The following is a 112,368-nucleotide window of genomic DNA, read 5'->3' as shown; positions in this document are numbered from 1 at the left end:
CGACTGCCTCGTCGATGGCGTCGTCGAGTTCATCGTACACCTCGCCGACCACGTCGAACAGCGTGTTCTCCAGGTACCACTGGACGTTGCGGGCCTCGTCGGCGACCTCCGGCTGGCGCTTGCGGACCTGGGGGGTCTGCCAGAGGCTCGTCACCTCGGCGTCGACGTCCCGCCAGACCTGATCGCGCTCCTTGTCGGTCAGCAGCCGTTCGTCCAGCGTCTCGAGGTGGGTCGCGATCGTCCGCAGCTTCGATTTGACCGTCTTGCGCCGGGCCTCCGTCGGGTGGGCGGTGAACGTCGGCTCGATCAGCACGTCGTCGAGGACCTGCTGGACCGTCCCGACGTCGGTCTCGGCGAGCTCGGCCGCGGCCGTCTCCAGGCTGTCCTCGAGGGTGTCCTCCTGGGAGCCGGTTCGGATCGAGCGCACCCGTTCGCGCTCCTCGGCGAGATTAATCAGCTCGAAGTACGTGGTGAACGCCCTGGCGACGACCCGCTGCTGATGGGGCGAGAGGTTGTTGAGCTCGGTCGCGAGGGGGTCCCGCGACTCGAGGTCCCCCGAGCGGTAGTCGATCGCGGTGGTCCGGCACGATTCGACGGTCTCGAACGCCCGTCGCGAGGTCTGGTCCTCGAGGACGTCTCCCAGAAGCGCCCCGAGCTCGCGAACGTCCCGGCGCACGGTCCTGTTATGCAGTGTCATCGCAGGGTCGTACGGACCGTAGCATAAAAATCCCGGGAGCATCCCGAAGCCTTGCCTCGCGCATCTTTTTCCCTGATAATTACGCCGTCCGGCACGAACTCGGCCGTCCCGAGGTTCGAACGAGTCCTCTCGAGTGCCGTCGTCTCAAGGTTTTCTCTGAACGGACGTTCCGCTTTCACTATTAGTTTGAAATTGTATAGTTCTACAAAAACATCGGAAAGATTAGAATAGAGACGGCCGAAATACTGTCTCGAGTCTCCGGGGATGTATATCCGTATTCGCCCTCTGACCCCATTATAATCCGATAGAGGATGATCTTCATACGAAAGGCAACTCTCTTAGCAGCGGTTTCGTCGATAGTCTACCGAAATAATCAAAATATCTCACTGACCATTCTAATGAGTGAAAGTGTATACATACATTTAATTACGGATGTACATGCGTAATAACAGAACTCTCAATCAGAAATGATTGAATATCAGAAGGGTCGTGGATCAGGCGGGACGGCGTCGGGAGCGTCTACTCCGATCGGAAGGGGGAGTCGAACTTCGACCGATCGGGGGTCGACTCGCTCACGACGCGTCGCGCAGGGCCTCGTTCAGTTCCGGCACGACCTCGTGGAGGTCGCCGATCACGGCCCAGTCGGCCTTCTGGACGATCGCTGCCTCGGGATCCGTGTTGATCGCGAGCAGCGTGTCCGCGCCCTTGCAGCCGACCATGTGCTGGACCGCGCCGCTGATTCCGCAGGCGATATAGATGTCCGGGCTGATCTTCGCGCCGGTCTGTCCGACCTGATCGTCGTGTGGACGCCACCCCTCGTTGACCGCGGCTCGAGAGGCGCCCACGGTTCCGCCCAGCAGCTCCGCCAGCTCCTCGAGCTGGTCATAGTCCTCGGCGTTGCCGACGCCCCGGCCACCGCCGACGACGACCCGGGCCTCGCCCAGCGGGATCCCCTCCTCGTCGCCCGACTCGACGCGATCGACCTGCACCGCGAACAGGTCGTCCTCGAGGTCGGGCTCGAACGTCGAGACCGACGGTTCCGTCGTCGATGCGGCGGGTTCGATCGGGAACTCGTGTTCGGCCGCCGTCAGCAGTTTGTGCTCACCGTCGAGGCGAGCGTGTTCGATCAGGCTGCCGCCCCAGCGGTTGCGCCGCAGTTCGTAGGCGCCGTCGTCGGCGATGTCGACCGCGAGGCAGTTCGTCGCCAACGGCGCGTCGAGGGAGGCACCGACGCGAGCCAGCACCTCGCGGCCGCGGTCGGTTCCCGGGGCCGTGATCGTCTCCGCCTCGTGCTCGGACGCGAGCTGGACGACGCTCTCGGCCCACGCGTCAGGTGCGTAGCGCTCGAGACGGTCGTGAGCGACGCAGTAGACCGCCTCGACGCCGTGTTCGCCGAGCTCGTCGCCCAGTGCGTCAGCCTCGTCGCCGAAGGCGACGGCCTCGAGCGAGTCTCCCTCGGCGGTCGCCAGCTCGCGAGCCATCGCGAGCGACTCGAGCGAGAGCTCCTCGGGCGCTCCCTCGTCGTGCTCGACGAGCGCGAGGATCATACGACCTCCACCTCCTCGGCGAGGATCTCGACGATCTTGGGCACCGCTTCCGGCCCCTCGCCCAGGATCTCCGCGGGCGAGTCGTCGGTCTCGGGCGCCTCCAGACGAACCTTCTCGAGCCCGCCCGCTCTCGTCTCGGCCCGGGGCTCTACGCTCTCGATCTCCTGGCGACGGGCCTGCATCTTGGCCCGCATCGAGGCGTACCGGGGCTCGTTGAGCCCCTCCTTGACGGTCACGACGGCAGGGAGGTCGACCTCGTACACCTCCTCGCCGCCCGACACCTCGCGTCTCGCGATCGCGGTTCCGTCCTCGACCTCGAGATCCTTGATTCCGGTGACGCAGGGGTAGCCGAGTTCGCTCGCGACGCGGACGGCGACCTGGTAGTTGGCCGCGTCGGCCGACTCGTTGCCGAACAGCAGCAGGTCGAATCCCTCGTCGTCATCGAGGCGATCGATTCCGTCCGCGAGCGCGTCGGCGGTCGCCCGCGGCGACCACTCCTCGTCGTCGGTCTCGAGCAGGGTCGCCTCGTCGGCCTGCATGGCCAGCCCGGTCCGGAGCTGTTCGTCCGCTTCGGGCGGGCCGAGGGTGAGCAGGTGAGCGGAGCCGCCGTGGGTTTCGACCTGCGCGACGGCCTCCTCGATCGCACACTCCTCGTGGGGGCTCATCGTAAAGCCCAGCCCGCTCGTGTCGATTCGCTGCTCGTCCTCCGTGAGAACGATCTTGGCGCCCGTGTTCGGGACGCGTTTGAGACAGGCGAGTACCTTCATGATTAGCTCCGGATGCGGTCGTTCTCGGGGTCGAACAGCGGTTCGCTGCCGACGATCTCGACCTCGACGGGATACCGCTGGCCCATATACTCGACCGTGAGCTCGCGGCCCTCATCGGCGTACTCCGGTGGGAGGTACGCCATCAGGAGATGTTTGCCGACCGATGGCCCGGTTCCCGCACTGGTGACGTAGGACTCCCGTCCCTCCTCGTCGACGATCACCTCGCCGTCGTCGTCGAGGATTGGCTCGCCGCCGAGCATGAACCGGGGCTCGCCGCCCTCGGGCGCGTGATCGGCTACGGAGAGGGTACACAGGGTCGCCGCGTCCTCGGTCTCGAGGGCCTCCGCGTAGGCCTCCTTCCCGACGAAGTCGGCCTCTTTGACGCCGTGGAACGAGAGGCCGGCCTCCGAGGGGTCGTACTCGAGCTCGAGTTCGTGGCCGTGGAGGCGGTACCCCTTCTCCAGGCGGCCCGTAGTGCCGTAGACACCCATCCCGACCGGGCGAATGTCGTGGTCTTCACCGGCCTCCTCGACGAGCTCCCAGAGCCGCCGGCCCTGGCCCATCGGCGCGTAGAGCTCCCAGCCGCGCTCACCGACGTAGGAGAGCCGCATCGCCCAGGCGTCGACCTCGCCGATAGTGACTTCCTGGGCGGTGTACGGCGGGAACGCCTCGTGGGAGACGTCCTCCTCGGCGACCGACTGGACGATCTCGCGGGCCGATGGTCCCCAGACGCCGAGCGTGCACAGCGACTCGGAGTTGTCGATCATTGTGACGTCGGCGTCCTCGGGGATGTGACTCCCGAACCAGGCCCGATCGGAGCCCGCGGCCGCCCCGCCCGTGATCAGCCGGAAGTGGTCGGGGCCGAGCCGGACGATCGTCAGATCGGAGACGAAGCCGCCGTTTTCGGCCAGAATCGGCGTGTACACCGTCTTCCCGACGTCGACGTCGATCCGGCCGACGGCCATCCCCTCGAGGAACTCGCAGGCGTCCTCGCCGACGAAATCGAAGATGCCGAAGCCCATGTCGCCGACCATTGCGACCTCGTCCCGCATGTGGAGGTGTTCGGCCAGAATAATGGGAGACCACCACCGCGAGTCCCACTCGTTCGGTCGTTCGAGCCCCTCGAGCTCGTCGGCGTAGCGCTCGAGGAGGTCCTCGTTGGACTCGTACCACTGGGGCCGTTCCCAGCCCGCGGCCTCGAAGAATCGCGCGTCGAGTTCGTCCTGGCGGTCGTAGAACGGACTCGTGCGCAGGGGACGTGAGCTCTGCCACTGCTCGTGGGGGTGGACGATGCCGTAGATCTTCTGGAACCCCTCGTGGGCGCGGTTCTTGACAAACTGTCTGGAGTTGCCGTACTCGTAGAACCGGTTGATATCCGAGCCGTGGAGATCGATGTCGGACCAGCCGCGGGTCATCCACTGGGCGACGGCCTCGCCGACGGCGGGCGCCTCCTTGATCCAGACTGCGGCACAGGACCACAGCCCCTCGACGTCCTGGAGCGGGCCCAGCAGGGGCGCGCCATCGGGCGTCACCGACAGCAGCCCGTCGATCTCGTGACGGACGCCGGCCTCGGGATCGTCCAGCAGCTCCGGAACGATCTCGAGGGCGTCGTGCATCGACTGCTCGAACGCGTCGTCGGTCAGCGGCGGCTGGGTCGGCGACAGCGGCGCCTCGTCGATCGAGGGGATCTCGTCGACGTCCCAGAGGATCGGCCGGTGCTGGTAGGAGCCGACCTCGAGGTCGTTGCCGTGCTGGCGCTCATACATCTGGGTGTCCATATCGCGGACGACGGGGAAGGAGATCTCACCCTCGTAGTCCTCGAAAAAGGAGATCGGGCCGACGCTGACCATCTGGTGGACCGCCGGGGTCAGCGGGATCTCGACGCCGGCCATCGCGGCGATCTTCGGACTCCAGAGCCCGCAGGCGATGGCGACCTCGTCGGCCTCGACGGTCCCGCGGTCGGTCTCGACCGCGCTGATCGCGCCGTCCTCGAGGTGGAGGTCGAGCACCGTCGTGTTCGGCGAGACCGTCAGCCCGCCGTCAGTGTACTCGTCGGCTCGTGCCCGCATCACCTCGCCCGCCCGTAGCGGGTCGCAGGTCCCCGCACCCGGGCTGTAGAAGCCGCCTTTGATGATGTCGGTGTTGAGATAGGGAACCATCTCCTCGATCTCTTCGACCGAGAGCAGCCGCCCGGGCTCGCCCCAGGCCGTCGCTGACTGGACGCGCCGCTCGAGCTCTGCCATCCGCTCTTCCGTTCGGGCGACCTCGAGCCCGCCGCTGTTGGTGAAGGTGTCCATGTCCTCGTACTGCTCGATGCTCCGGCGGGTGAGGTGGGTTATCTCCTTGGAGTGTTCGACCGGCATCAGGAAGTTCGAGGCGTGCCCCGTCGAGCCGCCCGGATCCGGCAGCGGACCCTTGTCGAGCAGCAGAATATCCTCCCGTCCCTGATCCGCGAGGTGGTACGCGAGGCTGTTGCCGACGACCCCCGCGCCGATGACGACGGTGTCCGCACTCGAGGGGAACGCGTCGCTCATCGGCGATCGCCTCCCTCGACGCTGTTCCGTCCCGTTCCGTCCGAACATCCTCCACCCGATCTATGTGTGTTGTTATCTGTCATACTTTCCCGATATCCTGTCAACGATACCCAGGATATTAAATTCCCGTAGTAGGCGCGAGAACGCCGAGTTACGGGCGAACAGGTTCGGCCAGCACCCCCTTGGTGACGTGACGGTCGCCGGAATCGACGGGTCGGGCGAGCGCGGGTCCGTCGGGACCTCGTCGTATCCGGAACGCTACAGATGAGCTAACACTTATCACTGATTCGGGAAAACGTACGATAGATGACGGATTCGAACCAGGACGGGGCGATCCCGACCGACTACGAGATCGCACAGCACGCCGAGAAACGTCCGATCACCGAAGTCGTCGAACCGTTCGGACTCGCGGACGACGACCTCGAGCCGATCGGGGATTACAAGGCGAAGGTTTCCTTCGAGGCGATCGAGCGGCTCCGAGACCAGGGAACCGACGACGGAAAGCTGATCCTCGTCACGGGGATGACGCCGACGCCGCTGGGCGAGGGGAAGACGGTGACGACCGTCGGACTCGGACAGGCGTTCAATCACATCGATCGGGACGCGCTGATCGCGATCCGGGAGCCGTCACTGGGGCCGGTCTTCGGCGTCAAGGGCGGCGCCGCAGGTGGCGGCTACTCCCAGGTGCTTCCGATGGAGGACATCAACCTCCACTTCACGGGCGATCTGCACGCGCTGACCTCGGCGCACAACCTGATCTCGACGATGCTCGACAACCACATCAAACAGGGTAACGAGCTCGATATCGCGGTCAACTGGGTCAACTGGCCGCGCGCGATCGACATGAATGATCGGGTGCTCCGCGAGACGGTGATCGGCCTGGGCGGCGAGGTCACCGGGGTCCCCCGCGAGGATGGGTTCATCCTGACGGCGGCCTCCGAGATGATGGCCGTGCTCTGTCTCGCCGACGGTCTCGAGGACCTCAAGACCCGTATCGGCCGGATCATCGTCGCCTACACCGACGACGGCGAGCCGGTCACGGTCGACGATATCGGCGCGACCGACGCCGCGGCGATCCTGCTGAAGGACGCCCTCAAACCCAACGTCGTCCAGACGATCGAGGGAACGCCCGCGTTCGTTCACGGCGGCCCCTTCGCGAACATCGCTCACGGGACCAACTCGCTGATCGCCGACGAGGTCGCCGCTCACCTCTCGGAGTACCTTGTCACCGAGGCCGGCTTCGGCTCCGATCTGGGCGCCGAGAAGTTCATGAACATCGTCTGTCGGTTCGGCGAGATGGAGCCCGACGCCGTCACGCTCGTCGCGTCGGTACGGGCGCTGAAGTATCACGGCCAGGAGATGTGGCCGCCGAACCTCGAGGAGTTGGAAGACGAGAACGTCGAGGCCGTCGAGCGCGGGCTCGAGAACCTTGACAAACACGTCGAGAACCTGCGAAAGTTCGGCGTTCCCGTCGTCGTCGCGCTCAACCGGTTCCCCGACGACGCCGACGCGGAGGTCGAGGCCGTCCTCAAGCACTGCCGCGAGGACCTCGAGGTGCGGGCGGCGGAGTCGACGGTGTTCAGCGACGGCGGCGAGGGCGGCGTCGACCTCGCCGAGAATCTCGTCGACGCCGCCGAAACGGAGTCGTCGTTCGAGCCGCTGTACGACCTCGACGTGTCGATCGAGGAGAAGATCGAGACCGTCGCGACCGAGATCTACGGCGCCGACGACGTCGAGTACCACAGCGACGCCGAGAAGGATATCGAACGGCTCACGGAACACGGGTTCGACGACGTGCCCATCTGCATCTCGAAGACGTTCCACTCGCTGAGCGACGACGCGAGCCGCAAGGGCGTCCCCGAGGACTGGACGCTCGAAGTCAACGAGATCTATCCCTCCGCAGGGGCCGGATTCCTCGTGGTGTTGACCGCGGACGTGCTCACCCTCCCCGGCCTCCCCGAGGAGCCGGCGGCCGCGAACATGGAACTCCACTCGGACGGGAGCATCGACGGCCTCTTCTGACCGCCTACTCCCCGTTTTCCGATCGGTGATCGAGCAGCCACAACGCCCGGTAGCAGTCCCAGAGCTCGCAGTTACAGCGGTCGGCGATCGTCCGACAGCGCTCGAGGTAGCGCTCGTACTCCCCGCTGTCCGGTGACTCGGGGTACGGTTCCTCGAGCTCCCCGTGCTCGTGAAGCACCGCCCACTCGCGGGCGCTCATCGCCAGGTACTGCTCTGGCTCGAGGAACTGCAGGAACGCCGTTCCGATCGGGACGTCGACCCCCTCGAGTGCCGTCAGCGCCTCGAGTTTCGCGCGCGTCGTCTCGGCCGCGAGGGCGCCTCCGATCGCGGTCTCGAGAGCCTCGTACTCGTTGTCACCGAAGCGCTCCTCGGCGGCCCGCCGCTCTGTGTCGGGGTACCGACCGAGGAAGCGCCGGAAGTACCACTGGACGATCCACTCGACGTCGCGCCAGCCGTACGATCCCTCGGCCAGGGTCGCGGGCAACAGCTCGCGGTGTTCGTCTTCGACGGTCGCGAGCGGCTGTTCGTCGGGGTACTCGTCGGCGAGTGCTGTGACCGTATCCGCGGAGAGAGCCATCGTTCGTCGGTTATTCGGCGGGCAGTGTGAACGTTTTCCTCGGTGGTCCGGGAGAAACTTTCATACCTCGTCGAGGGAAACGGTACACTAGATCATGAGCAGCTCCGACACAGGTGGTTCCGATGGCGACTGAGGAGTCCGAACCCGTCAAGACGATCTGTCCGTACTGCGGCGTCGGCTGCGGTATCCAGGTTAAACAGGGCGAGGAGCCCGGCGACGTACAGTTTATGCCCTGGGGTGACGCCCCGGTAAACGAGGGACGGATCTGCATCAAGGGCGGCGCGGCGACGGAGGTCGTCGACCACGAGGACCGACTCACCGAGCCGCTGATCAAGGAGGACGGTGAGTTCCGCGAGGCCACCTGGGAGGAGGCCTACGACCGCATCGTCGACGAACTCGAGCGCATCAGCGAGGAGCACGAGCCCGACGCGATGGGCTTTTTCGGCTCCTCGAAGACGATGAACGAGGAGAACTACCTCCTCCAGAAGCTCGCGCGACGGTACGGCACCAACAACGTCGACAACTGCACGCGGATGTGTCACGCCTCGACGGTGTGGGCGCTGCGGACGAGCCTGGGCGCCGGCGCGATGACCAACAGCATGGCCGACTTAGAGGAGTCGGCCGACATCTTCTGGATCCAGGGGGCAAACCCCGGCGAGCAACACCCGATCGCCAACAGCCAGTACTTCCGTCAGGCCGTCCTCGAGGGGGCGACGGTGATCCAGGTCGACCCCCACGCCAACAAGACGACGAAGTCGTTCCAGATCGACGACACCGATCGCCACCAGCACCTCCAGCTCGAGCCGGGGACCGACATCCCGCTGTTGAACATCGTCATCAAGACGATCCTCGAGAACCACGAGGACGATCCCGACGCGGGCTGGATCGACGAGGAGTTCATCGAGGAGCGAACGGAGGGGTTCGACCACCTCAAGGAGACCCTCGCCGACTTCGACAAGGAGGAGGCCGCCGAGCAGTGTGGCGTCCCGCTCGAGGAGATCGAGATGGCCGCCGAGAAGTACGCGATGGCGAACAACGCGGCCATCTTCACCGGGATGGGGATGAGCCAGCACACCTGTGGCGTCGACAACGTGCAAAACGAGATCAACCTCGCACTGATCACGGGCAACCTCGGCAAACCGGGGACGGGAGTCAACCCGCTCCGCGGCCAGAACAACGTCCAGGGGACCTGTGACGTCGGTGCGATGCCGAACGTTCTGCCGGGCTACCAGCTGGTCGACGACGATGAGGCCCGCCAGTCCGTCGAGGAGGAGTGGGGCTTCGAGGTGCCCGACGAGCCCGGGCTGACGAACGTCGAACTCTCCCACGAGTTCGGTAACTCGGTGAAGGGGCTGTACGTGATGGGCGAGAACCCGGTCGTGAGCGAGCCCGACGCCAACCGAGTCATCGAACGTATTCAGGATCTCGAGTTCATGGTCGCCCAGGACATCTTCATGACCGAGACGGCCGAGTACGCCGACGTCGTTCTGCCGGCGACGACCTGGGCCGAACGCGGCGGCACCGTCACCAACACGGACCGCCGGGTCCAGCGGATGCGCGGCGTCGATAAGGTTCACGAGAACACGAAACACGACCTCGAGATCCTCATGGAGGTCGGCAGCCGACTGTTCAGCGAGGACGAGTTCCGCTTCGAGGACGAGGAGGCCGTCTTCGAGGAGCTCCGGCAGGTCTGTCCGAGCTACTACGGGATGACCTACGACATCCTCGGCGAGGAGGGGGTCCAGTGGCCCTGTTACGAACTCGGCGACCAGGGCGACCGGTTCCTCTACGAGGACAGCTTCGACACCGACAACGGTCTCGGGCGGATCGAGGGCGTCACCCACCAGCCGCCCAAGGAGACCCCCGACGAGGAGTACCCGCTGATCCTGACGACCGCCCGGCTCGAGGAACACTACAACACGGGGACGATGAGCCGTCGCTCGCCGACGCTGAACCGCCAGACCCCCGAGAACTTCGTCGACGTCCATCCGAACGACGCCGAGCGCTACGGGATCGAGGACGGCCAGCAGATCCGTCTCAAGTCCCGCCGGGGCGAGATCACCGTCGAGGCCCAGGTCACGGAAGCGATCAAGGAGGGCTCGGTGTGGACGACGCCGCACTTCGCTGCCGCCTCGGCGAACAAGCTCACCAACGACGTTCTCGACGAACGCGCGAAGATTCCGGAGTACAAGGCCGCCGCGGCCGAGATCGAGGTCGGCATCGAGCCGGCCGACTCGGAGGCGCCGGCCGACGACTGACGACTGTCGACTCCACCGTTTTTTCGCCCGGCGCTCGAGGGAACGACGAGTCCGCGCGTTTCAGCCGCCCTCGTCCTCGGTATCCCCGCCGAGCTTCGCCCACGCGGCGCCGACGATCGACTGCCGACCACGTTCGTGCCGGCGGAACGCCGCGACGAGCCCGACGAGTGAGATCAAAACGAGCAGGGCGAACGGGGCACCGGTCAGCACGGCCGTCGCCTGCAACACCTCGGCGCTGTCGGTGACGAGGACCGAGACGGCGACGAGTCCCTGTACGATCCCCCAGAAGACGATCGCACCGGTCGTCGGGGCGAACTCCCGTTTCGTCGCCAGCACGGCGACGGCGAGCGTCGAGGTGTCCGCGGAGCTGGCCATGAAGACGACGATCAATGCCAGGAAGCCGAACACGAGGAACTGGCCGATCGCGAGGCTCTCGAGGACCGGAAAACCGGCGACGGCCTCGGAACCACCCGCGGCGTCGATCGCGCCGAGGACGTCCACGACGCCCGTCTGCTGGAGATGTAGCGAAGACGACCCTAGAAGGAGAAACCAGGCCATCGTCGCCAGGGAGGGCGCGATCACGCCTGTCAGGACGACCGTCCGGATCCGCCGCCCGCGGGACAGCGCAGCCAGAAAGAGACCTGCGAACGGGGCCCAGGAGAACCACCACGCCCAGTTCCAGATCGTCCAGTCGGCCACCCACGCGCTGGCGATCGGGCCGTTCCCCAGATAGATGCTCATCGGGATCGCGTGAACCGCGGAGTTCCCGACTGCTTGCGAGGAGTACTCGAGAACGGCCGTTCGCGGGGCAACGGCGACGAACAGCGCCGCGAATAGCCCGAACAGGACGAGGGTAACGGCGGCGATCCGCCTGATTCCCCGGTGGACGCCGCTCTGTGCCGAGACGACGAAGACGAACGTCAGGCCAGTGACGAACAGCACCGAGCCGACGGTGTCGGACGCGACGCCCCACTGAAACTCGATCCCTGCGAGGAACTGGTCCCCGACGAGCGCAATCGAGGTGGCGATCCCGCCGATCGTCGCGAACACCGCGAGCAGGTCGACGAGCCGACACCAGATCGAATCGAGGTGTTCGACGCCGAGAAACGGCGCGAGGATCGTCGAGACGCGCAACGGTGCCCCCTGCTGGTAGACGTAGTAGGCGATCGGGACGCCGACGGCGACGTACGCGCTCCAGGCGGAGATCCCCCAGTGAAACAGCGTGTAGGTCAGCGCCGCCCCGGCGGCCGCCTCCGACTGCGGCTCGACGCCGAAGTAGGGCGGCGGCGTCTCGTAGTGGAACAGTGCCTCGGCCGGCCCCCAGAGGACGATCCCGGCGGCGATTCCGGCCGTAAAGAACATCGCGAAGTAGACGGGGTAGGTGTAGGCCGGCTCGGCGTCCGGGCCGCCGAGTTTCACCGTTCCCCACGGCCCCACCAGGAGGTACAGCGAGATCAGTACCGAAATCGTCATCACGGCGGCGAACAGCCAGCCACCGTAGATCGTAACGGTTCGCTGTGCGGCGTCGACGGCACGGATCGTTTCGGCGGGCACCAGCAACTGCCCGAAAAAGAAGAGGACGAACGCGACGACCGGGATCCCGAACGCGATCGGATCCTGTCGGGAGAGGAACTTCTCGAGGGTGTCGGCCAGCCCGAGCCGCCGCACTCGGAGCAGGGAGTCCGGATCGAACGCGCCGGCGTCCTCGTCGGATTCGGCCGGCAACACGGCGAGATAGGCCAGTCCGGAGCCGAAGAATACGAGCGAAAGGAGGAGCCACGTCGGCCCGGAGACCGCTTCCACAACGGGATCCGGAAAGAAAAAACCCGCCGCAACGACGGCCCCCGAAAGGAGACAGAGCGGCCCCAGTAGCGTCCGGAGCACCCGTTCGACCGGCCCGACCCCCTGAAGACCCATGTTAACAGTTTACACGGGACATCCGTTAGTCCTTCCCCCACAGCTCTCGGCGGAATCCTGGTCGACAACCCGCAACGTCCTCACTCCGTGTCGCCGTCGGCGTCGTCGAACAGCGAGTCGGCCGACGTTCGATCGAGGACGGAGCGGCCGAGGAATCGACCGCCGATCTCCATCGGGCTGATAACCTCGTCAGCACCGACCGCCTCGAGTTTGTCGACGTGCTCTCGGTCGTTCGCGGCGGCGACGATGCGGACCGCCCGGTTCGCCTCCCGCGCCGCGAGGACCGTCAGGACGTCCGTGGCGTCGTCCCGGGTCGCGACGACCACGCCCGCGGCCTCGTCGATCCTGGCCTCGTCGAGCGTTTCGGCGAGGGTCGGGTCGCCGGTGACGACGGTAACGTTCCGGTCGTCGAACTCGCCGGTGTCGTCGCCGTCGGACGCGACGACCACGACGTCGACCTCGGTGCCGAGTTCGTCGAGTAGCGGTTCCGTGATGTCGTCGTGGCCGAGAACCAGCACGTGATCCTCGAGCAGTGTGAGTTCCGTCGGGGTCATGGTTCCGAACGCGGTGGCTATTCGCTTCTCGATGGCCGGGACGATCAGTGCCCCGATCGCCACGGTGAACGCGCCGGTTCCGAAGACGATGACCGAGAGCGAAAACCACTTCGCCTCGGTCGTCAGCGGCGTGATATCGCCGTAGCCGACGGTCGCGACCGTGACGATGACGTAGTAGACCGAGTCGCTCCAGGTCTCGAGGCCACCGAACTGGTCCCGGAGCGCGTACGAGCCGACCGTTCCGTACAGGCCGACGCCGATAATCGAAGACAGCGCGGCGATCTGCAGCGAGGAGAGTTCGAGTCGCCGGTCAAACGCCGACCGATTGACGAGCAAGAGCGGGAGCGTCAGGAGAATCGCAAGCAAGAGCGGAACGTCCATTGGCCGAAGCGTCGTCAGGGGTAACACCGTAGCTAGCGGAAGGACAGCAAGCGTGAGGTACCACGCGATCCGTTTCCGACGCCGGAGGCCGAAAACGAGGAGCATGAGGACGAACGCGAGCAAGACACCGGTGAACTGCAGGAAGACGGGCTCGGCCGGGAGCGCCCCCGCCAGCGGCCCGTCGAAGGCCGGGTCCGGCTGGCTGAGGTTCGACAATCCGGTGACAAACGAGAGGATCGCGACGAACTCGGTCAGCCACACCGCCGCGTTCGCGCCGGAGAACTCCTCCCAGTGGACGAACCGTACCCTCTCGGAGCGGTAGAACAACCGCTCGAGTGCGGGTTCCGACGGGTCCGGGGTATCGGCCCCCATCCTCTAGCTGTAACGGGAACGAGCTATTTGATGTCTTCCCTGCTCCTCGGTCGGTGCATCGATCCTGCCGAACCCTCGCCGAGGTCGTGTTGTGTGGTAACAGAAGCAAGTACTATGTGAGTGACCCTCGATGTTTCAGACGGGTACGAGGACGAATACACATGTACGACAACGTTCTGATCGCGACGGACGGCAGCGACGAGGCCGAAGGGTGTGTCGAACACGGACTCGATGTCGCGGAGCGAGTGGGTGCGAAAGTACACGTGCTGTACGTGGTCGAGACGAAGGCGAGCTACATTCTGACGGTCGGTATCTCCGACGACGAGCTTCGATCCTACCGAAAGTACGGCGAGGAGGTCGTCGGCGAGGTGATCGAGCGCGTCTCCGAACGCGGTCTTAGCGGCGAGGGCGTGATCAGAACCGGTCGGCCGGCCGAGGAGATCGTCGAGTACGCCGACGAGAACGACGTCGACCTCATCCTGATGGGAAAACAGGGTCACGGGGCAATCGACAGACATCTCGGAAGCACCTCCGAGAAGGTCATCCGAATGGCCGACGCGCCGGTAACGGTCGTCGCGGGCGCACAGTGGGCGGTCTAGATCTGCCACGGCCACTCGAGTCGTCATCCGAACGAGCCGTTTCGCTCTCCGTGGACGGAGCCGTTCCGGCTCCGACCGGTGTAGATACGTCCCATGACGTCTCGTCCTCGAACCGTCAGCTTTGAGCCGTTTCCGACCGAAGCCACTTCAAACATATGCGCTGGACCCCGCGGACCTACCTGCGACTGTTCCTGCTCGGCGGCGGCCTCCTCCTGTTGGGTAGCGGGCTCCTCGCCGGCGAACTCCTCGAGATCCTCCTCGGCGCCGCCGGCGCGGCCCTGGGCGGAATCGGTCTCGTCGCCGAGTGGCGAGACGTCTCGGACTGACGACACGCATAAGTCGCGTCCGGACAGTGGCCTCGGTATGTCCAGATTCGTCGCGATCGCCGCAACGATCCTCGCGGTAGTACTGGCAGTCGCGAGTCTGCTGTTGTTGCTGGCGGGCCGACACTTCATCGCCGGGACGCTGCTGACGTTCGTGGCGTTCTCGATCTACCTTCGCGAGATCAACCTCGAGTAGTCCGTCCATCGGTCGGCGGTGTCTCCGAGCGCACGTTCTCGACCCAAACTATTTGCGCGCGTCCTTCGAAGAGGCGGTCTGAGGAGGATGTTCGACAGGATACTGATCGCGACGGACGGAAGCCAGAAAGCGGCGGCGGCGATCGACCACGGACTGGATCTCGCGGAGACGTTCGGTGCCGAGGTCCACGTGATCTACGTCGTCGAGACGAAGGCGTCGTACATTCTGAGCATCGGCGCAAGCGAGGAGGGGCTCGAGGAGTACCGCCAGTACGGCGAGGGGATCGTCGGCGAGGTCGTCGACCGAGCCGAGGAGCGAGGGCTCGACGGCGTCGGCGTAGTGAAATCCGGAAAGGTTGGACGACAGATCCTCGACTACGTCGAGACGGCGGAGATCGACACCGTAATCATGGCGGAACGCGGCCGGGGGACCCTCGAGAAGTACCTCGGCTCCAACGTCGAGAAGGTCGTTCAGCTCTGTCCGCAGCCGGTCACCGTCGTCCGCTCGTAGGACGACGTCGGAACGGGTTTCGATCGTCTGGACGTCGGCTCCGCGACAAACGCGAACCGCCTACGATCGTACGGCGAACTGTTAGTAGTCGATCTCAGTCGTCGCCGACGTCGACGACGGTTCCGTCCCTGGTTCTGACGTGCGTGACGAGGTCGCCGGTCTGGCTCGTGACGACGATCTCGTCGTCCTCCTCGAGATCGTCTATCAGCTCGGCGAACTCGTCGGACTTGAGGGTCTTGTACTCCCGTCTGAGACCGACCAGAACGGCGTACATCATGAACAGCAGGATGAGCGTGAACGGAAGCCCGCTGGCGATGGCAGCCGCCTGCAACGCCTCGACCGCGGCGTCGCCGCCAGCGATCAGCAGCGTCGAGGCGACTAATCCCTCCGAGGCAGCCCAGAACACCCGGCCGGTCGGGGGCGTTTCGTGTTTTCCGCCGGTGCTCAGATGCTCGAGGACGAGCGACCCCGAGTCCGAGGAGGTCACGAAGAACGTCGTGACGAGGATGATCGCGAGCACCGACAGGATCAGCGTGCCCGGCATCAGGTCGAACATCGCGAACATTGCGAGCTCCTCGCCGACCTCGAAGATCGGGCCGCTGATCGCGCCCTCGGTCGCCTCGCTCAGTTCGAAGTTCAGGGCGGTTCCGCCCATCGCCGAGAACCAGGCAAACGAGAAGATGACGGGGATCAGGAGCACGCCACCGACGAACTCCCGGATCGAGCGTCCCTTCGAGATCCGTGCGATGAACATTCCGACGAACGGCGACCAGGAGATCCACCAGGCCCAGTAGAACACCGTCCAGTCGACGAGGAAGTTACCTTCGCCCTCGCCGCCCGGCCCGTAGAACTCCGAGCCCTGGAAGTAGTGGTTGTCGAAGGTGTTCCCGAAGAACGAGAGCTCGAAGAAGTTCCCGAGGTAGCCCCCGATCGCCTGCGGGAGCGCGCCGAGAATGAACAGTGTCGGTCCGAGGACGAACACCGATCCGAGCAGGAGTATCATCAGCGTGAGGTTCAGATTGCTGAGCCGTCGGATCCCCTTGTCGAGACCGAGATAGACCGAGATCATTGCCAGTCCAGTGACGACCCCAACGATGGCGACGGCGACCCAGATCGAGTCGGGGACAGTCGGAAACGCTCCGACCTCGTCACCGACGAACGTCAGCCCGGCGTTGATCTGCAATGCCCCCAGCCCCAGCGAGGTAACGAGACCGAACAGCGTCGCGAAGATGGTGAAGATGTCGATGAGGTGTCCGGGCCAGCCGTAGATTCGGTCGCCGAGAACGGGGTAGAACACCGATCGAAAGGTCAGCGGAAGCCCGCGATTGAACGAGAAGAAGGCGAGTCCGAGCGCGACCAGCGCGTAGATCGCCCACGGGTGAATACCCCAGTGGAACAGCGACACCGCAAGCGCTACTTCGCCGGCACCCTCGGTCCCCGCCTCCGCACCGAGATGTGGGTCGAAGAGGTGAAACACCGGTTCGGCAACGCCGAAGAACATGAGGCCGATCCCCATCCCCGCGCTGAACAGCATCGCGACCCAGGAGATATCGCTGAACTCCTTCTCGCCGTCGACCCCGCCCAGCCGGATCGAGCCGTACTTGCTGATGGCGAGGTAGACCATGAAGATGATAAACGAGTTCGCCGCCAGGATGAACAGCCAGTCGAAGTAGTCTGAAACCGCGACTCGGGTGTCCTGGTACACGGTCCCCGCCTGGTCCGGGAACACGAGCGAGAGGACGATAAAGAGGGTAATCAACCCACCCGCGATGAGGAAGACCGGCGGGTTGATGTCGAACCCGAACCCCTGCCAGTTCCTGTCGCCCGGTTCTCGGTCCGTCTCCGCGTGGAAGAGATTTTCCTGTATTCCGCGCTTATCTTCGTCTGCCATAGTTTCCCTCAGTGTTCGTGCTGCCGTAGTTGTGCTGCCCGAAACCGTACGCCGAGCCCGTTCGAAGCGGTAGTTCGTGACACTCCGATCGAACCGCTCGATCCGACCTGCCGACTCCGATCGCTCGAGCCGCCGTCAGGGCGCTACCGTGCGAACACGTCTCGAGTGACATGTACTACCAATCCCATTATACCGATTCCCTGCTGTCAGGTATATAGCTTTGGTAACTATCCGTGTAGTTGTCAGAGGATCACACCGTCTGATAGTCCTTTCGACCTACAGCTCTCGCGAGCGCTGGCGTGGCTGTCAGAATCGAGTGAACAGGAATCCGAGCCGGGACGGGGTAGCGAGAAACGAGACGAAAAACGTTACCACGGCGAGTCCGAACGAGACGGCCGCGAGCCCGGTGAGAATCGGTGCAAGCCCGGTCCAGACGGGGATCGAGAGCACGATCGCCGTCATCGAACAGACGACGATCAACAGGAACCCCATCGAGACGCGTAACCCCATCTGCCGGGGGTTGAACCCACATCGAGGACAGCCTTCCTCGTCCCCCTCGAGTTCGCACCCGCAGCGGTTACAGTGCGGAACGCCACCCGTGAACGGAACCATAGCGTACTGGTCTCGCCGAAGCGACAAAAAGACGCGGCTCCGCACCGATAGGTCGCTCGAGTCCGGCGCTGGAGGCTGGTCCGGCGTCGGTCGGAGTCTCAGTCAGAATGGGCCGTTCCTCGAGGGCGAACCACAACAGTCCGGAACACTGTAATGTAGAGTTTCTGCAGCGGCCGTCTCTGGCCTCAACTCCCACATTTATGTGCTCCCGAAGACACGTATATGGTAATGTCTGACAAGGAAGCAGGACGGACCGAGAGCCACCCGAACTACCCGACAGTCGACCAGTCCGATCGAACCCTCCCCCGGAACCTCCGCCAGTCCGGCGACCCGGGGATCGAGATGCTCGTCTCGACGCGCGTCCGGAAGTCGCCGTTCTTCCACAAGTCCTTCGTCGAGAACGGCGCCTGGCGAGCAACGGTCTACAACCGGATCTACCACCCACGCGGGATGCTGAAACCCGAAGAAGGGGGGATGATGGAGGAGTACGACGCGCTCGTCAACCACGTAACCCTGTGGGACGTCGCGGTCGAACGCCAGATTCGTGTCAAGGGACCCGATGCGGAGGCGCTCACGAACTACGTCATCACGCGGGACGCGACCGAGATCGAGCCGATGCACGGGAAGTACGTCATCCTCTGTAACGAGGACGGCGGCATCCTGAACGATCCCGTCCTGTTGCGCCCGGCCGAGGACGAGTTCTGGTTCTCGCTCTCGGATTCGACGCTGATGCAGTGGCTCCAGGGGGTCAACGTCGGGAAGAACTTCGACGTCGAGATCGACGAGATCGACGTCGCGCCGATGCAGGTTCAGGGACCGAAGTCGGTCGACGTGATGGTCGACGTCGTCGGCGAGGAGGTCAAAGAGATCCCCTACTACGGGCTGATGGAGGCCGAAATCAACGGCGTCTCGGTGCTGGTGAGCCAGACCGGCTTCTCCGGCGAGAAGGGGTTCGAGATCTACGTCCGCGACGCGACGAAACACGCCGAGGCCGTCTGGGATCCCGTCTACGAGGCCGTCGTCGACCACGGCGGGATGCAGGTCGCCCCAGCACACCACCGACGTATCGCCGCCGGCATCCTCTCGTGGGGCCAGGACATGGACCACGAGACGTCGCCGTTCCAGGTCAACCTCGCCTACCAGGTCCCCGACGACAAGGACGCCGACTACGTCGGCAAGGAGGAACTCGAGCGCCAGCAGGAACTGATCGAGGACGGCGAGTACCCGTTCGTCCACAAGATGGTCGGACTGAAGCTGGCCGGCGAGCCGATCCGGGACTACGCGCCCGACTTCTGGCTCATCTCCGATCCCGAGACGGGCGATGAGTGTGGCTACGTCACCTCACCGTGGTACAACCCCGAACTCGAGACGAACCTCGCGCTCGGGTTCGTCCCCGCCGAGAAGCTTGACGGCGACGTCAGGGAGGTGTACGACGGCGACATCGAGACGGAGTTCCAGGTTCATCTCCCCGACGAGTACGCCGAGGAGCCCGGCGAGCCGGTGTACGCCAAGGTCTCCGAGGTGCCGTTCAAGCCCTCGGTCAACCCGAGCGCGCGCGAGCAGGCGAAGCTGAGCGCTCGCGAGGAGGCCTCCGAATAGTGTCCGGAGAGATCCAGTCCATCCCGACCGCCGAGGGGATGGTCGAGCTCCTCGAGGAGCCACGTTTCGAGCTGATGCCGTTCGAGAGCATCGACGAACAGCTCGGCCACCTTCCCGAGGGCTCGGAGATCGCGATCACCACTTCCCCGACGCTCGGGCTCGAGGCGACGATCGAGTGGAGCGAGCGGGCTAGCGAGCGCGGCTACGAGATCGTCCCTCACGTCGCGGCCCGCTACGTCGAGGATCAAGACCACCTCGAGGAGATCGCCCGCCGACTCACCGAGGCCGGGGTGACGGATATCTTCGTCCCCGGTGGGGACCGCGAGGAGCCGGCCGGCGAGTTCGAGTCCGCACTGGAACTGCTGGTCGCCCTCGAGGAGCTCCCCTACTCGTTCGCGGAGGTCGGGATCACGGGGTATCCGGAGGGCCACGCCTTCATCGACGACGAGACGCTGGCCGAGTCGATGGCCGAGAAGGAACCCTACGCGACCTACATCGTCACGCAGCTGTGTTACGATCCCGACGCGGTCATCGAGTGGGTCGAGGAGATCCGCGCCCGCGGCGTCGAGCTCCCGGTCGAGGTCGGGATCCCGGGCGTGATGAAGTACCAGCGGCTGCTCGGCATCTCGAAGAAGGTCGGCGTCGGCGACTCCGTCCGCTTTCTCAAAAAGACCAGCGGGATCGTCGGCTTCGTTCGCCAGCTCGTCGGCTCCAGGGGGACCTACTCGCCCGACACGTTGCTCGAGGGGCTCGCGCCGTACGCGACCGACCCCCGATACGACATCCGGGGCGTTCACATCTATGCGTTCAACCAGGTACCCGACCTCGAGTCCTGGCGGGCCGAGACGCTCGAGAAGCACCGCTGACTACCCGTTTCGTTTTCGCTCCTGTTCGGGGTGTTCGGAGACGAACACGCTGGTGTGATCCGGGATGTCCTCGGTCACCCAGGAGTTGGCGCCGATGCTGACGTGATCGCCGACCGTAATCGCGCCCAGCACCTTCGTTCCGGCCCCGATCACGACGTTGTCGCCGATGTCGGGGTGGCGCTTGTACCCCTTCTTCAGGGCCTTCTCGTCGTCTTCCTCCTCCTCGAAGTGGAGCGCCCCCAGGGTAACGTCTTGGTAGAGCCGGACCCAGTCGCCGATCGTCGCCGTCTCGCCGATGACGACGCCGGTGCCGTGGTCGACGAAGAAGTGGTCGCCGATCCGCGCCCCCGGGTGGATGTCGATCCCCGTCACCGTCTTGGCGTACTCCGTGAGCTCCCTCGCGTACTCGGGAACGCCAGCGTCATAGAGACAGTGGGCGACCCGCTGGACCATGATCGCCTGCAGCCCGGGGTAGGAGCGGACGATCTCGACGACCGACCGTGCGGCCGGGTCGCCCTTGTAGGCGGCCTCGACGTCCTTCTCGAGGGTTCGGCGAAGCTCCGGGAGGCGGTCGAGCACGTCGGTCGTCGTCCCGGCCGGATCCGACCCGGAGTAGGCTCGGATCCCCGACTCGTAGTGTGATCCCAGCTCCGTGAGCGTGTTTCGAACCGCCGACTCGTCCTCGAGTAACCCGTCGGCGTTCCAGCAGCCGGGAAACAGGAGCCGCCTGAGCAGGTTCAGCTCCGGTCGCCTGCGGTCCTGTGGGAACGGCGCCGACGACTCCGGTCCCGTAGCGGCGTCGGTGTCGTACGTCTCGAGGAGACGCGCGGCGGCATCACCCGTGTACTCGTATGCCATGGTCGGATACTCGAACGGGAGGACCAAATGCTTTCCAACCGTTCCGGTTTCGGACCCGTCGACTCGAGGGCGGCGAACCCTACAAGGCGCCGGTCGACGAACCACGAGTGTGTCACCCGAACTGCTTCGCGGCGAGCCGGTCGCGGCGCCGATCCGCGAGCGCGTTGCCGACCGGGTCAGCACGCTCCGGGAGAGGGCGACGACGCCGACGCTCGCGACGGTCCTGATGAGTGACGATCCGGCCGACGAGCGATTCGTGGAGCTAAAACACGAGACCTGCGCCGACGTCGGAATCGCCACCCGGGACGTTCGTCTTGAGCCCGACGCCCCTGCCGAGCGGCTGTACCGCGAACTCGAGCGACTGGGCGGGACCTCGGTGATCGACGCCGTCTTCGTCCAGGTCCCCCTCCCTGACGGCGTCTCGCTGGCGGCGGTCAGGCAGGGACTCGAGCCGACGAAGGACGTCGACTGCCTTCACCTCGAGAACGTGGGACGGCTCGTCGCCGGCGAGCCGCGATTCGTTCCGGCGACGACGGCCGCGGTGTGTCGGCTGCTCTCGGCGTACGACGTCCCGGTTTCGGGAGCCGACGTCGTCATCATCGGCCGGTCCGACGTGATCGGCAAGCCGCTGGCGAACCGGCTGCTACAGAAGCGTTCGTGCGGCAACGCGACTATTACGGTCTGTCACTCGCGGACGACCGACCTCGCCGCGCACACGCGCCGAGCCGATATCGTCGTCACCGCGGCCGGCACACCGGGAGTGGTCGACGGTTCGATGCTCTCGAGCGGTGCCGTCGTCGTCGACGTCAGCGCGAATCGAAAACCGGGTGGAGACGACGGGGTCGTCGGCGACGTGGCGTTCGAGAGCGCGTCAGAAAGAGCGAGCGCGATCACGCCCGTTCCCGGCGGCGTCGGTCCGGTAACCCTCGCGGCACTCGCCGAAAACGTCGTTCGAGCCGCGACGCGGCGGGACGAAGACTCCGAGTGTTAGCGGTTCGTCCGCTCGCGCTCTCGCTCTGCACCGATCCGTCCACGCGGACGGAACAGCCGCTCGAGGGATTCAATCAGGTTGTCCGGAGTTTCGAACGCCGTGGGCGTCCCCGGTAGGTAGTAGTCGACACCGTACTGGTCGTCCGAGTTAATACGGGTACGCTTCATACTCGAACGTCGAGCCTCGATCGGATTAAAAATTTTGTATCGCACATAATTCGAGGTGATCTGCGTGCCGTTTTTCCATTATTTTGGGTTATCTGGAGGCCCTTTGGATGGGTCCCGCGGGTTTTGGATATTGTAAAGCCGTGCGCAGTACTCACTCGAACTTGGTTCGTCGCAGTCGTCCTACTCGACGATTCGAAGCCGACGTCGAGCGGCGTGACGCTCGCTCCCCACGTTCGCCGTATTTCGGTCGCTGCGGGACGAATCCACGCCGCACGGAGGCAGCCAACAGGTATTTGTACGGTCGAGTGTTGCTCCCAGGAAACGGTGTTCGACGTGCTTCCGACAGTTCCTCGGTCCGATCGGCGCTTGCTCGCCGTCTCGTTCGCCCTCTTCGCCGGTGCCGGCGCGGCGACCGCCGCGGGCGTAGGTCCCGCGATGACCGCGGGTGCGACCGCGCTGGCGGTCGGCGGCGTCTACTGCGTGGCGCTGTACGCCAACCGGGTCTCGCGGCCGACGCTGGCCCGGCTCTCGCTGGGGCTCTGGATCGCCTTCCTCGGCGTCGCGGGACTGCACCTCGTCGGCCTCGAGACGATCGCGGGAGCCGCCCCCGGGTCGACGACGGCGGGCGTCCACTCGCTGTCGGCGCTGACCTGGGCCTCGCTGCTGTTGCCCTGCTCGACGACGGTCTTTCTCGGCTTCCGGGAGTACGCGAGCTCGGGCGCGGACGTCGCCGACGAGCAGTCCCTCGAGGGCGAGGCCCCCGACTACTCCACTCGGTAGCTGACGGCGATCCCCTCACCGAGCGGAAGAACGACGGTCTCGAAAGCTTGGTCACGGGTCACGCGCTCGAGATATGCTGCGATACCACGGGTGTGTTCGTTGGCCGAGTCGGGGATCGTCCACTCTCCGCTCTCGTCGTTCGCTTCGACGACCTCGAGCAGCGTCTCGAACTCGATCGGTCCCGCAGTGATCGCGTTGTCCGCGACGACGACGCCGCCGACGGGGATCTTCGGGCGGACGGCCTCAAAGGCGTCGACGTAACGGTGTTTCTGATGGTCGATCAACGCGACGTCGAACGGCCCCGCGTACTCCTCGATCGTCTCGAGGGCGTCGCCGAGTTCGTAGTGCGCGCGGTCGTCGTAGCCGCCCGCGGCCATGTACTCGCGGGCCAGCTCGAGCTCGTCCTCGTCGACCTCGGTGAGGACAACTTCGCCCGTCTCCGGGAGCGCGTCGGCGAACCAGTACGCCGAGTAGCCGTAGCCCGAGCCGAACTCGAAGATCCGCTCGGCGTCGACGATGCGGGCGAGAAATCGCAGAAAGCCGCCCACCTCGGGTCCGACGTGGGGGAAGTCTGCCGAGTCGGCGTACTCGTCCATCTCGCGCAGGGTCTCGTCGGGCTCTGGGCCGACCGCGCGAACGAATCTCGCCATCTCCTCGCTGAGAACGTCGGTCATACCTCCCCTTGCGGGAGGGTCTACCAAAGCGTTCGGGGAACGGGTTAGCCCTCGTCGGCGCCCGCGAGTTCCGCGAGCGCTCCCGCGAGTACCTGCGTCGCTGTCGCACAATCCTCCCAATCGGTCCACTCGAGAGGCGTGTGCGAGAGCCCGTCCCGCGAGGGGGCAAACAGCATCCCCGCATCGGTCACCCGCGAAACTCGCATCGCGTCGTGGGCCGCCCCGGAGTGCAGTTCGACGGTGTCGATCCCCGCCTCGGCGCCAGCCTGCTCGAGGGCGTCCCGACACCGACGGTCCATCGGCGCCGGCTCGACGTCGATCTCGCGTTCGAAACCCGTCTCGACGCCGCGTTCGGCCTCGAGTCGCTCGAGGGTCGTCGTCGCATCCTCGAGGATCGTCTCCATCGTGTCGTACTCGACGTCCCGCACGTCGACGCCGAGCTCGACCGTCCCGGGGACGACGTTCGTCGCGTTCGGCCGAACCCGGCTCTTGCCGACGGTCGCGACGGCCGTCCCCTCGCCGGCGTCGGCGTGCTCGCGGCCCGCCGACTCGACGTCCAGCACGAACTCGCTGGCCGCCGCAAGGGCGTCCGTTCGCTCGTCCATCCCCGTCGCTCCGGCGTGGTTCGCCTCGCCGACGAACTCGGCGGTCGCGTGGGTGATTCCGGTGATCGTCGTCACGATCCCGACCGGAATCCCGCGCTCCTCGAGACGCGTATCCTGCTCGATGTGGAGCTCGAGGAAGGCGTCCCACGCGCCCGCGTCGAGGGCCCCCTCGCCCCGGTAGCCGATCGACTCGAGGGCGTCCTCGACGGCGATCCCCTCGTCGTCGGTCGCGGCGAGCGCGTCGTCGACGCTCCGGCGACCCGTGGCGACCGACGAGCCGAACATCCCGCCGCCGAAGCGGGTGCCCTCCTCCTCGGTGAACGAGACCACCGTAATCGGGCGCTCGAGACTGCCCTTGAGATTGGTCTCCTGTAGCGTCCGGACGGCCTCGAGGGCACCGTAGACGCCCAGCGGTCCGTCGAAGATCCCGCCCTCGGGGACCGAGTCGAGGTGGCTGCCCGTTGCGACCGGGGCAGCCTCGGGATCGGCGTTCTCGGGGACCCAGGTCGCAGCGACGTTGCCGACGGCGTCGACCGAGACCTCGAGTCCCGCGTCCGCACAGTGGTCGACGAACCGATCCCGTGCCTCCCGGTTGGCCTCGGTTCCCGCGAGGACGGTTCGGCCCCGTCCACTCTCGGCGTCGGTCGCGCCGAACGCGGCGTTCTCCTCGATATCCCTGCGGAGTCGCTGCCGATTGACGTCCATGCGTCGCCGTTCCGACCGACGGTACGATACCGTTTCGCTCTCTCCGGGCGGCACGTTTTTTGCCGCTCGGGACCGTCGGTTCGACCGATATGAGCGACGACCACCCGATCGCCGACGCCGTCGACAACCTCGTGTACGAACCGGTACAGGTCCACGACCGCGGGATCGACCTGACGGTGAGCGCGATCTACCAGGTCGCCGCCCCCGGAAGCCTCGATTTCGGCGGCGACGAGCTGGCCGACGCCGACCTCGAGCCCGTCGAAACCAGCCGGCGCGACCCCGACGACGAGTACGGCTGGTGGTCCCTCGAGGGCGGCCGGTACGTGCTTCAGCACAACGAGTTCCTCACCGACCTCGAGGAGCCGCTGCTCCTCCAGCCGAACAACGAGTTGCTGGCTCGCGGGGGGTCTCACCCGACCGTCCAGGTCAGCTCTCACCTCCCGCTGCTCCCCCTCTCGGTTCCCGACGGCGGGCTCGAGATCAAGGAGAACGCTCGCGTCTCGACGCTCTCACCCGTCGGGGGCGGGCCGACCGAGGGGAATCGGGCCGAAAGCCAGTAGCGCCGTCGGGTTCCTTCTCGAGGACGAGTCGGCGACTGTGCCTGCCGTTCGACCTCAGTGGCCGGCTCCGTGTCCTCTCAGCTTTCTCACTGAGCGGCGAAAATGGGCCTCGCTCGAGCGGCCTCGAACCGGGTTCGGTTCCGTTACGCACCGTCACTTCTCGATCGCAGCGAGGCCGAGCGACTACACAGCCGCGAAACGTGGCTGACCGGGGCTGTCCAATCGTCGCCACGGACCGCCGACGAATACGACGGTGATCGCGGGCCCGAAAATACTTACTCCGATGGGAGACTCGTCAGCTATGCATCGACGGGGCGTCCTCGCTTCGCTCAGTTCGGCGTCGATCGGTGGCGCCGCGGTCTGTGTCGCCGCCCTCGGTAACCGGGGCGAGGACGTCCATCTCGGCCGAATCATCCTCACGAACCAGACCCAGCGCGAGCGAACCGCTCACGTCGACGTTTACCGGGGCGACGAGCGCGTCTTCTCGGCAACCGAGACGGTCGCGGCGTATGACGACGAAGCGGGAGTCGTCCCGGGAACGGACGTCCACTGCGGCTGGCCGTCGGCGCCCGGACGGTACCGCGTCGACGTTCGATTCGACGGCCACGAAACGGCGTCGATCCGAGTGTTCGAGACGGAGTCGGCCAGGGACGCCGACGACGGTGAACGGCCGGACGACCGCGAAGACGATCGAGCGGTCGACTGTTACGCCGCGGTCGCCGACCTGTTGGCGTACGACGAAACGAGGACGTGGTTCGCGCGGTGTCGGTCGACGACCTCGGACCCGTCGGCGGACGTGTGCCCGCTCGAGGCGGAGTGACTGGAACTCGCCTCGACGGCGATGGAGCCGAGCGTCAGGCCCGATTCGCCGGTACCTCCCCACGATTGGATGAACCGAGAGAAAGCAACTGGATGATTGCGTTCGTTTTCGATACGAGCAGCTCAGTCGTCAGCTACCGGTTGGGCGGTTCCGTTCCGGCCGTTGGAGGGACCGTACCCCTGACCCGTGCTGACACGGGAGCGCTCGAGGGTCGGCTCCTCGAGGACGTACTCGTTGCCGCGCACCCGAACCGCTCCGCCTTCGATGGGGGCGTGCCGCGAGCCCCAAAGGCCGCGAACGAGCTGCCAGAGGGGGCGGATCTGGCAGAGCGCGAACCCGACGGCGATGAGCGCAAACCCGAGCGCCATTACGACCGTGATCGGTTCGCCCAGCAGCGCCGCACCGAACACCGCCGCGATGACCGGGGTTGCGTAGCTGACGAGGCTCGCGTTGGTCGGACCGACGCGCTCGAGCAGCGCGAAGTACAGCAGGAACCCGCCGACGGTGGAGACGACACCGAGGTAGGCGATCGCCGCGATCGCCCCGCCGTTCCAGTCGACTCCCGAGAGTGCCTCCGAAGGGTGGGCGAGGCTGCCGACGTGAAGGATTGCCGCGCCGACGAGCATCGACCAGGCCTGCAGCGAGACCAGCGGGAGGGTCCGGGAGAATCGCTGGGTGAGCACGGAGCCAAACGCGAACGTGACGGCCGCGCCGAACAGGAGCGCGATGCCGGCGAATCGACCGCCGAGGGACCCACCCGCGACGGCGATGGCGGCGACGCCGACGAATCCGACGAGCAAGCCGAGAACGTCCGTCGCTCGAATCCGGTGGAACGGAAGGACCGCGAGCGCGATTGCGGGGGTGACGATCGGCGCGAAGCTCAGCACGATCGCCGCGACGCTGCTCGAGACGTGGCGTTGTCCGAGAAACAGCAGGGCGAAGTGGGCCCCGATCAGGAAAACCCCGGTCGTCAGGACCAGCCAGATGTCGTCGCGGCTCCCCGGGCGCAACCGGGCACCGCTCGCGACGACGAGCGCGAAGAAAACCAGCGCAGCGGTATCGAAACGAAACGCCGCGAACAGCAGCGGCGGCAACGAGTCCAGTCCGACCTCGATCGCGGTGAATCCAGATCCCCACACGACAGCTAACAGTCCGAATAGGAGTACATCTCTTGTGTTCGTCATTTGCACCTCGCGCCCACCCGCAGGAAAGGCGACGTATTAGATACGTAATGCTAAAATAAAGAACTTTTGAGAACCGTGATATCACGCCCCACCGGGGCGCACGCGGGTGACGATTTCGTCTCCCGACTTCGCCCGGCTCTCGTGGCTCGAGCTCCGTTCCTCGGGCCGCTACTCCGCGGCGTCCTCTTCGCGCTCGCGGAGCTTGAACTTCTGGACCTTCCCGGTGGTCGTCCGGGGAAGTTCCTCGACGAACTCGACTTCGCGAGGGTGTTTGTACTCCGCGAGGTTCGTCAGACAGTACTCCCTGATCCCGTCGGGTTCGACGTCGGCGTCGGGAACGGGGACGACGTACGCCTTTACGGTCTCGCCGCGGCGCTCGTCTGGAATCCCGACGACCGCGGCGTCGGCGACCGCCTCGTGCTCGAACAGCAACTCCTCGACCTCCCGCGGGTAGACGTTGTAGCCGCCCGTGACGATCATGTGTTTCTCGCGGTCGACGACGTAGAAGAAGTCGTCCTCGTCGCGGTAGCCGAGATCGCCCGTGTGGAACCACCGCTTGCCGTCGCTTTCGGTGAACGCCCTCTCGTTGGCCTCGGGGAGGCCGTAGTAGCCCTTCATCACGTTCGGCCCGGAGACGACGATTTCGCCGGCGATCTCGTCGATATCCGTGTTCGCTTCGTCGACGGGCCCCTCGGTGATCGGAGCGAGCTCGTCGAAGTTCCCGTCGACGACTCGAGCGTCTACCCCGGGAACCGTCCGCCCGATACTGCCGACGCGTCGCCCGTCGACGGGGCTGTTGAAGTGGGTGATCGGGCTGGTCTCGGTCAGTCCGTACCCCTCGTAGAGCTGCACGTCGTACAGCTCTTCGAACCGCCGGAGGACTTCGACGGGGATGCCCGAGCCGCCGACGCCACAGAGCCGCAGCGAGGAGAGATCGAACGATTCGGCGTCGGGCTGGTTGATGACGTCGTTGTACATCGCCGGCACGCCGTGCATCAGCGTCAGCTCCTGGTCTTCGACGATCGAGACGGCCTCCTGGGCGTCCCACTCCGGCACCGCGTAGTAGGTACCGCCCCCGAACAGCGTCGCGTTCATCACGACGGTCATCCCGTAGATATGGAACAGCGGAAGGACGCCGAGCTGTTTGTCGTCCGGGCGGATCCCGTCCGGAATGAGCTCGTTGGCCATCCGGGCGTTGGACTCGAGGTTGCGGTGGGTGAGCTGGACGCCCTTGGGACGGCCCGTCGTCCCGCTGGTGTAGGGCTGGACCGCGACGTCGTCGTCGTCACGCTCGACGACGTCCGGTGTGCCGGGCTCGAGGAACTCCTTGAAAGGCGTCGCGCCGTCTGCCTCGCCGCCGACTGCGACGACGTGTTCGACGTCGGTCTCGTCGCGGACCTCCTCGACGAACGGAACGAGATCGGCCAGCGTAACGACGACCGTCGCTCCGCTGTCGGCGAGCAGGTGACCGATCTCTCGAGCCTTGTACTGGGGGTTCATCGGGACGACGACCCCGCCGGCCCGCAGCGTGCCGTGGAAGGCGATGACGAACGGCGGCACGTTCGGCAGGTAGATCGCGACCCGGTCGCCCCCGCCGATCTCGCGCTCCTCGAGCGCGGCGGCGAAGGCGCCGGTCTGGCCCCAGAACTCCTCGTAGCTCGTCTCGCTCCCCCGGAATCCGATCGCAGCGTTCTCGCCGTACTGGCGGACGGTCTTCGCGACGCGGTTGACAAGATTTGTCATGTTCCACGACAACGTCTTCGCGTACGATGAAAAGCGTTCACACTGTTCGAGACGTTCGGTGAATCGGCTACCGGAAATAACGCCTGCCGACGGACGAGTCGGTACTACCGGCCGCCGGCACGGGCTATTTATTCCCGCCACGCTAACCTTCGGCCCGATGTACCAGAACGTCCTCGTGCCGACGGACGGGAGCGACGGGACCCGACGAGCGATCACGCACGCGCTGACGATCGCGGACCGCTTCGACGCGACGGTCCACGCGCTGTCGGTCGTTCCCGAGGGGCCGCTCGGTACCCTCGAGGATCGGGCGGACGTAACCGCGGGCGCACGACGAGCGGTCGAACGGGTCGAGACCGAAGCCGTCCGCGACGGGGTCTCAGTCACGACCGCGGTCGAGAGCGGCGTTCCCCACGAGGAGATCCTCGACTACATCGAGGAGGCGGGGATCGATATGGTCGTCATGGGAACGCAGGGTCGGACGGGACTCGACCGTGTGTTGGTCGGGAGCGTCGCCGAGCGGGTCGTCCGGCTGTCGGACGTTCCGGTTGTCAGCGTTCGGCTCACCGACGAGATCGAGATCGAAGCGCCCGAGGCGGCCGAGCGCATCGCCCGCACGAAGGCGACCGACGAGGGGTACGCCGAGCTCTCGCTGCTTGAACAGCCGTATCGGACCAGCGGAACCTGGACCGTCACGCTCGAGACCGACCGTGGACCCGTCGCGATCGACGTCGACGCGGTTACGGGAACGGCTCGAATAGCAGAAACAGAGTAACAGACACCACCCTTTCGTTCTCGAGTCCCTACTCCGAGAACGGGCCGAACGACGGCCTGTAGTTCGTTCCGACCAGCAGCGCGAACGCTGCAGTGGCGATCGTTCCGACCGCCAGGCCGGGGATCGCGATCGCGCCGATGACGGCCGCAAGCGCGAAACTCGTCGCAGCGGCGTTGACGGCGGCGTAGACGCCGACCGCCGAGGCGAGCAGCAGGCTCGCGCTCGTTACGGCGAGGACGGTCTCGCGGCGCTCGAGTCGGCCGGCGTCGGTGTCGCCCTCGCCGTCGGCGCCGGGCAACTCGAGGTACGGACGGAACAGTTCGAGCGTCTCGGTCGGGCGCACGATCCCGCGGGACTTGTTGTACTCGATGATCCCTTCCGAGTCGAGTTTCGGGAGGTGGGACTGGTACAGCGGGATGTAGACGCGCTGGCGCTCCGTCGAGTTCAGCTCCGCGACGGTCGTGTCGTTTTCTATGGCGGCGACGTACTCGGCGACGTCGCGCATCCTGACCGGTTCGTCGTGCTCGAGGAGGTATCGGATCGCGTCTCGACGACGGTTCGTCTGGAGAATGTGGAAAATGTCGTCGTCGTCGAGCGATACCGGCTTCGCGTCGGCGTCTTGCCCGTCCTCGGCGGGATGCAGTGGGTGGTCTGTTTGGAGGGACATCGTCTGCACTCAAACGCAGCAATCAACGACACATAATCTTTTTCTTCCTTCGCCTAGGCTGAAATACTGTTTATTCCTTACTAAATGTTGCATGACGTTCCGTCGATCTCCAAAAGTAGCCAACAGTAACCGATTCGAGAAACCGCCGTACTGAGAGGGAATGTGGTCGATGCGATCTCGGAACGGTGAACATGTTCGGCAGTATCCGTTTGGCCGATCGGCCCGTCTTTTCAGGTATGACTACAGAGACGACCGCTGCGGTCGACCAGCAGGTGCAAACGACGACCGTCGACGTTCGGTGTACGGGCCACGTCCGGGACGCCGTCGGCGACCACGACCTCGAGTTCACCTTCGAGGGGACGACCCTGCGGGAGTTCCTCGAGGCCTTCTTCGAGGAGTACGACGTCGAGGAGCTGCTCATCGCCGAGACCGAGGCCGATGCGACGGCCAGGGGCTGGGCGCCGGTTCCCGACGAACTGCCGGGAACCTGGCGAAAGAACCCCGAGGGCGACCAGACCCGCCCCTACGCTCGCGTCTGTATCAACGGCCGGTTCAACGAGCACTTCGAGGGGTTCGAGACCGAACTCGAGGCGGGCGACCGGGTAGCGTTGATCTACCCGTTCATGTTCTGTTGCTGAGTCGCGCCGTCGTTCATACGGTCTACTTCATTACCAACTCAACCGCCGCCCGGGTCGCGGTTACGCCGGTAAACCGGTACAGCAATCCGAACCAGCGCTCGCGCACCCGAGGCGTTCCCTCGGTCTCCTCGTAGACGCGGGGCTCCGCCCCGTCTCCGCGAGCTCGACTGGCGTCATCGGGTTCGTTCTCTCGCGACGAGTACCGCTCGATGTCGTCGGCCGGACAGACCCACACCTCGACGGCGTACCAGCCGAACAGCCGCGAGGCGTGCTCGTGGGCGGTCTCGTCGTCGGCTGCGACCACGCTCCCTGCGTAAGTCAGCGGATCGGACGCCTCGTCGCGAACGAACACCTCCCAGCGGGGACTCGACCCCGATGACTCGCTGTCGACCCTCGAGCGCACCGTCTTCTCGACCATACGGACGTCGAGTCGACGCCTCCCCGAAGTCGGTTGTGGCGAACATCTTCCCGCCCGTTCCCGGGCCTCGAGAACGCGAGGTCCGGTTTTGTCCTCGCCGCGACCAGTTTCGAACCGATGCACCACGTCGATACGTCCGAGCGACCGGTCGTGCTCATCTGGGAGGTCACCCAGGCCTGCGGCCTCTCCTGTGACCACTGCCGGGCCGACGCCCAGCCCGACCGTCATCCCGACGAGCTCTCGACCGCCGAGGGGAGACGGCTGCTCAAGGAGGCGACCGCGTTTGGGGAGGGACAGCTCGTGGTTCTCTCGGGCGGGGATCCGCTCGTCCGGGACGATATCGCGGAGCTGGTGGCCTACGGCGACGAGCTGGGGCTGCGAACGACGATGACCCCCAGCGGGACCCGTTCGCTGTCGACCGCCCGGGTCGAGGCCCTCGCCGACGCGGGGCTCAAGCGAATCGCCGTCAGCCTCGACGGCGCCTCCGCGGAGCGCCACGACGCCTTCCGCGGCGAGACGGGCAGTTTCGCGGAGACGATTCGGGCCGTCGAAGATGCACGAAACGTTGGGATCCCGGTCCAGGTCAACACGACCGTCTGCCGGGAGACCGTCGGCGACCTCCCCGCGATCCGCTCGCTGGTGAGCGAGGTCGGCGCCGTCATGTGGAGCGTGTTCTTCCTGGTCCCGATCGGTCGTGGGCGGGTCCTCGAGCCGATCGACCCCGCCGAGGCCGACGCCGTGATGCGGTGGCTCGCCGTGGTGGCCGAGGAGGAACCGTTCGGGCTCAAGACCACCGAGGCGCCCCACTACCGTCGCGTGGTCGCCCAGCGCAGCGCGGACGACGCGTCGGACGCGGACGGGGGCGGGGGCAACGGTGGCCGAACCGGGGTCATCGCGGGCGACGGCTTCGCGTTCGTCAGCCACACCGGCGAGGTCTACCCCTCGGGCTTTCTCCCGCAGTCGGTCGGCTCCGTCCGTGAGCGGCCGGTCCACGAACTGTACCGCGAGGCGCCCCTGTTCCGGAAGCTCCGGGATCGCGACGCCCTCGAGGGGAAGTGTGGGGCCTGTCCCTACCGAACGGTCTGTGGCGGCAGTCGCTCGCGGGCGTACGCCCACACCGGAAACCCGCTCGAGAGCGATCCGCTCTGTCCGTACGTCCCGTCGGGGTACGACGGTCCCCTCCCGTGGGAGTCCTCGAGCCCTACTGCGTGAGGTGAAAGGCATGTCCCTCCGCGGTCCCTGGGACGGGACATGAACAACCGAACCGACGTCCTCGTCGTCGGCGGCGGCGCCACCGGCACCGGAATCGCCAGAGACCTCGCGCTTCGGGGCGTCGACGTCACCCTCGCCGAGCGCGGCGGGCTCTCGGCGGGTACCTCGGGACGTTCTCACGGCCTGCTCCACAGCGGCGCCCGGTACGCCGAGGCCGACGGTCCCGAAGCCCGGGCCTGTCTCGAGGAGAGCCGTACGCTCGCCGAGATCGCGGGTGCCTGCGTCAGGGAGACGGGCGGGCTCTTCGTCCAGCTGACCGGGGACGACCCCGCCTACTTCGAGGCCAAACGCGAGGCCTGCGAGGAGGTCGGTATCCCGACGGAGGTCGTCGACGGCGCTACCGCACGCGACGAGATTCCCGATCTGAGCGACGAGGTCGAGCGGGCGATGCGCGTCCCCGACGGCGTCGTCCTCCCCTCGCGGCTGGTCGCGGCGAACGCGGCCGACGCCCGCGAACACGGTGCGGAGATTCTGACCCACGCACCGGTCACCGACATGCGTCGCGAGGACGGTCGCATCACGGAGGTCGACCTCGGCGGCGAGGTCGGCGAGACGATCGAGCCGGCGTACGTCGTCAACGCCGCCGGCCCCTACGCCGGCGACGTCGCCGCGCTGGCCGGAGGAACGGTCGACCTCCGCCCGACGCGGGGCGTGATGATCTCGGTCGACTACGACCGCCTCGAGCCGGTTCTCAACCGCTGTCGGGATCCCGACGACGGCGACATCGTCGTCCCCCACGACGACGAGGTCGTTCTGGGTACGACGAGCGTCCCCGTCGACGATCCCGAGGAGTACGAGCGCGCCGACTGGGAGGTCGAACGCTCCGTCGAGGAGTGTGCGAAGATGCTCCCCGCGGTCGCCGACGCCGCCCACCTGCGGACGTGGTGGGGCGTCCGTCCGCTCTACGAGCCCGAGGAGGCGGCCCTCGACGCACGGGGGATCTCGCGGGGCTTTCACCTGCTCGACCACGCCGACGAGGACGTCGCCAACCTCGCGACGATCGTCGGTGGGAAGCTGACGACCTACCGGCGAATGGCCGAGGCGACGGCCGACCTGGCCTGTGCGGACCTCGGCATCGACGCCGACTGCGAAACCGCGACCCGACGGCTCACCGGTGCGGACGATCCCGAGCGTCTCGACGCGCTCGTCGAGGAGTTCGACGGGCAGGGGCCGACCGACGAGGACGTCGTCGGCGTCTAGCTCACGCTCCCGGCGGGATCGACGTCCTCGTAGGCGCCGGTCTCGAGGACGTCCCGGAGCTGGGCCACGAACTCGTGGACGTCGACGAAGCCGGTGTACAGCGGTGCCGGACAGACACGGATCACGTTCGGCGGGCGGAAGTCGACGACGACGCCGCGCTTGCGCAACGCCTCGCTCACTCGTTCGGCCTCGGGGTGTTCGATCGCCACGTGGCCGCCTCGATCCTCCGACGCCCGCGGCGTCCCGACCGTACAGCCGTACTCGGCGAGCCTCTCGTCGACGAGTCGGATGAGCGTCGCGGTCAGCTCGAGGGACTTCTTCCGAATCCGATCGATGCCGGCCTCGCGGACGATCTCGAGCGAGCCGGCAAGCGGTGCGGCGGCGAGCACCGGAACCGTGCCGATCTGCCAGGCGCCCGCCGATTCCGCAGGCGTGAACCGCTCGCGGAGCTCGAACTGCGTCTCCTTCTCGTGGCCCCACCAGCCTGCGAGTCCCGGCGTCTCGCCGAAGTGACGGTCGTCGACGTAGAGCCCGGCGATCGCTCCCGGGCCGGCGTTGAGGTACTTGTAGCTACACCAGACGGCGAAGTCGACGCCGTGGGCGGAGAGCTCGTGGGGAACGACGCCGACCGAGTGTGCGAGATCGAAGCCCGCGAGCGCGTCGTGTTCGTGGGCCGCCTCGGTGATGCGTTCGACATCGAGCAGCTGCCCGCTCCGGTAGAGCACCGACGGCATGAACACGATGTCGACCTCGCGGTCCTCTAAGGCCGCGACGACGTCGTCCTCCGCGATCGTTCGGCCGTCCCGGCTCTCGACGACGTGGAGGTGCTCGTCCGGATCGTGCCCGCGCTGGCGCAGTTGGGACCGGATCGCGTAGTGGTCGGTCGGGAAATCGAGCTCGTTGACCAGGATTCCGGGCGGGCGGTCGTCCCGCGCGTCCAGGAAGGTGCCGACGAGCGTGTGGATGTTGACCGTCGTCGAGTTGGCGACGACGACCTCCTCCCCGTCGGCGCCGACCAGCCCCGCGAGCTCGTCGCCGAGGGATTCGCCGTACCGGAACCAGGGTCGGTCGGCATCGGTCCACGCCTCGATGCCGAGTTCGCGCCACTCCTCGAGCGCGCGCTCGAGCGATCGCTCGGCGGCGTCCGAAACCGGGCCGAGCGAGTTGCCGTCCAGGTAGAGTTCGCCGGGAACGTCGAACCGCTGCCGGAACTCGGCCAGGGGGTCGCTCGCGTCCCGTTCACGGGGGTCGGCTACGTCGTCGGATCGATCCGGGTCGAAGCCGGGGTCCATGCCGGACAGTTGGGGAGTGCCCACTGGAAGGTTTCGGCACCGCGCCGCTGTCGCGGTCGTGACCGCACGATCCGACGGCTCGACGGTACCGCTACTATCCTCCGGGACTCAGTCGGCGTATGGACGACGAGGCGACCGCGGAACTCGACCCCCAGCTCGCGGAGCTGCTCCAAAGCGGCCGAGTGGCCGACCTCCCCGCGTGGCACGAGCTGTCCGTCTCCGAGGCGCGACGCCTCGAGGACGAGGTCTTCGCTGCAGGGGACGGACCGAGGCTCGAGCGGGTTCGGAACCATCGTCTCGAGGGACCCGACGGCGACGTGCCGATACGGATCTATCGCCCCGGTCTACAGACCGAGCGGAATCCACCCCCGGCGCTGGTCTTCTGTCACGGCGGCGGCTGGGTCCTCGGCACGCTCGATTCGGCCGACGACCTCTGCCGGGAGTTCGCGGCGCGGATCGGCGCGGTCGTGGTCTCGGTCGACTACCGGCTGGCGCCCGAACACCCGTTCCCGGCCGCCCTCGAGGACGCCTGGGCCGCACTCGAGTGGACCCGGGACGAGGCCGACCGGATCGGCGTCGACCCCGATCGGATCGGCGTCGCCGGAACCAGCGCCGGGGGCGGGCTCGCCGCCGCGCTCGCGCTCCGGGCTCGCGAGCGGAACGTGTCCCTCGCCGTACAGCTGCTCTGTTACCCGATGCTCGATCCCGACCTCGAGCGATCGTCGTACCGCGAGCACGCGGACGCACCGTTGCTCTTCCGTGCGGACGTGGCGTGGTTCTGGGAACAGTACCTCGCGAAGCCGGCCGACGCCGAGGACCCGCTCGCGGCCCCGCTGTGGGCCGACTCGCTCGCGGGCTGTCCACCCGCGGTGGTCGCGACGGCCGGCCACGACGTGCTTCGTTCGGAGGGAGCCGCCTACGCCGACCGACTGCGATCCGACGGCGTCGAGACGCATCACTGTCACTCCCCGTCGCTCGCTCACGGGTACCTGAGTCTCACCGGTGAGGTCGATCGCGCCGACGCCACCATGGACGACGTGGCCGACGCTGTCGGCTCATTGCTGAATCTCGATTCCTGACCGCAGCCTCCCGGTCACTCCCGTCGCTCGTCGACGAGCGTCCGGAAGTTCTCGAAGACGCGGTCGGCCGAGACGTCGTCGAACGAAAACGGCTTCGACTCCCAGCCGAAGTCCTCGACGAGGCGGTCGCGGACGGCGGCGGTGATCTCGGGGTGAAACTGGACGGTCCACAGCGGGGCCGACCGGTGGCGCGTGCCGAACACGGGGGCGTGGTCGGCCGCGACGATCACATCCATTTCCTCGCCCGGCTCGGTGACGGCGTCGCCGTGAACCGCGGGGACGACGGGGGCGACGCCCTCGAACAGCGGATCGTCGGCGAGGTCGGCCTCGACGAGCGTCGCGGTCGTGCCGACGTTCTCGACGGTCCCGCCAAGCGCCGCGTTGGCTACCTGGTGGCCGAAACAGACTCCAAGCGTCGGGATCTTTCGATCGACGAGTTCGCGGACCAGCGCCTCCTGGTCGGCGATCCACGGCCGGCGGTCGGCCTCGTAGACGGCCGCCGTGCTCCCCGTCAACACGACGCCGTCGGCGTCCTCGAGCGGGGGCCGCTCGCCCGCGACGAAGTCGATCTCGGTGGCGTCGGGAAACCGCGATGCCAGCGCATCGCAGTGGTACTCGCAGTCGGGATCGACCTCGCTTCGAACCACGTACAGCGTCGAAGCAGTCGAACGGAGGGCGGTCATTCGTATACTCTATTTCGCTATTCGTTCGCGGCAGTATATATTGCGATGGTTTCGCAAGGGGGCGAGCGGGCGGGCAGTACGACTACTCGAGGACGACCAGCGTGTCGCCCATGTCGACGCTCTCGCCCTCCTCGACGGCGATCTGGGAGACGGTGCCGCCGCGGGAGGCGACGATGTCGTTTTCCATCTTCATCGCCTCGAGGACGACCAGCACGTCGTCGGCTTCGACCTCGTCGCCGACCTCGACCTCGACGCCGAGGATCGTCCCCTGCATCTCGGCATCGACGGTCTCGCCGTCGCCGTCGATCTCGGTCTCGGCCTCGCTGGAACCGCCGGCCGGCTCGGGCGGCCCGCCGGCCTGAGACTGGGCGCCGCCGTTACCCGCCGGGATCGCCGGCGCGCCGTGTTCCTCGAGGTTGACCTCGAACCGCTTCCCGTTGACCTCGACGGTGAACTCGCGCTCGACGGCCTCCTCGTCGTCGCCCGCGTCGGCGCTCTCGGAGCCCCACTGGGCCTGAGCCTCCTCGATCCGGCTCTCGTCGAGCTCCTCGTCGAGATACTTCGTCGTGTGGGTGCTCTCGACGAACCGCTCGTCGGAGAGCATCAGCCGGTGGAACGGGATGATCGTCGGGATTCCCTCGATCTCGTACTCCCGCAGGGCCCGCAGCGAGCGCTCGAGACACTCCTCGCGGTCGGCACCCCAGACGACCAGCTTCGCGATCATCGAGTCGTAGTCGGTCACGAGCTTGTCGCCCTGCTTGAGCGCGTCGTCCATCCGAACACCGATCCCGCCCGGCGGGTCGTAGGTCGTCAGCTCGCCGCCCGTCGCGGGCGCGAAATCCTTCGCGGCGTTCTCGGCGTTGATCCGGAACTCGATGGCGTGGCCGTCGATATCGACGTCGTCCTGGGCGAAATCGACCGCCTCGCCCGCGGCGATCCTGATCTGGCGTTTGACGATGTCGATGCCCGTGATCTCCTCGGTGACGGTGTGTTCGACCTGGATCCGGGTGTTGACCTCGAGGAAGTAGAAGTTGGTGTCCGGCCCCAGCAGGCCGTCCCGGCCGAGGTCCTCCTCGACGAGGAACTCGACGGTGCCGGCGTTGGTGTAGTCGGCCGCGGCAACCCCGCGACGGGCGGCCTCGCCGATCCGCTCGCGGAGCTCGTCGGTCAGCGCCGCGGACGGTCCTTCCTCGATGACCTTCTGGTGGCGGCGCTGGAGCGAGCAGTCCCGCTCGCCCAGGTGGCGGACGTTACCCTCGCCGTCGGCGAGGATCTGGACCTCGATGTGACGCGGGTTCTCGAGGTAGCGCTCCAGATACACGGAGTCGTTGTCGAAGTACGCCTCGCCCTCCCGTTTCGCGCTCTCGAGTTGCTCCTCGACCTCGCTTTCGTCCCAGACGACCTTCATCCCGCGGCCGCCACCGCCACCCTCGGCCTTGATGGCGATCGGGTAGCCGTGCTTCTCGCCGAACGCTTTGACCTCCTCGGGGTCGGTGACGGGATCCGTGGTGCCGGGAACGATCGGGACGTCGGCCTTGCTCATGATCTTCCGGGCCTTGGTCTTCTCACCCAGCGACTCCATCGCCGAACTCGAGGGGCCGACCCAGGTGATCCCGTCGGCGTCCTCGACTTTCGCGGCGAACTCGGCGTTCTCCGCGAGGAAGCCGTACCCCGGGTGGATCGCGTCGGCATCGGCCTTGCGCGCAGCCTCGATGACGGCCTCGTGATCGAGGTAGGAGTCGGCCGCGCGGGCCGGGCCGACGTTGTACGCCTCGTCGGCGTAGCGGACGTGTCCCGAGTCCTTGTCGGCCTCCGAGTAGACCGCGACGGTTCCGACGTTCAACTCCTCGCAGGCCCGCATCACCCGAACGGCGATCTCCCCGCGGTTCGCAACGAGAACCTTCCTGAACATTTCTGTCAGAACCGTCACGGGGCGCCTACCTTACTTTTTCGCAACGAATCGGTCAACCGATGAACTCCTTCCAGTTGACAACTTTCGACCGAAGCGGCCGCACGCGCCGTCAGTCGTCGTGTTCGGCGGCGATCTCCTCGCGGGCCTCCTCGAGCCACGCCGGCTCCTCGGGTCCGGTCTCGGTCGGCTCTAGGAAGAACTCCTCCTCGACGGTCGTCCGATCCGTCGCGAGGACGGACTCCTCGTCGTCCGGCAGGATACCCTCGAGTGCGTACGCCTCGAGATAACCCTCCTCGGCGAGGACGAGCGTGAACGCCACCGATTCGTAGCTCCCGAGATCTTCGGTGGTTCCCTCGAGGACGTACCGCTCGCTCGAGTCCTCCTCGACCGCGACCGAGTCGACGGCGTCGTAGGCGTCGTCCAGCGGGATCGGCGGCGACGGACCGACCGACTGGTGACCGCCGACGCCGTAGGCGACCGAGCCGGACTCGTTGTGTCGCACGAGCGGCGTCTCGGGCTGGATCCACTGGTCGTACTCGACCGTCCCGGTGTCGTCCTCCAGCACCGTGCGCTCGCGGGCCGGCGCGCCACCGGCTGCGACGGCCTGTGAGACGTGTTCTGCTCCGATGGTCGTCCCGTCGTCGACGACCGTTCGCTCGAGTTCCGTCCGGAAGGGCCGGTCCTCGAGCTGGCTGCGGTGTTCGTTGACCAGCAGGTTGGAGTCCGTTACGCCCGACTCGGCAAGCCCGGGTGCCAGCTCGCGGTCGCCGCCCTCCTCGTCGTCATCGCCGTCGTCGCCGACGAGTCCGCCACAGCCCGCGGTCAGCACGACGAGCACGACCGCGAACAGCGCGAGCCGTCCCCTCATTCGACGCCGACCCGGTTTGGGTCGCCTCGTTGCATCGATCCGATTCGCTCCCCGCCGTGTGTTCGTACTGCTGACATCTTCGCTGTCGGACGGTTCTCGAGTCGGGAGTATAGTTCTACCGTCGAGGGGACGAAATTTCACTCCCTACCGCTTCGAAGCGAGCGCGTGAAAAACGAGAGGTCGACGGCTCGAGCCCCGCTCAGAACCGGTCGGTTCGTCCGGCGGCCGACCAGGGATCGGTCGGCGCGTCGAGCGGCACGCGGACGGTGCGTTGCTGCTGGGCGCGCACGCGGCCGGCAAAGGCCCAGCGGCGGTCCTGCCAGGTCTCCTCCTCGTCGGCCGCGGCGGCCGCGGCGGCGAGCGCCTGGTCGTGGAGGTGGGCGCCGATCGCGGCGACGATAGCCGCGGCCTCCTCGCTGTCGGCGTCGTCGGGCAACTCGAGTTCGACGCCCTCCGGGAGCCCACCTAGCAGATCGACGGCGTCGGTGCCGGAGTCGGCGTTCGACTGGTGCTGTGCGGTCATCTCAGAGCGGGATGTTGCCGTGTTTCTTGTCGGGGTTGTCCTCGCGTTTCGTCTCGAGCATCTCGAGGTCGTCGATCAGTCGCGGGCGCGTCTCGGTCGGGAGGATGACGTCGTCGAGGAAGCCCTTGTCCGTCGCGGTATAGGGGTTGGCGAACTCCTCGCGGTACTCCTCGATGAGTTCGTCCCGGAGCTCGTCGGGGTTCTCGGCCTCGGCGAGCTCCTTGCGGTAGAGGATGTTGACCGCGCCCTGTGGTCCCATGACGGCGATTTCGGCGGTCGGCCAGGCGTAGTTGACGTCGGCGCCGAGGTTCTTCGAGGCCATCACACAGTAGGCGCCGCCGTAGGCCTTGCGGGTGATGACCGTCAGCAGCGGCACCGACGCCTCGGAGTAGGCATAGAGTAGCTTGGCGCCGTGGCGGATGATCCCGCGGTGTTCCTGATCGGTGCCGGGCATGTAGCCGGGAACGTCGACGAAGGAGACGATCGGGATGTTGAAGGCGTCACAGAAGCGGACGAACCGTGACCCCTTCATCGAGGCGTCGACGGTGAGCGTGCCGGCGTTGACCCGTGGCTGGTTCGCGACCAGACCCACGGAACGGCCGTCGAGGCGGCCGAAGCCGACGACGATGTTCTTCGCGAAGTTCTCCGCGACCTCGAAGAACGAGCCCTCGTCGACCACCGAGTCGATGACGTTGGTCATATCGTAGGGCTTCTGCGGGCTGTCGGGGACGATCGATTTGAGGGCCTCGTCGCGTCGGTCCCGATCGTCCCAGGGCTCGACCCGCGGCGGGTCCTCGACGTTGTTCTGCGGGAGGTAGGAGAGCAACCGCTTCATGTCGTCCAACGCCTGCTCCTCGCTCTCGCAGGCGAACTCGGCGACACCAGTCTTGTCGGCGTGGGTCATCGCTCCCCCGAGTTCCTCGTGGGTGACGTCCTCGCCGGTGACGGTCTTGGTGACGCCGGGACCGGTGATGTACATGTGGCTCGTGTCCTTCACCATGAAGATGAAGTCGGTGATCGAGGGAGAGTAGACCGCGCCGCCCGCACAGGGGCCCATGATCCCTGAAATCTGGGGAACGACACCGCTCGCGCGCTGGTTGCGCCGGAAGATCTCCGTAAAGCCCGCCAGGCTCTTAACGCCCTCCTGGATGCGCGCACCGGCGGAGTCGTTGAGCCCGACAATGGGGGCGCCGACCTCCATCGCCATGTCCATCACCTTGCAGATCTTTTCGGCGAAGACTTCGCCCAGTGAGCCGCCGAAGACGGTGAAGTCGTGCGCGAAGACGAAGACGGTCCGGCCGTTGACCTCGCCATACCCCGTGACGACGCCGTCGCCCGGGATCTTCTTTTCTTCCATCCCGAACTGGCTCGTCTGGTGGGTCCGGAGCTGGTCGAACTCCGTGAACGTGTCCTCGTCGAGGAAGTAGTCGATCCGCTCGCGGGCGGTCATCTTCCCCTTGTCGTGTTGTTTCTCGATTCGGTCCTCACCGCCGCCCATTCGCGCTTCTTCCCGGAATTCCTCGAGTTCCTCGATACGATCCTCCATCGTCATGCCGAGATCACCGCCGTGGGACGCATACGCCGTTGTGTGATGACCAACAGGAAAAGAATTCCGTAACCTGCCACAATTATCGGGAACGTCAACTCCTCGCGCGAGGACGACCACGAAAAGTTATATATAGTCGCCTTTAAACACGGAGATATGGTTCAACGCGAAACATGGGCCACGAGGACAGGGTTCATTCTCGCCGCGGTTGGGAGCGCGGTAGGATTGGGGAACATCTGGCGCTTTCCGTTCGTCACGGGTGAAGGTGGTGGTGCGGCGTTCCTCTTCGTCTACCTCCTGTTCATCGCCCTGGTTGGGTTTCCCGCAATTCTCGCGGAGTTCGTCGTCGGCCGGAAGACCAAGCGCAACCCCGTCGGCGCGCTGAAAGAGTACGGTGGGGGGATCTGGACGTACGTTGGCGGGATCTTCATCGTCACCGGGTTCGTCATCCTCTCGTACTACAGCGTCGTCGCCGGCTGGTTCATTCGGTATACTCTCGAGGGCTTCCGGGGAAGCTACGCTGCTCGTATCGCCGCCTACGAGGGCGACCCCGAGATCATGTTCGGAGCGCTTTCGACGGGACTGGACGCGTTCGTCCTGCACACCGTGTTCATGGCGCTGACTGTCGGTATCGTCGCCCTCGGGATTCGACAGGGGATCGAACTCGCGGTGAAGGTGATGGTTCCAGCGATTATCCTCCTGTTGCTGGGACTCGCGGTGTGGGCGTTCACGTTGCCCGGCTCCGGCGGCGGCTACGCCTACTACCTCTCGCCGGACTTCGGCGCCATCACCGAGAACTGGGCCGAACTCCTGCCGGCCGCGGCCGGACAGGCCTTTTTCACCCTCTCGCTGGGGATGGGTGTGATGATCACCTATGCCTCCTACCTAGGTGAGGACCGGAACCTCGCGTCCGACGGAACCGCGATCATCGGCTTCGACACCGGGATCGCGTTCCTCACCGGACTCGTCGTCTTCCCGATCATGTGGGCCGGCGACATGACCGATCCGGGCGAGGGCGGCGCCGGCGAGATCTTCGTCGCGCTGACCCAGGCGTTCGCCGAAGTCACCGGCGGCCAGTTCCTCGGACTGCTGTTCTTCGCGACGGTCTCGCTCGCCGCGCTCTCGAGTGCGATCTCGCTGCTCGAGGTCGTCACCTCCTACGTGATCGACGAGAAGGGGATCGAACGGTGGCAGGCGGCCGTCGGGATGGGTGGGGTCATCTACCTGCTCGGAGTGCCGGTCACGTACGATCTGATCTTCCTCGACCTGCTCGACCTGTTCGCCGACGCCATCTTGCTGGTGTTCGGCGCGTTGATGCTGACGATCCTCGTCGGCTGGATCGCGCCGAAGGCGGCGATCGACGAACTCGAGAAGGGAATCGGTCCCCTTGACGGCCTCGGGCAGGCCTGGATCTGGGCGATCCGCGTTCCGATCCTCATCGTGCTCGTCATCTCGCTGTACCTCGGCGTCGTCGACTACGTCGAGTTCCTCACCGGACCGTTCGCCGAGTGGATCGACGCGAACCTCTAACCGACCGCCGTTTGGCTTTTTCGGCGTTCACCCGTTTCTCGAGCGGGTGTGCCGGTCATAGCCCACACGAAACGACCGACTGGGCGTCGACCACCGCGACGGCTCGCTCACCGGTTCTGCCATTGGACTTTCTTTCTCGAGAAAATACGCGTTATCGTTCACAGAAACTCTTTATATCGGAACGTGGCAACGTACCACATGGTTGGGGAGCTCAACCGGCGGCAAGTACTGGGGGGAATCGGTGTAACGGGAACGTTCTCGCTCGCGGGCTGTCTGGACGCGCTCGGCGCGGGCAACGGCGAGGCCGACGCGGACGACAACGGTGACGCCGACGCGATGGTCGGCGTCCTGCAGCCCGAGTCCGGAGACCTCGGCGATCTAGGAACGCCGATCGCCGACGCGGCCGAGCTGCCGGCGATCCAGCTCGCGGACGAGGGCGTCGACTTCGAGATCGACATCCGGCGTGAGGACACCGAGACGACGCCCGACGTCGGGGTCAGCCGCGCCGAGGCGCTGCTCGACGCGGGGTATCCGGCGGTGACGGGCGCGGCCGCATCGGACGTGACGATCACCTGCGCGGAGGACGTCTGGTACGACAACGAGGTCGTCGCAATTTCGCCGGCGAGCACCTCGCCCGACATCACGGAGATGCCCGGCGATTACCTGCTCCGAACCGCGCCGAGCGACGAGTGGCAGGGCGACGCGATGGCCGAGATCGCCGTCGAGCAGGAGGGCGCCGAGTCGGTCGCCACGATGTACCTGAACAACGACTACGGCCAGGGGCTCAACGACGTGTTCGTCGCGGGCTGTGAGGATCGCGGCGCAGAGGTCCTCGAGGAGGTGCCGTTCGAGCCCGAGCAGGCCTCCTACGACTCCGAGCTCGAGAGCACGGTCGGCGAGGAGCCGGACCTGCTGATGGTCGTCGGCTACCCGGAGAGCGGTCAGGTCATCTTCCGGGACTTCTACAGTGACTTCGACGACGGGACGACGATCCTCGTCCCGGACGGCCTCATCGATCCGGACCTGCCCGGCCAGGTCGACAACCCGATGGAGAACGTGATGGGGACCGCACCCGGCGCCGGCGGCGACGGCGCGGACCACTTCAACGAACTGTACGAAAACGAGTACGACAGCTCGCCGGGCGTGTTCAACGCCCAGGCCTACGACGCGACGGCGGTGCTCATCCTCGCCACCCTCGCAGCGGGCGAACTCGACGGCGCGGCTATCGCCGAACAGGTCCGGGAGGTCGCCAACCCCGACGGCGAGGAGGTCACGCCCGAGAACCTGGCCGACGGTCTCGAGATGGCGGCCAACGGCGACGAGATCCAGTACCGCGGCGCGTCCGGCCCCGTCGAGTTCGACGACAACGGCGACCAGGAGGCGGTCACCTACGACATCGGTCGCTACCACGAGGACGGCTACGACGTCGAGGACACCGTCGAGTACGAGGCCTAGTCGGGACGGCGATCTCTTTTCGGTGCCGCGAGTACGACTCGAGCGCACTAGCCGTCGCTCGAGCCGATCCACGGCTAGCCGCCCAGGAAGTCCTGGCGAACCTGTTCGTTCGCGAGCAGCGCCTCGCCGCTGGCGACGTACCGGTTCTGTCCCTGGACCAGGACGTAGCCTCGATCGCACCGTCTGAGCGCCTCCTTGGCGTTCTGCTCGACCAGCAGGACGCCGGTACCGTCTGCGTTGATCTGATCGATCCGGTCGAACATCTCCCCGACGAGGTCGGGTGCGAGCCCGGCGCTCGGCTCGTCGAGCAGGAGGAGGTCGGGATCGAGCATCAGCGCCCGGCCCATCGCCAGCATCTGGCGCTGGCCCCCGCTCAGGTCGCCGGCCGCCTGCGAGCGGCGCTCCTCGAGGATCGGGAACCGATCGAAGATCCGCTCGAGTCGGTCCTGTGGAACGTCGTCTAAGATGTACGCGCCCATTTCGAGATTCTCGAGCACCGACAGCGACGGAAAGACGTTGTCGTTCTGGGGGACGTAGCCGATTCCGGTCGTGATGATCTGCTCGGGCCGGTAGCCGCTGATCTCCTCGCCGGCGAACTCGATCGAGCCCCCCATGTGAACGGTCAGCCCGAAGACGGACTTCATCACCGTCGACTTGCCGGCGCCGTTGGGACCGACGATGGTGACGTACTCGCCGTCGTCGACGGTGAGGTCGACGTCGTCGATGATCTGGAGGTCGCCGTAGCCGGCGTCCAGCCCGGCGACCTCGAGTACGGCCATCAGACCTCACCCCCGAGGTACGCCTCGATCACCTGCTCGTTCGCCTTGATCTCCGCCGGCGATCCCCTGTCGAGAACGGCCCCCTGGTGCATGACGATCACCCGTTCGCAGTTGTTCATGATGACGTCCATGTCGTGTTCGACGATGAGAAAGCTGTACCCCTGTTCGCGGAGCTGGTGGATGTGTTCGAGCAGCTTCTTCTCGAGGGTCGGGTTGACCCCGGCCATCGGTTCGTCGAGCATGAGCATCTCCGGATCCGTCTGCAGGGCCCGTGCGAGCTCGAGTAGCTTCCGCTGGCCCCCCGAGAGGTTCTTCGCGTACTCCTCGGCCAGGTGGTCGATCTCGAAGAACTCGAGGGTCTCCCAGGCCCGCTCGCGAAGCTCGCGCTCCTGGTCGAGCACTTCGTCGCGGAAGTACGGCAACACGGACCGCCACAGCGACTCGCCGCGCTGGCCCTTCGGCGCGAGCATCATGTTCTCGAGGACGGTCATCTCCGGCAGTTCGCGGGCGATCTGGAACGTCCGCACCAGCCCGCGGTTCGCGACCTGGTGAGGCTCGTCGCCGGTGATCTCCTCGCCGTCGAACGCGACTCGCCCGCTATCGGGCCGGTGGACGCCGGCGATGCAGTTGAACGTCGTCGACTTGCCGGCCCCGTTCGGACCGATCAGTCCCGTGATCGATCCCCGCTCGACCGCGAAGCTCGCGCCGTCGACCGCGACGATGCCGCCGAAGCGCTTCTCCAAGTCCTCGACTTCCAGCACCGCATCCTCGACGGCGCGATCCGTTCGGTCGTCCGCGTCGCCCTCGCTGCGGGCGGCTCCCGTATCGGGGTCTCGCTCGAGATCACTCATCGTGGTCACCCCCGTTCGTCGCGGCTGGATCGTCCGTCTCGCCCGCCGCATCCGAACGGTCGTCGCTTCCGAGGGCAGGTCGTCCGCCGTCTGCGACCGCACCGCGCCGGCTCAGATCGACGCCGGCCGAAATCTCCTTGCGGTGGCCCAGCAGTCCGTCGGGGCGCTTGATCATCACGACGATGAGCACGACGCCGAGGACGATGTATCGGACCTCGTCGGCCTGCTGGTAGAACACGTAGCCGATCAGGGCCGACGGATCGCCGGCGCCCAGTTCGGCGAACGCGCCGTGGGCAGTCCGTGGGAAGTCAGTCCCGAGGTTCGCCCGGACCATCGTCCGGACGAACCGCGGTCCCTCGAAGATGAACGCGGCAAAGACAAACCCGCCGATGACGCTGCCGGTGTTCGACCCCGCGCCGCCGACGATCAGCGCGACGAAGACGTAGAACGTGATCAGCGGCATGAAGTTGTCCGGGCTGATGTGGGTTCGACTCCCCATCCACAGCGTCCCGACGAGGCCCATCAGCGCACAGCCGAGTGCGAACGCCGCGATCTTGGCGCGGTCGGTGCGCTTACCCAGCGACTTCGCCGCGAGTTCGTCCTCGCGGATGGCCTTCAGCACTCGGCCGAACGGAGAGTGGGCGATCCGTGTCAGCAGGACGTAGAAGGCGACCACGAACAGGATCAGGACGAGCGTGTAGATCCCTCGCTCCAGAACCGACGACGCGATGCCGACGGTCTCGCCGAGCACGATGAGAACGCCGCCGACGTCGCCAACGATCGGCTGGTCGAACAGCCAGCCGACGACGCTGTCGACCGGCGTCGCCCGGATCCCCTGTCCGCCGCCGGTGCCGTAGGCCGTATCGCCGATCTCCCGGAGGCTCCGGGACTGGACAGAGAGTCGGACGATCTCCGAGAAGCCGAGCGTGACGATCGCGAAGTAGTCCGCCCGAACCCGAAGCGTCGGGATCACCAGCACGAGTCCGGCGAGGCCGGCGGCGATCGTTCCCAGCACGATGCCGACCGGGATCGGGAGCCCGAAGCCGGCCGGAGAGCCGTCCGGTGAGGCCACGGCGATCGACAGCGTGTAGGCGCCGATGGCCATGAAGCCGGCGATACCGATGTTGAACATCCCGGTGTACCCCCAGTGGAGGTTCAGCGCCAGCGCGCCCAGCGCAAAGATCGCCCCGAAGAAGGTGATCGACTGAATTGTGCCGATCGTCGCGTTGACGCCCGCGCCGGAGAGCACGCCGACGACGAAGAAGCCGACGTACGTCGCGAGCACGACCTTCGCGACCAACAGGAGATCGGAACGCCACTCCGGGCGGATCACGGCGGACGACTCTTCCGGCTCGTCCGGCTCCTCGTCTCCGGGCACCCCCGCGGTATCGGTTTCGGGGTCACCGTTGGGATCGGCGCCGCTCATGCCGTCTCGACACCTCCGAGCAGCCCGTCGGGTTTGACAATCAGTATCAGGATCATCAGCGTAAACGCCGCGATCTCGTTCAGGTCGGCCGGGATCCAGACCAGCGAGACGTTGATCGTGAGTCCGATCACGAGCGAACCGACCAGCGCGCCGTAGATCGAGCCGATCCCGCCCAGGATCACCGCCGCGAAGATCAACAGTAACAGGAACCAGCCGATGTTGATCGAGAACTGGCCCCGATCGAGGACGATGAGATAGCCCGCGACACCGGCCAACCCGGCGCCGATCGACCAGGTTGCGAAGATCACCCGTTCGGTCGGGATGCCGGTGATCAGCGCGAGATCCTTGTTGTCGGCCATCGCTCGCATCGCCTTCCCCAGCTTCGTGTACTGGAGCAGGAGGTGGAGCCCGACGATCAGCCCGACCGCCGTCACGACGAGGGTCAGTTCGTGGAGGTTGAGTCGCTCGAAGGGCAACCACGCCGGGATCTCCTCGAGGATCGGCGCGCTCGCCGTAGCCGAGTGGGACTCGACGGTCCAGAACACCCCGATGATGTACCGGAGCGCGAGCGCGACGCCGACGCTCGCGATGAGCAACGAGATGCCGCTCGCGTTCCGCATCCGCCTGTAGACGAGACGGTCGATGGCGAGGGCGATAGCGACGGTCAACAGCGCGGCCGCCACGAGTCCGACCAGGATCGCGACGGGCGAGGCCAGCACGTTCATTCCCAGTTCGCCGCCCGTCGGTCCCGCTGCGGTCGGACTGAACAGGACGAGTTCGCCGATGCCGTAGACCCCCCAGCCGCCGATCAGCCACGCGACTGCCCACCCCGAGAACGCGCCCGTCGTGACCAGGTCGCCGTGCGAGAAGTTGGCGAATCGGAGGATGCTGTAGGTCATCGAGAGGCCGATCGCCGCCAGCGCGATGTACAGCGAGTCGACCAGTCCGTTCCAGGTGTACCGCCACAGCCGGCCGAACGCCATCTCGCCGGTGGCGAGCCGCCGAACCAGGTCGAGCGCGAGGACGACGATACCGAGAACGATCAGTAGCGCGAACAGTTCCTGGCCGGACGGCGACGAGAGCCGATCCCTTACCTCGTCGACGAACTCCGAAACCCCCTTGCCTGTGTTACCAACACCCATATCACGTTGAGTGATTACGTCCCGGAGTATATAGTTCACGCCACTCGTCACCAAGGAACATGAACTCCGAAGCGAAGCGGCTCCGCAGACTCTCGTCGACCGTCGTCGCTTACGCCTCGCCGTACACCGGGACGGCCGCCCCGCTGGTCACCGTCGCCCCGTCGCTACAGAGAAACGCCATCACGTTCGCGATATCGGCGGGATCGACCCACTTCTCGTGGTCGGCGTCTGACATCATCTCGCGGTTCATCGGCGTGTCGATCACGCTCGGCATCACGCAGTTCGCCCGGACGACCCCTTCGTTCTCCTCGGCCAGCGTCTCGGTCAACAGTCGGATCCCGGCCTTCGTGATCCGGTAGGGGCCGTCGCCCTCGCCGCCCTCGAGCGACGAGCGGGCGCTGATGCTGACGATCGCCCCTTCCGACTCCTGGAGGTGGGGTAAGGCGTGTTTCGAGGCCAGGAAGGACGTCTTCAGATTGACGTCGACGAGCATGTCGAACTCCTCGAGGTCGGTCTCCTCGATGGGCTGGCCGCCGCGCCAGGTGCCGGCGACGTTACAGAGGTGGTCGATCCGGCCGTGATCGTCGACGACGTCCTCGATGAAAGCCGAGACCTCGCTCTCGTCGGTGAGATCTGCCTCGTAGAAGTCGGTTCGATCGTCGACCTCGAGCAGGCCGTCCTCGTCGTCGGGTCCGACGACGTCGACGGCACAGACGGTCGCGCCGGCGGCTCGGAAACGGTCGGCGACCGCGCTGCCGAGCGCGCCGCTTGCACCTGTGACGACCGCGACGGTATCCGTAAAGTCCACGTCGAACGTTGTCTGTGGGCTCATACCAGTCCCCTCGAGGGCCACGTAGATCAATCTCGGGGCGGAGCGCCCGTCGCAGAACGGCAACTCGGCAGTTAGAATCCGTGTGGCGGAAGCGAAACCCGCTGAAACCAGAAGCGCTCGATGGCGCCCGCGACCGTCTCGAACTCCTCGGGATCGGACGGCTTCGCGAGGTAGGCGTTCGCGGCCCGCTCGTAGCTGTCGTTGACGTCGCTGGAGGCGCTCGAATCCGCCAGGACGAGCACCGGCAACTGAACGAGGTCCTCGTCATCTCGAACGGTCTCGAGGAACTCGAACCCGTCGACTTCCGGCAGATCGAGCGCCAGTAGAACGAGATCGGGAATCGGCTCCGACTCCTCGACCCGTTCGCGCAGGAACTCGAGGGCCTCTGTGCCGTCGGTCGCCGCCTCGATTTCGGTTTCCGTCGTGACCGTCTCGAACGCCTCTCGGGCCCGTCGCGCGTCGTCCGGGTCGTTCTCGATCAGCAACAGCCGGACGCGGTCTTCGGACCCGGTCTCGTGCTGCGACCGCCCCAGCGCCGAGACGTCCGGAGTCGAGAACTGCTTACTTTCCATAGTTTTATCTCTGATAATTATATGTACATCGATCCTATATAAGCTTGTTTGCCGACGTGAAATCATGAATTTAATAAAGTCTTCTTTTTGGATATTATCGCGTGAGCCCCGGTTCGGATCTGCGGGCAGCTTTCGGTGCCCGATCGGTTCACACCGAGTCCGAAGACCCGACTATCCGCGGTCTATTTATTACCCGCGACCTAGCCGTCACTCGAATGCGCCTGATCGCCCACCGGGGTTTCGCCGCGACGGCACCGGAGAACACGATCGCCGCTGTCCAGTCCGCCGCAATACACGCCGACGCGGTCGAGTTCGACGTCCGGCGCTGCGGGTCGGGCGAACTCGTCGTCTTTCACGACGAGACGACCGATCGCGTCACGGGCGTCGAGGGGTCGGTCGCCGACACCCCGCTCGAGGACCTCCGCTCGTTGTCGGTGCTCGACTCCGGGGAACGGATCCCGACCCTCGAGGAGATGCTCGCGGCCGTTCCCGACCACCTCGAGATCAACCTCGAGATGAAAGCCGAGGGGATCGCCGCGGACGTCCTCGAGGGCCTCGAGGGGGTCGAGAACCGGGTCGTCGTCACCTCCTTCCTGCTGCCCGAGCTACGCGCGATACGGGAACTCGACCGGGAACAGCCCACCGGACTGCTCGTCAGTCGCCGGCTCGAGACGCCGGTGACGACGGCGATCGAACTCGACTGCGACGTCATCGGTGCGAACTACTGGCGGTGTCTGACGACGCGACTCGTCGAGCGGGCGAAGCGGGTCGACCTCGAGATTCACGCCTGGGCGATCGAGCGGTGGACGACGGCGCGGCTGCTCGGCCTGTGCGGGGTCGACTGTATCTCGGCGGACCGACCGATTCAACTCGAGGGGTACTAGGAGAGTTCGCCACAGGCCCACGCCGCTCGGTCGCGGACCGACGGTTCCGGGTCTCCGGCTGCGAGCGTCGAGAGTCGGCCGCGCGCTTCGGCGACGTCTCCGCGACCGAGCGCGATGCAGGCGTTCGCCCGAACGTACTGGTGGTCGTCCTCCAGTAACTCCAGTAGCCGCGCTCGCACCGGCTCGACGACGGACGGGTCGGCGGCGGCGACGCGGCCGATCGTCACCGCGGCGTTGGCTCGTGTTTTGGGATCGTCGCTCTCGAGGGCCGCCCCGACCTGCGAACAGGCCGGCTCGACGGCCTCGGGTCGGCGGTGGGCGACGTCGGCCAGACAGCCGATCGCGTTGCGCCGGAGCTCCCCGTCGTCACAGTCGAGGAGAGCGATAACGTGTTCGACGAACGCGAGCGAGGAGAGCTCCGCCTCCGAGCGGGCGAGCCGACCGAGCACGGACAGCGCCGGAACAGCGCCATCGTCCGGTGCCGACGCCAGCGTCTCGGTCAGCAACCCGAGGGCGGGCTCGAGGGCTTCCGGACGTGACTGGGAAACGTGTGCCAGCGTCCGGATCCCCCACTCGTCGCCGTCCCGAGCCTCGGTGACGTCGACCAGTTCGGGAACGTGATCCGCGAGCGCGGTCGGTCGTTCGGCGGCCACGGCGGCGAGACACCGGAGGAGCTCTCCCGTCGCCGCCGTGTCCGGGTTCTCGGCTGCGACCGCGACGAGCGCGTCGGCCGAGGGGGCGACGTCGGAGGGGGCTTCGACCGCCAGCTCCGCCAGGGAGAAGGCGACCGCCCCCCGGAGTTCGAACGCCGGTTCCCGGAGGAGTTCGCGGAGTTTCGGAACGGTCGGCACGTACGTTCCGGGCTTGCTCTCGACCCCGTCTCGGACCGTCCGGACGGCCTCCTGCCTGGTCGTCGAATCAGTCGCGTCGAGTCCGGCGAGTACTAACGGTAGATCTACCGACTCGGATCGCTGTTGCTGCTCGACCGTTTGGCCCCCATCCCAGTCCATCTCGTCTACCCTATGTTTGAAAATCAATAAAAGCGTTACGACTGTCCGCCACTCGAGAGTACCAGTTAGGCGAGCCAGTCCTCCGGCTTGGTGTCGTAGTCGACGTCGTCGGCCGCGAGGTGGTCGACCTCCTCCCAGGAAACGCTCTCGGTCGTCACCTCGGTGCCGTCGTAGCGGATGAGCTTGCCCCGCTCCTCGGGCTCGGGCTCGCGGTTGCGCCGTTTTGCGACCTCGATGTCGTGTTCGTCGACCTCCTTGACGATCGTCAGCAGGTTCACGGGTCGTCCCCAGAGCTCGAAGATCCGCTTTAACGTCTCGCGGGCCTGTCCCAGATCGAGCATGACGCCGTTGTACTGGTGGCCCAACAGGAGCTCGTTGGCGTTGTTGTAGTTGCCGTCGTAGACCGCGATCGTCGGCTTCCCGAAGTTGGTGAACTGCAACAGGAGCTTCTTCTTGACGTCCTCGGCGGCGTCGCTGGCGACGTGGAACTGCCCCGTCGCCTGGGAGTGTTCGTAGGTGAAGTAGTTGTTCTCCGTGATGAACTCTTGGGTGAGGAACTCGTCGAGGAAGGTAACGTCGTTGTGGCTCTCCCGGACGTCGTACATCCGATCCCAGCCCGCGGCGAAGTCGACATCTTCGAGGGCCTCCTCGACCGAGGCGTAGCGCTCGTCGTCGAAGAGGTACCGGCCGATCCGCTCGAGTTCGTTCTGGTTCACGCGGGAGAGGAAGCCCCGGTGCTGGCGTTTGACCAGCGAGTAGTGTCGGCGAGCCAGCCCCTCGTAGGTGAGGGCCTTCCAGGGGTAGCGCTCGAGGTCGATCTCGCCGTCGCGAGCGCGCTCGAGCGCCTCGCGGTCGACCCACTCGTCGGGCAGCCCGGTGAGATCCTCGAGTTCAGCGGCATCGACGCTCGCGAGCGCCGTCGGCGGCTCGAGGGTTTCGAGCACCGCGTCGAAGTCGACGACGTCGGCCAGGTTGCGCCAGGAGATCCCCTCGACGCGCAACAACCGTTCTAAGACCTCGCGGCGATTGGTGGTGTTCTCGACGTACTCCCATAGCTCCATGCCGAGACTGTATGGGTTGAGACCGCCCGATGCCAGGACCTTCGCCATGTGGTCGGCGTAGTTCATGAACTCGTCGTCGCCGGCGAAGCGCTCGTCGGTCATCATCGTCGACTCCCAGTAGGCGGCCCACCCCTCGTTCATCACCTTCGTCATCTTCTGGGCGGCGAAGTAGTACGCCTCCGCGCGCATCATATCGAGGACGTCGCGCTGCCAGGGCTCCATCTCGACGGCCCGGCCCGCCTCCTCGTCGTACCGTTTGCCGTGTTCGCGGACGAACGACAGCACGTCCTTCTCGGGCTTTTCGGGGAAGTTGACGGGACCGTCCTCACCTTCGAGCTTCTCGAGCCACTCGTCGTCGAACACCTCGCCCTTGATCTCCTCGGAGAGGCCGAGTTCGTCGAGTTTCGCCGCCAGGTCCTCGTCGATCTCCTCGGCGGGGCCGTCGGTCTCGAGGCGGCGACTGAACACCTGATGCTGGTCGATGTTGTCCTCGAGGCTCAGACAGTGGTCGATCCACTTCTCGACCTCGGCACGGTCGATCTCGGGGTCGGACATGTACTCGTCGATCGCCCGAGCGTGGCGCTCGAGCATCGCGGCGGCGTTGACCTGCCCCTCGTCGGACTGACCGCTCGTGAACAGGCCGAACCACTCGTTTTTCGCGAAGAAGTCGGAGTGGGCCTCGACGTGGGTAATGACGGCCTTCTGGTCGGCCAATGTGTTCGACTCCTGGAGGAAGGCGTGGGCCGGGTTGTCGTTGTTGACGATCTCGAAGGCCTTCCCGCCGCCGTACTGGCCCTGTTTCTGCTGGCGGTCGTACTGCATCCCCCACCGCCAGTGGGGGTACCGCGACTGGAACCCGCCGTAGGCGATGAGTTCGTTCATCTCGTCGTAGTCGACGATCCAGTACTTGACCGGGTACGGATCGAGGCCCAGTTTCTCGGCGAGGTTGCGCGCCTCTCGTACCGGCTCCTCGAGGTCGCTCGCGATCGCCTGTTTGCGGAACCTGTCGGCGTTGGAGTTAGTCATCTGCATCACCTTCCGTGCTGAGGATGTCGTAGATCGCGTCGGTCACGTCGTCGGCGCCGTTGACGTACGCCACCGCGACGTCCTCGGCGTCGCGGCCGAAGTGGCGCTCGAGTTCCTCTGCGTGGGTGGCGTTGATCGCGTTGCCGCTGGGCTGGGTCTCGACGTAGGCGTGGAGGTTCGCCGGGATCGCCTCCATCAGCGGGATCACCCGCTCCTCGGTGTCGTTCGAGGAGTTCTCCGAGTCGCCCGCGGCGAACACGTAGCGGTTCCAGTCGCTCCAGGGGTACTCCTCTAACAGCTCCTGGGCCAGCTCGTACGCGCTCGAGATCTTCGTTCCGCCGCCGCTACGAATGCCGAAGAACTCCTCGCGTTCGACCGCCCAGGCCTCGGCGTCGTGGGCGATGTAGACGAACTCGGCGTTGTCGTACTTCCCCGTGAGATACCAGTCCAGCGGGGTAAAGGTGCGCTCGACGAGCTCGCGTTTCTTCTCGCGCATCGAGCCCGAAACGTCGCGGATGTTGACCACGACGACGTTCTTCTCCTTCTCCTCGATGATCTCGGGGTGGCGATACCGCTCGTCCTCGCGGCGGAACGGGACGTGTTTGATCCCCTCGCGGCGGATCTTCTGCTGGACGCTCTGGCGTTCGACGTTCGCCTCGAGCTCCTCGATGGAGGCCCACGCGCCGCGTTCCTCGGACGGAACGTCGTCGTAGGCGTCCTCGATCCAGGCCATCGACACGGGGATGCTCTCGCCGCGGGCCCACTCGAAGACGTCGCGCGGGCCGAAGCCCTCGACCTTGCAGACCTCCCGCAGGAACTCCTCGTCGAAGTCCATCGCGAGCTTGCGCTTGAGCCCCTCCTTGAACATCCGTTCGAAGTCGAGCGTGCTGTCGGGACCCGTGCGAGTGAGGTCGGTGAAGGGGCCCTCCTTCTCCTCGACGACCTTCTTGCCCTTCGGCTCGAGGTCGAGTCCGAGCTCCTCGTCGAGCTCCTGGGCGAACTCCTCGGGATCCATCTCGTAGTACTCGTGGTCGCCGCCCTCCTCGCCGGGCTCGTCGCCGTCGCCGTCGTCGCCGTCGCCCGGCTGGGGCTGTGGCTGGCCGACCGGCTGGCCGACGTCGGGGGTGCCGCCGTCGCCCTGTCCGACGCCGCCCTGGTCCCGACGGTCGTACTCGAACTCCGGCAGCGAAACGATCTTGACCGGGATCTGGATCTGATCGGGCCGGCCGCCGCCGAGGTCGCCGTACTTGATGAAGTCGGCCAGATCCTCGCGACGCTGTTCGCCCACTTCGCGGAATCGCTCGAGGTCGTCTCTCAGTCCCATCTGTAACACACCTGTCCCATGACGTGTCTGCTGGTCAGTTCGGCCGACGCGGGCGAGTAGTCGAACTGCTCGACCATCGTCTCGACCGTTCGTTGCTTGACGGTCTCCGTCTCGGTCCCGCTCGGGGGATCGTCCCACTGGCGCGGATCGAAGTCCTCGAACGTTCGCTCGACGTCGTCCCAGTCGTGGCTCTCGAGAACGGACTTGATCACCGGGATCGCGGTGAGATCGACGTCCTGTACCGAGAAGTCCGCGTCACGGTGTTCCCACGCGTGGCGGTTCAGCGACGTGATCACCTTCTCCCGGCGGAAGTTCCGCACGCTCTCTCTGGGGAGGTTGCCCTCGTACTCGGCCTCCGAGAAGCGTCCGAGATGTTCGACCTCGAACAGCTTCATCTTGAGCGGGTCGGGCTCGACGCGCTCGCCGCGGTCGTTGTGAAGCGGCTCGTCGGTCTCCCAGGCGTAGACGTGTTCGACGTACTCGGCGACGGTCTCCTCGTCGACGCGCTTCTCGTGCATGATCGCCTCGATGACGTCGCTCTCCTGCTGGTCGAAGACGTAGTTCTTCACGGGAACGACCCGGTTCTCGAACTCCGAGCGTTCGCCCGTCGAGAACACGGGCGCCTCCGAGAGCCCCTCGGCCATCGCGTTCAGCACGTCGCGTGGCATGACGACGTTCTCGACCGCCAGCTCCGAGTGGTGGCGGTCTCGGTCGGTCTGGAGCAACTCGGCGAGGGTATCCCTGGTGTACGTCACGGGGATCCCGCCGTCGCCGTCGCGGCCGTCGCCGTCGAAGTCGAACTCGTCCTTTTCGCGGCGGCTGTCGCCTTCCTGGAGGTAGCCCTGATCGTAGATCATCGCCTTGTCGACGAGATCCAGTCCGTTGGGCAGGTCCTCCTGATCGAGGCGGGTGACGACGGCGTACAGCGCCGCAGCCTCGAGCGCGTGGGGGGCGAACTCCTGGCGGCTCGGCTCGCCGTCCCGATCCTTGACCGTCACCGTCACCGGCTCGCGGATCCGGTCGGCCAGATCGAGGTAGTGGTCGGCCTCCCAGACCGACGTCTCGTTCGTCAGCTCCCGGCGGATGAGTTCGGTCTCGAGGCTCAGGTTCGTCAGGTAGCCGAACTGGTGGCGGTCGAGCCGCCGTTTCAGCGCTTTCAGCGGGTCCATCCCGTTGCGGTCGGCGTGCTGGTTGAGCTGCGCCTCGAGGTCGGGGTTCGAGATGATCAGCATCTGCGTGTCGATATCCATCCCGATCCCCTGGTCGAGTTTCACCGACTGCTCGTCGGGGACGTTCAACAGCTTCTGGAGCAGGTCGGCGTGTTGGGCCGCGTCCTCGACGATCGAGAGCACGCCGTTGCCCTGCGAGAGGACGCCGTCGTAGCTAAAGGCCTGCGGGTTCTTCCGGCCCCGCGAGTCCAGTTCCTGGAGCATCCCGTGCATCCACGAGCCGACGAGGCGCTCCTTGGGCCGGCCGTCGTCCTCGCTGTGGAGGACGCCGACGCCCTGACCGATGTCGACGACGTAGTTCTTCACGCGGAGGTGCTGATCGTCGGCGATCGCCGAGAACAGCGCCTCCTTCCCCTCGCGGCGGTAGTGTTCCTCGAGGTAGCCGTACGCCTCCCGGGAGAAGGGGTCCAGCGCGGCGTCGACCCGAACCGGGACGTGGTCCTCGAGGTCGTCGTTCAGCTCCTCGAGCAGCTCCGCCCGGACGTCCTCGGGGAACACGGATAGCGGGTGGGCCTGGACTGGGCTCTCGTACCAGTGGGTGTCGTCGGTCGTCGTCGAGTCGGTGCCGTAGCTCAGCCCGCGCTCCTCGACGTCGGCGGTGGTGACGTTCCACTCGACGGTGTACCGGCGTCCCTCGGGCGTTTTCGAGTACTCGCGAAGGCCGTTGACCAGACAGCGCTTGAGTTCGGACTTGCCCGTCGCCGTGGGTCCTTCGAACCAGATGATCTTCTCGTCTTTCGCCCGCCCCGCGGCGATCGATCTGAGGTCGTCGACGAACCGGTTGAGCACCTCGGTGTTGCCCAGAATCGCGTGCTCGCCGTCGTTGTGCGGGTCGTCGAAGAAGCGGTAGCGCTCCTTCTCGTCGCCCTCCTCGACGACGGTTCGCGTGCCGGCGGCCTCGATCGCCTCGAGCAGGTACTTCGAGGCGTGGGAGGCGATCGTGGGGTTCTCGAACACCCGCTCGACGTAGCTCGCGAGGCTCATCGGCTCCTCGTACGTCTCTTCGAGCGTGCGGTCGGCCTCGCCGACGTAGTCGCGTTCGGTCATGTTAGTCTTCCATCTCGGCTTTGGCGACCTCCGCGCCGGCGAACTCGAGTACTTCCTTGGCCCCCTCCTCGGAGTAGCCCTGTTCGATCAGCGCGTCGATCCACGACGAGCGCTCGTCGTCGTCGAACTCGTTGGCGCTCACCAGCGCCGAGAAGTTGATGTTGTGCTTCTTGTCCTCCCAGAGCTTGCGCTCGAGCGCGCGGCGCAGCCGTTCGTTGTCCTGGGGGTTGAACGCCTCGCCCTCGCGGGCCCGGCGGGAGACCCAGTTCGAGACCTCCTGGCGGAACGACTCCTTGCGGTCCTCCGGGATGTCGAGTTTCTCCTCGACGCTGCGGAGGAACGTCTCGTCGGGCTCCTGCTCGCGGCCCGTGAGTTCGTCCTCGATCGTATCGTCGTCGATGTAGGCCATCACGTGGTCCATGTACTTTTCGCCCTGGCGCTGGATCTCGTCGAGGTCGTAGGCTAAGGCGTGGCGGACGTCCTCGATGGCCCGCTCGCGGTACTCCTCGCGGACGGTCTCGAGGTAGCGGTAGTACTTCTCGAAGTTGTCCTCCGGAATGGAGCCGTGGTGTTCGAGGTTCTCCTCGAAGAAGTTGAACACCGTCAGCGGCGAGAGGAAGCCCCGGGAGCGGTGTTTCGAGTCCATGATCGCCTCTGCGATCTCGTCGCCGATGAACCGCGGCGAGACGCCGACCATCCCCTCGCCGATCTCGGCCTTCTCGGCGGCCTCTTCACGAAGCTTCTTCGTGTCGATATCGTCGCCCTCGTCGATCTCGCCGTTGTACGCCTTCGCCTTCGAGAGCAGGTCGACGGTCTCGGTGTCGGGCTCCTCGATGCGAGTCAACACGCCAAAGAGCCCTGCCATCTCCAGGGTGTGGGGCTCGACGTTGATGTCGGGAACGTCGGCGTTGTTCAGCATCTTGTCGTAGATGAGCGCCTCGTCCTCGTAGCTGAGAACGTACGGGAAGTCGATCCGCTTGGTACGGTCGTTAAAGGCCTCCATCTTCTCGTCGCCCTTCTTGTCCTTGTACTCGGGCATGTTCGTCCGCCCGACGATCACCTGGTCGATGTCGATCCGCGGGTTGCTCTTGGGTTTGATCGTCTGTTCCTGGGTGGCGTGCAGGAAGTCGTAGAGGAACTCCCGCTGGAGCTTGAGCAGCTCCTCGCCGGAGAACACGCCCCGATTTGCGTTACAGAACGCCCCCGAGTAGTCGAACGCGCGCGGATCGCTCTCGCCGTAGATGGCGATCTTCGAGTAGTTGACGTCGCCGGTCAGTTCGGTCTCGTCCTGGTTCTTCTTGTCCTTGGGTTCGAACGTCTCGAGGGCCTGGCGCTTGTTCTCGTCGGCGACCAGCCGGATGATCTCGACGTGGTTCTCCAGGACCTGCTGGAGGTCGTCCTCGTAGTAGGCGAGCAGCTTGTCCATGTAGAACTCGCTCTCGGGGTCCAGCGCCTGCTCGTTCTGGATCGTGTAGGGCGCATCGAGGACCTCGTTCAGGTCGTCGATCACCCGCTGGCGCTGCTCCAGTGGCAGGAGGACGAGCGGATCCTGGTTCATCGGCGAGCGGACGACATCGTCGGCCGGATCCTGGTCCTGGATGACGTCACAGAGGTTGGTCCACCGGAAGGTGTACATCCGCCCCTCCTCGCGGAGGGTGTAGTCCTCGAAGTACTTCCGGACCTGCTTGTCGAAGTGGGACTTCCCCGACCCCACCGGACCGAGGAGGAGCTTGATCCGCCGTTCGGGGCCGAGCCTGCGAGCGCCCGATTTCACCTTGTTGACGAACTCGTGGATCGACTGGTGGATCACCCTCCCGTAGAAGGTGTTCTCGCCGTCGCCCAGCGGGTCCTCGGAGGCGAGTTCGTACTCCACGACCCCTTCGGTCTCGTCGTAGCTGGTGCCGTAGTAGTCGAACATGTCCGCCACCCGCTGGTGGGCGTTGCGGGTGATCTTGGGGTCCTCGTAACACTCCTCTAAGTACCAGTCGAAGGACTTGGTCTCCCGCAGGTCTGCGGGCATCGATTCCTTGTAATCCGTACTGAGTTTCTCGAGCGTCTCGATGTCACCGTTCATGGTATCATTGCCAGTTTCGGTCTCCCCCGTCGTATCGGAACGTCGCTCGACCGGCCTGACCCGTCGCGCGGCCGGACCGTCAGCGATCCGTCGTTTCGGACAACTCGACACGGACGCCACGTTCGACGTGCGCCGCAAACCGCTTGCGGCGCGCGCGAACCGGCGCGGGCGGCAACGTGTCGTGTCATATGTGATCGAGTACCACTACCGTCGCCGAGAGCCGGGGTGTTGGGTTCGGTCGACGGCTGCGCCGGGGACGGGCGCGAAGTGGATCGGTCCGGCGAACGGATACCGATAGTATTTAATGAGTGAGTAATCCATCTACTTAAAGTTAGCCCCAAAAGGTATTTACCAGTACATGTTTTCATACTACTTTCGGAGAAATATAGTTGGTTGGGTGGAGTTCACATACCATGGCTTCCGTCCAGTTATATAATTGGCCTGCTTGCAGCACACGGGATGGCCGGTGCGCGGCGGACGAGCGCTTAAATACGTCGCCGAAACGGACGGTCGGCGGGCGACGCCCATTTAGGACGGTCGCGCCTACGACCGACCATGAGCGACCTCGAGTCCCTTCCCGAAGCCTGGTCGGTCTGGTCGGTCGAGGACGACGGGCGAGTCGTGCTCGCGTACCGCCCGGACGTCTTCGACGGCGAGGAGTTCCCGGCGGCCTGTCTGCCGACGCTGTATCTGACTCACGGGAAGCGAACGCGCAGACCCGGAACCAACCCCACCGACCGCACGCTCGAGCAGGACTGGTTCGTCACCTTCTACCTCGAGCCGGACGTCTCGCTGAACGAGACGAACCGGTTCGAGACGCGCGCCGAGGGACTCGAGCGGACCATGGAGCTCGCCCGCCAGTTCGACGACGGCGAGATCGACTACCGAGCGCTGTACCAGGTCCCTCGAGAGGCGTACTTCGATCGACTCGACGACCTCACCGGATCGAACGCGACGGAGTCGTAACGCAGAGTCCGTCGCGATCGTTACGTAGCGAGTGCGAATGAAACACTGCGAGAAGTGCCGAGCATCCGTGAGCGAAGCGAACGGTTCACCGCCGGAGCGGGGTGAAACCCCGCGACGGCGGCCTTTTTTCATCGAAGTTTTTTGCNGCCGAGCATCCGTGAGCGAAGCGAACGGTTCACCGCCGGAGCGGGGTGAAACCCCGCGACGGCGGCCTTTTTTCATCGAAGTTTTTTGCCGGGGGTTGAGGCTGACGCCAAAGGCGTCAGCCGATGCTCCCGGTAAAAAAGTTCGATGTGCGTAACGGTTCGGCCGGGGAGTTTACGCATTAAAATCGAACCGTGGACCGCCGTACGTCGGCGGATCGGGCTCGAGCTCGACTCCGTGTTCGTACCGAACGAAGTTGAGGTAGAACGGGCGGCCACAGCCCTCGACCGGGTCGCCCTCGAGATCGGTCGTCGGGCCGTCCTCGCCGCAGACGAAGGCGATCCCGTCGGCGGCCTCTCGGTCGGGGTCGTCGGGGTCGGCGTACTCCCAGCCCGGCTGTGCGAGTTTCGTGACCGAGCGGTCGGCGAGATCCGGCGGGCGCTCGAGGCTGTGGACCGCGTCGCAGTGGGGACAGGTGTAGCGGACGGTGACGCTCATCGACGGCTCTAGGGAGTTCGAAGACGTAAGCCTACGGGACGCGCTCACGGGATCGACGTCGAAGCGGTCTTCCGAACCGTTTACCGACTCGCTGCCCGACGAGGGGATATGACCGAGTTCGACCCCGAGAAGTTCGACGAGAAGTACGTCCACTACTTCGAGGAGCTCGAGACGGCGTACTCGAACGCGTACAACCAGCTCCACGGCCGATACGACTCCGAGATCCTCCGCGCGATCGATCGAAAGGTCTTGAGCGAGAGCGAGCCCGTCTACCTCGGCGAGGAGGAGTTCCGGATCGACCTCCCCGAGGAGCGCGTCGAGACGGTTCGGGCCGCGGTCGGCGACCCCGAGCAGTTCGATACCGTCCTCGAGGAGTTCCGCGAGCGCATCGCGAACGAACTGGTTCGGATCTTCGAGTTCGACTGACGAGCGCCCACTCCGTCCCGCCGTCGGCCCGCGAGACACCCGGAACACCTTTTGCGGTTACGGGAATCCGTAGAGGTATGATCGACGAGACGGTCGAGGAGATCAAGGACCTGCAGACGCACAGCTCCTCGGTGGTTGCCGTAAACGCGACGCGAGCGCTCGAGGAGCTGCTCGAGCGGGAGTTCGCCACGCTCGAGGAGTACGAGCGCGCCCTCGAGCAGAACGGCTCGGTGCTTCGTCGGGCGAACCCCTCTCACGCCTCGCTACAGAACGCCGTCCGCGAGGTCGTCGGCGACGTCACCGAAGCGGATGTCGACACCGTCGACGAAGCGAAGCAGCTGACTCAGGAACGGATCGACGCCGTCGTCTCCAGGGTCGAAGCCGGCAAGGATCTGGCCGCCGAGAACGCCGTTTCCTACCTTACTGACGGCGCCACACTGCTGACCCACGACTACTCCTCGACGGTACTCGAGGCCCTAGAGCGGGCCGTCGACGCCGGCAAGGAGTTCGACGTCTACATCACCGAGGCCCGCCCGCGCTACATCGGCCGGAAGACCGCCCGGACGCTCGCCGATCTCGAGGGCGTCGACGCGACGCTGATCACCGACAGCGCCCACGGGCTCTACCTCGAGGACTGCGACCGGGTGCTCGTCGGGATGGACTGTATCGTCGACGAGACGCTGTACAACCGGGTCGGAACCTTCCCCATCGCCGCGACGGCGGCCCAGCTCGATGTTCCGGTCACCGTCGTCGGCTCGGCCTCGAAGATCGTCGAAGAGGGGTTCGTCTTCGAGAACGAGTACCGACCGGGAAGCGAAGTCATGTCCGAGCCGGCCGAGGGGTTCGCGATCGAGAATCCCTCCTACGACGCGACGCCGATCGGGTTGCTCGAGAGCGTAATCACTGACGAGGGCCGCCAGGAGCTGTAGCGGGGCTCGAGCCGATTCGATCCAGCATCGGCACCCTCACTCGCGCTCGCCGAACGTCCGCGGCGAGCCCGCCGTCGGGCTCGCCCAGTCGACCGCGTTCCGGAGGACCCGCTGGATCTCCTCGTCTTCGTAGATCGGGTAGGTCTCGTGGCCCGGTCGGAAGTAGAAGATCCGGCCGTTCCCGCGCCGGTAGCAGCAGCCGCTGCGGAACACCTCGCCGCCCTCGAACCAGCTCGTGAAGACGAGGCGGTCGGGTTCGGGGACGTCGAAGGGTTCGCCGTACATCTCCGTCGTCGGGAGCTCGATCGACTCCTCGAGCCCGTCGGCGATCGGGTGGCCGGGATCAACGACCCACAGCCGCTCCTGACCGCCGTCCTCGCGCCACTGGAGGTTACAGGTCGTCCCCATGAGTCGTTTGAAGACCTTCGAGAAGTGGCCGGAGTGGAGGACGATCAGCCCCATCCCCTCGAGGACGCGCTCCTGGACGCGGTCGACGATCTCGTCGTCGACCTCGTCGTGGGCGATGTGGCCCCACCAGAACAGGACGTCGGTCGACTCGAGGACGTCCTCGGTGAGCCCGTGTTCGGGCTCGTCGAGGGTGGCCGTCCGCACCTCGTGGTCGTCCTCGAGGACGCCCGCGAGGGCCTCGTGGATCCCGTCGGGGTAGACTGCGGCGGCGTCCTCGTCCTCCTGCTCGTGTCGGAACTCGTTCCAGATCGTGACTGCGACCATCGGCGGAAGCTCCAGTCTCGACGTCCTTAGCTGGACCGATCGTCCCGGTTCGCGTCCGCGACAGCGGGTGACAACAGACGGTTTCTTCGCGCAATCGCGACGTCGACGGCGGTAATATCGGTGTTCTTTCCGTATTCGTCGGTGGTCACACGCCCGAATACTGTAGTGAAACGTATATGACTCCGTGTTGTACACATTTTCGGGACACAATACTTATCTCGATCGCTGCCCGCGTTGCGATATGAACCGGGATCGCACGCAAACGACAGCGAAATTCGGGGTTTTCGAGGAAGAAACGGAATCGACGGGTGAGAAACGGGGGGTTTCCCGGTGATCGACGTCGAGATCGGCGTCGGTATCGTCGGCCTCGGCGGGATGGGCCAGCTCCACGCTCGCAACGTCGAGGAGTTCGGCGCCGACGTCGTCGCCGGTGCCGACCTCGTCGAGAACCAGCGCGAGGCGTTCGCCGCCGAGTTCGGGGCGACGACGTACGAAACCCACGAGGGGTTGGTCGTCGACGAGGACGTCGACGCGGTTATCGTGACGACCCCCAATCGATTTCACGAGCCGATCACGGTCGACGCGCTCGAGGCCGACAACCACGTTCTCGTCGAGAAACCCCTCGCTCACACCCTCGAGAGCGCCGAGCGAATCGCCGACGTCGCGCTCGAGGCGGACGGGATCTGCATGGTCGGCTTCCACAACCGCCACGCCGCCTCGATGGCGATGTTCGACGAGCAACGTGACCGCTTCGGCGAGCTCACCCACATCGAGGCGAACTACGTTCGACGGCGCGGCGTTCCGGGCCCCGGCTCGTGGTTCACCGATCCCGACCTGGCCGGCGGCGGCTCCCTGCTCGACATCGGCGTTCACGCGATCGACCTCGCGCTGTACGCGATGGAGTTCCCCGAGGTCGTCGAGGTCAGCGGGGTCGCCCGCTCGACGTTCGGCATGGACGACGACTACGCCGACCCCGACGGGTTCGGCGACGCCTGGGACGGAACCGCCGAGACCTACGAGGTCGACGACTCCGTCAGCGCCTTCATCCGCTGTGAGAACGGGCGAACGATCTCGCTCGAGGCTGCCTGGGCGACGAACCGCGAGCCGAGCATGGACTTCCGGGTTCGGGGCACCGACGCGGGCGCCCAGTTCGATATCGGTTCGACCGACATGGAGATCCTCGAGGCCGGTACGGCCGGTTGCGACCACTACGCCGACGTCGATCTCACCGGCGACGCCTCGCTGACGGGCCACCAGGAACAGGACGCCCGGTTCCTCGAGACGATCGCCGCGGGCGTCGAACCCGAGACGAACACGGTCGAGGAGGCGCTGACCGTCCAGCGCGTGATCGACGCGATCTACCGCTCGAGCGAGACCGGTCGGGCACAGCGCATCGAAACCGTCGACCTCGCGGAACGCGAGGCGGCCGGCGCCGAGGTCGAGGCGCCTCAACAGACGGATTGAACCGGTAGACCGCACGACGTCGTTTTCGCCCGATCGGTAGCGTCCTGAGGGTCGGTACGTCGATTGTTCCGGCCGTCGTTTTCGGCAGTTCCCCGCGGAGCACTGTCTCCCACAGAGACGCGTCCACGGACAGTACCTCGCCAACGCGGGTCCCGGCACGTCTTCCACCCTTCGAGGAGTCGGTCGTCTCGCCGGGAACGACGTCAGCCTGGCGACCACCCATACTGACGGTCGGTTCGAGGACGGTCGCAGCCTCCGGAACTGCATCGGCCGTCCCGACCGAGGGTTCGACGGGCGAGATAGACGCGACGCTTGCGGGTCGAAAAGAACGAAAGAACGGAGCGGCGGTCGCGTTATATGACTTCGTCGAAGTCGTGGTGGCCCTCGATCTCGACGCCCTCGTCGGTGATCTCACAGAGGAAGACGCCGTTGCCGGAGCCGGTGTCGCGCTCTGCAGCGGACTTGATGCCGCGGGCGGCGACCGTCTTGGCCTCGTCGTTGGACATGTCGTCGTCGTAGGCCTGCTCTAGGTGACCGTAGGCCAGCTGCATCCCGGAGCCGGTGACCGTGTAGTCGTCCTCCATGACGCCGCCTGCGGGGTCGATGCTGTAGACGTGGCTGCCCTCCTCGTCGACGCCGCCCAGGATCGGGTGGATGGCGAAGAACGGACCGCCGCGGGCGAAGTTCCCCGCGAGCGTCGCGAGCGCGTCGATGCTCATGACCTCGCCGCGACGGGCCTCGTTGAGGTTGACCTCGGCGCGGAGGCTCTTGATGAACGACTGAGCGCCCCCGACGCTGCCGACCATCGTTAGTGCGGCGGTCGGATGGATCTGCTCGACCTTCTGGACGTTCTTGTTCGAGACGAACCGGCCGCCGAGGCTGGCGCGCATGTCCGTCGCGATGACGACGCCGTCGGCGGTCGTGATGCCGATCGTCGTCGTTCCGGTCTTGTTGACGTTGTCGAGATCGGACGCCGAGATGTCGTTCTGTGGCAGCGAGCCGAGTTCGGGCTCGTAGGGGTTCATCTCGGCCGACAGCTGACTGCTCGTTCGGGAAAAGTCCGAGTCGTGAGTAGGCGTACGCATTGACCGAAGGTTACGGCCGGGACCATATAAAACATCGGCGGTAACAACCCTCGTTTCCGCTACCGACGGTCCGTACGGCATCGTGGCTCGAGGACGGGTTGTAGCCATCGGGAACCGTGGCTCGAGAGCGAGGTATGGCCGTCGCGGGCGGGCTGAAAAGGATCGCTCAGTTCACTCCTGGCGGACGTCGTCGTACGCCTCGCCGACGTTCTCGATCAGCCGGTGCAGCGGGAGGGTGTAGCCGACCTGTCGGGTCGCCATTGCGAGCGGCATCGCGAGGATGCCGACGACAATGCAGAGCTGGTACAGTGCGAACAGCGTCGCGTGGTACACGCGGGATTTCATCGACGTTCACGCGTTGGGAGATCGAGGGAGTATATAAGTGTTCTTGCTCGGAAGAGAGTGTAACGATCGGTAGTGTAGAACGAGGTCGACGCTGTCTTGCGATTAAAGCTGGCTTGTACATGGAGCAACTTCGCCTGTCTCCCGACCGAGATTCGGCTATCCAGGTTCGAATCGACGCGGTCAATTCTCGTAACTTATGTGCATTATCGGCTTCGCGTGCGCGCCGCGGTCGGAATCGCAAAGCAGGAAACCCCCCGGGCCGACCATCCGGTATGGGAAACTACCTCGTCGGGATGGAAGCAGCGTGGTTGGTTCGTGACGTCGACGAGATCGACGACGCGATCGGCGTCGCGGTCAGCGAAGCCGGGAAGCGGCTCAACAGCGAGGGCCTCGAGTACGTCGAGGTCGAGGTCGGCGCGACGGGCTGTCCGGCCTGTGGCGAACCGTTCGACTCGGCGTTCGTCGCGGCCGACACCGCGCTCGTCGGCCTGGCCCTCGAGATGGAAGTGTACAACGCCGATAGCGAGGAACACGCCTCCCGGATCGCAAAGAGCGAGGTCGGCGGCGCCCTGCGTGACGTTCCGCTGTCGGTCGTCGAGATCGTCGAGACGGCCGAGGACGAGTAGCGAGCCGGACCACCCAAACACCTTTCTATAACCCGTAGTTATTGGGTCGTATGGAGCTGCCGACGCCAGCGGACCTGCGCCAGCGCCGCACCGAACTCGGGTTGACCCAGAGCGAACTCGCCGAGACCGCCGAGGTCTCCCAGCCGCTGATCGCTCGGATCGAGGGCGGCGACGTCGATCCCCGCCTCTCGACGCTTCGGCGAATCGTCAACGCCCTCGAGACGGCCGAGAGCGACGTCGTCCGCGCCGAGGACCTGATGAACGAGGCGGTCGTCAGCGTCGCCCCCGACGAGGCGGTCGCCGAAGCCGCCCGCAAGATGGAGGAGGAGGCCTACTCCCAGCTCGCGGTGATCCAGGACGGTATTCCGGTCGGCTCGATCAGCCAGAGCGACCTCGTCCACCTCGATTCGGAAGCGCGGGACGAGCCGATCGAACAGCATATGAGTGAGAGCTTCCCGACCGTCTCGAAGGACGCGACGTTGGACGAGATCAGCAACCTGCTCGAGCACTACAAGGCGGTGATGATCACCGAGGCCGGTGAGACGGTCGGGATCATCACTGAGGCCGACGTCGCCGCGCGCTTTTCGTAGCCGAGGGTGAGCCGTCGACTCGAACCGGAGCGGCTTAGACCGCGAGATACTCCGTCACCGCCTCCCGGGACTCGAGTCGGTCGCCCTCGAGTTCGTCGACGATCGTCCCCTTGTCGATCGCGTAGCAGCGTTCGGCGAGGTTCTGGACGACGTGGAGGTTCTGTTCGACGAAGAGGATCGTCGTTCCGAGCTCCTCGTTGACCCGTTTCAGATCCCGCGTGACGTCCTGGACGATCGAGGGCTGGACGCCCTCGGAGGGTTCGTCGAGCAGGAGGAGTTCGGGGTTGCCGACGAGCGCGCGACCGATCGCGAGCATCTGACGCTGGCCGCCGCTCATCGTCCCCGCCTCCTGATCGCGGCGCTCCTCGAGGATGGGGAAGTAGTCGTAGACGGCCTCGTACTGCAGCCGATCGTCGCCCTCGTTGATCGTTTCGCCCATCCGTAGGTTCTCCTCGACGGTCAGCTCGGGGAAGACGTCCCGGCCCTGCGGAATGTAGCCGATTCCGCGACGGGCCCGGACGTCGGCCGGCTCGTCGGTGACGTCGGCCCCGTCGAAGCGGATGCGTCCCTCGTCGACCTCGAGCAGGCCCATGACGGCCTTGACGAGCGTCGTCTTGCCGACGCCGTTTTTCCCCATGATCCCGACGATCTCCCCCTCGTCGACGCCGACGTCGACGCCGCGGAGAATCGGTGTCTTGCCGTACGACGCGTGCAGGTCGGTAAGTTCGAGCATCAGTGATCCTCCCCCAGGTAGATCCGCTTCACTTCGGGATCGGCCTTGATCTCCTCGATGGGGCCCTCCCGGAAGATCGAACCCCCGTCGAGGACCGTGACGCGATCCGCGATCGTTTCGACGAAATCGATGTCGTGTTCGATGACGATCAGGGCGACGCCGTCGTCGTCGGCGATCTCCCGGAGGAGTTCCGCGATGTCCGCGGTCTCCTCGATCGAGAGCCCGGCGACGGGTTCGTCGAGCAGCATGAGCTTCGGCTCCATCGCCATCGCCATCCCGATCTCGAGTCGCTGTTGTTGGCCGTGAGAGAGCTCCCCGGCGACGGTCCCCCACTGCTCGAGCAGGTCGAAGCGCTCGAGGATCTCGCGCGTGCGGGCGTCGAACGCGTCGGGCTCGACGACCTGCTGGAGCGGGATCCGCAGGTTTTGAGCCACGGTCAGGCCCTCGTAGACGCTCGGAACCTGGAATTTCATGCTGATTCCGCGTCCGACCCGCTCGTGGGACGGCAGCCCCGTAATGTCGGCGCCGTTGTAGTAGATCTCGCCGGCCGTGGGATCGAGCTGGCCCGTGAGCAGGTTGAGGAACGTGCTCTTGCCGGCCCCGTTGGGACCGATGAGACAGCGCAACTCACCCGCCTCGATGGCGAAGTCGACGTCGTCGGTCGCGGTGAGCCCGCCGAACTCCTTGCGCAGCCCGCGCGTCTGGAGGATCCGCGAGGAGTCCGCGCCGGTTTCGTCGACCGCCGGCGTGGTTTTGACGCTGGGATCGCTCGTCGCCATCAGTCGCTCACCTCCTCGGTGGCCGCGGGCGGCTCCCGCGGAACGGGTGACGGATCGGCGTCCTCGCGGTACTCGAGAACGTACTCGTGGAGCCGTGGGGCGACCCCCTCCGGCATGAGGAGGACGACGAACACCAGCAGCGAGCCGATCAGCACCAGCGCCCACTCGCTGCCCGAGAGCGCGAGCCGGTAGTCGACGAACTGGATCGCGAGCGCGGCGCCAACGGTGCCGAGCAGCGAGGTTCGGCCGCCGACGCTGGCCCAGACGACCGGCAGTGCGGCCGCGGTGATGCCGAAGACGCTCGGGTCGACGTAGTTGTTCTGCGTGGTAAACAGCACGCCGCCGAGCCCGGCGACCGCTCCGCCGATCGTGAAGACGACGAGCTTGATGAACGTCGTGTCATACCCGAACATCGCCGTCCGATCCTCGTCCTCGCGGGTCGCGACCATCGCGTAGCCGAACTGACTGTTGACGAGCGCGCGCAGCCCGAGGTAGGTCGCCACGAGTGCTCCCAGCGTCACGTAGTAGTGGCCGAGCAGTCCGATCTCGACCCCGGTCGAGCCGACTCCGACGGCGAGATCCGGAACGCCGCTCATCCCGTTGAACCCGCCCAGCCGGGCGTCGCCGATCGTCCACTCGCCGCCCGCGGTCTGACCCATGAACGTGTACAACACCAGCGCGACGACGAGCGTAAGGATCGTCACGTAGACGTCCCGCACCCCGCCGTAGAACATGAAGTAACCGAGTGCCGCCGCGAAGACCGTCGAGACGGCGATCGCCGCGAGCAACGCGACCGTCAGCCCGGTCAGCGTCGCGGCGTTGATCGCGACGATCCCGAACGCGTAGCCGGCGACGCCGAAGAAGGCGACCTGCCCGAAGCTGAGGATGCCACAGTACCCCCAGATGAAGGCGAGACTCATCCCGAGCAGGGCGTAGGCGAGAAATACCGCGCCGACCTCCGCGGCGTAGAGCCCGAAGAGAACGGGCATCGCCGCGAGGACGGCGACGGCGACCGCGAGGCCGAGCCAGAACGCCGGTGAGTTGCCCATCGTGTTCGGCCCCTCGAACGGTCGGCGGAGCGCGGCGAAGGGACCGTCGCCCGACTCGACGCTCACTGGCTCTCACCTCGGCTCTCCCGCCAGTCGGCGAGCAGTCCCGTGATCCCGTCGGGCATCAGGCGGATGGCGACGATCGCGGCGATCAGCATCGCGACCTGCCCCATGAAGGTGCCGGCAACGTTCGTCACCGTGGCGTTGACCGTCCCGAGGAGGCCGCTGGCGAGGACGGTTCCCACGAGAACGGAGGCGCCGCCAACGACGACCGCGACGAACGCCTCGATCAGGAACCCGGTGCCGTACTCGGGCGTGATCGTCATCACGGGCGCGTACAGCGCCCCCGCGAGACCCGCCAGTCCGGAGCCGACGGCGAACGTCGACATGTACATCCGATCGGTGTCGACGCCCATGCTGCGCGCGGTCGCCTCGTCCTGCATCGTCGCGCGGGCGCGGATCCCGAAGTCGGTCCACATGAACAGCGCGTACAGCCCGCCGAGCACCCCGACCGCGACGACCGCGAGGACGAGGTAGTAGACGGGACCGTCGACGATCGGCAGCTGGCCGAACGGAATCCCGATCCCGGGAGCGGTGTTGCCGAAGACGATCCGCGTGAGCTGGATCATCACGAGGCTAATCCCCCAGGTGACGACCATCGAGTCGAGCAGTCGACCGTAGAGGTGACGGATGATCAGGCGCTCGAGGACGAGCCCGTACACCGCCGTCAGCACGACGCCGGTGAGCATCGCAAGCGGCAGCGGAACGCTGGCGGCGAACGCGAACGTCGTCGCGTACGCGCCGACGAGGATGAACTCGCCGTGGGCGAGGTTGATGATCCCCATCATGCCGAAGATCACCGCCAGCCCGACCGTCGCCAGTACGATGAACGCGAAGATCTCGACGAACTCGAAGCCGAAGTTCAGCAGTCCTGCGCCCGCCATCTCAGGCCTCCTCGTAGAACGCTTCTGGCTCGTACTGGGTCTGTTCCGCTTCGCTCGTCAGATCACAGCCGGCCTCCTGGAGGAAGACCGGCTCGATCGTCCGCGGTTCGTCGAAGCTGATGTCGTGATTCTCGTCGGCGTGTGCGACGCGCATGTTGTGTTCCACGTGGTGTGTTTCGGGGTCGAGTCTGATCTTGCCCTCCGGGGCTTCGACCTCGAGGCCCGACTCGAGGGCCTCGATCACGGCCGCCTGCTCGAACGTCCCCGCGCGCTCGACGGCCTCCTTGTAGAGGTAGACCGAGAAGTAGTTGTTCTGCGCTTCCTGGTTGATGTACTCCGCGTCGTCCCAGCGCTCGTAGTAGCGCTCGACGAACGCCTCGTTCCGGTCGGTCGGCAGCTCCTCCATGTAGTTGACGCCCGCGTAGACGTCCTCCAGGGCGGGCGGGTCGATCCGCAGGTGTTCGCGCTCCTGGGCCATGTTCGTCGAGGTGCCGACCGGGATGTCGGTGAGCCCGCTGGCCAGGCGCTGCTCGTAGAACGCCGAGTGATCCTGGCCGACGAGCATCGACATCACGAAGTCCGGCTCCGCCGACTGGATGTTGTTGATCGTCGAGCCGAACTGGGACTCCTCGAGCGGGATGTACTCCTCGCCGACGACCTCGGCGCCGTGTTCCTCGGCGATGATCTTCACCCAGTCCCCCGAGAGCTGGCCGAAGTTGTAGTCCGCGGCGACCGTGTAGATCTCGTCGCCGTACGTCTCGATCATGTGGGGGACGACGGCGCCGAGCTGCTGGCGGGCCGTCGCACCCAGCGGGAAGACGGTCTTGTCGCAGACCCCACCCTCGTACTGGGTCGTGTAGAAGTACAGCTGCTCGTGTTCGTTGATCAGCGGCCGGATCGCCTCCCGGGTCGCGCTCGAGTAGCCCGCCCACAGGACGTCGGCGTCCTCCTGGTAGATCGCGTGGCGGGCCAGGTCCTGGTAGCGCATGTTGTCCGACTGCGGGTCCGGCGCGAAGACCTTGAGCTCCTCGCCGAGGAACCCCCCGTCGCGGTTGATCTCTTCGATCGCCAGCATCGTCGTCCGGTACTTCGCCGTGCCCGTCAGCGCGAACGTTCCGGATCGGTCCTCGAGGACGGCGGCCGTCGGATTCGTGCCGCCGTCTTGCATCCCCAGGACGGTGCCCTCGCCGACGCAGCCAGCGGTGGCCGCCAGTGTACCGGCCGAGCCGGCCGCGAGCACCGAGCGTCGGGTAAGCGACCGTTCGGTCACGAACACTCCTCCGAACACGTATTTCGGCTTGCCAAATATGCTAGTCCGTCAACCGAAAAACCGAATTCGGGTGACATTTGTCCAGATATCATCTCTGTTCGTCGGACTCCGCTACTGATATAAAAACGTTCCCTGCCAACAGTACAACGTCTCCCCCGATGGGTAGTTGTCGGTAATGATGATATAATATTGAACAGACGTTATCTTGAGTAGCAACCAGACTACGCCCCTCAAATTTTGGACGCGGGCTCGTCCGGATTCAGGATCTCCGTCGAGTTCCTCTGAGCAGCAGGGAGAGCCCCCGACGAGACGAAACTCTGTACCGAACGCTGCCGACGTTCGAGCCGTCGTCTTCGGCGATTTCTGGACGGACATCGAATACGACTACTGCCATCGAAACCCAGTCCAACGGCCGTTTTGAGCAGTATTACCCGAGACGAGGGATCTATGAGGAACCGGTGGCGAGCAAGGGTATCGATGAACTACAGACGACGCGACGTGCTGGGTGCGGCGGGCGGGCTCTGTTCGGCCGCTCTCGCCGGCTGTCTGGACGAACCGGCAGGCGACGACGCGCCGGACGACGACCTGTACGCGTCGTTCTTTACACTCGCGGAGTTCACCGCCGCGGTCGCCGGCGACGGAGCGACGGTCGAGAACGCCGTCCCCGACGGCGAACACGGCCACGGCTGGGAGCCGCCGTCGACGCTCGTCCCCGAGATCTCCGAGGCCGACGCCTTCGTCTACCTCGACGCCGAGGGGTTCCAGCACTGGGTCGACGACGCCGTCCCCGAACTCGAGGACGAATCCGACCTCGCGCTGATCGACGCACTCGCGGGGATCGACCTGCTCGAGTACGATGACGACCACGGCCACGACCACGGTCACGGCGAGGACGACCGCGTCGAGGAACTCGGCGTCGGCGAGTTCACCCTGCTCGAGGACGGCGAGACGGTCGCGTACGCCCACGGCGGCCACTGGCACCACGATCCGTTGGCGCTCCCGCTCGACGAGGAGCGGGCGCTGACCGCACTCGTCGAGGACGACGACGGCGAGGAGATTCTCCTCGGCGACGAGTACACCCTCGGCGTTCGGGCCGAAGGTGACGACGTCGACGCGTTCCTCGAGTACGACGTCGACAGCGATTCGGTGATCCTTCGAGGCACCGACGACGGCTTCGCCGAACTCACCTTCGAGGTGCGCGAAGACGACGAGGTCGTCTACGAGGCGCCGATGCTCAAGACCGAGGTCGGCGAGCATCACCACGATCACGGCGACCACGCGGACGACGACGGCCACGGCCACGATCACAGCCACGGCGAGTACGACGCCAAGTTCTTCGCCGACCCCGTCCTCGCTCAGCGCGGCGTCGAGAACGTCCGCGACGGACTCACCCATCTCGATCCCGACAACGAGGCGATCTACGAGGAGAACGCAGCGGCCTACATCGAGGAACTCGAGGAGCTCCACCAGGCGTACGACGAACGCCTCTCGGAGCGTGAACACGACGCCGTCGTGCTCGCCGGCCACGACTCGTTTCAGTACCTCGGCGAGCGCTACGGCTTCGAGATCTGGACTCCGGTCGGGCTCTCGCCCGACGCCGAACCCTCGAGCGAGGAGATCGCCGACACCGTCGCCTTCCTCGAGGAGGAGGGGATCGAGTACGTCCTCTGGGACTACTTTGACGGCGACCGCCTCGCCGAGACGATCGCCGAGGAGGCCGACAGCGTCGAGGACACCCTGATGGTGTCGCCGATGGAGAGCACGATCGAGGAGTGGGACGAAGCGGGCTACGGCGACTACCTCGGCCAGATGCGCGAACTCAACCTGCCGGCGTTCGAGAAAGCGCTCGGTGCGGAGTGACTGCATCAGTTCGAAACCGTCCAGTTTCCGCTCCTCGATCGGAATCTGAAACAGACCTCGTACGAGAATACTCTTGAAAACAGCCTATACGTGCATGAAATGCAAATATTGTTGTAACAGCGTGCATTAGGATGCCGCCTTTCGAAGGGCGGCGTGATGAACGAACGCTCGAGCGTCGCGGTGATCGATCGATGAGCGGGATCGTCCCGGGCGAGTTGCTGCCGGCCGACGACCCGGTTCAAATCAATGAGGGACGGGAGACGACGACCGTCACGGCCGAGAACACCGGGGATCGACCGGTACAGGTCGGCTCGCACTTTCACTTCTTCGAGGTCAACCCGGGACTGCGGTTCGACCGGGAACGGTCGTACGGGTTTCGGCTGAACGTGCCGGCGGGAACGGCGGTTCGATTCGAACCGGGCCAGGAGCGGGAGGTCGAACTCGTCGCGATCGGCGGCGACCGGATCGTTCGCGGGATGAGCGGGCTGGTCGACGGCCCGCTCGACGACGAGGACGTCCGAGAGCGAGCGCTCGAGCGGGCTCGGGAACGGGGTTTCCTCGGGATCGACGCGGAGGACTCGGCGGCGGGGAACGACGAGCCATGAGCCGCGAACTCTCGCGACGCGAGTATACGGACCTGTTCGGGGCGACCGAGGGCGATCGCGTCCGACTGGGCGATACGAACCTGCTGGCGAGGATCGAGACCGACTACGGAACGCCCGGCGAGGAAGCCGTCTTCGGCGGCGGGAAGACGATGCGCGACGGGATGGGGATGCAGCCGGGGACGACGCAGGCCGAGGGCGCCCTCGACTGGGCCTTTACGAATGTCGTGATCATCGACCCCGTGTTGGGCGTCTGTAAGGGCGATATCGGCGTTCGGAACGGGCGGATCGTCGGCGTCGGGAAGGCGGGCAACCCCGACACGATGGACGGCGTCGACATGGTGATCGGCCCGAGTACGGATACGATTCCAGCCGACGGGCTGATCGCGACGGCCGGCGCGATCGACGCACACGTCCACTTCAACAGCCCGCAGCTGGTCGACCACGCCCTGGGTGCGGGGGTCACGACGATGCTCGGCGGCGGCTTCGGCGGCGGCGCGACGACCTGCACCCCTGGCCCCGAGAGCATCACGCGATTCCTCCAGGCCGCGGAGGACTGGCCGGTCAACGTCGGCTTCTACGGGAAGGGAAACGCCAGCGAGCCGGAGGGCCTCCGCGAGCAGATCGAAGCGGGCGCCTGCGGGATGAAGCTCCACGAGGACTGGGGCTCGACGCCCGCGGCGATCGATACCTGCCTCGACGTCGCCGACGAGATGGACGTGCAGGTCTGTATTCACACCGACACCCTGAACGAGTCGGGGTTCGTCGAGGACACGTTCGACGCCATCGACGGCCGGACGATCCACACCTTCCACATCGAGGGCGCCGGCGGCGGCCACGCGCCGGACGTCCTCGAGCTGATCGGCTTCGAGCACATGCTTCCGTCGTCGACGAACCCGTCGATGCCCTACACGGAGAACACGTTCGACGAGCACCTGGACATGGTGATGGTGTGTCACCACCTCAACCCGGACGTCCCCGAGGACGTCGCCTTCGCCGAATCGCGAATCCGCGCGGAGACGATCGCCGCGGAGGACGTCCTCCACGACACGGGCGCCATCTCGATGATGACGACGGACTCGCAGGCGATGGGACGGATGGCCGAACTCGTCTCCCGCACCTGGCAGACGGCCCACAAGATGAAGGCCCAGCGCGGCCCGCTCGAGGCCGACGAGGGAACCGACGCGGACAACGCCCGCATCGAGCGCTACGTCGCGAAGTACACGATCAACCCCGCGATCACGTCGGGGATCGACGACTACGTCGGCTCGCTCGAGCCGGGCAAGCTCGCAGATATCGCGCTGTGGGACCCCGCGTTCTTCGGCGTCAAGCCGAAGGCCGTCATCAAGGGCGGCTTCCCCGTCTGGTCCCAGATGGGCGAAGCCAACGGCTCGCTGATGACCTGCGAGCCGATCCTCGGTCGTGAGCGCGCCGGCGCCCAGGGACGGGCGAAGCAGGCCCTTTCGATCTCGTTCGTGAGCAACGCTGCCTACGAGAACGAGGTCGGCGACGCCTACGACCTGAAGACGCCGGTCCGGCCGGTTCGAGACACCCGATCGGTCGGCAAGTCCGACATGCTGCACAACGACCACTGTCCGGACGATATCGAGATCGACGCACAGACCTTCGAAGTGGCCGTCGACGGCGAGCACGTCACCTGCGACCCCGCCGACGAACTTCCCCTCGCCCAGCGATACCTCCTGTGATTCCGATGATCCACCTACACACGACTGCGACAATGTTGCCGAGCCGAGTGCCCGACACCAGACCCGTCTCCGTCCCCGAGGTGAGCGGCCGATGATGCTCTCGCCGAAGGAGATGGAGCGGCTGACGGTGTTCATGGCCGCCGAACTCGCCCGCCGGCGGAAGGACCGCGGCGTGAAACTCAACCACCCCGAGACGGTGGCGTACGTCTCCGATTGGTGTTGCGAGGCCGCCCGCGAGGGTAAATCGGTCTCGCGAATCCGTTCGGAGGCGACCCAGCTGCTCACCCGCGACGACGTCATGGACGGCGTCCCCGAGCTCGTGGGTATGATCCAGGTCGAACCGGTCTTCCCCGACGGAACGAAGCTCGTCACCGTCCACGATCCGATCCGGGCCGATACGCGCGAGCAGCTCGAGACGGTCGATCCGGATCCCGGTGCGGCGCTCGATTTGGAGGGTGTCGACGAGCACACCGGCGATCCTGAGACGGATCAAACCGGTGGCGGTCCGGAACCCACGGAGGGTGACGACTGATGGGCTACCGCGACGTCGCCAAGGTCGGCATCGGCGGCCCCGTCGGCTCCGGAAAGACCGCGCTGGTTCGTCGACTGGTCCCGGAACTGGTCGAGGACGGCTACGAGGTCGGCGTCATCGCCAACGACATCATGACCCAGGAGGACGCCGACGTCTTCCGCGAATCGTTCGCCGATCTCGTTCCCGCAGATCTCGTCGAGGGGGTCGAAACCGGTGCCTGTCCTCATACGGGCATCCGCGAGGACCCCTCGATGAACCTCGCGGCGATCGACGAGTTTACCGAGCGCCACCCCGATCTCGACGTCGTTATCGTCGAGAGCGGCGGTGACAATCTGGCCGCGACGTTCAACCCCGAACTCGCGGACTACTTCCTGTTCGTCATCTCGGTCGCCGAGGGCGAGGACATCCCCCGGAAACGAGGTCCCGGCGTCACGCAGGCGGATCTACTGGTGATCAACAAGACCGACCTCGCGCCGCACGTCGACGCCGACCTGGACGTTATCGAGCGCGATACGACCGAGGTCCGCGGCGACGACCCGTTCGTCTTCACCAACTGCAAGGACGGCTCGGGCGTCGGGGAGGTCATCTCCCACGTCGACCGAGAGGTGCTGTTCGCGTGAGCGCCGCCCGCGGAACCGAAACGGCAGCGGTGATCCCCCCGGCGTTCGAAGCGTACGCCGACGAGTCACTCGCACAGGCGCCCGCGGGCGGCCCCGGCAAGAACGGGCTGCTCGAGGCGACGTTCGCTCGCACGGGTGAGCACCCGACCCGGCTCGTCCACGACCGGGTGAAGGTGCCGTACCACCTGACGGGCACGCTCGACACCGATCCCGCACCTGGACTCACGACGCTGGTCACCCAGGAGCCGACCGGCGGCGTCGCCCAGGGCGACCGCCACCGACTGGTCGCCGAGGCTCGAGCGGGAGCGCGCGCGCACGTAACGACCCAGAGCGCGACGAAGGTCCACAGCATGCGGGCGAACTACGCCCACCTCGAGGCGACGCTGCGGGCCGAGGCGGGCAGTCACCTCGAGTACGTCCCCGGCGCGACGATCGTCAACGAGGACGCGCGCTGTCTCCAGACCGTCTCGATCGAACTCGATAGGGAGGCGACGGTCGTCGTCGCCGACGTGCTCGTCCCCGACGGCCTGAGCGACCACGAGCCGTTCGCGTTCGACCACTACCACGCTCGCGTCGAGGCCGAATGCGAGGGGCGACTCGTCTGTGCCGACGCCGTCGACCTGCGACCCGCAGAGCGCGATCCACAGGACCCGGCCAGCGTCGGCGAGTACGGCGTCGTCGGCTCGCTGTACGCGTTCGTGCCCTGGCTCGATGACCTCCCCGACCTCGTCGAGGCGATCGACGACCGGCTCGCGGAGTCCGATGGAACCCACGCGGGCGTTTCGACGTTACCCTGCGAGGCCGGCGGGATCGTCCGCGTCCTCGGCCGTCGGGAGGCCGATGTCACGGCAGCCGTTCGCGCGGCCTGGGACGAAGTGAGAAAACACACCCTGGGGGTCGGCATACCGGCCGACCGGCGGTACTGATGGAGCGCATCGACGGCGTCGTCGGCAACGTTCACGCCGACGACGACCTCGCCGCCCGCTTCGAGGCCCACGAAGACGCCGGCACACTCGAGCGGGTCGTGCTGAAAGCCGAGAATCGGCGCCGATCCCGGTTCCGGGCGACGACCGATCGAGGAACCGAGGTCGGGGTCGTCCTCGATCGACCGGCCGTCTCGTCGGGCGACGTCCTGCTCGACGACGAGGAACGGATGATCGTCGTCGCCTTCGAACCCCTCGAGGCGATAGCTGTCTCACTGCTCGACGCGACTCCCGACGCACTCGAGGCCGCGGTCGAACTCGGCCACCGCGTCGGTAACCAGCACTGGGATCTCGCCGTCGAGGATGGCATCGTCTACGTCCCGCTCGCGGCCGACCGCCACATCGTTGAACGGGTCGTGGGCGACGTCGTTCCCGGTGCCGAGGTCAAGGGGACGACCGTCGAGGCGGATCTGTTCGTTACGGATCGACGAGACGGTGAAGCGGATTACGGTGGCGATCACGAGCACGGCCACGACGATCACGAGCTTTCCCACTCCCACGGCGATCACGCTCACGGTCACAGTCACGAACACGACGGCGATCACAGTCATCGGCACGATCACGACCACGACGACCACAGCCACGGGCAGGATCACAAGCACGGCCACGACCATGGAAACTGAGCCAGGAGCGTTCCTGACCGCCCTGCGACTCGGGGACTCGTTTCTCCCCGTCGGTGGCTACACGGCTTCCTACGGCCTCGAGCAGTACATAAACGAGGATCGAATCGAGGACGGTGACGATCTTCGAGCACTACTCGCGGCCTACCTCCGGCGGGTCGTCGGCCCCTGCGAGACCGTCGCGCTGGCGAACGCCCACGCCGCGGCGCGGGCCAAGGACCTCGACCGACTGCTCGCCGTCGACGAACGCCTGCACGCCGTGACGATGCCCCGCGAGTTTCGTGAGAGTTCGACGAAAGCGGGCGCGAAGCTCTGTGAGCTGTTGCTCGCTGGCGAACTCGAGGGGAACGACCCGGACAGCGGTGTCGCCGACGGAGACTCCGGGGAGTTCGCTACAGCCGTCGCGGACGCCGTCGACCGCGACGAAACACCGGGACACTACCCGGTCGTCTTCGGCGTCGTCGCCGCCGATCGGGGCCTCCCGCGACTCGAGGCCTGTCTGACTCACGCCTACTCGTTCGTGACGGGGTTGCTCGGGGCGGCCCAGCGACTCGGCCGGTTCGGCCACACGGAGATTCAGACGGTGCTCGCCGATCTCGAGTCCGTGATCGAGGCCGTCTGCGAGCGCCACGTCGACGACGACGTCGCCGCGATGACCTCGTTCGCCCCGCTGGCCGAGATCATGGGGATGCGCCACGAACGGGCCGGACGACGGCTGTTCATGAGCTGAACGGGTTCTCGGACCGTTCGGTGTGGGGATTTTCGTTTAAGTGCTTCTGGCTACAAGGTAGAGATATAGTAGGAAGTCGTTTTCTCGAATTTCGGTTCCGATCACTGTTCCGAGCAGCAGTCCGCGAGCTCAACGACGACAGTTCGGGATCAAATCAACTGTGAGAGTCGAGTCGGAGCCGACACCGTTCGTTCTTTAAGTATCTCTGGCCACAAAGTAGAGCTATAGCAGGGAGTTTTCTGAACCGTCGTTCTCGCCGTACAGACTCTCGTCACCGTCCAGGCAACCAACGACGGCGTTCCCTCGGCAAGACCGGGGCGCGATCCTCGCGAGCGCCGACGAGGGCGACGAACGCGACCTCGAGATCGCCATATCACAGTAGTGTCACAGTGGTGGGTAATGCGGTTCCGTTGTCGAATCCGAATTGGTCGATTCGCTATCTTTCTTCGAGGAGAGAATCTCGCCGTTTACGGCGAGGAGGAGGTCACGCAGGGGGTACGCACCTAACGCTGTCTCTTCCATCAACTAATGGAGCAAAGGAGCCGTGCGGAATACAGGACGCGAATTCAGCAAGCAAGCGATTGTTCGGTAGAGCAGAGACAGGAACGGGAAACGAGCCATCCACCAGAACGGTATGGCATATAGTTTTTAACGAGGGTACGATACAGCGGCTATGGCAAACCCCATCTACGTTATTGGTCATCAACAGCCGGACACTGACACTATCTGCTCTGCCCTCGCGTATGCACGGCTGAAGCAGGCACAGGGAGCGGATGTGGTCCCGGCGCGGGCCGGTGCGGTGAACCCGGAGACCCGGTTCGTCCTTGATCGGTGGGACGTCGAAACCCCCACTCTCATCGATGATGCAGCGGGGGACCGGCTGATCCTCGTCGATCATAACGAGTACAGTCAGGCCGTGTCCGGCGCGCGCGGTGCCGAGATCGTCGAGGTCGTGGACCACCATCGAATCGGTGACGTACAGACCAGCGATCCCATCTTCTTCCGAACCGAACCGGTTGGATCCACCGCTACTATCCTCACGCACCTGTACGACGAAGCGGGCGAGACGATCGAGACCGAGACTGCCGGCCTGCTGCTCAGCGGGCTGTTGAGCGATACCGTTGTGCTCCGATCCCCGACGACTACCGAAACGGATCGGAGTATAGTCGAGCGACTGGCGGAAACGGCCGATGTGGACCACGAGGAGTACGGCAAAGAGCTGCTGCAACAGAAAAGCAAGCTCGGGGAGAAACAGCCTCGAGAAATGGTGCTGAGTGACTTCAAAGAATTCGAGTTCGGATCGAATCAGGTGGGAATCGGACAGATCGAAACCGTAGAGCAGGAGGTGGTGTTGGATCAGCGGGATGCTATACTCGCTGCGATGGACGAAATCGTTTCTGAGCGGGACTTCGACGTGCTTCTATTGCTCGTCACGGACGTCCTTGGGGAGGAATCCATCGCCCTCATAGCTGGCAGCCATACGGAGGCCGTAGAAGATGCTCTCGACACCTCGTTCACGGATCGGGGAGCGTTTTTGCCCGGCGTTATGTCCCGGAAAAAGCAGGTCGTCCCGCCGCTTGAGAAGACCTTCGGTTGATCCACAGGACGTTCGATCCCGCCGGTCGATGGACAGGTCCCGGTCCCTCGGGCCTCGATCCCATCACTGACAATTCGAGATCACGTTCGACTCTACCTGAAGAAACCGCGGTGTCATTCCTGAACCCTTTCAGCTGTGTCCCGATACCGGCACCGGCTCGTAGGGCTCCTCGAGGTAGGCGATGTCCGACGACGACAGCGAGATCTCGAGGGCCTCGACGGCCTGTTCTAAGTGTTCGACGCTCGTGGTGCCGATGATCGGCGCGTCGACCCACTCCTTGTTGAGCAGCCACGCGAGCGCGATCTGGGCCATCGTGGCGCCTTCCTGGGCGGCGATCTCGGCGACGCGCTCGTTTACCTCCTGGCCGCCGCCCTCGCGGTAGGGGTGGTCGTACATGTGCTCTTCAGTCTCGCCGCGGGTCGTCGCGTCGATCTCCTCGTGGGGACGCGTGAGATAGCCCCGGGCGAGCGGCGACCACGGCATCACGCCGATATCCTCCTGCTCACAGAACGGCAGCATCTCGCGTTCCTCCTCCCGATACACGAGGTTGTAGTGGTTCTGCATCGTCGCGAAGCGCTCGAGTCCCAGCCGATCGCTGGTGTGGAGGGCGTCGGCGAACTGGTGGGTCCACATCGACGAGGCGCCGACGTAGCGGGCGTGACCCCGGCGAACGGCGTCGTCTAAGGCCCGCATCGTCGTCTCGATCGGCGTGTCGTCGTCCCAGCGGTGGATCTGGTAGAGGTCGATCGTATCCATCCCCAGCCGCTCGCGGCTGGCCGCGAGCTCCTGTTCGATCGCCTTCCGGGAGAGCCCGCCCGAGTTCGGGTCGTCCTCGCGCATCTGGAAGTAGCCCTTCGTCGCGACGACGGACTCCTCCCGGCGACCTTCGAGCGCGTTCCCGAGGATCCGCTCGGATTCTCCCTTCGAGTAGAGGTTCGCCGTATCGAAGAAGTTGATTCCGAGGTCGATCGCGCGGTCGATGATCTCGTGGCTCTCTTCCTCCTCCAAGACCCACTCGCGCCAGTCGCTCGAGCCGAAGCTCATACAGCCCAGACAGAGCCGGCTGACCTCCATCCCGGTCGAACCGAGGGTGGTGTACTCCATGGCGGCCCGTACTCGACGGGACGGCAAAACAGTACGTGGATCGGCAAGCGACGACGTGCGGGCCCGCCGTCACTTCCAGGTATCGTTGATGTGCCTGCGGAGTAGGGGGTCGTCGCTGTTCCAGCCATCCGAAGCCAGCGACTGGGAGAGAGACGGAACGATCGTGAGGGGCAACGATTGGGTCAGCCTCAGTGGACGGCACAGCCCCGCTTTTGTCTCTCTGCAATCGTGCACTACCCGGGTTTTTGTAACGAGGAAAAGAACAGGTCGGCATGGCAGCCGATCGTTGTTCTTCGCTCTCGACGGCCGATCGCCCGCAGTGGGGGGTGGCCTTTCTCGGGTTGTTTCTCCTTGCAGTTCCGGCGATGATCCTGGTAGGGCTCGCGGTGGTAGGTGCCGTCCTCGAGGCAGAATCCATCGCTCTCGGCGGCGTTCTCCTGTCGCTTACGCTGCTCGCCCTCCGCGGTATTGCGTTCGAACTCCGGACGGTTCGAGCGGCACCCGAGATCGAACCGATCGACCCGACCGAGATGATCGGGATCGCAGGCGCGATTCTGGTCGGTGGCTTCGTGACCTTCGTGCTCGTCGTCGAAGGTGGGCTCACACCGGTGGTTGCTGCGAGCGTCACCGGCCTCTTGGCGGTCGTCGTGAGGCGGCCGCTCGCCGTTCCGGCCTACTGCGGGGCGTTCGTCGGTATGACGTCGCCGATCGTGTTTCCGACCTACTGGCAGGGCCTCGTGGCGGCAGTACTGGCAGTCGCCGTCTACCTCCTGGCCCAACCGGTGTTTCACGGAGTCGGCGGGAAACTCGGAACCACCGCCTTCGTCGGGGCGGCCCTCACGATCCTCGGAACGCCGACCTCCTTTCTCGGCGATCAGCTGCCGGCTTCCGATACCGTTGCCCTCGCCGTGGGTTTCTCCGTCGTCGCTGCGGTAATCACCTTCGCGCTCCACCACCGATCGCCACTCGATCCGGTGTCAGCGTCCGGTGTCGTCGGTCTGCTCGGCGGAGTCGCGCTCCCGTTGCTGTATCCCGCGGTCGGCGGCCTGCTGGCAGCGACAGTGTACGCGGCTTCGTTTGCGGGTATGAGCGACTCGACCCGTATTCCGGACGAACGCTGGATGGCGCTAGCGGGTATCGTCGTCGGGCTCGTCGTAGCGTTCACCGAACCGTACCTGGGCGGGTCCGGTGGCAAGCTGGGGACGATCGCCTTCGTCTCCTGTCTCGCGGTCTATGGGTTGCTCGGAACGCTTCACCAGATGATCGTAAAGATGCACATCGAGCGGTTACCTCGACGGGATGTCTCCTGATCTGTGACGCGTGTCCCCGCGCTGGCTCTCCCACCCGGCGAACTCAGACGACGCCCCGAAACAGCGCACCCAGCGCGGGCAGCCCGAGCGCGCTCGCGACCGTGACGTAGACGGCGGGCGTCATCTCGAGGATGCGCCAGGCCGAATCTCCGAGTCCGATCGCGAACGCCACGAGGACGAGAACGCCGAACCCGAGGGCGCCGGCGAGCCCGTGCCACACGGTCGGCGAGATGAACCCGACGAGCGCCCCGGCGACGACGAGCCCGAGCCAGTGGAGCCACGCGAGGAGGAGGCCGATCGGGACGACGACGAGGACGGCCAGCCAGTGAGCACGGGGTTCGGTTCGGACTCGCTCGAGCGCGGCGTCGATCGTCCGATCGCGGTCGCCGCCCGCGTCTCCTTTGCTCCGATCGGTCGTGGTCACGACGACCCCTCCTCGAAGACGACGTCGGGCTCGCCCTCCGTCTCGAGCGTTCGATCCATCGGCGTCTGGTCGTTGGCGAGCCACCCCTCGAGCTGGTCGCCGTAGTGATCGGAGAAGTAGTCGCCCGAGTTCCCGCCTGGCAGGATCGCGGTTGCGTCGCCGCCGGGCTCGACGACCATCCGCCAGCTCGCGCCGACCGCCGAGTCGACGCGGTAGTTTTTCACCGTCGCTCGCGAGCCGTCCGCCGGCAGTTCGGGATAGTTCAGAAACGGCGCCTCCGCGCCGAACGGGTGCTCGACGATTCGCGTCGAGTTCCAGTCGCCGTAGCGCTCCCATCCGGCGTCGTCGATCTCGTCGAGGGCGTCCTCGAGCGCGGCGACCATCGTCTCGTCCCGCGAACGGTCATCGAAGAACCGGCTGTCGGCAGGAAGCGTCGCGATCACCCAGTCGTCGGGGTAGTACGACTCGTCGAGGTCGGCTTCCTCGAACTCCGGTTCGACGACCAGTCGCCGAAAGCGGTCCATCCAGCGGGCGAAGAGGAGCGCGCCGCGAGAGTCGGCGTCCATCCTGTAGTTCCAGTCCGCGAGGGTCTCGCGGGCGTCCTCGAGGGCGCCGTCGGATTCGTCTCTGCCTTCGGTTCGCTCCTCGAGCGCCTCGAGCAGCTCCGGCACCAGCTGTTCGGCCCGGCCGTCGTAGACGTCGTTCTGTAGCTCCCGGTGGAACTCGAGGTCGGTCGGCTCGCCGGACTCGACGGCGTCGTCGAGGCGGTCGTATATCCGGGCGCCCCGGTAGGGGGTGGCGTAGTCGACCCCGATGTAGTGCTCGGAATCGTCGACGACCCGCTGGTTGGCCGTCGCGAGAACGTCGGGATCGATCGCGTGGGGTTTCTCCTCGAATGGGACGAACCCCTCCCAGGACGACTCGCCGAACGGCTCGAACCCCTCCCAGGACGACTCGCCCTCGCCCGCGGAGCCGTCGAAGACGCGATTCCCAGAGACGACCTCCCCATCGATCTCGCGGATCGGGAGCTTGCCCGTCGCGTAGTACAGCGTCCTCCCGTCGGCGTCGGCGTAGACGAGGTTCTGGGTCGGCAGGTCGAACTTCCGGGTGGCCTCGAGCAGGTCCTCGAGGCCGTCGCTGCGCTCGTACTCGTAGATCGCCTCGGTCGTCCGCGTCGCCGTGTGGCCGGTCCAGGCGACGCCGACGGTACGGCCCTCGCGCTCGAGGACGGGCCCGTGGACCGTTTTCCTGACCTCGAGGGTCCGATCGTCGCCGCCCGCGACGGCGATCTCTCGCTCCTCGCGGTCGAACTCGCGCCACTCCCCGTCGTAGCGGTAGCGCTCGCCGTCGTCGTCGATCTCGTAGGTGTAACAGTCCAGCACGTCCGCGCCGACGTTCGTGAACGACCACGTCCCCCGCTCGTTCGCGCCGGCGATAACGAATGGGACGCCCGGAAACGTCGCGCCCCGAACGGAGGTTTCGGGGGTCTCGACGTGCTGTTCGTACCACAGCGGCGGCGTCATCAGCGCGAGGTGAGGGTCGTAGGCGACGATCGGGCGGCCGCTCTCGGTGTGCTCACCCGAGACGACCCAGCTGTTCGAGCCGACGCCGGTGGGCGACTCGAACCTCGAGAGCCAGTCGGTTAGCGCCGGATCGAGGGCGTCTCCCCCCGAGATGGAGTCGGCGACCTCCGTCTCCTCGAGAGTCTTCGCCTCGACGGCCTCCCGCAGGATCGGCACGTCGTGGTCCAGCCGCTCGGGGAACAGTTCCTCGAGGACGCCCTCGCCGAGTCGGTCGGCGATCAGCGCGCGGCGGAGCTCCCCGAAGTTCCCGGTCAGGTCCCACGATATCTGTTTTTCCATGAGCATCGAGTCGACCGGCGTCCAGGGATCGGGCTCGTACCCCAGGAGCTCGAACTCGAGGGGCAATCCCTCGCCGTCGATGGCTGCGTTGACGCCGTCCGCGTAGGCTTCGACAAGCGGTCCAGCGGGCGTCTTGGCGACGTACTCCCAGGTCGCCTCGGCCGCGCCGGCGAAGTCCATCGCGACGTGAAACTCGTCGTCTGCGAGGGTTCCCTCGCCGGCCAGCTCCGACACCCGCCCTCGCATGACCCGCCGTTGCAGGTCGAGCTGGGCGAGTCGGTCGAACGCCTGGACGTAGCCGACGGCGAAGTAGGCTGCGGGCTCCTCGTCGGCCTCGACGCTCGGAACCCCGTACTCGTCGTAGCGAACGGTCGCCTCGCCATAGGGGTTCGCAACGCGCCCGGAGAGCGACCTGTCGGCCGCATCCCAGGCGGTTCCCGAGAACGGCGCGAACTGGTCGAGCAGCTCCCGAGCGCCGGTCAGCGTGAGTCCGCCGACGCCGGCGGCGAGGGCACCGGCGAGGAGACCGCGGCGCGTGGTAGAGGACGGCACTGGTTCACGATTCGGCGCTATCGTCATAACTGTCAGCGTCGAACTCCGACGGCGCCACCATCGGGCCGCCGAATCGGACTTCGAACGGTTCCCTGGGCAGAACGTCCTTGTCGCTGGCTCGCGTCGTTCGGGTATGACACGGCTCCAGTTCGCCTCGACGCCGGACGGCCGTCGGCTCGAGGCCTCCCACGTCCTCGCGGTCCCGCCGGCGGCGGCCTGGGAACTGCTCGTCGACACCAGGCGGTGGCCGGAGTGGTCGCCGCTGATCAGCGGCGTCGACGCGACCGACGCCCGCGTTCGGGCAGGAACGACGGGACGGATGCGAATCCCCGGTGTCTGGCTGCCGTTCGAGGTAACCGACTGTACGGACCGGCGGTGGACGTGGCGCGTCGCTCGAATCTCCGCGACCGGCCACCGGGTCGACGAACTCGCCGCGGACCGCTGTCGGGTCGTCTTCGAACTCCCGCCGAGCGGAGCGGGTTACGCACCGGTCTGTCTGCGCGCCCTCGAGCGGATCGAGTCGTTGCTCGAGGACGAGGTCGAGACGCCGTAGCGTCGCGTCGCGGTATCTCTCGGTTAGCTGGTTCGCATCCGAACTGCTATACGGCGGGCTGTCCTACAGCCGGATAATGGCAACCCCGCAATCACAGGACTCCGCCGAGCGCCAGGAGGAGGCCTGTCCGGTCGTCGAATCGATCGAACAGATCGGCTCCCAGTGGCGACTCGCTGTCCTTCACACGCTGCTCGAGGGCGAACACCGATTCAACGAGCTCAAACGGGAGACGGGCGCCAACGCTCGCACCCTCTCGCGGGTGCTCGACGACCTCGGCGAGATGGGGTTCGTCGAGCGCCGCCTCGAGGAGGACGCCCCGATCGCGACCTACTACAGCCTCACCGAGAAGGGGGAGTCCCTCGAGCCGGTCTTCGAGGAGATCTCCTGCTGGGCCGACAGCTGGCTCGAGGGCGAGGGCCTCGAGGTCGACGGATAGCGACGCTACCGATTCTCCAGCGGCGATCACTCCGTCACGAGCGCCAGCGTCGCCGGGACCGCGTCGGCGAACGCCGCCGCCGCCTCCCGGTAGTGCAGTCACGCCGGTTCGACGGCCGCGTTCCACCCGCCGTTCGACGACTCGTTTGCGCCCGCCGGACGCGTCTCGAGTTCGTCGTCACCGTCTTCGAGGAACCGCTTGGGGTGTCTGTCCTGTCAGTGCATCGACCCGTACCCAGCGCTCAGTCGTTCGCTTCGAGCTCGACCAGCTGGAGCGAGCGGTCCAGGTGACAGACGTCGTGTGGCGGATCGCCGACGATCTTCCGGATGCGGTACTCCTCGTCGAACTCGACGCCGTCGGGCTCGCAGTACTCGTGGCTCGGACACTCGACGTACGGACAGGGACCCTGGAGGCTCGCCTTGCTGCCGGCGAAGGCGCCCTTCGTGGGAATGTTCGCCCGCACGGGGACCGGTTCGACCTCGACCGCGCGAACGCCGCCGTCGTGCATGGCACACTCGAGGGTCTGTGCGTTCTCGCGGACCGAGGTGACGCGGTACTTCGTGTCGGGCGAGAGGTTGAGACACTGGCTGCGGTACGGACAGCCCGCACAGCCGTCGGCCTCGCCGTGGTAGACGAACTCGGTCCCCGGCTCGGCCAGGCGGGAGCCGATGAGCGTAACGGTCGACATACGAATCGGTAGTCGCGGGCGGCGGTTAAGCCTCACGTCCCGCGGTCCGAACGCAGCGAGGAATCCCGAGGCGAAAAGCGGTACGTAGGCATCTCCCTGCAACACGGACACCGCGAGAGTCGAGCCGATCGCCGGTAACCACGCTCGAGTCCCCGGGTGAAACCGCAACAATTCTCGTATACGTAGCGTTCAAGGCGCCTTTGCTCGTAGCCGCCGACAGTGACGCAGGATCTCACTGCGGTGTTGTTCGGCGACCCGTTCGCCGTCATGAACACGATCGGGCTGGTCGCGTTCGCACTCGTCGGGTCGAGCAAGGCGATCCGGGAGCGGTTCGACCTGTTCGGGATCGCCGTCGTCGGACTGGCGATGGCCTTTGCCGGCGGCGTGACGCGGGATATCTTCGTGGCCCGCGTCCCGTTGGCGCTGCAGTCGCCGGTCGAGATCGCGCTCGGACTGCTCGGTGTGAGTCTGGCGATCGGCCTGAGCGTCGTGTTGCGCTCGCCGGACGATCATCCGATCACGCTCGTCTCGGACGCGATCGGACTCGCGGCCTTCGCCACGACCGGAGCGATCGTCGCGACGGAGACCGGCGTCTCGGCGTTCGGCGTCGTCGCGATCGCGACGATCAACGCGGCAGGGGGTGGTGCGGTCGCCGACATCCTCCTCGATCGATCGCCGTTCATCCTTCTCGAGGACTTCTACGCGAGCTGTGCGGTGCTGGGCGGATGCGCCTACTGGCTCGTCGGAACCCTCGGGGGGACCGCGGGAACCGCTGCCGCGGCGTGTGCGGGAGTGACGCTCGCAACTCGATTGGTTGCGGTGACCTACGACTGGAGTCTCCCGACGGCACAGCGGTTGGAATCGCTCGGGAAGTAGATCGATTTCGTCGCTCACCCGGCGCTTCGGTATCCGAACACAACCCTTTTCGACGGCGGGCCACACCCTACGAGCATGGACGAAGACGCCGTTCGCGACCGCCTTCGGACGGTCGAGGATCCGGAACTGGGCGAGGATATCGTCTCGCTCGGGCTCGTCAACGAGCTCTCGGTCGAGGGCGACGAGGTCGACATCGATCTCGCGCTCGGGGCACCCTACTCCCCGACCGAGACCGACATCGCCGGCGAGATCCGGGAGCTCCTCCTCGAGGAGGGGCTAGAACCGAACCTCTCGGCGAGCATTCCCGACCGGGATAGCGGGGGCGACGAACAGGTCCTCCCGGGAGTGAAAAACGTCATCGCGGTCGCCTCCGGGAAGGGCGGGGTCGGGAAGTCGACCGTCGCGACGAACCTCGCGGCTGGACTCTCCCAGCTGGGTGCTCAGGTTGGCCTGTTCGACGCCGACGTCTACGGACCGAACGTCCCGCGAATGTTCGACGCCGACGAGCCGCCGATGGCCACCGAGGACGAGACCCTCGTCCCGCCCGAGAAGTACGGCGTGAAGCTGATGAGCATGGCCTTTCTCACCGGCGAGGACGACCCCGTCATCTGGCGGGGGCCGATGGTCCACAAGGTCATCACCCAGCTCACAGAGGACGTCGAGTGGGGGAACCTGGATTACCTGATCGTCGACCTGCCGCCGGGCACCGGCGACACGCAGCTGACGATGCTCCAGACGATGCCCGTCACGGGTGCGGTGATCGTCACGACGCCACAGGACGTCGCGCTCGACGACGCCCGAAAGGGTCTCGAGATGTTCGCCAAACACGACACCGTCGTGCTCGGCATCGCCGAGAACATGTCGACGTTCGCCTGCCCCGACTGCGGCGGCGAGCACGACATCTTCGGATCGGGCGGTGGCGAGGAGTTCGCCGAGACCCACAGCATGCCATTCTTGGGGTCGATTCCGCTCGATCCGACCGTCCGCGAGGGCGGCGACGGCGGGGAGCCGACCGTCATCTCCGACAACGGCGAAACCGGCGACGCGTTCCGAACGATCACTGAGAACGTTGCGAACAATACGGGGATCGTTCACCGACGCGGCGCCTCGCAGCCGAGCGGGACGGGAACCCGCGTCTCGGAGCAATGACCGACGGCGAGAATCTCGAGTTCGAGCCCGACCCTGAACGGGTCGCCGCGCTCCGAGAGATCGCCGACGAGATCCGGGGCGAGAGCAGCGAGCGCAAACAGCTCGCGAACATCCTCTACCGGACCAGCGACCTCTACGACGAGAGCGAGGACACCTCGCCAGAGGAGATCGTCCGTAACGTGAAGTTCATCCTCGAAGTCACCGAACGGGGCGGGCTCGGTCGGTAGCGTACTCCGTTCACACCGGCGCCGGGCGCGTCGCTTTTAGTTCCCTGTCCCGAGCTACCACCGTGGACGCGAATCAGCAAACCCGCGCGAACCCGTACGGCATGGACGAGGACTGCCGGAACTGTCCGGCGCTCTGTGAGACCCGCACCCAGGTCATCCACGGCTACGGCGACGTCGGGGCCGACTTCCTGTTCGTCGGGGAGCGACCGACCGCCAGGGCCGACGAGGTCGGGGTACCGTTTCTCGCCGAAGACGAACCGGACGAGGGCGACGAGCGGGGAACGTCGCTTCGTCGGATGCTCGAGCGGCTGGCGCTCTGTGATTCGACCTCGCCCGACGACCGACCCGAACTCGAGAACGTCTACCTGACGAACCTCACCCGGTGTCGCGACCCCGATCGGAAGCCGACCGACGAGGAGATTGGCAACTGCGAGCCATATCTGAACGCCGAGATCCGGATGATCAACCCCGAGATCATCGTCCCCGTCGGCGAGCGTGCGCTCTCGGAAATCGGCGTCGAGTACACGACGACGCCCGTCGAGGAGCTCGACCTCGAGGCCGATCACGCGACGACCGTCCGCGGTCGAGGGTTCGAACTCGTCCCCATGATCGAACCCCGCAAGCAGACCGACGAGCAGACCCAGGCGTGGCTCGAGCGTTTCGTCGAGCTGATGGCCTCGGACTACAGGCAGACGAAGGGACGACAGGAACGGTAGCGCCTACCAGTACGGGTTCTCCAGTCGTCGCGTCGATCCCGACCCGAGCGCGATCAGCGCGCCGACGACGACGGCGGCGACGGCCAGCGAGCCGACCGTCGGTACGAGCCACTCGCCGGGCGAGTCGATGACGTAGCCGGCGAGGAATCCGCCGACGCCGATTCCGACCAGCAGGGCGATTACGAGCGTTCCGACCAGTCCGGTGCTCGAGCGCGTGTCCATACCGGACGGGCGGGCGCCACCCACATAACTTTACGTCGACGATGGCGCCTCGAGCGGGAGCCGGCGCGTTCAAGGCCCGCCACGCCCGAGACCGGGTATGATCGTCGTCGTTCCCGTCTCCCCGTCCCGCGAGGGACTCGTGCTGTCGTCGCTCGCCGACCGAACGGTGCTGACCGAGACAGAGGCCGTCGAGCTCTACGAGGCTTCCGTCGTCGACGTCCTCCGTTCGGTCGCGGCGAGCGGCGGCGACCTGCTCGTGAACTACCGCGACGAGAAGACCCTCCCCGACTCGTTCTCGGGAGAACCGAAGGCGGAGATCCGAGAGCTTGCCACCGCTGCGCTGGGCGACCTCGAGGACGTCCGGTTCGAGCGCCAGGTCGGCTCGACCCGCTCGGCGCGGATCGGGAACACGGTGACCCACCTGCTCGAGCGCGAAGACGCCACCAGCGTCGGCGTCCTCGAGCCGACGGCGCCGCTGATCGGACGCACCGAGATCGACGGTGCAGCGATGTCGCTGCGGCGCCACGAGGTCGTCCTCGGTCCCTCCTCGGGCGGCCGAACGTACTTCGCCGGATTCGGCGAACCGATCGACTTCACGGATTCCGACGCGGTGCCCGAACTGGTGACGCTCGCTGAGCGAGCCGACGACGCCGGACTGGGCGTCGGGTTCGCCCCGATGCTGCCGACGATCGCGACCGAATCCGGGCTCTGTGCGACGATCGCGGGCGGCCGGGCTCGAGCGGTTGCCGACCGCTCCCAGGGAGCGACGACGGCGATCCTCGACGAGATCGGAGTGAGCGTCGGCGAAGGGGAGTCCCTCGAGCGCGAGTAGACCGATAACCCTTTTTGAGCGGGTGGAGAACGTAGGGATGAGGTGGGGTGGCAGAGCGGCCTAACGCGCCTGCCTTGAGAGCAGGTGGCTGTCAAGCCTCATGGGTTCAAATCCCATCCCCACCGTTTTTCGGCGAACAACTGCGACGAGCCTCGCGAGGAGCACGTGAGCCGAAAAACGAAACGGTGGGATTTGAATCAGACCGAGGTTCTGCGAACGCAGTGAGCAGGTTCTCGGGCGTGGTTCAAATCCCATCCCCACCGCTTTTGCGAGGAACACTACGTGAGGAGCAAAGCGTGGACGATGGGTTTGAACGAGAGAAGACGCAGCCCGCACAGCGAACGGAGTGAGCGAGCGGGACCGTCTTCGCGTAGTTCAAATCCCATCCCCACCGTCTTTCCCTGCGATCGACGACGAACGAAGCGAGGACGCCGGTATGGACGGATCGGATGTGTCGTCCGACTCACCGCACCGAGGACGCCGATTCGGAGTGGCGCAACAGCAAGAACAGCCCCGGTGCGAACAGGATCGTCAGCGCGATCACGAACGACAGGACTCCAAACGGGAAGATAGCAGACAGCTGAATCGCGAGGAGGATGACCAGGAGTCCGATGATAACGTTCAGCCGAAGAAGGACGTCCTCGTCGGTCATTGGTTCCGGATTTTAGACAGAACGACAAGTGTCTTTGGGCCGCCGCGTAGCGGCCCGCAATCCGACCGAAGCGCGGTGTGATTAGCGGTAGACGCTCCGATAACGCTTGCGGTACTCGAGCACGCCGAGCCGGGCGCGGCGCCGCGAGCGGAACCCGAATCCGACCGCGAGGCAGTCCGGCTTCTCGCACCCCCAGCTGAACGTCCCCGTCTGCGGGTTCCGCGCAACCGTGACGTCCGTATCGCACCGCGGACACCGCCACCCCCACCGGATGTTGCCCGCCGGTAGTCTCGAGTCCGTCATGCCAACCCGTCTCGAGGGTGGGGGGCGGAACAGAAATCGATCGGGCTGTACATGGTGTCGCTATTTATCACGGCCGCGGGCATAGAATAGTAAGAACGACTGAATGTATGTGTGTTTTGTGGGGGATCGAGCCCGCTCGAGACCGAGTGGGAGGACGGCCTCGAGAACGGACTGCGGTATCGAACGCCAAATAGCGTTCCTCGAGTGCGCTACCCGATAGATTCACTCGGCTCGAGCCGAGATCGAACGAAAGTCGGGACGACGACTCAGCGACTACCGGTAGGAGAGCTCGAGCTCGAGCGCCCGTCCCAACAGCCCGTCGTCGTAGCGCTCGTCGGTCTGGTCGGGCCTGCGGTCGTGGATCGCGCGGACCGTCCGAACGGTGTTGCGGAAGTTCTTGAACGTCGCTTCGTCGACCATCTGGCCGTCGATCGTCACGGCGCCGGTGCCCTCGCGTTTGGCCTCGTTGAAGCGCTCGATCTTGTGGACGTCGCGCTCGAGCTCCTCGGGGGTGGGCATGTGGATCGTGTTCGCCTGGATCGTCTGTTTGGGGTACAGCGACCAGGAGCCGTCCAGACCCACCTGGGCCTCGCGTTCGACCTGGTCGGCGTAGGCGTCGGCATTGTAGTAGGTCAACCCCGCCCGCTCCTTGAACAGGTCGTCGAACGGGCCGCCGATCGCAAGCAGCCCGCCTGCGCTGGCCTCGTTCGAGAGCGCCTCGAGCAGGCCGTCCCAGCGGGGCATCCCCTCGCCGAGGTCACGGCCGCCCAGCTCGGCGGCGTAGTCGACGGGCCCGAAGATCATGGCGGTGAGCCGGGAGTCGGCGCCGAACTTTGCGATCTCTCGGAGGTCCGAGCGGGCACGCCCGGTCTCGACGATTATCGAGAGATCGATCGAGCCGTCGGCGTAACCGTGTTCGCGCTCGGCCTCCGCGACGACGCCGGCTGCCCGTTCGACGTCCTCGAGGCGGCCGACCTTCGGGACGACCACGCCGTCGATCTCGTCGCCGATCTCGGCGACCAGACGGTCGATCTGCTTGCGGCCCTTCTCCCGATACGTCTCGTCGTCGTAGGCCCACTCGACGCGCGGGTGGATCTCCCCGGGGAACTCGTACTCGGGGACGCGATCGATCGTGTTCTCGAGTCCCTCGGCTTTCATGTTGGGCGCGGTGCCGTCCTCGAGGTCGGGCACGAGCCAGTCGGGCGCCTGAAATCCCTCCGCCTCGAGTGCCGAGAGGAGGTACTTCGCCGTCTCCTCCTTGGGGACGGCGGCGGGCGCGGTCTGGAACGTGCGACAGAGTCGGATGTCGGTGTCGTCGGTCATGCGTGTAGATGGGTCTGCTGTGATCGGAAACGGTTGGCAGGCGGTTCAGCTCGAGCGCTTGCGGATCTCCGCGGTGCGGGTGCCGGAGTACACCGGTTCGTCGTTCTGGTTGAACGCGATGTGCTCGAAGCGGACGGTTCCCGCCTCGTCGCGGTCAGCATCTTCGGCCTCGAGTACGCGCGTGAACGCGTAGACGGTATCGCCCGGCGTGACGAACGTGTGGAACGTCTCGTCGTCGAACCCCACCTCGCGATAGGTGTCCTCGTCGGAGCGGGCGTGACCCAGCGCCGTCGATCGGGTGACGTCGCCGTAGGTGACGATGTCGCCCGACGGCGAGTCGGCCATGACGTCGGCGTTGTGGTGTTGCTTGGCGGTGTTGAGCGTCGCCAGCGGCAGGCCGGCGACGGTCGTGTCGTCCTGCGTGCGACCCCGCTCGTGACGGTAGGCGACCGCGGCGTCCCGGTCGTCGGCACGCTCGAGGGCCTCGCGGAAGTCCTCGAAGGCGCCGCCGTCGGGAGTAACGAACTCGCTCGGAAGTGCGGGCTCGTCGGGCTCCTCGGCCGTCGCCGCGCTTCCGCCCCCGTCGGTCGCCACGGGCTCGCGTCGCGGGATCATGTTCGTCCGCTCGTAGGAGCACAGGACCTCGTCGGTCTCGGCGTCCCGCCCACGGGTGCGCCAGGTGACGATCCCGTACTCGGGCCGGGAGCTCGAGGTCGCCGTCGAGACGACCTCGCTCTCGACGCGCAGTTCGGTGCCGGTGTAGACGGGGGTGCCGGGGAACCGGACGTCGGTGCGCCCGAGGAAGTACCCCCCTTTCTCGCTCAGGTCCTCGACGGTGATGCCGAGCGTCGCGGCCGTGAGGTAGTCGGGGTGGATCGGCGGTTCGTCGAATCCTCGATCTCGAGCAGCGTCGGTTCGCCAGTAGGCCGGGTCGTGGTTCAGCGTCTGGCTCATCCAGGCCTCGTTACCCCACTGCGTGAGCGTGAGCCCGGGATCGTGTTCGATCAGGTCCCCCTCCCCGAACGCTTCGAAGAAGTTCCCCTTCTCGCGGGTGTCGGCACGCTCGAGCGCGCGCGAGAACGTCTCTGCATCGGTCCAATCGATCTCGGTCATCTCGTCAGTCATCTGCAGTCACCTCGTCTGCGCTCGTCGGCCGCTGTTCCCGTGTTCGCCTAGCGACGGCCCGACGCATCTCGTTCTCGACGATCATGTACCCCTCGTCGAATCCCATCCCGGGCTTTGCAAGCACCTGTGCGGCGCCGGTCGCGAGCGCGACGTGCGAGCAGGCGCGCGCGGACGTTTCCGTCTCGTTGCAGGTGCCGCCCAGGTAGGCGCGGGTGTCGGTCCCCTCGCAGTATCTGACCGCCTGGCCGCTGCGGTGGATTCCGCCGAGGTCGGGGGTCTTGATCTGGACGACGTCGGCCGCACCCCGGTCGACGAACGCCCGCACGTCCTCGAAGGTGTTACACCACTCGTCGGCGACGATGTCGACGCCGACGCCGGCGTCGGCGAGTCCCTCGCGGAGCTCGATCATCGCCTCAATCTGTGCTTCGCGAGCGCCGACGTCCATCGGGCCCTCGATCTGGATCGGGTACGGGGCCGCGGCGTCCTCGAGCGCCCCGAAGTAGTCGACGACTTCGTCGCGGTCGTAGGGCGCGCCGAAGATTTCCCCGATCATTCCGTACACGTCGATGTGGAACCGGGGCTCGTAGCCCTCCGGCCCGAGTTCCTGCGAGCGCTCGGTGAGCCACTCGACGTACTCCAGCAAGGTCTCGCCGTCCTCGCCGATCTTCTCGACGCTGTTGATCAGCCCGTGGGGGAGGACGGGAACGCCCTTGACGAACATCTTCTCGGTGTTGACGTACCGATCGTCGCCGGACTGGCCGAAGACGGGGACGGGTTCGGTCGCCGGCTCCGTGCCGAGTTCGTCGGCGAGGACGTCGGTTCTCGTGGTTCCGGCGTCGTGGGCTGCCGCCGCCAGCAGGGCCTGGGAGACGCCGTAGCGGATCGCCGTGTGGAGGCGATCCCCGTCGAACTCGCCGTCCTCGAGCAGGTCGGCGTTCGCGAGGAACTCGCTCGCCTCCCGACCGACGAGCTCCTCGGCGACGGGACCCTCGACGACCGGGGCGTACTCGGCGGCCCGAAAGAGCGGATCGCGACCGCCCGCCCCGGAGTACTGGACCGCGGCGCAGTCGCCGCGGTGGACGCTGCCGTCCGCGAGTTCGACGTCGACGATCAGCGTCTCGCCAGCCTGGCGGATCTCGTCGAAGCCGTCGGTGACGGGCGTGCCGTCGTAGGTGAATCCGTCCTGGACGGCGCCCTCCTTGATCGCGCGCTGGTCGTCGAAGAAGAACCCGCTGTAGCCCGGCGTGGCGTGGATCGCCTCAATCCGCACTGCCGACACCTCCCTTGTCCTGGGGACGGCCGATGAGCTTCCCGTCGCTGATCGCGTCGACGTCGTCGGCGACCATGCGGAACGACTCCTCGCGGCCCTCGGTGGTGGCCCGCTGGGAGAGCCGGGCCTTGTGGATCTCCTTGATGTCGTCGTCCATCTCGAGGTCAGCCCACTCGAAGATCCGGACCCGGCCGTCGTCGTCCCGGGCGGGTAACACGGCGCCCTTCGCGCTGTCGCTCGGTGCGAAGGGGACGTCGAGCGCCCCCGAGTCGAACGCCTTGATCGTCCCCTGAACGACGTCGCCGTCGCCGTGGCTGAAGATCGTGTCCATGAGACACCGCGTCTCGCGCTCGATCAGGTCCTGTTCCTCCGCGATGCCGTCGATATCGATGTTCTGCTCGATCGCCATGTCGATGACCTGTCGCGTCGTGCGGAGCCCGGAGGCGTTTGCCTCCTTCGTCGGGACACCCTGGAACTCCTGGGGCGACTTCGTGATGACCTTGTCCGGTTGGGCGATGGCGGCGGTCATCCCGCCGAGGCTGATGACGCCGTTGGCGCGGGCCTCGTCTGGCGGGAAGCCGCCCATCCACTCGTGGAAGACCGTCGTCACACAGACCTCGTCGGGGAGGTACTCGTCGCCGAGCTTCTGGAGGGCGTTCAGCGCGGCGACGTCCTGGACGACGTTGCCGACCTGGCCGTAGCCCAGCGTGATCGAGCGCACGCCCTGCGTGGCGGCGAGCTGGCCCTCGACGATCATGATCGCGATCGCGATCGACGGTGGCACGAGCGTCCCCGTTAGTGGGCCGAACGGCTCGCGGTTGATCCGCACGCCCCGTTCGGTGTACGCGCCCGCGAGTCGATCCACGAACTGCCACTTCTCGATAGTCTCCTCGAGCCCGTGGCGTTTCGTGTAGGGGATGTTGTAGGAGATCGGGCCGCCCTCGAAGCTCTGGAAGCCGCCGGCGAAGGTGATCGCCGCCAGCAGGCGAGCGTCGGGGGTGCCGTGGCGGACCTCGATCGGGGCGTCGATCGCCTCGATCAGCTCGCGACAGCCCTCGATCCCGTGGTTGACCGCGGGGAAGCCGTTGAGGGTGTCCTCGCCGGTCTCGCGGGCCTTCTCGAGACCCTCCTGGGCCTTCCCGTACTCGTTGTCGCGCGTGTAGGAGTCGATCGTCGTCGGCAAGAGGTCTGCTTTCCCCTCGCCGTGGAGGTACTCGAGCAGCTCGATCTGGTCGCCGAGTCGCGGAACTCCCGCGCGCGGTTGCAGGAGGGGGCTGTCGGCCGACTCGAGGACGTCGGCGAAGCGTTTGCTCGCCGGCAGCGACTCGTGGTAGGCAATCGCCGCCTCGAAGTCGACGGCCTCGCCAGTGGACCAGCCGGACCGGATCTCGTCGTCGATACGCCGTAGCTCGTCGGATGGAATGCGTTCGTCTCGTATCATCGAGCACCGGTTAGCTGCTGACGGTAACCCGTTCGGATTCCGTGGTCGTAACGTGGAGGTCCCGCTCGAGGGCGGCGATGGCCTCCTCGGGGTCGGTCTCGGAGTCGAAGACCCGATCGAACCCGAGCTCCTCGAAGGTCGCGCGGGTCTGATCGAAGTCGTCCTGCCCGACGGCGAGATTGCCGCCGATGTAGGTGAGGGCGTCGACGTCGGCCTCCGCTAAGACCTCGTGGAACCCCTGGCAGTCCTGCTCGGCGTGACCGTAGAGCGAGGAGACGAGTACCGCCTCCGCCGAGTGGGCTACCGCTGCCTCCGCAAAGTCCTCCTGGGAGGTCTGGACGCCGAGGTTGACGACGTCGAAGCCAGCTGCACTCAGGGCCTGCTCTAGGATCGTGATGCCAACGACGTGGGCGTCGGAGCCGATCACGCCGAGGACGACCGTTCGGGACATCGTATCCAGAACCATGATGAATTGCCGTATAAAGTTAATGGTTGATCATGATAATACTCCTTATACACCCTAACACCACCCCCTTGAGAGACAACCACACCTTCATGATCTATTGCAAAGGTTTTTGCGCCTGTCCGCAGACAGTCGCCTCCATGGGCGCACTGTCGAACCTGCGCGTGATCGACCTGACGCAGGTGCTGGCCGGCCCGTACTGTACGATGTTGCTTGCGGATATGGGCGCCGACGTCGTAAAGATCGAGCGCCCGGGCGGCGACCTGATCAGGTCGAACCCGCCGTTCGTCGACGACGCCGAGGCGGAGGCCTACGGCGGCTACTTCCAGAGCGTCAACCGGGGCAAGCGCAGCCTCGAGCTCGATTTCAACGATCCCGACGATCGCGAGGACTTCCTCTCGCTCGTCGAAGAGGCCGACGTCGTCGTCGAGAACTACCGCTCGGGGACGATGGAAAAGTACGACCTCGGGTACGAAACGCTCAAAGAGCACAACCCGGAGCTGATCTACTCCTCGATTCGCGGCTTCGGTGATCCGCGTACGGGCGAGACCCACCGACAGGGCCAGCCCTCCTTCGACCTCATCGCGCAGGCGTTGGGCGGCGTGATGGAGATCACCGGCCAGGAGGAGGGTCCGCCGACGAAGGTCGGTCCCGGAATCGGCGACCTCTTCACCGCGACGCTGAACTGCATCGGCATCCTCGCCGCCGTCAACCACCGCCACTGTACCGGCGAGGGCCAGTACGTCGACACCGCGATGTACGACGCGATGCTCAGCATGACCGAGCGAGCTGTTTACCAGCACTCCTACACCGGCAAGGCGCCGTCGAGGCGTGGCAACTCCCACCCGACGCTGTTCCCCTACGACGCCTTCGAGACTCGCGACGGCCACGCCGTGATCGCCGCCTTCGGAACGAACCACTGGAACGAGGTCTGCGAGGCGATGGGGCGGGAGGATCTGGCCGCGGAGTACCCCGAGGCAGCCGATCGCCTCGAGCACCGCGAGGAACTTCGCGAGGAGATCGCCGACTGGGCGGCCGGCCTCGCAACCGCCGACCTCGTCGAGACCCTCGAGGGGCGGGTTCCGGTCGCACCGGTCCAGAGCACCGACGAGATTTTCGAGGATCCCCACGTCCGCGACCGCGAGATGCTCGTGCCGGTCGAACAGCCCGGTTCCGGCGAAACCGTCGAGATCGCGGGCTCGCCGATCAAGATGACCGAGACCCCGCCCGAACCCGGTGGACGGGCGCCACTGCTCGACGAACACCGCGAGGAACTGCTCGAGGACGGCGAACTCGAGCGAACCGACGCCGAAACGGCTGCGGACGACTGATCGGTGACGAGGGGACGGCTCCCCGCGGAGCCGCCTCGCGGCGCGCTCGGATCGGAGAGTAATCCTTTTGCGGTCCCCACACACACCTCGGAGTATGGACTGGCCATTCGACCCCGACGGGGAACAGGGCAGCGAGGGAATGCGGAAGTTCGACATGCGGATCATCGCCGACAAGATCGACGAGGAAGAGGACTTCCCGATGAACCGCGACGAGTTCGTCGCCGAGCACGGCGACGATCCGATCCGGATCAACTACCAGCGTGTCGTCCCGATGCGCGAGATCTTCGAGTACGTCGAGGTCGAGGAGTTCGAGACGATACTCGACATGCACAAGGCCGTCGGTGCGGCGATGCGGGCCGGCGACTTCTGGGAGTACCACCCGAAGGGGAGCGACCCGGAGAAAAAGCCCGCCTGAGCCGTCACGGATCTGGATTACGTACCACTTATACGACGCCGATCGAAACCTTCGGGTACCGTGACGAACACGCAGGTTACGCTCCTCCAGATCGACAACTACGGTCCCTGGACCGTAACGCCCGAACCGCGCCGGGAAGCCGATCTCCAGACGCTCCAGTCGCGGCTGTACGCCGACGTCTCCCAGTTCGTCGGTAACCGCGACGGCTACGTCTTTTTCACCCGCTTCGACAACATGATCGCCGTCACGAACGGACTCTCACGTGAGGACCACGCGCTCCTCCAGGAGTCCATCGGCAACCGGTACCCGGTGACGGTCAGCCTCGGCGTCGCGACCGGGACAACCCCAGTACAGGCACTTTCGGACGCGACCGCGCTGATCCAGGAGGCCGGCAGCGCACAGGACAAGAACCGACGCGAGTGTCTCGAGGGCCGAACCATCGACGACGCCCACCGCACCGGCGAGGACGTCCAGATCGCACACTTCGACGTTATCGACGCGACGGGCGAGTACACCGACGAGCTCAACGCCTTCGATACGTTCATCGAGATCGAGCAGGGGTACGCCTCGCTCATGCGCCACATGCGACGGGCCCACGAGAGCCTCGCCTTCTTCGTCGGCGGCGACAACGTCATCGTCGTCTGTCCGGACCTCGACGAAGCCCAGTACGAGGAGGCGATCTATCACGTCCAGGAGGACGTCGACGTCGAACTTCAGGTCGGCGCCGGTCGAGGGAGAAGCGCCCACGAGGCGGGCATCGCCGCCAAACACGCCCTCGAGGATTGCCGTGCCGACGGAACCAGAATTGAACTGGGCTGGTGAGGCGGCTCGCGGCCGCACTCGCGTCCGTTCTTGCGAATCTTCGCAGACACTGTCGAACCTCATACGTTTGTCACGCGTTCACTTAACCGTGCCGGAGATAGTTTTTAGCCAGTCCGTGGGATGTGTACACATATGGAACCGGAACTGTCCGTCAGGGAGGTCCTGACGACCGAATACGTCGGCGTCAGCGAGTCGGATCCCGTCTTGGGTACCGTTCGACTGATGCGCGAAGAACGGGCGGGCTGTGCCCTCGTGGTTCGCGGCTCGGAGCCGGTTGGAATCGTGACCGAGTGGGACGTGCTCGGCCTCGTCGCTGAAGAGGACGATCCGGCCGAAACGACCGTCGGGGAGGTCATGACCAGCCCGGTAATCTCGATCAACGCGGGCTGGTCGCTGGCCGACGCCGCGACGACGATGAGCCGACAGAACATCCGGAACCTGGTCGTCGAGAACGACGACGAGGTCGTCGGCGTGCTCACCCAGCGGGACGTCATCACTGCCGCCGGCTCCTTCCAAGGGGCGGCGAGCAGCAGCCCCGACAACTCCCTCGAGTCGGAACGCCCCCTCGAGCAGTCCCGATCCTCGCGTCCCGGTGACGAGCTCGAGACCGAACTGTTGCCAAACGGCGGCGACGAGTTCTCCACACAGGGCGTCTGCGAGGCCTGCGGGTCGCTCGCCGATTCGCTGTGGGATGCCAACGGTCGGTTGGTCTGTTCGGACTGTCGATCGGTTTGAGGTCGCCGCTGGAGCCCGTTCCGGGCGCGACGGCGAGAGATAAGAAGATCTTTTGAACGCAGCTATCGACCGGAGGACAATGACTTCGGACTCACCGATCGTCGAGCCCGCAACACAGGGGGATCTGCCGGCGATCACCGAGCTGTGGGTGCGGCTGGCTCGCGATCAGCGCGACCACGGCTCGTTCGTTCGCGACGAGGAAAACCGGAAGACGATGCGGGAGACGCTCGCCGGACACCTCCACACCGACGGGCTCCTCGTCGCACGCGACGGGGAGTCGATCGTCGGCTTCGTCACCTACTCGCTCGAGCGAGGGTCCCTCGAGCTGGACGCGACACGGGGGCTGCTCTCGAACATCTACGTTGCACCCGCCTACCGTGACCGCGGGGTCGGAACCGCGCTGCTCGAGGCCGCCGAGAACGCACTCGCCGACCGGGGTGCCGAGGTCGTGATCCTCGAGGTGCTGTCGGACAACGAGGCCGCGAGACGGTTCTACGAGGACCGCGCGTACGAACCCTACAGAGTGTCGATGCGACGGTCGCTCGAGGACCGATCGGAAAACGATACACACTCAAAGGAGGAACGGTAACTCACTGCTGCGCCAGGGGAGCATGGGCGGTTCATGCACTCGACTTGTAATCGAGACTTCGTGGGTTCAAATCCCACCCCTGGCTTGACGTCGCGAGCAATCCCGCGAGCGACGAACAGTCACGTGGGTTTGAAGAAGAGAACGGCTTCGCCGTGACCGTTGTTCAAATCCCACCCCTGGCTTGGCGTCGCGAGCGCGAATCGAGCTCTCATCGATCGGTTCGGCTTTGGTTACTTGACGCACAGGTCCGTCCATCTCGAGATAGCGTACCGCTCGAGTCGACTTTCATTTTCTTCGAGTTATTCAGCCGTTAGTCAATGACCGAGTCGTTTCGAACGCGCGCACGTCCCCCCGACCCGTTCCGATTCATGGCGGACTAATTCGGGGTCGATCGGATATAGTTCCGCAATCGATCCGCTGAACCGGGTGAAAAACCCGTAGGAGGACTGTTTCAATACGCACAACTTCTTAGTCCGTATAAGTACTCGGCCCGATCTCTCACGAAACTGTTTTTCGCCACGATCCACACGGTCTGACGCGCTTATTTCCGCGATAACCTCGGATTTCTTGTTCCACTCGCTGGGAACGTCTCGACCCGCTTCGTCGGGCTTGAAACTGTTGAGCGGGGTCGTTCGCGAGCTGAGATACTTTCAAGTCAAATTACTTCGAGTATATGTATAACCGACCCGTTTGTACGGAAAGTCGTAATGTCGAACGACTCTGGTAACTGGCTGACAGGTCGACGAACGTATCTGAAGGGATGTCTTGCGGGACTCGGTACGCTTTCCGTAGCCGGGATGGCGTCCGCGTCTACGGACGCGAGTGCGAGCGAAGACGACTACAGCAACGTGGTCGACATGGTCGAAGCGGGCGCCGACCCGAACGGTAACGAGTCGGTCACCCCCGTTATTCGGGAGAACATCGCAGAGGACACGCTCCTGAGGTTCCCCGAAGGGGAGTACTACATGGACGACCAGGTACGGTTCACCGGGTTCAACAACGTTGGGATCGTCGGAAACGGCGCGACGCTGGTTCCGGCGGACTACCACACGTTCGGGAGCTCGCGGGCCCGACTGTTCCGACTCGGGACGAGCGATAGACCCGGTGGATCGGTCTGGTTCGAGGGGTTCGAGGTCGACCAGACCGCATCTGACACCGGTATCCGCGTGATCAGCGCCGAGGTCACGGACGAACTCGTCGTCCGGGACATTTTCGTCCACGGCGTCCACGATAGCGGCACCTGGGGTCCTGCGCTGTTCAACATCACGGATCCCGACGGCTCCGGCATCGTCGACTGCTTCCACGCGTTCGACGGCGCGGTACACGTCGACGATACGCCGAACGGCGGTCGATGGCGCGGCGCAACGGGAATCATCCTCAACGACAACCACCAGGGAGATATCCGGTTCAAGGACTGCATACTCGGCGGATTCCCCGACAACGGTCTGTACGCGTCCGGTGACAACGGTCGAATCGACGTCGAGGGTGGCTGGTACGAGAACAGCGCCACCGCGTCGATCCGCCTCAGCGGAAACGAGGGTTCGATCGAGGACGCGATCATTGCCGTCGACGAGAACAGCGTTCAGGCGGAGGGACAGCACGCGATTCGTCTCGACCACGCGGATCAGTTCACCGTCTCGAACGTCACCGTCGACATTCCACAGCAGAACGGCGAAGCGATCCGCATTATGCAAGGCGCCGAGTCGACCACGATCTCCAACACTCGAGTTTCCGTCGAGGGTCAGAGTGCGGCCGTCCGCGTCGACAGTGGTGCCGGCGAGGTCGACTTCGTGAACTCCGAGGTCGAAATCAACGGCAGCTCCTACGCCTTCCGCATCCTCGGTGACAGCCCCGGTGCCGTTTCGCTCAAGGACGTCAACATCCTCGGCAGCGCCAGCGGATCCCCGATCCAGCCGGCGATCTTCTGTGAGCGAAACAACTGCCAGTTCGAAGGGCTCTCGGTCGAACAACTCGGCGACGGTCGCCGACGCGGACTCGAAGTTCGCGGTAGCGACTACCTCATCGCGGACAGCGAGTTCGAGACGAGCCACGTTCCGCTCACCGTCCACAACGCGAGCGACGTCACCATCGAAAACACCACCGCAGAGGCCGCCGACGGCGGCAACTCGGTGCGCATCCAGAGCGGCTCGAGTTCGGTCACCATGGAGAACAACGAGTTCCCTGACGGTGTCGACGACCGTCGATAACTCGAGCTAAGGGAAGGGATCGAGAACCGATATCGATCGAAGGGTGGTTCGTTCTTTTGTTTGGGTACCGACACCGTCAGTGTCGGATCGTACGGATCGTCTGTGATAGCACACGGTACTTCCTTCGGTGGGATTCTCGGAAAAAAGAGCGTCTCAGATTCGATCCGTATGTAGTGCACAAATATATACGCTATAGAACATATGTGTCGCGTAGTTCCCTGGGTTGTACTCTTGGGCCGGGCAGAGGACAGAGAGCTTATATACGATGACGGAAAGACTCCGGCTAATGCTACTCTCAGTCGACCGTTCCGACACAGCCTCTGCCGCGTCGTTGAGCTACGAAGTCGTCGCCGCTGTCGCCGACCGAGAGGGTGTCGAACCGACTGACATCGAACCGCCGAAGTACGACGCACTCTACGAGGTCATCAACCCCGAGGCGCTCGACTCGCTGTTTGCCCCCCGAGAGAACGGGATGCATCGGGCCAGCGGACGGATCGAGTTCGACTACTGTGGCTACCACGTCGTCGTAACCAGCGAGGGCGACGTCGACGTCAGAGAACTCGAGTAGACCGAGCCGTTCGAACCGAAACGACTGTTTTCGCCACGCCGTCGGTTGACGAGGAGCGACGGTTATGCGTCCCGACAGGCGGTCTCGAACACCGACTCGTGGAGTCGACCGGCGACCGTCTCCAGTAGCGGCTTCATGTTCTCCGTGTCGGCGCGGTTGTACTCGACGAGGCGCTCGAGAGCGGCGTCGTCGCCGCTCTCGTACTCGTGCCAGAGCCGAACCGCGTCCCGACCGCTGAGGTCGGGCATGTCGCGACCGATCCCCAGCTCGCGTTCGATCGCCTTCAGCCCGCCGTCGAGTCCTACTTTCTTGCAGGGGTACATGAGATCGACGTGAGGAACCGTCACGTCGAGGTCGTAGCACGTCTCGAGGAACGGAACGTCGAAGCGCTGCCCGTTGAACGTCACCAGCAGCGCCGACTCCTCGAGTTCGGCCTCGAGGCGCCGGGCGGTCAGGTCCCGTCCCTGAATGAACGTCTTCGTCTCGTCGCCGCGGTGGATCGATACCGTCGTCACGTCGTTGCGATCGGCACTCAGGCCGGTCGTCTCGATATCCAGAAAGGCGGTCTCCTCGCGGACGTTCTCGTAGAGGCGCCACCGGCTCGCAGCCGGCAGCGCCTCGGCGAACGTCGAGACGTCGCCACGCTCGAGGTGTTCCCACCCCTCGTCGATGAACGTCTCGATCCGGTCGGCGAGCGTGTCGCCGACGACGCTGCCGTCGAACTCCTCCCAGTGGGTAACCCCGTTCTCCCAGAGCCGGCGTTCGGTGGTCTCTCCGACGCCACGAACCGGGATGAAGCTGTTCTCGATTCGCACACCAGTGTAGGGGAGCCAGTCAGGCAAAAGCGCTTGGTTCCGCGCGAGCGACCGGTCGGTTTCCCGACTGATCCGAACGCCCGGCTTTTGGTCCCGGCCCGTGTAGAGCGGGGTATGGCCGATCCTGATCCCGACGACGAGGTCGCGGACGCGATCCGCGAGCTCACTACGACGATCGAGGAGCTCCGAACCGAACTCGAGGACCCCGCTCGCCGCCCTCGTCCTCGGTTTCCCGCGCCCCGTCCGCCGACGCCCCGAGAGCTGCTCCGAGTGGCCGACGAGGTCGCGATCCCGGCGCTACTGGCGACGCTCGAGTCGAGCGTTCGAACCCTCGAGGCCCTCCAGCGCGGCCTCGAGATCGTTCGCACCGAGCGGGAGGTCCGCGACCGCGTCGACGAGAGCACCGACCGCGCCGGTACGCGCGCGAGCGAGGTGCGCCGAACGACGCTCTCGCAGCTCGATACCGTCCTCGCAGAGCTCCAGCGGGCGGCCTCCGAGGGGACGTTGCCTGCCGACGAGGACGCTCGAGAGCTGCTCGTCGAGGCCCGCGAACTCCGCGACGAGGTCGACGGACGGCTGCGACGTGCCGTCGAGGGCCGCGAGAAAGCCGACGACGACGGACCGATCCGGATCGACATCGAGCAGCCCGACGAAACGACGGAGACGGACGAGGACGGCAGCGACCCCGACTCGAGCGTCGACGTGGACGCGGAGCTCGAGACGCTCAAGGATCGGTATTCGGAGGAACCCGAGAGCAACGACGACGAAGACGGCAACGAAACCGGCGAAGAAGAACCCGAGGACTCCGGAGACGACGATCCTCAGACCGGTTCGAACCGGTAGCCGTCCCAGCCCTGGCTGTCTGGCTCTCTGATTCCGGCGCCGAGCTCGCGCAGCTCCTCGGTGTAAACCGGTTCGACCTCGTCGCCGGTTTCTGCCTCGTCGTCGACGAGCTGGACGAGTGCCCGAACCGACGTCTCGACGTCCTCTCCGTCGTCAACCGCGTCGCCTTCCGAGGTCTCGGCGACCTCGCCGACATCGAACTCGACGATCGCGAGGTGGTTCGGCTCCCGGACTCCCGGCGGCGTCGCGGTGCTGGTCGTCCACGTCACGACCTCGGCGGTGTGCTCGCTGAGATCGATCGTCTCGACCGGTTCCGCGCCGTTCCGGCTGCGCGGGTGACCGGGGTAGCTGATCGTGCCGTCGTCGTATCGGGTCGCTTCCATCGTCATTGTCCTGCCTCCATAATGGTCGTAATCACACAGTTGCCGAAGCCGCCGACGTTACAACAGAGCCCGACCTCCGCGTCGACCTGGCGGTCGCCGGCCTCGCCCATCAGCTGTTCGTAAATCTCGACGCCCTGGGCGACGCCGCTCGCACCGAGCGGATGGCCCTTCGACTTCAGCCCGCCGGAGGTGTTGACCGGGAGCTCGCCCGTATCCCGTTCGGTGTACCCCTCCTCGACCAACTCCCAGGCCTCGCCCTGCTCGGCGAAACCCAGCCCCTCCATCTGCAGGAACTCGAGGATGGTGAACATGTCGTGGAGTTCGGCAACGTCGATATCGTCGGGGTCGCGCCCGCTCATCTCGTAGGCGCCCTCGCCGCTCTCGACGACGCCACCCATCACCGTCGGGTCCTCGCGTTCGTGGACGACGTGTGTATCGGTGGCGCCGTCGATCCCCGAGATGACGACGTACTCGTCCGTGTACTCCTGGGCGACCGACTCGGGACACAACATCAGCGCGGCCGAGCCGTCGGTGATCGGACAGAAGTCGTACAGCCGCAGCGGGTCCGCTACGATCGGCGACCCGAGGACGGTGTCGACGTCGACCTCCTTCTGGAACTGCGCGTGGGGGTTGTCGACGCCGTTTTTGTGGTTCTTCGAGGCGACCTTCGCCAAACTTTCTCGAGGCGCGTCGAAGCGCTCGAGGTAGTGACGCGCGGTCATCCCGGCAAAGGAGGGCAGCGTCACGCCGGTCTTGTACTCGACGGGGTGGGTGAGCGAGGCGATGACGTCGGTGGCCTCGCCGGTCGTCCGGTGGGTCATCTTCTCACCGCCGACGAGCAGGGTCATCTCGCTGGCCCCGCTTGCCACCGACTGCCAGGCGGCGTAGATCCCCGCCCCGCCACTCGAGCTGGTCTGATCGATGCGCTGGGTGTAGGCCGGGATCGCACCGATGTCGTGGGCCAGCCCGTTCATCACGCCGGTCTGTCCCTCGAACTCGCCGCTGGCCATGTTCGAGACGTACAGGTGTTCGACCGTTTCGGCGTCGACGCCTGCGTCCTCGAGACACTCGAGTCCGGCCTCGGCGAGGAGCTCCTGAACCCACTCCTCGCGTTGCCCGAACTTGGTCATCGAGGCACCGATGATTGCAACGCGTTCCATACCCTACCCGACTCAAGTCAATGATTTATATTGGAGGGATTGCGGCAGCGTTCGTCGGCCGTCAGTGGCTTCGAGTAGGCGTTTGCCGTCGACTCACTCCCCCTCGAGTGCGACCAGGGTGCCGTCGGCACGGAGCGCGTAGACGAGATCGTCTGCGAGCGCCAGCCCGCCGTGCGTTCCGATCCTGTCGGTCGGCTCGGTACTCCAGCGAGCGGCTTCGTCCGCGATCGACACCGCAAACACCGCGCTCCGATCGTCCTCGGCGACGTATACGGTCTCGTCGGTCGCGATCGGACTCGTTCGACCGACGGTCACCGTTCGCTCGTACTCCGAGTCGAGGTCGACGCGCCAGCGCTCATCGCCGGTTTCGGCGTCGAACCCGACCAGCGGCCCGCCGGCGAGGTCGACGGTATCGTCGGCGACCGACAGTGACCCCTGGACGGACAGCTCCGACGCCTCGGCCTGCCAGCGCGTCTCACCGGTTTCGAGGTCGATCGCGGCGACGCCGCCGTCTTCGGCCTGATAGATCACGTCGTCGTCGACGGCTGGGGGCCCTCGGAGCCGATCTGCTCCCTCGAGGGACCACACCTCTTCGCCAGTTTCGACGTCGACCGCGTAGAGGATCGACAGCGCCGTATTGCAGACGACCGTTCCCCGGGCGACCGCCGGTGTACTCGAGACCAGCCAGCCGACGGAGCCGTCGAACCCGTCGGCCGTTTCGGGAAGCGTCTCGGTCTCGAAGTGCCACCGCTCCTCACCGTTTTCGGCGTCGATCGCGTAGAGGCCGTAGCCGCCGGCGTACACCGTTCCGTCGGCGACCACCGCCGGCGCCTCGATCCCGGATCCGGACTCCAGTGCCGTCTCCTCGAACGTCCACAGCTCCTCGCCCGTCGCTGCGTCCAGCGCGTACACGCCGTCGCTGACGAGGTACAGCCGATCGCCGGCTGCCGTCACTGCCCGGACCGGAACGTCGTCGGATCGGTGCTCGCTGTCGTCCAGATCCGCGAGCGTCGACCCGTCGCCGGTCTCGGAATCCAGCTCTCGGACCCGGCCGTCCTCGGTTCCGACGTAGACGGTTCCGTCGGCCACGGCGAGTGCCGGGTCGTCGAACTCGAGTGACACGCCGTCGGACGTCCACCGCGGTTCGACGCCGCTCTTCGGTCCGTCGGCCGGCGAGTGTCTCGCGTTCGTTACGTCGTGACCGGCCACCGGCCACCCGTCCGGAGACGTCGTGTCGATCGTCGACTCGTCGTCGTCCGACTCCGAGCCGTTGCTCGCCGACGAACACCCCGCGACGCCGATTGCACCGACCGTCGCGAGCCACTCGCGTCTCGTTCGCTTGTTCATACGGTTCGTCCCTACCGCGAGAATAAGTGTTTTCCCGGCGTAACGGGCTCGGAAAGCGAGTTACGCCGACTCCGCCGCGGCCGTCTGCAAGTCACTCGCTCGAGAACGGGCCTGCGAGATGACCGCGGGCCGGGCCTCGAAGGCCACGAGGACGTCCTCGTCGCCGTAGGTGACGTCCTCGACGTGGGCGTTGTCGTGGAGCCAGGAGACCACGCTCATCGTGTCGTCGGTCATCGGCAGGACGAGCCGTTCTTCCTCCCAGTCGGGAAGCTCCCGGTCGATGCGCTCGAGCAGGCCGTCGACGTTCACACCCTCCTTCGCGCTGACGGTGACCGGGTTCGGCGCGAGCGCGGCCAGCGCCTCGCGCTTCTCGGCGAGTTCCTCCTCGCTCACCTGATCGATCTTGTTCAACACCGTGACGATCGGCGCCTCGTTGCGCTCGTAGAGGGTGTCGTGGCTGGTCACAAGCTTCTCGTGGATTTCGTCGACGTCCTCGCTGACGTCGACGACGAGCAAGACCAGGTCCGCCCGGTAGACCGAGTCCAGCGTCGACTTGAACGACTCGACCAGCCAGTGAGGGAGGTCGCTGATGAAGCCGACGGTGTCGGTGACCAGCACGTCCCGCGGTTCGATGTCGGCCTTCCGGGTCGTCGTTCCCAGCGTCGTGAACAGCCGGTCCTGGGACTCGGCGGTCGCGTCCAGATCCGGGTGGAGATCCTCGTTCTCCTCGACCTCGAGGTCGGTCGCGAGTCGGCGCAGCAGTGTCGACTTCCCGGCGTTGGTGTAGCCGGCGAGCGCGACCAGATCGAACCCGGAGTCGCGTCGGCGCTCGCGGCGGTGCTCCTCGGTCTGCTCGATCTGCTCGAGCTCGTCCTTGATGCGGCTGATCTGGGCCTTGATGTCCCGCTCGCGGCTCTCGTCGTACTCGCCGAGCCCCATGAACCCGGGGTGTTCCTCGCGCTTGGCGAGGCTCGTCTTGGCCTCGGCTCGCGGGAGTTCGTAGCGGAGTTCGGCGAGTTCGACCTGGAGCTGGGCCTTCCGGGTCTGGGCGCGCTGGCCGAAGATCTCGAGGATCAGGGTGAACCGGTCGATGACTTCGACGCCCTCGGGAAGCAGCTGCCCGAGGTTGTACGTCTGGTAGGGGCCGAGCCGGTTGTCGAAGATCACCGTCGTCGCCTCGGATCGGTCGGCGACGTCGGCGAGCTCCTCGGCTTTTCCCTCGCCGAGCTGAAGCGCCGCGTCGGCGGTTCGAGACTGGGTCACTTCGCCGACGACGGTGTAGCCGGCCGCCGCTGCGAGTTCGCGGATCTCGGTCGTGTCTGGCGTGCCGGAGTCGACTCGTTTGGCGATGATCGCGTTCATGCGGATACTCGT

General features: G+C 65.8%; 111 protein-coding genes and 2 tRNA genes (1 of these 113 only partly in view). 53 read left to right on the top strand and 60 right to left on the bottom strand.

Annotated elements, in window-relative coordinates; translation table 11 throughout:
• The 4 genes from ppc to C491_RS09970 all read right to left on the bottom strand — a co-directional run.
• Positions 1–697 carry the beginning of a phosphoenolpyruvate carboxylase gene (gene ppc, locus C491_RS09985; protein WP_005555782.1) on the bottom strand. The gene continues 1,994 nt to the left of window position 1, outside the view, so the window shows 697 of its 2,691 coding nt (coding positions 1–697); its start codon is at positions 695–697; its stop codon lies beyond the left edge, outside the window.
• Positions 698–1,269: 572 nt separating this feature from the next.
• On the bottom strand, positions 1,270–2,244 hold the full coding sequence (locus tag C491_RS09980) for an electron transfer flavoprotein subunit alpha/FixB family protein (RefSeq protein WP_005555780.1): 975 nt from the start codon (positions 2,242–2,244) through the stop codon (positions 1,270–1,272).
• Positions 2,241–3,011 carry an electron transfer flavoprotein subunit beta/FixA family protein gene (locus tag C491_RS09975; RefSeq protein ID WP_005555778.1) on the bottom strand — a complete coding sequence of 257 codons (771 nt, stop codon included), beginning with the start codon at positions 3,009–3,011 and terminating at the stop codon, positions 2,241–2,243. The genes C491_RS09980 and C491_RS09975 overlap by 4 nt, the downstream gene beginning before the upstream one ends.
• Before the next feature lie 2 nt (positions 3,012–3,013).
• The gene (locus C491_RS09970) at positions 3,014–5,545 is read right to left on the bottom strand and encodes a GcvT family protein (RefSeq protein ID WP_005555777.1); all 2,532 of its coding nucleotides are present in this window, start codon (positions 5,543–5,545) and stop codon (positions 3,014–3,016) included.
• Positions 5,546–5,851: 306 nt separating this feature from the next.
• On the opposite strand from C491_RS09970, the gene C491_RS09965 reads away from it, so the two are divergent.
• Positions 5,852–7,567, top strand: a complete 1,716-nt coding sequence (locus tag C491_RS09965; RefSeq protein WP_005555775.1) for a formate--tetrahydrofolate ligase — start codon at positions 5,852–5,854, stop codon at positions 7,565–7,567.
• Between the two features lie 4 nt (positions 7,568–7,571).
• Here C491_RS09965 and C491_RS09960 read toward each other — a convergent pair whose 3' ends face one another.
• Positions 7,572–8,144: a hypothetical protein gene (locus tag C491_RS09960; protein WP_005555773.1), complete on the bottom strand. Its 573-nt coding sequence runs from the start codon at positions 8,142–8,144 to the stop codon at positions 7,572–7,574.
• A 122-nt stretch (positions 8,145–8,266) separates the two neighbouring features.
• Between C491_RS09960 and fdhF the strand changes: the two genes are divergently transcribed.
• Positions 8,267–10,402, top strand: a complete 2,136-nt coding sequence (gene fdhF / locus C491_RS09955) for a formate dehydrogenase subunit alpha (protein ID WP_005555771.1) — start codon at positions 8,267–8,269, stop codon at positions 10,400–10,402.
• Between the two features lie 60 nt (positions 10,403–10,462).
• Here fdhF and C491_RS09950 read toward each other — a convergent pair whose 3' ends face one another.
• A complete protein-coding gene (locus tag C491_RS09950) occupies positions 10,463–12,319 on the bottom strand; it encodes a BCCT family transporter (protein WP_005555770.1) in 1,857 nt (618 codons plus the stop codon).
• 80 nt (positions 12,320–12,399) lie between these two features.
• Entirely contained in the window at positions 12,400–13,626 is a 1,227-nt protein-coding gene (locus tag C491_RS09945; RefSeq protein WP_005555769.1) for an NAD-binding protein, read from the bottom strand.
• A gap of 161 nt (positions 13,627–13,787) precedes the next feature.
• Between C491_RS09945 and C491_RS09940 the strand changes: the two genes are divergently transcribed.
• From C491_RS09940 to C491_RS09935, 4 genes are all read left to right on the top strand, one after another.
• The gene (locus tag C491_RS09940; protein WP_005555768.1) at positions 13,788–14,225 is read left to right on the top strand and encodes a universal stress protein; all 438 of its coding nucleotides are present in this window, start codon (positions 13,788–13,790) and stop codon (positions 14,223–14,225) included.
• 155 nt (positions 14,226–14,380) lie between these two features.
• Entirely contained in the window at positions 14,381–14,551 is a 171-nt protein-coding gene (locus C491_RS22930; protein WP_160167149.1) for a hypothetical protein, read from the top strand.
• A gap of 37 nt (positions 14,552–14,588) precedes the next feature.
• The gene (locus tag C491_RS23230; RefSeq protein WP_169331733.1) at positions 14,589–14,744 is read left to right on the top strand and encodes a hypothetical protein; all 156 of its coding nucleotides are present in this window, start codon (positions 14,589–14,591) and stop codon (positions 14,742–14,744) included.
• An 87-nt stretch (positions 14,745–14,831) separates the two neighbouring features.
• Entirely contained in the window at positions 14,832–15,254 is a 423-nt protein-coding gene (locus C491_RS09935; protein ID WP_005555767.1) for a universal stress protein, read from the top strand.
• A 94-nt stretch (positions 15,255–15,348) separates the two neighbouring features.
• Here C491_RS09935 and C491_RS09930 read toward each other — a convergent pair whose 3' ends face one another.
• Positions 15,349–17,145, bottom strand: coding sequence for a BCCT family transporter (locus C491_RS09930; RefSeq protein WP_005555766.1), 1,797 nt, complete (start codon positions 17,143–17,145; stop codon positions 15,349–15,351).
• 306 nt (positions 17,146–17,451) lie between these two features.
• Positions 17,452–17,757, bottom strand: coding sequence for a hypothetical protein (locus C491_RS09925; RefSeq protein WP_049891707.1), 306 nt, complete (start codon positions 17,755–17,757; stop codon positions 17,452–17,454).
• A 228-nt stretch (positions 17,758–17,985) separates the two neighbouring features.
• On the opposite strand from C491_RS09925, the gene C491_RS09920 reads away from it, so the two are divergent.
• Both C491_RS09920 and C491_RS09915 read left to right on the top strand, forming a co-directional pair.
• The gene (locus C491_RS09920) at positions 17,986–19,356 is read left to right on the top strand and encodes an aminomethyltransferase family protein (protein WP_005555764.1); all 1,371 of its coding nucleotides are present in this window, start codon (positions 17,986–17,988) and stop codon (positions 19,354–19,356) included.
• 38 nt (positions 19,357–19,394) lie between these two features.
• On the top strand, positions 19,395–20,222 hold the full coding sequence (locus tag C491_RS09915; protein WP_394295450.1) for a methylenetetrahydrofolate reductase: 828 nt from the start codon (positions 19,395–19,397) through the stop codon (positions 20,220–20,222).
• Here C491_RS09915 and epsC read toward each other — a convergent pair whose 3' ends face one another.
• Positions 20,223–21,080, bottom strand: coding sequence for a serine O-acetyltransferase EpsC (epsC, locus tag C491_RS09910; protein ID WP_005555760.1), 858 nt, complete (start codon positions 21,078–21,080; stop codon positions 20,223–20,225).
• Positions 21,081–21,189: 109 nt separating this feature from the next.
• Here epsC and C491_RS09905 point away from each other — a divergent pair, with 109 nt between their 5' ends.
• Complete coding sequence (locus tag C491_RS09905) at positions 21,190–22,071, top strand: bifunctional 5,10-methylenetetrahydrofolate dehydrogenase/5,10-methenyltetrahydrofolate cyclohydrolase (RefSeq protein ID WP_005555758.1); 882 nt, start codon at positions 21,190–21,192, stop codon at positions 22,069–22,071.
• Here C491_RS09905 and C491_RS22925 read toward each other — a convergent pair.
• A complete protein-coding gene (locus C491_RS22925) occupies positions 22,068–22,238 on the bottom strand; it encodes a hypothetical protein (RefSeq protein ID WP_160167148.1) in 171 nt (56 codons plus the stop codon). The two genes, C491_RS09905 and C491_RS22925, sit on opposite strands and share 4 nt — an antisense overlap.
• A 324-nt stretch (positions 22,239–22,562) precedes the next feature.
• On the opposite strand from C491_RS22925, the gene C491_RS09900 reads away from it, so the two are divergent.
• Positions 22,563–23,018: a hypothetical protein gene (locus C491_RS09900; protein ID WP_005555756.1), complete on the top strand. Its 456-nt coding sequence runs from the start codon at positions 22,563–22,565 to the stop codon at positions 23,016–23,018.
• Here C491_RS09900 and C491_RS09895 read toward each other — a convergent pair.
• Both C491_RS09895 and C491_RS09890 read right to left on the bottom strand, forming a co-directional pair.
• Positions 23,003–23,692 carry an O-methyltransferase gene (locus C491_RS09895; RefSeq protein ID WP_005555754.1) on the bottom strand — a complete coding sequence of 230 codons (690 nt, stop codon included), beginning with the start codon at positions 23,690–23,692 and terminating at the stop codon, positions 23,003–23,005. The two genes, C491_RS09900 and C491_RS09895, sit on opposite strands and share 16 nt — an antisense overlap.
• Before the next feature lie 44 nt (positions 23,693–23,736).
• Complete coding sequence (locus C491_RS09890) at positions 23,737–25,002, bottom strand: M20 family metallo-hydrolase (RefSeq protein ID WP_005555752.1); 1,266 nt, start codon at positions 25,000–25,002, stop codon at positions 23,737–23,739.
• A gap of 89 nt (positions 25,003–25,091) precedes the next feature.
• On the opposite strand from C491_RS09890, the gene C491_RS09885 reads away from it, so the two are divergent.
• Positions 25,092–25,562, top strand: a complete 471-nt coding sequence (locus C491_RS09885) for a dCTP deaminase/dUTPase family protein (RefSeq protein ID WP_005555751.1) — start codon at positions 25,092–25,094, stop codon at positions 25,560–25,562.
• A gap of 283 nt (positions 25,563–25,845) precedes the next feature.
• Positions 25,846–26,382: a hypothetical protein gene (locus tag C491_RS09880; protein ID WP_160167147.1), complete on the top strand. Its 537-nt coding sequence runs from the start codon at positions 25,846–25,848 to the stop codon at positions 26,380–26,382.
• A gap of 122 nt (positions 26,383–26,504) precedes the next feature.
• Here the strand turns inward: C491_RS09880 and C491_RS09875 are convergent, their stop codons facing one another.
• Entirely contained in the window at positions 26,505–27,566 is a 1,062-nt protein-coding gene (locus C491_RS09875) for a DMT family transporter (protein WP_049891696.1), read from the bottom strand.
• A 168-nt stretch (positions 27,567–27,734) separates the two neighbouring features.
• Entirely contained in the window at positions 27,735–29,309 is a 1,575-nt protein-coding gene (locus tag C491_RS09870) for a long-chain-fatty-acid--CoA ligase (protein WP_005555745.1), read from the bottom strand.
• A 157-nt stretch (positions 29,310–29,466) separates the two neighbouring features.
• On the opposite strand from C491_RS09870, the gene C491_RS09865 reads away from it, so the two are divergent.
• Complete coding sequence (locus C491_RS09865; protein ID WP_005555743.1) at positions 29,467–30,081, top strand: universal stress protein; 615 nt, start codon at positions 29,467–29,469, stop codon at positions 30,079–30,081.
• A gap of 28 nt (positions 30,082–30,109) precedes the next feature.
• On the opposite strand, the gene C491_RS09860 is transcribed toward C491_RS09865, so the two are convergent.
• Positions 30,110–30,748, bottom strand: a complete 639-nt coding sequence (locus C491_RS09860; protein WP_049891745.1) for a DUF7344 domain-containing protein — start codon at positions 30,746–30,748, stop codon at positions 30,110–30,112.
• Between the two features lie 236 nt (positions 30,749–30,984).
• Between C491_RS09860 and C491_RS09855 the strand changes: the two genes are divergently transcribed.
• Positions 30,985–31,386, top strand: a complete 402-nt coding sequence (locus C491_RS09855; RefSeq protein ID WP_005555739.1) for a MoaD/ThiS family protein — start codon at positions 30,985–30,987, stop codon at positions 31,384–31,386.
• A 22-nt stretch (positions 31,387–31,408) separates the two neighbouring features.
• On the opposite strand, the gene C491_RS09850 is transcribed toward C491_RS09855, so the two are convergent.
• Positions 31,409–31,804 (bottom strand): Htur_1727 family rSAM-partnered candidate RiPP, encoded by a 396-nt coding sequence (locus tag C491_RS09850; RefSeq protein ID WP_005555738.1) that lies wholly within the window; start codon positions 31,802–31,804, stop codon positions 31,409–31,411.
• Positions 31,805–31,921: 117 nt separating this feature from the next.
• On the opposite strand from C491_RS09850, the gene C491_RS09845 reads away from it, so the two are divergent.
• Both C491_RS09845 and C491_RS09840 read left to right on the top strand, forming a co-directional pair.
• Positions 31,922–33,016: a TIGR04053 family radical SAM/SPASM domain-containing protein gene (locus tag C491_RS09845; protein ID WP_005555737.1), complete on the top strand. Its 1,095-nt coding sequence runs from the start codon at positions 31,922–31,924 to the stop codon at positions 33,014–33,016.
• 39 nt (positions 33,017–33,055) lie between these two features.
• Positions 33,056–34,276 (top strand): FAD-dependent oxidoreductase, encoded by a 1,221-nt coding sequence (locus C491_RS09840; protein WP_005555736.1) that lies wholly within the window; start codon positions 33,056–33,058, stop codon positions 34,274–34,276.
• On the opposite strand, the gene kynU is transcribed toward C491_RS09840, so the two are convergent.
• Complete coding sequence (gene kynU / locus C491_RS09835) at positions 34,273–35,568, bottom strand: kynureninase (RefSeq protein WP_005555735.1); 1,296 nt, start codon at positions 35,566–35,568, stop codon at positions 34,273–34,275. The genes C491_RS09840 and kynU overlap by 4 nt on opposite strands.
• 119 nt (positions 35,569–35,687) lie before the next feature.
• Here kynU and C491_RS09830 point away from each other — a divergent pair, with 119 nt between their 5' ends.
• Positions 35,688–36,647: an alpha/beta hydrolase gene (locus C491_RS09830; protein ID WP_005555734.1), complete on the top strand. Its 960-nt coding sequence runs from the start codon at positions 35,688–35,690 to the stop codon at positions 36,645–36,647.
• Between the two features lie 14 nt (positions 36,648–36,661).
• Here the strand turns inward: C491_RS09830 and C491_RS09825 are convergent, their stop codons facing one another.
• From C491_RS09825 to C491_RS09805, 5 genes are all read right to left on the bottom strand, one after another.
• The gene (locus C491_RS09825; protein WP_005555733.1) at positions 36,662–37,330 is read right to left on the bottom strand and encodes a type 1 glutamine amidotransferase; all 669 of its coding nucleotides are present in this window, start codon (positions 37,328–37,330) and stop codon (positions 36,662–36,664) included.
• Between the two features lie 82 nt (positions 37,331–37,412).
• A complete protein-coding gene (locus tag C491_RS09820; RefSeq protein ID WP_005555731.1) occupies positions 37,413–39,242 on the bottom strand; it encodes an acetyl-CoA carboxylase biotin carboxylase subunit in 1,830 nt (609 codons plus the stop codon).
• Positions 39,243–39,351: 109 nt separating this feature from the next.
• Entirely contained in the window at positions 39,352–40,110 is a 759-nt protein-coding gene (locus tag C491_RS09815) for a hypothetical protein (protein WP_005555729.1), read from the bottom strand.
• 199 nt (positions 40,111–40,309) lie between these two features.
• Positions 40,310–40,633: a hypothetical protein gene (locus C491_RS09810; RefSeq protein ID WP_005555727.1), complete on the bottom strand. Its 324-nt coding sequence runs from the start codon at positions 40,631–40,633 to the stop codon at positions 40,310–40,312.
• Between the two features lies 1 nt (position 40,634).
• Positions 40,635–42,179, bottom strand: coding sequence for an acyl-CoA carboxylase subunit beta (locus tag C491_RS09805; RefSeq protein WP_005555724.1), 1,545 nt, complete (start codon positions 42,177–42,179; stop codon positions 40,635–40,637).
• 156 nt (positions 42,180–42,335) lie between these two features.
• On the opposite strand from C491_RS09805, the gene C491_RS09800 reads away from it, so the two are divergent.
• A complete protein-coding gene (locus C491_RS09800; RefSeq protein ID WP_049891693.1) occupies positions 42,336–43,709 on the top strand; it encodes a sodium-dependent transporter in 1,374 nt (457 codons plus the stop codon).
• A 198-nt stretch (positions 43,710–43,907) separates the two neighbouring features.
• Entirely contained in the window at positions 43,908–45,164 is a 1,257-nt protein-coding gene (locus C491_RS09795; RefSeq protein WP_005555721.1) for an ABC transporter substrate-binding protein, read from the top strand.
• A gap of 74 nt (positions 45,165–45,238) precedes the next feature.
• Here the strand turns inward: C491_RS09795 and C491_RS09790 are convergent, their stop codons facing one another.
• From C491_RS09790 to C491_RS09765, 6 genes are all read right to left on the bottom strand, one after another.
• On the bottom strand, positions 45,239–45,943 hold the full coding sequence (locus C491_RS09790; RefSeq protein ID WP_005555719.1) for an ABC transporter ATP-binding protein: 705 nt from the start codon (positions 45,941–45,943) through the stop codon (positions 45,239–45,241).
• Positions 45,943–46,794 carry an ABC transporter ATP-binding protein gene (locus C491_RS09785; protein ID WP_049891691.1) on the bottom strand — a complete coding sequence of 284 codons (852 nt, stop codon included), beginning with the start codon at positions 46,792–46,794 and terminating at the stop codon, positions 45,943–45,945. Before C491_RS09785 ends, C491_RS09790 begins: the two co-directional genes overlap by 1 nt.
• The gene (locus C491_RS09780) at positions 46,787–48,220 is read right to left on the bottom strand and encodes a branched-chain amino acid ABC transporter permease (RefSeq protein WP_005555714.1); all 1,434 of its coding nucleotides are present in this window, start codon (positions 48,218–48,220) and stop codon (positions 46,787–46,789) included. Before C491_RS09780 ends, C491_RS09785 begins: the two co-directional genes overlap by 8 nt.
• Positions 48,217–49,362: a branched-chain amino acid ABC transporter permease gene (locus tag C491_RS09775; protein ID WP_005555713.1), complete on the bottom strand. Its 1,146-nt coding sequence runs from the start codon at positions 49,360–49,362 to the stop codon at positions 48,217–48,219. The genes C491_RS09780 and C491_RS09775 overlap by 4 nt, the downstream gene beginning before the upstream one ends.
• A gap of 109 nt (positions 49,363–49,471) precedes the next feature.
• Positions 49,472–50,194, bottom strand: coding sequence for an SDR family oxidoreductase (locus C491_RS09770; protein ID WP_005555712.1), 723 nt, complete (start codon positions 50,192–50,194; stop codon positions 49,472–49,474).
• A gap of 71 nt (positions 50,195–50,265) precedes the next feature.
• Entirely contained in the window at positions 50,266–50,766 is a 501-nt protein-coding gene (locus tag C491_RS09765) for a response regulator (RefSeq protein WP_005555711.1), read from the bottom strand.
• Between the two features lie 215 nt (positions 50,767–50,981).
• Between C491_RS09765 and C491_RS09760 the strand changes: the two genes are divergently transcribed.
• The gene (locus tag C491_RS09760) at positions 50,982–51,650 is read left to right on the top strand and encodes a glycerophosphodiester phosphodiesterase (RefSeq protein WP_005555710.1); all 669 of its coding nucleotides are present in this window, start codon (positions 50,982–50,984) and stop codon (positions 51,648–51,650) included.
• Here C491_RS09760 and C491_RS09755 read toward each other — a convergent pair.
• The 5 genes from C491_RS09755 to C491_RS09735 form a co-directional block, all read right to left on the bottom strand.
• Positions 51,647–52,660 (bottom strand): HEAT repeat domain-containing protein, encoded by a 1,014-nt coding sequence (locus C491_RS09755; protein WP_005555709.1) that lies wholly within the window; start codon positions 52,658–52,660, stop codon positions 51,647–51,649. The genes C491_RS09760 and C491_RS09755 overlap by 4 nt on opposite strands.
• A gap of 65 nt (positions 52,661–52,725) precedes the next feature.
• On the bottom strand, positions 52,726–54,753 hold the full coding sequence (locus C491_RS09750) for a SpoVR family protein (protein ID WP_005555708.1): 2,028 nt from the start codon (positions 54,751–54,753) through the stop codon (positions 52,726–52,728).
• Positions 54,740–56,071, bottom strand: coding sequence for a YeaH/YhbH family protein (locus C491_RS09745; RefSeq protein WP_005555707.1), 1,332 nt, complete (start codon positions 56,069–56,071; stop codon positions 54,740–54,742). The genes C491_RS09750 and C491_RS09745 overlap by 14 nt, the downstream gene beginning before the upstream one ends.
• Positions 56,062–58,347, bottom strand: a complete 2,286-nt coding sequence (locus C491_RS09740) for a PrkA family serine protein kinase (protein ID WP_005555706.1) — start codon at positions 58,345–58,347, stop codon at positions 56,062–56,064. The genes C491_RS09745 and C491_RS09740 overlap by 10 nt, the downstream gene beginning before the upstream one ends.
• Before the next feature lies 1 nt (position 58,348).
• Positions 58,349–60,421, bottom strand: a complete 2,073-nt coding sequence (locus tag C491_RS09735) for a PrkA family serine protein kinase (RefSeq protein ID WP_005555705.1) — start codon at positions 60,419–60,421, stop codon at positions 58,349–58,351.
• A gap of 555 nt (positions 60,422–60,976) precedes the next feature.
• Between C491_RS09735 and C491_RS09730 the strand changes: the two genes are divergently transcribed.
• On the top strand, positions 60,977–61,387 hold the full coding sequence (locus C491_RS09730; protein ID WP_005555704.1) for a DUF5820 family protein: 411 nt from the start codon (positions 60,977–60,979) through the stop codon (positions 61,385–61,387).
• A gap of 318 nt (positions 61,388–61,705) precedes the next feature.
• Here the strand turns inward: C491_RS09730 and C491_RS09725 are convergent, their stop codons facing one another.
• Complete coding sequence (locus tag C491_RS09725) at positions 61,706–62,029, bottom strand: hypothetical protein (protein WP_005555703.1); 324 nt, start codon at positions 62,027–62,029, stop codon at positions 61,706–61,708.
• A gap of 108 nt (positions 62,030–62,137) precedes the next feature.
• Between C491_RS09725 and C491_RS09720 the strand changes: the two genes are divergently transcribed.
• Entirely contained in the window at positions 62,138–62,455 is a 318-nt protein-coding gene (locus C491_RS09720; RefSeq protein WP_005555702.1) for a DUF5783 family protein, read from the top strand.
• Between the two features lie 77 nt (positions 62,456–62,532).
• Positions 62,533–63,384: a translation initiation factor eIF-2B gene (locus C491_RS09715; RefSeq protein ID WP_005555700.1), complete on the top strand. Its 852-nt coding sequence runs from the start codon at positions 62,533–62,535 to the stop codon at positions 63,382–63,384.
• Positions 63,385–63,420: 36 nt separating this feature from the next.
• Here C491_RS09715 and C491_RS09710 read toward each other — a convergent pair whose 3' ends face one another.
• Positions 63,421–64,116 carry a ThuA domain-containing protein gene (locus tag C491_RS09710; RefSeq protein WP_005555699.1) on the bottom strand — a complete coding sequence of 232 codons (696 nt, stop codon included), beginning with the start codon at positions 64,114–64,116 and terminating at the stop codon, positions 63,421–63,423.
• 330 nt (positions 64,117–64,446) lie between these two features.
• Between C491_RS09710 and C491_RS09705 the strand changes: the two genes are divergently transcribed.
• The gene (locus C491_RS09705; RefSeq protein ID WP_005555697.1) at positions 64,447–65,580 is read left to right on the top strand and encodes a Gfo/Idh/MocA family protein; all 1,134 of its coding nucleotides are present in this window, start codon (positions 64,447–64,449) and stop codon (positions 65,578–65,580) included.
• A gap of 353 nt (positions 65,581–65,933) precedes the next feature.
• On the opposite strand, the gene psmB is transcribed toward C491_RS09705, so the two are convergent.
• Both psmB and C491_RS23225 read right to left on the bottom strand, forming a co-directional pair.
• Complete coding sequence (gene psmB, locus C491_RS09700; protein WP_049891690.1) at positions 65,934–66,665, bottom strand: archaeal proteasome endopeptidase complex subunit beta; 732 nt, start codon at positions 66,663–66,665, stop codon at positions 65,934–65,936.
• A gap of 171 nt (positions 66,666–66,836) precedes the next feature.
• The gene (locus tag C491_RS23225) at positions 66,837–67,010 is read right to left on the bottom strand and encodes a hypothetical protein (RefSeq protein ID WP_005555693.1); all 174 of its coding nucleotides are present in this window, start codon (positions 67,008–67,010) and stop codon (positions 66,837–66,839) included.
• A 272-nt stretch (positions 67,011–67,282) separates the two neighbouring features.
• Here C491_RS23225 and C491_RS09695 point away from each other — a divergent pair, with 272 nt between their 5' ends.
• Positions 67,283–67,636 carry a DUF555 domain-containing protein gene (locus tag C491_RS09695; RefSeq protein WP_005555691.1) on the top strand — a complete coding sequence of 118 codons (354 nt, stop codon included), beginning with the start codon at positions 67,283–67,285 and terminating at the stop codon, positions 67,634–67,636.
• Positions 67,637–67,686: 50 nt separating this feature from the next.
• Entirely contained in the window at positions 67,687–68,226 is a 540-nt protein-coding gene (locus C491_RS09690; protein ID WP_005555689.1) for a CBS domain-containing protein, read from the top strand.
• Between the two features lie 34 nt (positions 68,227–68,260).
• Here the strand turns inward: C491_RS09690 and C491_RS09685 are convergent, their stop codons facing one another.
• Genes C491_RS09685 through C491_RS09665 form a run of 5 tightly spaced genes read right to left on the bottom strand, consistent with a single transcriptional unit; the run spans position 68,261 to position 73,001 of the window.
• On the bottom strand, positions 68,261–68,959 hold the full coding sequence (locus C491_RS09685) for an ABC transporter ATP-binding protein (protein ID WP_005555687.1): 699 nt from the start codon (positions 68,957–68,959) through the stop codon (positions 68,261–68,263).
• Positions 68,959–69,738, bottom strand: a complete 780-nt coding sequence (locus C491_RS09680) for an ABC transporter ATP-binding protein (protein WP_005555686.1) — start codon at positions 69,736–69,738, stop codon at positions 68,959–68,961. The genes C491_RS09685 and C491_RS09680 overlap by 1 nt, the downstream gene beginning before the upstream one ends.
• Positions 69,738–70,853, bottom strand: a complete 1,116-nt coding sequence (locus C491_RS09675) for an ABC transporter permease subunit (protein WP_005555684.1) — start codon at positions 70,851–70,853, stop codon at positions 69,738–69,740. Before C491_RS09675 ends, C491_RS09680 begins: the two co-directional genes overlap by 1 nt.
• Positions 70,850–71,731, bottom strand: a complete 882-nt coding sequence (gene urtB, locus C491_RS09670) for an urea ABC transporter, permease protein UrtB (RefSeq protein ID WP_005555682.1) — start codon at positions 71,729–71,731, stop codon at positions 70,850–70,852. Before urtB ends, C491_RS09675 begins: the two co-directional genes overlap by 4 nt.
• Position 71,732: 1 nt before the next feature.
• Positions 71,733–73,001, bottom strand: a complete 1,269-nt coding sequence (locus tag C491_RS09665; RefSeq protein ID WP_049891738.1) for an urea ABC transporter substrate-binding protein — start codon at positions 72,999–73,001, stop codon at positions 71,733–71,735.
• A gap of 477 nt (positions 73,002–73,478) precedes the next feature.
• Here C491_RS09665 and C491_RS09660 point away from each other — a divergent pair, with 477 nt between their 5' ends.
• The 9 genes from C491_RS09660 to C491_RS09620 all read left to right on the top strand — a co-directional run bounded on the left by C491_RS09660 (position 73,479) and on the right by C491_RS09620 (position 82,251).
• On the top strand, positions 73,479–74,861 hold the full coding sequence (locus C491_RS09660) for a metal ABC transporter solute-binding protein, Zn/Mn family (RefSeq protein ID WP_005555677.1): 1,383 nt from the start codon (positions 73,479–73,481) through the stop codon (positions 74,859–74,861).
• Between the two features lie 191 nt (positions 74,862–75,052).
• Positions 75,053–75,466: an urease subunit beta gene (locus C491_RS09655; protein ID WP_005555675.1), complete on the top strand. Its 414-nt coding sequence runs from the start codon at positions 75,053–75,055 to the stop codon at positions 75,464–75,466.
• A complete protein-coding gene (gene ureC, locus C491_RS09650; RefSeq protein WP_005555673.1) occupies positions 75,463–77,169 on the top strand; it encodes an urease subunit alpha in 1,707 nt (568 codons plus the stop codon). Before C491_RS09655 ends, ureC begins: the two co-directional genes overlap by 4 nt.
• A gap of 91 nt (positions 77,170–77,260) precedes the next feature.
• Positions 77,261–77,701 carry an urease subunit gamma gene (locus tag C491_RS09645; protein WP_005555671.1) on the top strand — a complete coding sequence of 147 codons (441 nt, stop codon included), beginning with the start codon at positions 77,261–77,263 and terminating at the stop codon, positions 77,699–77,701.
• On the top strand, positions 77,701–78,321 hold the full coding sequence (ureG, locus tag C491_RS09640) for an urease accessory protein UreG (protein ID WP_005555669.1): 621 nt from the start codon (positions 77,701–77,703) through the stop codon (positions 78,319–78,321). The genes C491_RS09645 and ureG overlap by 1 nt, the downstream gene beginning before the upstream one ends.
• On the top strand, positions 78,318–79,247 hold the full coding sequence (locus tag C491_RS09635; RefSeq protein WP_005555666.1) for an urease accessory protein UreD: 930 nt from the start codon (positions 78,318–78,320) through the stop codon (positions 79,245–79,247). Before ureG ends, C491_RS09635 begins: the two co-directional genes overlap by 4 nt.
• Positions 79,247–79,927, top strand: coding sequence for an urease accessory protein UreE (gene ureE, locus C491_RS09630; protein ID WP_005555665.1), 681 nt, complete (start codon positions 79,247–79,249; stop codon positions 79,925–79,927). The genes C491_RS09635 and ureE overlap by 1 nt, the downstream gene beginning before the upstream one ends.
• Positions 79,917–80,654: an urease accessory protein UreF gene (locus tag C491_RS09625; protein ID WP_005555662.1), complete on the top strand. Its 738-nt coding sequence runs from the start codon at positions 79,917–79,919 to the stop codon at positions 80,652–80,654. The genes ureE and C491_RS09625 overlap by 11 nt, the downstream gene beginning before the upstream one ends.
• 673 nt (positions 80,655–81,327) lie before the next feature.
• Positions 81,328–82,251, top strand: a complete 924-nt coding sequence (locus C491_RS09620) for a manganese-dependent inorganic pyrophosphatase (RefSeq protein ID WP_005555660.1) — start codon at positions 81,328–81,330, stop codon at positions 82,249–82,251.
• Between the two features lie 129 nt (positions 82,252–82,380).
• On the opposite strand, the gene C491_RS09615 is transcribed toward C491_RS09620, so the two are convergent.
• On the bottom strand, positions 82,381–83,355 hold the full coding sequence (locus C491_RS09615) for an aldo/keto reductase (protein WP_005555657.1): 975 nt from the start codon (positions 83,353–83,355) through the stop codon (positions 82,381–82,383).
• A 272-nt stretch (positions 83,356–83,627) separates the two neighbouring features.
• Between C491_RS09615 and C491_RS09610 the strand changes: the two genes are divergently transcribed.
• Complete coding sequence (locus C491_RS09610; RefSeq protein ID WP_152421301.1) at positions 83,628–84,665, top strand: hypothetical protein; 1,038 nt, start codon at positions 83,628–83,630, stop codon at positions 84,663–84,665.
• 43 nt (positions 84,666–84,708) lie between these two features.
• On the opposite strand, the gene C491_RS09605 is transcribed toward C491_RS09610, so the two are convergent.
• Together C491_RS09605 and C491_RS09600 are read right to left on the bottom strand one after the other, a co-directional pair.
• Positions 84,709–85,089, bottom strand: coding sequence for a hypothetical protein (locus C491_RS09605; RefSeq protein WP_005555653.1), 381 nt, complete (start codon positions 85,087–85,089; stop codon positions 84,709–84,711).
• The gene (locus C491_RS09600; protein WP_005555650.1) at positions 85,086–87,503 is read right to left on the bottom strand and encodes a penicillin acylase family protein; all 2,418 of its coding nucleotides are present in this window, start codon (positions 87,501–87,503) and stop codon (positions 85,086–85,088) included. Before C491_RS09600 ends, C491_RS09605 begins: the two co-directional genes overlap by 4 nt.
• Positions 87,504–87,636: 133 nt before the next feature.
• On the opposite strand from C491_RS09600, the gene C491_RS09595 reads away from it, so the two are divergent.
• Complete coding sequence (locus C491_RS09595) at positions 87,637–88,056, top strand: SRPBCC family protein (RefSeq protein ID WP_005555647.1); 420 nt, start codon at positions 87,637–87,639, stop codon at positions 88,054–88,056.
• A gap of 76 nt (positions 88,057–88,132) precedes the next feature.
• Entirely contained in the window at positions 88,133–88,492 is a 360-nt protein-coding gene (locus tag C491_RS09590; protein ID WP_005555645.1) for a winged helix-turn-helix transcriptional regulator, read from the top strand.
• Positions 88,493–88,733: 241 nt separating this feature from the next.
• On the opposite strand, the gene C491_RS09585 is transcribed toward C491_RS09590, so the two are convergent.
• Positions 88,734–89,180, bottom strand: a complete 447-nt coding sequence (locus C491_RS09585) for a UPF0179 family protein (protein ID WP_005555644.1) — start codon at positions 89,178–89,180, stop codon at positions 88,734–88,736.
• A gap of 219 nt (positions 89,181–89,399) precedes the next feature.
• Here C491_RS09585 and C491_RS09580 point away from each other — a divergent pair, with 219 nt between their 5' ends.
• The 4 genes from C491_RS09580 (at position 89,400) to C491_RS09565 (ending at position 92,148) form a co-directional block, all read left to right on the top strand.
• Positions 89,400–90,056: a trimeric intracellular cation channel family protein gene (locus tag C491_RS09580; RefSeq protein WP_005555642.1), complete on the top strand. Its 657-nt coding sequence runs from the start codon at positions 89,400–89,402 to the stop codon at positions 90,054–90,056.
• Between the two features lie 75 nt (positions 90,057–90,131).
• Positions 90,132–91,205 (top strand): Mrp/NBP35 family ATP-binding protein, encoded by a 1,074-nt coding sequence (locus C491_RS09575; RefSeq protein WP_005555640.1) that lies wholly within the window; start codon positions 90,132–90,134, stop codon positions 91,203–91,205.
• Positions 91,202–91,432, top strand: a complete 231-nt coding sequence (locus tag C491_RS09570; RefSeq protein ID WP_005555638.1) for a hypothetical protein — start codon at positions 91,202–91,204, stop codon at positions 91,430–91,432. Before C491_RS09575 ends, C491_RS09570 begins: the two co-directional genes overlap by 4 nt.
• Positions 91,433–91,494: 62 nt before the next feature.
• Entirely contained in the window at positions 91,495–92,148 is a 654-nt protein-coding gene (locus C491_RS09565) for a uracil-DNA glycosylase (RefSeq protein WP_083909300.1), read from the top strand.
• A 3-nt stretch (positions 92,149–92,151) separates the two neighbouring features.
• On the opposite strand, the gene C491_RS09560 is transcribed toward C491_RS09565, so the two are convergent.
• Entirely contained in the window at positions 92,152–92,370 is a 219-nt protein-coding gene (locus tag C491_RS09560; protein ID WP_005555633.1) for a hypothetical protein, read from the bottom strand.
• 97 nt (positions 92,371–92,467) lie between these two features.
• Between C491_RS09560 and C491_RS09555 the strand changes: the two genes are divergently transcribed.
• The gene (locus C491_RS09555; RefSeq protein ID WP_005555632.1) at positions 92,468–93,202 is read left to right on the top strand and encodes a hypothetical protein; all 735 of its coding nucleotides are present in this window, start codon (positions 92,468–92,470) and stop codon (positions 93,200–93,202) included.
• Between the two features lie 41 nt (positions 93,203–93,243).
• Positions 93,244–93,327: transfer RNA gene (locus tag C491_RS09550), tRNA-Ser, on the top strand.
• 338 nt (positions 93,328–93,665) lie between these two features.
• On the opposite strand, the gene C491_RS09545 is transcribed toward C491_RS09550, so the two are convergent.
• The 7 genes from C491_RS09545 to glmS form a co-directional block, all read right to left on the bottom strand.
• Positions 93,666–93,854 (bottom strand): hypothetical protein, encoded by a 189-nt coding sequence (locus C491_RS09545; RefSeq protein ID WP_005555630.1) that lies wholly within the window; start codon positions 93,852–93,854, stop codon positions 93,666–93,668.
• Positions 93,855–93,935: 81 nt separating this feature from the next.
• Positions 93,936–94,157 carry a hypothetical protein gene (locus C491_RS09540; protein WP_005555628.1) on the bottom strand — a complete coding sequence of 74 codons (222 nt, stop codon included), beginning with the start codon at positions 94,155–94,157 and terminating at the stop codon, positions 93,936–93,938.
• Between the two features lie 273 nt (positions 94,158–94,430).
• The gene (gene citE / locus C491_RS09535) at positions 94,431–95,480 is read right to left on the bottom strand and encodes an L-malyl-CoA/beta-methylmalyl-CoA lyase (RefSeq protein ID WP_005555624.1); all 1,050 of its coding nucleotides are present in this window, start codon (positions 95,478–95,480) and stop codon (positions 94,431–94,433) included.
• A gap of 45 nt (positions 95,481–95,525) precedes the next feature.
• A complete protein-coding gene (gene mch / locus C491_RS09530) occupies positions 95,526–96,605 on the bottom strand; it encodes a 2-methylfumaryl-CoA hydratase (RefSeq protein WP_005555622.1) in 1,080 nt (359 codons plus the stop codon).
• Positions 96,598–97,875: a methylaspartate ammonia-lyase gene (locus C491_RS09525; RefSeq protein WP_049891683.1), complete on the bottom strand. Its 1,278-nt coding sequence runs from the start codon at positions 97,873–97,875 to the stop codon at positions 96,598–96,600. Before C491_RS09525 ends, mch begins: the two co-directional genes overlap by 8 nt.
• Positions 97,865–99,316 carry a methylaspartate mutase subunit E gene (locus tag C491_RS09520; RefSeq protein WP_005555618.1) on the bottom strand — a complete coding sequence of 484 codons (1,452 nt, stop codon included), beginning with the start codon at positions 99,314–99,316 and terminating at the stop codon, positions 97,865–97,867. The genes C491_RS09525 and C491_RS09520 overlap by 11 nt, the downstream gene beginning before the upstream one ends.
• Before the next feature lie 10 nt (positions 99,317–99,326).
• Positions 99,327–99,782 carry a methylaspartate mutase subunit S gene (gene glmS, locus C491_RS09515; RefSeq protein ID WP_005555617.1) on the bottom strand — a complete coding sequence of 152 codons (456 nt, stop codon included), beginning with the start codon at positions 99,780–99,782 and terminating at the stop codon, positions 99,327–99,329.
• Between the two features lie 137 nt (positions 99,783–99,919).
• Between glmS and mct the strand changes: the two genes are divergently transcribed.
• The 8 genes from mct to C491_RS09475 all read left to right on the top strand — a co-directional run bounded on the left by mct (position 99,920) and on the right by C491_RS09475 (position 106,446).
• Positions 99,920–101,110 carry a succinyl-CoA:mesaconate CoA-transferase gene (gene mct, locus C491_RS09510; protein WP_005555615.1) on the top strand — a complete coding sequence of 397 codons (1,191 nt, stop codon included), beginning with the start codon at positions 99,920–99,922 and terminating at the stop codon, positions 101,108–101,110.
• A gap of 94 nt (positions 101,111–101,204) precedes the next feature.
• Positions 101,205–101,525, top strand: a complete 321-nt coding sequence (locus C491_RS09505; RefSeq protein WP_005555614.1) for a DUF5785 family protein — start codon at positions 101,205–101,207, stop codon at positions 101,523–101,525.
• A gap of 60 nt (positions 101,526–101,585) precedes the next feature.
• Positions 101,586–102,347: a GTP cyclohydrolase III gene (locus C491_RS09500; protein WP_005555612.1), complete on the top strand. Its 762-nt coding sequence runs from the start codon at positions 101,586–101,588 to the stop codon at positions 102,345–102,347.
• 132 nt (positions 102,348–102,479) lie between these two features.
• Positions 102,480–103,082 (top strand): CBS domain-containing protein, encoded by a 603-nt coding sequence (locus C491_RS09495; RefSeq protein WP_005555610.1) that lies wholly within the window; start codon positions 102,480–102,482, stop codon positions 103,080–103,082.
• 79 nt (positions 103,083–103,161) lie between these two features.
• The gene (locus C491_RS09490; protein WP_005555608.1) at positions 103,162–103,671 is read left to right on the top strand and encodes a GNAT family N-acetyltransferase; all 510 of its coding nucleotides are present in this window, start codon (positions 103,162–103,164) and stop codon (positions 103,669–103,671) included.
• Positions 103,672–103,682: 11 nt separating this feature from the next.
• A tRNA-Thr gene (locus C491_RS09485) sits at positions 103,683–103,756 on the top strand.
• Positions 103,757–104,468: 712 nt separating this feature from the next.
• Positions 104,469–105,878, top strand: coding sequence for a hypothetical protein (locus tag C491_RS09480; protein ID WP_005555606.1), 1,410 nt, complete (start codon positions 104,469–104,471; stop codon positions 105,876–105,878).
• Positions 105,879–106,164: 286 nt separating this feature from the next.
• Positions 106,165–106,446, top strand: coding sequence for a HalOD1 output domain-containing protein (locus C491_RS09475; protein WP_005555604.1), 282 nt, complete (start codon positions 106,165–106,167; stop codon positions 106,444–106,446).
• A 62-nt stretch (positions 106,447–106,508) separates the two neighbouring features.
• Here C491_RS09475 and C491_RS09470 read toward each other — a convergent pair whose 3' ends face one another.
• A complete protein-coding gene (locus tag C491_RS09470) occupies positions 106,509–107,261 on the bottom strand; it encodes a ribonuclease H-like domain-containing protein (RefSeq protein WP_005555602.1) in 753 nt (250 codons plus the stop codon).
• Between the two features lie 114 nt (positions 107,262–107,375).
• On the opposite strand from C491_RS09470, the gene C491_RS09465 reads away from it, so the two are divergent.
• Entirely contained in the window at positions 107,376–108,104 is a 729-nt protein-coding gene (locus tag C491_RS09465) for a DUF7547 family protein (protein WP_005555600.1), read from the top strand.
• Here the strand turns inward: C491_RS09465 and C491_RS09460 are convergent.
• The 4 genes from C491_RS09460 to hflX all read right to left on the bottom strand — a co-directional run bounded on the left by C491_RS09460 (position 108,083) and on the right by hflX (position 112,356).
• Positions 108,083–108,493 (bottom strand): PhlB family protein, encoded by a 411-nt coding sequence (locus tag C491_RS09460; RefSeq protein ID WP_005555598.1) that lies wholly within the window; start codon positions 108,491–108,493, stop codon positions 108,083–108,085. The two genes, C491_RS09465 and C491_RS09460, sit on opposite strands and share 22 nt — an antisense overlap.
• A complete protein-coding gene (locus C491_RS09455; RefSeq protein ID WP_005555596.1) occupies positions 108,490–109,647 on the bottom strand; it encodes a thiolase family protein in 1,158 nt (385 codons plus the stop codon). The genes C491_RS09460 and C491_RS09455 overlap by 4 nt, the downstream gene beginning before the upstream one ends.
• 93 nt (positions 109,648–109,740) lie before the next feature.
• Positions 109,741–110,994 (bottom strand): outer membrane protein assembly factor BamB family protein, encoded by a 1,254-nt coding sequence (locus tag C491_RS09450; protein ID WP_005555594.1) that lies wholly within the window; start codon positions 110,992–110,994, stop codon positions 109,741–109,743.
• A 60-nt stretch (positions 110,995–111,054) separates the two neighbouring features.
• Complete coding sequence (gene hflX, locus C491_RS09445) at positions 111,055–112,356, bottom strand: GTPase HflX (protein ID WP_005555593.1); 1,302 nt, start codon at positions 112,354–112,356, stop codon at positions 111,055–111,057.
• Positions 112,357–112,368 lie beyond the last annotated feature (12 nt).

This window comes from Natronococcus amylolyticus DSM 10524 (genome assembly GCF_000337675.1).
Taxonomy (GTDB): domain Archaea; phylum Halobacteriota; class Halobacteria; order Halobacteriales; family Natrialbaceae; genus Natronococcus; species Natronococcus amylolyticus.
The sequence above is the reverse complement of the archived record's forward strand: the minus strand, read 5'-3'. Positions and strand labels throughout refer to the sequence as shown.

Bases quoted from the DNA above. Each gene is read 5' to 3' on its own strand.
- C491_RS09625 (WP_005555662.1), top strand. From the start codon at position 79,917: ATGGAAACTGAGCCAGGAGCGTTCCTGACCGCCCTGCGACTCGGGGAC.
- urtB (WP_005555682.1), bottom strand. From the start codon at position 71,731: ATGGCGGGCGCAGGACTGCTGAACTTCGGCTTCGAGTTCGTCGAGATC.
- C491_RS09590 (WP_005555645.1), top strand. From the start codon at position 88,133: ATGGCAACCCCGCAATCACAGGACTCCGCCGAGCGCCAGGAGGAGGCC.
- C491_RS09980 (WP_005555780.1), bottom strand. From the start codon at position 2,244: ATGATCCTCGCGCTCGTCGAGCACGACGAGGGAGCGCCCGAGGAGCTC.
- C491_RS09585 (WP_005555644.1), bottom strand. From the start codon at position 89,180: ATGTCGACCGTTACGCTCATCGGCTCCCGCCTGGCCGAGCCGGGGACC.
- C491_RS09890 (WP_005555752.1), bottom strand. From the start codon at position 25,002: ATGGACGTCAATCGGCAGCGACTCCGCAGGGATATCGAGGAGAACGCC.
- C491_RS23225 (WP_005555693.1), bottom strand. From the start codon at position 67,010: ATGAAATCCCGCGTGTACCACGCGACGCTGTTCGCACTGTACCAGCTC.
- psmB (WP_049891690.1), bottom strand. From the start codon at position 66,665: ATGCGTACGCCTACTCACGACTCGGACTTTTCCCGAACGAGCAGTCAG.
- ureE (WP_005555665.1), top strand. From the start codon at position 79,247: ATGGAGCGCATCGACGGCGTCGTCGGCAACGTTCACGCCGACGACGAC.
- C491_RS09490 (WP_005555608.1), top strand. From the start codon at position 103,162: ATGACTTCGGACTCACCGATCGTCGAGCCCGCAACACAGGGGGATCTG.
- C491_RS09885 (WP_005555751.1), top strand. From the start codon at position 25,092: ATGAGCGACGACCACCCGATCGCCGACGCCGTCGACAACCTCGTGTAC.
- C491_RS09760 (WP_005555710.1), top strand. From the start codon at position 50,982: ATGCGCCTGATCGCCCACCGGGGTTTCGCCGCGACGGCACCGGAGAAC.
- C491_RS09480 (WP_005555606.1), top strand. From the start codon at position 104,469: ATGGCGTCCGCGTCTACGGACGCGAGTGCGAGCGAAGACGACTACAGC.
- C491_RS09850 (WP_005555738.1), bottom strand. From the start codon at position 31,804: ATGGTCGAGAAGACGGTGCGCTCGAGGGTCGACAGCGAGTCATCGGGG.
- C491_RS09940 (WP_005555768.1), top strand. From the start codon at position 13,788: ATGTACGACAACGTTCTGATCGCGACGGACGGCAGCGACGAGGCCGAA.
- C491_RS09475 (WP_005555604.1), top strand. From the start codon at position 106,165: ATGCTACTCTCAGTCGACCGTTCCGACACAGCCTCTGCCGCGTCGTTG.
- C491_RS09755 (WP_005555709.1), bottom strand. From the start codon at position 52,660: ATGGACTGGGATGGGGGCCAAACGGTCGAGCAGCAACAGCGATCCGAG.
- C491_RS09610 (WP_152421301.1), top strand. From the start codon at position 83,628: ATGGCAGCCGATCGTTGTTCTTCGCTCTCGACGGCCGATCGCCCGCAG.
- C491_RS09805 (WP_005555724.1), bottom strand. From the start codon at position 42,179: ATGGAGGATCGTATCGAGGAACTCGAGGAATTCCGGGAAGAAGCGCGA.
- fdhF (WP_005555771.1), top strand. From the start codon at position 8,267: ATGGCGACTGAGGAGTCCGAACCCGTCAAGACGATCTGTCCGTACTGC.
- C491_RS09880 (WP_160167147.1), top strand. From the start codon at position 25,846: ATGGGAGACTCGTCAGCTATGCATCGACGGGGCGTCCTCGCTTCGCTC.
- C491_RS09895 (WP_005555754.1), bottom strand. From the start codon at position 23,692: ATGACCGACGTTCTCAGCGAGGAGATGGCGAGATTCGTTCGCGCGGTC.
- C491_RS09865 (WP_005555743.1), top strand. From the start codon at position 29,467: ATGTACCAGAACGTCCTCGTGCCGACGGACGGGAGCGACGGGACCCGA.
- glmS (WP_005555617.1), bottom strand. From the start codon at position 99,782: ATGGTTCTGGATACGATGTCCCGAACGGTCGTCCTCGGCGTGATCGGC.
- hflX (WP_005555593.1), bottom strand. From the start codon at position 112,356: ATGAACGCGATCATCGCCAAACGAGTCGACTCCGGCACGCCAGACACG.
- C491_RS09935 (WP_005555767.1), top strand. From the start codon at position 14,832: ATGTTCGACAGGATACTGATCGCGACGGACGGAAGCCAGAAAGCGGCG.
- C491_RS09720 (WP_005555702.1), top strand. From the start codon at position 62,138: ATGACCGAGTTCGACCCCGAGAAGTTCGACGAGAAGTACGTCCACTAC.
- C491_RS09820 (WP_005555731.1), bottom strand. From the start codon at position 39,242: ATGTTCAGGAAGGTTCTCGTTGCGAACCGCGGGGAGATCGCCGTTCGG.
- C491_RS09615 (WP_005555657.1), bottom strand. From the start codon at position 83,355: ATGGAGTACACCACCCTCGGTTCGACCGGGATGGAGGTCAGCCGGCTC.
- C491_RS09965 (WP_005555775.1), top strand. From the start codon at position 5,852: ATGACGGATTCGAACCAGGACGGGGCGATCCCGACCGACTACGAGATC.
- C491_RS09875 (WP_049891696.1), bottom strand. From the start codon at position 27,566: ATGACGAACACAAGAGATGTACTCCTATTCGGACTGTTAGCTGTCGTG.
- C491_RS09680 (WP_005555686.1), bottom strand. From the start codon at position 69,738: ATGGCGACGAGCGATCCCAGCGTCAAAACCACGCCGGCGGTCGACGAA.
- C491_RS09920 (WP_005555764.1), top strand. From the start codon at position 17,986: ATGTCTGACAAGGAAGCAGGACGGACCGAGAGCCACCCGAACTACCCG.
- C491_RS09560 (WP_005555633.1), bottom strand. From the start codon at position 92,370: ATGGACACGCGCTCGAGCACCGGACTGGTCGGAACGCTCGTAATCGCC.
- C491_RS09925 (WP_049891707.1), bottom strand. From the start codon at position 17,757: ATGGTTCCGTTCACGGGTGGCGTTCCGCACTGTAACCGCTGCGGGTGC.
- C491_RS09785 (WP_049891691.1), bottom strand. From the start codon at position 46,794: ATGAGTGATCTCGAGCGAGACCCCGATACGGGAGCCGCCCGCAGCGAG.
- C491_RS09870 (WP_005555745.1), bottom strand. From the start codon at position 29,309: ATGACAAATCTTGTCAACCGCGTCGCGAAGACCGTCCGCCAGTACGGC.
- C491_RS09595 (WP_005555647.1), top strand. From the start codon at position 87,637: ATGACACGGCTCCAGTTCGCCTCGACGCCGGACGGCCGTCGGCTCGAG.
- C491_RS09710 (WP_005555699.1), bottom strand. From the start codon at position 64,116: ATGGTCGCAGTCACGATCTGGAACGAGTTCCGACACGAGCAGGAGGAC.
- C491_RS09685 (WP_005555687.1), bottom strand. From the start codon at position 68,959: ATGCTCGAACTTACCGACCTGCACGCGTCGTACGGCAAGACACCGATT.
- C491_RS09715 (WP_005555700.1), top strand. From the start codon at position 62,533: ATGATCGACGAGACGGTCGAGGAGATCAAGGACCTGCAGACGCACAGC.
- C491_RS09545 (WP_005555630.1), bottom strand. From the start codon at position 93,854: ATGACCGACGAGGACGTCCTTCTTCGGCTGAACGTTATCATCGGACTC.
- C491_RS09795 (WP_005555721.1), top strand. From the start codon at position 43,908: ATGGTTGGGGAGCTCAACCGGCGGCAAGTACTGGGGGGAATCGGTGTA.
- C491_RS23230 (WP_169331733.1), top strand. From the start codon at position 14,589: ATGTCCAGATTCGTCGCGATCGCCGCAACGATCCTCGCGGTAGTACTG.
- epsC (WP_005555760.1), bottom strand. From the start codon at position 21,080: ATGGCATACGAGTACACGGGTGATGCCGCCGCGCGTCTCCTCGAGACG.
- C491_RS09570 (WP_005555638.1), top strand. From the start codon at position 91,202: ATGACCGACGGCGAGAATCTCGAGTTCGAGCCCGACCCTGAACGGGTC.
- C491_RS09555 (WP_005555632.1), top strand. From the start codon at position 92,468: ATGATCGTCGTCGTTCCCGTCTCCCCGTCCCGCGAGGGACTCGTGCTG.
- C491_RS09800 (WP_049891693.1), top strand. From the start codon at position 42,336: ATGGTTCAACGCGAAACATGGGCCACGAGGACAGGGTTCATTCTCGCC.
- C491_RS09825 (WP_005555733.1), bottom strand. From the start codon at position 37,330: ATGACCGCCCTCCGTTCGACTGCTTCGACGCTGTACGTGGTTCGAAGC.
- C491_RS09845 (WP_005555737.1), top strand. From the start codon at position 31,922: ATGCACCACGTCGATACGTCCGAGCGACCGGTCGTGCTCATCTGGGAG.
- C491_RS09495 (WP_005555610.1), top strand. From the start codon at position 102,480: ATGGAACCGGAACTGTCCGTCAGGGAGGTCCTGACGACCGAATACGTC.
- C491_RS09960 (WP_005555773.1), bottom strand. From the start codon at position 8,144: ATGGCTCTCTCCGCGGATACGGTCACAGCACTCGCCGACGAGTACCCC.
- C491_RS09465 (WP_005555600.1), top strand. From the start codon at position 107,376: ATGGCCGATCCTGATCCCGACGACGAGGTCGCGGACGCGATCCGCGAG.
- C491_RS09750 (WP_005555708.1), bottom strand. From the start codon at position 54,753: ATGCAGATGACTAACTCCAACGCCGACAGGTTCCGCAAACAGGCGATC.
- C491_RS09620 (WP_005555660.1), top strand. From the start codon at position 81,328: ATGGCAAACCCCATCTACGTTATTGGTCATCAACAGCCGGACACTGAC.
- C491_RS22930 (WP_160167149.1), top strand. From the start codon at position 14,381: ATGCGCTGGACCCCGCGGACCTACCTGCGACTGTTCCTGCTCGGCGGC.
- mct (WP_005555615.1), top strand. From the start codon at position 99,920: ATGGGCGCACTGTCGAACCTGCGCGTGATCGACCTGACGCAGGTGCTG.
- C491_RS09775 (WP_005555713.1), bottom strand. From the start codon at position 49,362: ATGGGTGTTGGTAACACAGGCAAGGGGGTTTCGGAGTTCGTCGACGAG.
- C491_RS09730 (WP_005555704.1), top strand. From the start codon at position 60,977: ATGAGCGACCTCGAGTCCCTTCCCGAAGCCTGGTCGGTCTGGTCGGTC.
- C491_RS09855 (WP_005555739.1), top strand. From the start codon at position 30,985: ATGACTACAGAGACGACCGCTGCGGTCGACCAGCAGGTGCAAACGACG.
- C491_RS09765 (WP_005555711.1), bottom strand. From the start codon at position 50,766: ATGGAAAGTAAGCAGTTCTCGACTCCGGACGTCTCGGCGCTGGGGCGG.
- C491_RS09970 (WP_005555777.1), bottom strand. From the start codon at position 5,545: ATGAGCGACGCGTTCCCCTCGAGTGCGGACACCGTCGTCATCGGCGCG.
- C491_RS09740 (WP_005555706.1), bottom strand. From the start codon at position 58,347: ATGACCGAACGCGACTACGTCGGCGAGGCCGACCGCACGCTCGAAGAG.
- C491_RS09450 (WP_005555594.1), bottom strand. From the start codon at position 110,994: ATGAACAAGCGAACGAGACGCGAGTGGCTCGCGACGGTCGGTGCAATC.
- C491_RS09575 (WP_005555640.1), top strand. From the start codon at position 90,132: ATGGACGAAGACGCCGTTCGCGACCGCCTTCGGACGGTCGAGGATCCG.
- C491_RS09930 (WP_005555766.1), bottom strand. From the start codon at position 17,145: ATGGCAGACGAAGATAAGCGCGGAATACAGGAAAATCTCTTCCACGCG.
- C491_RS09815 (WP_005555729.1), bottom strand. From the start codon at position 40,110: ATGAGGGGACGGCTCGCGCTGTTCGCGGTCGTGCTCGTCGTGCTGACC.
- C491_RS09915 (WP_394295450.1), top strand. From the start codon at position 19,395: ATGGTCGAGCTCCTCGAGGAGCCACGTTTCGAGCTGATGCCGTTCGAG.
- kynU (WP_005555735.1), bottom strand. From the start codon at position 35,568: ATGGACCCCGGCTTCGACCCGGATCGATCCGACGACGTAGCCGACCCC.
- C491_RS09770 (WP_005555712.1), bottom strand. From the start codon at position 50,194: ATGAGCCCACAGACAACGTTCGACGTGGACTTTACGGATACCGTCGCG.
- C491_RS09460 (WP_005555598.1), bottom strand. From the start codon at position 108,493: ATGACGATGGAAGCGACCCGATACGACGACGGCACGATCAGCTACCCC.
- ureG (WP_005555669.1), top strand. From the start codon at position 77,701: ATGGGCTACCGCGACGTCGCCAAGGTCGGCATCGGCGGCCCCGTCGGC.
- C491_RS09840 (WP_005555736.1), top strand. From the start codon at position 33,056: ATGAACAACCGAACCGACGTCCTCGTCGTCGGCGGCGGCGCCACCGGC.
- ureC (WP_005555673.1), top strand. From the start codon at position 75,463: ATGAGCCGCGAACTCTCGCGACGCGAGTATACGGACCTGTTCGGGGCG.
- C491_RS09745 (WP_005555707.1), bottom strand. From the start codon at position 56,071: ATGGGACTGAGAGACGACCTCGAGCGATTCCGCGAAGTGGGCGAACAG.
- C491_RS09830 (WP_005555734.1), top strand. From the start codon at position 35,688: ATGGACGACGAGGCGACCGCGGAACTCGACCCCCAGCTCGCGGAGCTG.
- C491_RS09790 (WP_005555719.1), bottom strand. From the start codon at position 45,943: ATGGCCGTACTCGAGGTCGCCGGGCTGGACGCCGGCTACGGCGACCTC.
- C491_RS09645 (WP_005555671.1), top strand. From the start codon at position 77,261: ATGATGCTCTCGCCGAAGGAGATGGAGCGGCTGACGGTGTTCATGGCC.
- C491_RS09810 (WP_005555727.1), bottom strand. From the start codon at position 40,633: ATGACCGCACAGCACCAGTCGAACGCCGACTCCGGCACCGACGCCGTC.
- mch (WP_005555622.1), bottom strand. From the start codon at position 96,605: ATGACTGACGAGATGACCGAGATCGATTGGACCGATGCAGAGACGTTC.
- C491_RS09520 (WP_005555618.1), bottom strand. From the start codon at position 99,316: ATGATACGAGACGAACGCATTCCATCCGACGAGCTACGGCGTATCGAC.
- C491_RS09655 (WP_005555675.1), top strand. From the start codon at position 75,053: ATGAGCGGGATCGTCCCGGGCGAGTTGCTGCCGGCCGACGACCCGGTT.
- C491_RS09455 (WP_005555596.1), bottom strand. From the start codon at position 109,647: ATGGAACGCGTTGCAATCATCGGTGCCTCGATGACCAAGTTCGGGCAA.
- C491_RS09945 (WP_005555769.1), bottom strand. From the start codon at position 13,626: ATGGGGGCCGATACCCCGGACCCGTCGGAACCCGCACTCGAGCGGTTG.
- C491_RS09505 (WP_005555614.1), top strand. From the start codon at position 101,205: ATGGACTGGCCATTCGACCCCGACGGGGAACAGGGCAGCGAGGGAATG.
- C491_RS09735 (WP_005555705.1), bottom strand. From the start codon at position 60,421: ATGAACGGTGACATCGAGACGCTCGAGAAACTCAGTACGGATTACAAG.
- C491_RS09695 (WP_005555691.1), top strand. From the start codon at position 67,283: ATGGGAAACTACCTCGTCGGGATGGAAGCAGCGTGGTTGGTTCGTGAC.
- C491_RS09660 (WP_005555677.1), top strand. From the start codon at position 73,479: ATGAACTACAGACGACGCGACGTGCTGGGTGCGGCGGGCGGGCTCTGT.
- C491_RS09725 (WP_005555703.1), bottom strand. From the start codon at position 62,029: ATGAGCGTCACCGTCCGCTACACCTGTCCCCACTGCGACGCGGTCCAC.
- C491_RS09975 (WP_005555778.1), bottom strand. From the start codon at position 3,011: ATGAAGGTACTCGCCTGTCTCAAACGCGTCCCGAACACGGGCGCCAAG.
- C491_RS09780 (WP_005555714.1), bottom strand. From the start codon at position 48,220: ATGAGCGGCGCCGATCCCAACGGTGACCCCGAAACCGATACCGCGGGG.
- citE (WP_005555624.1), bottom strand. From the start codon at position 95,480: ATGACCGACGACACCGACATCCGACTCTGTCGCACGTTCCAGACCGCG.
- C491_RS09690 (WP_005555689.1), top strand. From the start codon at position 67,687: ATGGAGCTGCCGACGCCAGCGGACCTGCGCCAGCGCCGCACCGAACTC.
- C491_RS09950 (WP_005555770.1), bottom strand. From the start codon at position 12,319: ATGGGTCTTCAGGGGGTCGGGCCGGTCGAACGGGTGCTCCGGACGCTA.
- C491_RS22925 (WP_160167148.1), bottom strand. From the start codon at position 22,238: ATGAAGCGTACCCGTATTAACTCGGACGACCAGTACGGTGTCGACTAC.
- C491_RS09540 (WP_005555628.1), bottom strand. From the start codon at position 94,157: ATGACGGACTCGAGACTACCGGCGGGCAACATCCGGTGGGGGTGGCGG.
- C491_RS09860 (WP_049891745.1), bottom strand. From the start codon at position 30,748: ATGTCCCTCCAAACAGACCACCCACTGCATCCCGCCGAGGACGGGCAA.